At 68.5% G+C, this 83,966-nt stretch carries 102 protein-coding genes and 1 pseudogene (1 of these 103 running past the window's edge); 55 read left to right on the top strand and 48 right to left on the bottom strand.

What is annotated here, in order from left to right; translation table 11 throughout:
- Positions 1–167: 167 nt before the first annotated feature.
- Complete coding sequence (gap, locus tag SK803_RS32530; protein ID WP_319969979.1) at positions 168–1,178, top strand: type I glyceraldehyde-3-phosphate dehydrogenase; 1,011 nt, start codon at positions 168–170, stop codon at positions 1,176–1,178.
- Positions 1,179–1,222: 44 nt separating this feature from the next.
- On the opposite strand, the gene SK803_RS32525 is transcribed toward gap, so the two are convergent.
- Positions 1,223–1,738: a flavodoxin domain-containing protein gene (locus tag SK803_RS32525; protein WP_319969978.1), complete on the bottom strand. Its 516-nt coding sequence runs from the start codon at positions 1,736–1,738 to the stop codon at positions 1,223–1,225.
- 123 nt (positions 1,739–1,861) lie between these two features.
- Here SK803_RS32525 and SK803_RS32520 point away from each other — a divergent pair, with 123 nt between their 5' ends.
- From SK803_RS32520 to SK803_RS32510, 3 genes are all read left to right on the top strand, one after another.
- Positions 1,862–2,356, top strand: coding sequence for a flavodoxin domain-containing protein (locus SK803_RS32520; protein WP_319969977.1), 495 nt, complete (start codon positions 1,862–1,864; stop codon positions 2,354–2,356).
- Positions 2,357–2,409: 53 nt separating this feature from the next.
- On the top strand, positions 2,410–2,961 hold the full coding sequence (locus tag SK803_RS32515; RefSeq protein WP_319969976.1) for a DoxX family membrane protein: 552 nt from the start codon (positions 2,410–2,412) through the stop codon (positions 2,959–2,961).
- Between the two features lie 261 nt (positions 2,962–3,222).
- Positions 3,223–4,137 (top strand): aminotransferase class V-fold PLP-dependent enzyme, encoded by a 915-nt coding sequence (locus tag SK803_RS32510; protein ID WP_319969975.1) that lies wholly within the window; start codon positions 3,223–3,225, stop codon positions 4,135–4,137.
- Here SK803_RS32510 and SK803_RS32505 read toward each other — a convergent pair.
- From SK803_RS32505 to SK803_RS32470, 8 genes are all read right to left on the bottom strand, one after another.
- Complete coding sequence (locus SK803_RS32505; protein WP_090072999.1) at positions 4,104–4,367, bottom strand: metal-sensitive transcriptional regulator; 264 nt, start codon at positions 4,365–4,367, stop codon at positions 4,104–4,106. The genes SK803_RS32510 and SK803_RS32505 overlap by 34 nt on opposite strands.
- Positions 4,368–4,425: 58 nt before the next feature.
- The gene (locus SK803_RS32500) at positions 4,426–5,277 is read right to left on the bottom strand and encodes a sulfite exporter TauE/SafE family protein (RefSeq protein WP_319969974.1); all 852 of its coding nucleotides are present in this window, start codon (positions 5,275–5,277) and stop codon (positions 4,426–4,428) included.
- Positions 5,278–5,282: 5 nt separating this feature from the next.
- Positions 5,283–5,858 carry a rhodanese-like domain-containing protein gene (locus SK803_RS32495; protein ID WP_319969973.1) on the bottom strand — a complete coding sequence of 192 codons (576 nt, stop codon included), beginning with the start codon at positions 5,856–5,858 and terminating at the stop codon, positions 5,283–5,285.
- Entirely contained in the window at positions 5,855–7,258 is a 1,404-nt protein-coding gene (locus SK803_RS32490) for an MBL fold metallo-hydrolase (protein ID WP_319969984.1), read from the bottom strand. The genes SK803_RS32495 and SK803_RS32490 overlap by 4 nt, the downstream gene beginning before the upstream one ends.
- 188 nt (positions 7,259–7,446) lie before the next feature.
- The gene (locus SK803_RS32485; RefSeq protein ID WP_319969972.1) at positions 7,447–7,827 is read right to left on the bottom strand and encodes a GNAT family N-acetyltransferase; all 381 of its coding nucleotides are present in this window, start codon (positions 7,825–7,827) and stop codon (positions 7,447–7,449) included.
- A gap of 184 nt (positions 7,828–8,011) precedes the next feature.
- Complete coding sequence (locus tag SK803_RS32480; RefSeq protein ID WP_319969971.1) at positions 8,012–10,273, bottom strand: heavy metal translocating P-type ATPase; 2,262 nt, start codon at positions 10,271–10,273, stop codon at positions 8,012–8,014.
- Positions 10,270–10,767 (bottom strand): universal stress protein, encoded by a 498-nt coding sequence (locus SK803_RS32475; protein ID WP_319969970.1) that lies wholly within the window; start codon positions 10,765–10,767, stop codon positions 10,270–10,272. Before SK803_RS32475 ends, SK803_RS32480 begins: the two co-directional genes overlap by 4 nt.
- A gap of 165 nt (positions 10,768–10,932) precedes the next feature.
- Positions 10,933–11,127 (bottom strand): DUF1918 domain-containing protein, encoded by a 195-nt coding sequence (locus SK803_RS32470; RefSeq protein WP_319969969.1) that lies wholly within the window; start codon positions 11,125–11,127, stop codon positions 10,933–10,935.
- Between the two features lie 146 nt (positions 11,128–11,273).
- Here SK803_RS32470 and SK803_RS32465 point away from each other — a divergent pair, with 146 nt between their 5' ends.
- A complete protein-coding gene (locus SK803_RS32465) occupies positions 11,274–11,720 on the top strand; it encodes a universal stress protein (RefSeq protein WP_319969968.1) in 447 nt (148 codons plus the stop codon).
- A gap of 55 nt (positions 11,721–11,775) precedes the next feature.
- Here SK803_RS32465 and SK803_RS32460 read toward each other — a convergent pair whose 3' ends face one another.
- From SK803_RS32460 to SK803_RS32445, 4 genes are all read right to left on the bottom strand, one after another.
- A complete protein-coding gene (locus SK803_RS32460) occupies positions 11,776–12,396 on the bottom strand; it encodes a universal stress protein (RefSeq protein ID WP_319969967.1) in 621 nt (206 codons plus the stop codon).
- Positions 12,397–12,532: 136 nt separating this feature from the next.
- Positions 12,533–12,640: a universal stress protein gene (locus SK803_RS32455; protein ID WP_319969966.1), complete on the bottom strand. Its 108-nt coding sequence runs from the start codon at positions 12,638–12,640 to the stop codon at positions 12,533–12,535.
- The gene (locus SK803_RS32450) at positions 12,637–13,206 is read right to left on the bottom strand and encodes a CBS domain-containing protein (RefSeq protein WP_319969965.1); all 570 of its coding nucleotides are present in this window, start codon (positions 13,204–13,206) and stop codon (positions 12,637–12,639) included. The genes SK803_RS32455 and SK803_RS32450 overlap by 4 nt, the downstream gene beginning before the upstream one ends.
- Positions 13,207–13,232: 26 nt before the next feature.
- Entirely contained in the window at positions 13,233–13,925 is a 693-nt protein-coding gene (locus tag SK803_RS32445) for a hypothetical protein (RefSeq protein WP_319969964.1), read from the bottom strand.
- 128 nt (positions 13,926–14,053) lie between these two features.
- Between SK803_RS32445 and SK803_RS32440 the strand changes: the two genes are divergently transcribed.
- From SK803_RS32440 to SK803_RS32430, 3 genes are all read left to right on the top strand, one after another.
- On the top strand, positions 14,054–14,323 hold the full coding sequence (locus SK803_RS32440; protein ID WP_319969963.1) for a DUF1876 domain-containing protein: 270 nt from the start codon (positions 14,054–14,056) through the stop codon (positions 14,321–14,323).
- 10 nt (positions 14,324–14,333) lie between these two features.
- Entirely contained in the window at positions 14,334–14,561 is a 228-nt protein-coding gene (locus SK803_RS32435) for an SHOCT domain-containing protein (protein WP_319969962.1), read from the top strand.
- An 80-nt stretch (positions 14,562–14,641) separates the two neighbouring features.
- Complete coding sequence (locus SK803_RS32430; RefSeq protein ID WP_319969961.1) at positions 14,642–15,295, top strand: response regulator transcription factor; 654 nt, start codon at positions 14,642–14,644, stop codon at positions 15,293–15,295.
- On the opposite strand, the gene SK803_RS32425 is transcribed toward SK803_RS32430, so the two are convergent.
- Positions 15,292–16,971 (bottom strand): GAF domain-containing sensor histidine kinase, encoded by a 1,680-nt coding sequence (locus SK803_RS32425; RefSeq protein WP_319969960.1) that lies wholly within the window; start codon positions 16,969–16,971, stop codon positions 15,292–15,294. The two genes, SK803_RS32430 and SK803_RS32425, sit on opposite strands and share 4 nt — an antisense overlap.
- Positions 16,972–17,106: 135 nt before the next feature.
- Between SK803_RS32425 and SK803_RS32420 the strand changes: the two genes are divergently transcribed.
- Positions 17,107–18,111 (top strand): Acg family FMN-binding oxidoreductase, encoded by a 1,005-nt coding sequence (locus tag SK803_RS32420; RefSeq protein ID WP_319969959.1) that lies wholly within the window; start codon positions 17,107–17,109, stop codon positions 18,109–18,111.
- A 5-nt stretch (positions 18,112–18,116) separates the two neighbouring features.
- Here the strand turns inward: SK803_RS32420 and SK803_RS32415 are convergent, their stop codons facing one another.
- Positions 18,117–19,490, bottom strand: a complete 1,374-nt coding sequence (locus SK803_RS32415; protein ID WP_319969958.1) for an MBL fold metallo-hydrolase — start codon at positions 19,488–19,490, stop codon at positions 18,117–18,119.
- 153 nt (positions 19,491–19,643) lie between these two features.
- Here SK803_RS32415 and SK803_RS32410 point away from each other — a divergent pair, with 153 nt between their 5' ends.
- A complete protein-coding gene (locus SK803_RS32410) occupies positions 19,644–20,336 on the top strand; it encodes a universal stress protein (protein WP_319969957.1) in 693 nt (230 codons plus the stop codon).
- 135 nt (positions 20,337–20,471) lie between these two features.
- Complete coding sequence (locus tag SK803_RS32405; protein ID WP_319969956.1) at positions 20,472–20,873, top strand: GyrI-like domain-containing protein; 402 nt, start codon at positions 20,472–20,474, stop codon at positions 20,871–20,873.
- Positions 20,874–20,907: 34 nt separating this feature from the next.
- Here the strand turns inward: SK803_RS32405 and SK803_RS32400 are convergent, their stop codons facing one another.
- Complete coding sequence (locus tag SK803_RS32400; protein ID WP_319969955.1) at positions 20,908–21,048, bottom strand: hypothetical protein; 141 nt, start codon at positions 21,046–21,048, stop codon at positions 20,908–20,910.
- A gap of 26 nt (positions 21,049–21,074) precedes the next feature.
- Positions 21,075–23,654 carry a cation-translocating P-type ATPase gene (locus SK803_RS32395; RefSeq protein WP_319969954.1) on the bottom strand — a complete coding sequence of 860 codons (2,580 nt, stop codon included), beginning with the start codon at positions 23,652–23,654 and terminating at the stop codon, positions 21,075–21,077.
- A 107-nt stretch (positions 23,655–23,761) separates the two neighbouring features.
- Here SK803_RS32395 and SK803_RS32390 point away from each other — a divergent pair, with 107 nt between their 5' ends.
- The 5 genes from SK803_RS32390 to SK803_RS32375 all read left to right on the top strand — a co-directional run bounded on the left by SK803_RS32390 (position 23,762) and on the right by SK803_RS32375 (position 26,752).
- Positions 23,762–24,187, top strand: a complete 426-nt coding sequence (locus SK803_RS32390) for a hypothetical protein (protein ID WP_319969953.1) — start codon at positions 23,762–23,764, stop codon at positions 24,185–24,187.
- Between the two features lie 8 nt (positions 24,188–24,195).
- Entirely contained in the window at positions 24,196–24,447 is a 252-nt protein-coding gene (locus SK803_RS32385) for a hypothetical protein (RefSeq protein WP_319969952.1), read from the top strand.
- Positions 24,448–24,565: 118 nt separating this feature from the next.
- Entirely contained in the window at positions 24,566–25,252 is a 687-nt protein-coding gene (locus SK803_RS46610; RefSeq protein WP_406601617.1) for an acylphosphatase, read from the top strand.
- The gene (locus SK803_RS32380) at positions 25,137–25,532 is read left to right on the top strand and encodes a hydrogenase maturation protease (RefSeq protein ID WP_319969951.1); all 396 of its coding nucleotides are present in this window, start codon (positions 25,137–25,139) and stop codon (positions 25,530–25,532) included. The genes SK803_RS46610 and SK803_RS32380 overlap by 116 nt, the downstream gene beginning before the upstream one ends.
- 212 nt (positions 25,533–25,744) lie before the next feature.
- On the top strand, positions 25,745–26,752 hold the full coding sequence (locus tag SK803_RS32375) for an MEDS domain-containing protein (RefSeq protein ID WP_319969950.1): 1,008 nt from the start codon (positions 25,745–25,747) through the stop codon (positions 26,750–26,752).
- A gap of 4 nt (positions 26,753–26,756) precedes the next feature.
- Here SK803_RS32375 and hypB read toward each other — a convergent pair whose 3' ends face one another.
- The 11 genes from hypB to SK803_RS32320 form a co-directional block, all read right to left on the bottom strand.
- Complete coding sequence (gene hypB / locus SK803_RS32370) at positions 26,757–27,434, bottom strand: hydrogenase nickel incorporation protein HypB (RefSeq protein ID WP_319969949.1); 678 nt, start codon at positions 27,432–27,434, stop codon at positions 26,757–26,759.
- Positions 27,398–27,769, bottom strand: coding sequence for a hydrogenase maturation nickel metallochaperone HypA (gene hypA, locus SK803_RS32365; RefSeq protein ID WP_319969948.1), 372 nt, complete (start codon positions 27,767–27,769; stop codon positions 27,398–27,400). The genes hypB and hypA overlap by 37 nt, the downstream gene beginning before the upstream one ends.
- Positions 27,770–28,852, bottom strand: a complete 1,083-nt coding sequence (gene hypE / locus SK803_RS32360) for a hydrogenase expression/formation protein HypE (protein WP_319969947.1) — start codon at positions 28,850–28,852, stop codon at positions 27,770–27,772. It abuts the gene before it with no gap.
- On the bottom strand, positions 28,849–29,976 hold the full coding sequence (gene hypD / locus SK803_RS32355; RefSeq protein ID WP_319969946.1) for a hydrogenase formation protein HypD: 1,128 nt from the start codon (positions 29,974–29,976) through the stop codon (positions 28,849–28,851). Before hypD ends, hypE begins: the two co-directional genes overlap by 4 nt.
- A gap of 12 nt (positions 29,977–29,988) precedes the next feature.
- Positions 29,989–30,261, bottom strand: coding sequence for a HypC/HybG/HupF family hydrogenase formation chaperone (locus SK803_RS32350; RefSeq protein WP_319969945.1), 273 nt, complete (start codon positions 30,259–30,261; stop codon positions 29,989–29,991).
- 6 nt (positions 30,262–30,267) lie between these two features.
- The gene (locus tag SK803_RS32345; protein ID WP_319969944.1) at positions 30,268–30,735 is read right to left on the bottom strand and encodes a hydrogenase maturation protease; all 468 of its coding nucleotides are present in this window, start codon (positions 30,733–30,735) and stop codon (positions 30,268–30,270) included.
- Positions 30,732–32,015 (bottom strand): hypothetical protein, encoded by a 1,284-nt coding sequence (locus SK803_RS32340; protein WP_319969943.1) that lies wholly within the window; start codon positions 32,013–32,015, stop codon positions 30,732–30,734. The genes SK803_RS32345 and SK803_RS32340 overlap by 4 nt, the downstream gene beginning before the upstream one ends.
- Positions 32,012–32,653: a D-sedoheptulose-7-phosphate isomerase gene (locus SK803_RS32335; RefSeq protein ID WP_319969942.1), complete on the bottom strand. Its 642-nt coding sequence runs from the start codon at positions 32,651–32,653 to the stop codon at positions 32,012–32,014. The genes SK803_RS32340 and SK803_RS32335 overlap by 4 nt, the downstream gene beginning before the upstream one ends.
- A complete protein-coding gene (locus SK803_RS32330) occupies positions 32,650–32,868 on the bottom strand; it encodes a HypC/HybG/HupF family hydrogenase formation chaperone (RefSeq protein WP_319969941.1) in 219 nt (72 codons plus the stop codon). Before SK803_RS32330 ends, SK803_RS32335 begins: the two co-directional genes overlap by 4 nt.
- Positions 32,865–33,455: a D-sedoheptulose-7-phosphate isomerase gene (locus SK803_RS32325; protein WP_406601614.1), complete on the bottom strand. Its 591-nt coding sequence runs from the start codon at positions 33,453–33,455 to the stop codon at positions 32,865–32,867. The genes SK803_RS32330 and SK803_RS32325 overlap by 4 nt, the downstream gene beginning before the upstream one ends.
- A gap of 135 nt (positions 33,456–33,590) precedes the next feature.
- Positions 33,591–34,121 (bottom strand): helix-turn-helix domain-containing protein, encoded by a 531-nt coding sequence (locus SK803_RS32320; protein WP_319969940.1) that lies wholly within the window; start codon positions 34,119–34,121, stop codon positions 33,591–33,593.
- A gap of 247 nt (positions 34,122–34,368) precedes the next feature.
- Between SK803_RS32320 and SK803_RS32315 the strand changes: the two genes are divergently transcribed.
- From SK803_RS32315 to hypF, 6 genes are read left to right on the top strand one after another with little or no spacing between them, the layout of a single operon-like run.
- Positions 34,369–35,400, top strand: a complete 1,032-nt coding sequence (locus tag SK803_RS32315) for an NADH-quinone oxidoreductase subunit B family protein (protein WP_406601613.1) — start codon at positions 34,369–34,371, stop codon at positions 35,398–35,400.
- Positions 35,397–37,160: a nickel-dependent hydrogenase large subunit gene (locus SK803_RS32310; protein WP_319969939.1), complete on the top strand. Its 1,764-nt coding sequence runs from the start codon at positions 35,397–35,399 to the stop codon at positions 37,158–37,160. The genes SK803_RS32315 and SK803_RS32310 overlap by 4 nt, the downstream gene beginning before the upstream one ends.
- On the top strand, positions 37,157–37,660 hold the full coding sequence (locus SK803_RS32305; protein WP_319969938.1) for a NifU family protein: 504 nt from the start codon (positions 37,157–37,159) through the stop codon (positions 37,658–37,660). The genes SK803_RS32310 and SK803_RS32305 overlap by 4 nt, the downstream gene beginning before the upstream one ends.
- On the top strand, positions 37,657–38,283 hold the full coding sequence (locus SK803_RS32300; protein ID WP_319969937.1) for a DUF5947 family protein: 627 nt from the start codon (positions 37,657–37,659) through the stop codon (positions 38,281–38,283). Before SK803_RS32305 ends, SK803_RS32300 begins: the two co-directional genes overlap by 4 nt.
- Positions 38,280–38,912 carry a DUF6084 family protein gene (locus tag SK803_RS32295; RefSeq protein WP_319969936.1) on the top strand — a complete coding sequence of 211 codons (633 nt, stop codon included), beginning with the start codon at positions 38,280–38,282 and terminating at the stop codon, positions 38,910–38,912. The genes SK803_RS32300 and SK803_RS32295 overlap by 4 nt, the downstream gene beginning before the upstream one ends.
- Positions 38,909–41,116: a carbamoyltransferase HypF gene (gene hypF / locus SK803_RS32290; RefSeq protein WP_319969935.1), complete on the top strand. Its 2,208-nt coding sequence runs from the start codon at positions 38,909–38,911 to the stop codon at positions 41,114–41,116. Before SK803_RS32295 ends, hypF begins: the two co-directional genes overlap by 4 nt.
- On the opposite strand, the gene SK803_RS32285 is transcribed toward hypF, so the two are convergent.
- A complete protein-coding gene (locus SK803_RS32285) occupies positions 41,100–41,402 on the bottom strand; it encodes an HPF/RaiA family ribosome-associated protein (protein ID WP_319969934.1) in 303 nt (100 codons plus the stop codon). The genes hypF and SK803_RS32285 overlap by 17 nt on opposite strands.
- A gap of 266 nt (positions 41,403–41,668) precedes the next feature.
- On the opposite strand from SK803_RS32285, the gene SK803_RS32280 reads away from it, so the two are divergent.
- The 6 genes from SK803_RS32280 to SK803_RS32255 are packed head-to-tail and all read left to right on the top strand — an operon-like array spanning position 41,669 to position 45,917.
- Complete coding sequence (locus SK803_RS32280; RefSeq protein WP_319969933.1) at positions 41,669–42,010, top strand: sporulation protein; 342 nt, start codon at positions 41,669–41,671, stop codon at positions 42,008–42,010.
- Positions 42,007–42,330, top strand: coding sequence for a hypothetical protein (locus SK803_RS32275; protein ID WP_319969932.1), 324 nt, complete (start codon positions 42,007–42,009; stop codon positions 42,328–42,330). The genes SK803_RS32280 and SK803_RS32275 overlap by 4 nt, the downstream gene beginning before the upstream one ends.
- A complete protein-coding gene (locus tag SK803_RS32270; protein ID WP_319969931.1) occupies positions 42,327–42,770 on the top strand; it encodes a universal stress protein in 444 nt (147 codons plus the stop codon). Before SK803_RS32275 ends, SK803_RS32270 begins: the two co-directional genes overlap by 4 nt.
- Positions 42,727–43,650, top strand: coding sequence for an ABC transporter ATP-binding protein (locus SK803_RS32265; protein WP_319969930.1), 924 nt, complete (start codon positions 42,727–42,729; stop codon positions 43,648–43,650). The genes SK803_RS32270 and SK803_RS32265 overlap by 44 nt, the downstream gene beginning before the upstream one ends.
- 3 nt (positions 43,651–43,653) lie before the next feature.
- Positions 43,654–44,823: an ABC transporter permease gene (locus SK803_RS32260; protein ID WP_319969928.1), complete on the top strand. Its 1,170-nt coding sequence runs from the start codon at positions 43,654–43,656 to the stop codon at positions 44,821–44,823.
- A complete protein-coding gene (locus tag SK803_RS32255; RefSeq protein WP_319969927.1) occupies positions 44,820–45,917 on the top strand; it encodes an ABC transporter permease in 1,098 nt (365 codons plus the stop codon). The genes SK803_RS32260 and SK803_RS32255 overlap by 4 nt, the downstream gene beginning before the upstream one ends.
- On the opposite strand, the gene SK803_RS32250 is transcribed toward SK803_RS32255, so the two are convergent.
- The 3 genes from SK803_RS32250 to SK803_RS32240 form a co-directional block, all read right to left on the bottom strand.
- The gene (locus SK803_RS32250) at positions 45,874–47,184 is read right to left on the bottom strand and encodes a wax ester/triacylglycerol synthase family O-acyltransferase (RefSeq protein WP_319969926.1); all 1,311 of its coding nucleotides are present in this window, start codon (positions 47,182–47,184) and stop codon (positions 45,874–45,876) included. The genes SK803_RS32255 and SK803_RS32250 overlap by 44 nt on opposite strands.
- Before the next feature lie 93 nt (positions 47,185–47,277).
- Positions 47,278–47,412 (bottom strand): hypothetical protein, encoded by a 135-nt coding sequence (locus SK803_RS32245; RefSeq protein WP_319969925.1) that lies wholly within the window; start codon positions 47,410–47,412, stop codon positions 47,278–47,280.
- A 1-nt stretch (position 47,413) separates the two neighbouring features.
- A complete protein-coding gene (locus SK803_RS32240; protein WP_319969924.1) occupies positions 47,414–47,665 on the bottom strand; it encodes a hypothetical protein in 252 nt (83 codons plus the stop codon).
- Between the two features lie 370 nt (positions 47,666–48,035).
- Between SK803_RS32240 and SK803_RS32235 the strand changes: the two genes are divergently transcribed.
- From SK803_RS32235 to SK803_RS32225, 3 genes are read left to right on the top strand one after another with little or no spacing between them, the layout of a single operon-like run.
- Entirely contained in the window at positions 48,036–48,728 is a 693-nt protein-coding gene (locus tag SK803_RS32235; RefSeq protein ID WP_319969923.1) for an AI-2E family transporter, read from the top strand.
- A gap of 5 nt (positions 48,729–48,733) precedes the next feature.
- A complete protein-coding gene (locus SK803_RS32230; protein WP_319969922.1) occupies positions 48,734–49,666 on the top strand; it encodes a hypothetical protein in 933 nt (310 codons plus the stop codon).
- 47 nt (positions 49,667–49,713) lie between these two features.
- Positions 49,714–50,454: a calcium-binding protein gene (locus SK803_RS32225; protein WP_319969921.1), complete on the top strand. Its 741-nt coding sequence runs from the start codon at positions 49,714–49,716 to the stop codon at positions 50,452–50,454.
- Positions 50,455–50,643: 189 nt separating this feature from the next.
- On the opposite strand, the gene SK803_RS32220 is transcribed toward SK803_RS32225, so the two are convergent.
- Complete coding sequence (locus SK803_RS32220; protein WP_319969920.1) at positions 50,644–50,838, bottom strand: CBS domain-containing protein; 195 nt, start codon at positions 50,836–50,838, stop codon at positions 50,644–50,646.
- A 333-nt stretch (positions 50,839–51,171) separates the two neighbouring features.
- Here SK803_RS32220 and SK803_RS32215 point away from each other — a divergent pair, with 333 nt between their 5' ends.
- Positions 51,172–51,435: a GyrI-like domain-containing protein gene (locus SK803_RS32215; protein ID WP_406601616.1), complete on the top strand. Its 264-nt coding sequence runs from the start codon at positions 51,172–51,174 to the stop codon at positions 51,433–51,435.
- Here SK803_RS32215 and SK803_RS32210 read toward each other — a convergent pair.
- The 6 genes and pseudogenes from SK803_RS32210 to SK803_RS32185 form a co-directional block, all read right to left on the bottom strand.
- Positions 51,396–52,775, bottom strand: coding sequence for a DUF4389 domain-containing protein (locus SK803_RS32210; RefSeq protein WP_319969918.1), 1,380 nt, complete (start codon positions 52,773–52,775; stop codon positions 51,396–51,398). The two genes, SK803_RS32215 and SK803_RS32210, sit on opposite strands and share 40 nt — an antisense overlap.
- A gap of 10 nt (positions 52,776–52,785) precedes the next feature.
- A complete protein-coding gene (locus tag SK803_RS32205; RefSeq protein WP_319969917.1) occupies positions 52,786–53,238 on the bottom strand; it encodes a universal stress protein in 453 nt (150 codons plus the stop codon).
- A complete protein-coding gene (locus SK803_RS32200) occupies positions 53,235–53,642 on the bottom strand; it encodes an OsmC family protein (RefSeq protein ID WP_319969916.1) in 408 nt (135 codons plus the stop codon). The genes SK803_RS32205 and SK803_RS32200 overlap by 4 nt, the downstream gene beginning before the upstream one ends.
- Complete coding sequence (locus tag SK803_RS32195; RefSeq protein WP_319969915.1) at positions 53,642–54,076, bottom strand: universal stress protein; 435 nt, start codon at positions 54,074–54,076, stop codon at positions 53,642–53,644. The genes SK803_RS32200 and SK803_RS32195 overlap by 1 nt, the downstream gene beginning before the upstream one ends.
- Positions 54,077–54,149: 73 nt before the next feature.
- Positions 54,150–54,710: a CBS domain-containing protein gene (locus SK803_RS32190; protein ID WP_319969914.1), complete on the bottom strand. Its 561-nt coding sequence runs from the start codon at positions 54,708–54,710 to the stop codon at positions 54,150–54,152.
- A 76-nt stretch (positions 54,711–54,786) separates the two neighbouring features.
- Positions 54,787–55,002: pseudogene (locus tag SK803_RS32185) on the bottom strand (universal stress protein); the annotation flags it as partial.
- A gap of 247 nt (positions 55,003–55,249) precedes the next feature.
- Between SK803_RS32185 and SK803_RS32180 the strand changes: the two are divergent.
- From SK803_RS32180 to nhaA, 15 genes are all read left to right on the top strand, one after another.
- The gene (locus tag SK803_RS32180; RefSeq protein ID WP_319969913.1) at positions 55,250–55,858 is read left to right on the top strand and encodes a hypothetical protein; all 609 of its coding nucleotides are present in this window, start codon (positions 55,250–55,252) and stop codon (positions 55,856–55,858) included.
- Positions 55,859–55,941: 83 nt separating this feature from the next.
- The gene (gene pflB / locus SK803_RS32175) at positions 55,942–58,224 is read left to right on the top strand and encodes a formate C-acetyltransferase (protein ID WP_319969912.1); all 2,283 of its coding nucleotides are present in this window, start codon (positions 55,942–55,944) and stop codon (positions 58,222–58,224) included.
- Positions 58,221–58,949: a pyruvate formate-lyase-activating protein gene (pflA, locus tag SK803_RS32170; RefSeq protein ID WP_319969911.1), complete on the top strand. Its 729-nt coding sequence runs from the start codon at positions 58,221–58,223 to the stop codon at positions 58,947–58,949. Before pflB ends, pflA begins: the two co-directional genes overlap by 4 nt.
- Positions 58,950–59,326: 377 nt before the next feature.
- Positions 59,327–59,824: a hypothetical protein gene (locus tag SK803_RS32165; protein ID WP_319969910.1), complete on the top strand. Its 498-nt coding sequence runs from the start codon at positions 59,327–59,329 to the stop codon at positions 59,822–59,824.
- Positions 59,825–59,942: 118 nt separating this feature from the next.
- Positions 59,943–60,563 carry an SRPBCC family protein gene (locus tag SK803_RS32160; protein WP_319969909.1) on the top strand — a complete coding sequence of 207 codons (621 nt, stop codon included), beginning with the start codon at positions 59,943–59,945 and terminating at the stop codon, positions 60,561–60,563.
- The gene (locus SK803_RS32155; RefSeq protein ID WP_319969908.1) at positions 60,563–61,786 is read left to right on the top strand and encodes a wax ester/triacylglycerol synthase domain-containing protein; all 1,224 of its coding nucleotides are present in this window, start codon (positions 60,563–60,565) and stop codon (positions 61,784–61,786) included. Before SK803_RS32160 ends, SK803_RS32155 begins: the two co-directional genes overlap by 1 nt.
- A gap of 85 nt (positions 61,787–61,871) precedes the next feature.
- Complete coding sequence (locus tag SK803_RS32150) at positions 61,872–62,351, top strand: cation:proton antiporter regulatory subunit (RefSeq protein WP_319969907.1); 480 nt, start codon at positions 61,872–61,874, stop codon at positions 62,349–62,351.
- Between the two features lie 2 nt (positions 62,352–62,353).
- A complete protein-coding gene (locus SK803_RS32145; RefSeq protein ID WP_319969906.1) occupies positions 62,354–63,520 on the top strand; it encodes a cation:proton antiporter in 1,167 nt (388 codons plus the stop codon).
- A 140-nt stretch (positions 63,521–63,660) separates the two neighbouring features.
- Entirely contained in the window at positions 63,661–63,795 is a 135-nt protein-coding gene (locus tag SK803_RS32140) for a hypothetical protein (RefSeq protein WP_319969905.1), read from the top strand.
- Positions 63,796–64,688: 893 nt separating this feature from the next.
- Positions 64,689–65,750, top strand: a complete 1,062-nt coding sequence (locus SK803_RS32135; protein WP_319969904.1) for a YbaB/EbfC family nucleoid-associated protein — start codon at positions 64,689–64,691, stop codon at positions 65,748–65,750.
- 70 nt (positions 65,751–65,820) lie between these two features.
- Positions 65,821–66,903: a PucR family transcriptional regulator gene (locus SK803_RS32130; protein ID WP_319969903.1), complete on the top strand. Its 1,083-nt coding sequence runs from the start codon at positions 65,821–65,823 to the stop codon at positions 66,901–66,903.
- 132 nt (positions 66,904–67,035) lie between these two features.
- Positions 67,036–67,467 (top strand): NfeD family protein, encoded by a 432-nt coding sequence (locus SK803_RS32125; RefSeq protein ID WP_319969902.1) that lies wholly within the window; start codon positions 67,036–67,038, stop codon positions 67,465–67,467.
- A 4-nt stretch (positions 67,468–67,471) separates the two neighbouring features.
- Entirely contained in the window at positions 67,472–68,509 is a 1,038-nt protein-coding gene (locus SK803_RS32120; RefSeq protein WP_319969901.1) for an SPFH domain-containing protein, read from the top strand.
- A gap of 41 nt (positions 68,510–68,550) precedes the next feature.
- Positions 68,551–68,856, top strand: coding sequence for a DUF3040 domain-containing protein (locus SK803_RS32115; protein ID WP_319969900.1), 306 nt, complete (start codon positions 68,551–68,553; stop codon positions 68,854–68,856).
- A gap of 137 nt (positions 68,857–68,993) precedes the next feature.
- A complete protein-coding gene (nhaA, locus tag SK803_RS32110) occupies positions 68,994–70,298 on the top strand; it encodes a Na+/H+ antiporter NhaA (RefSeq protein ID WP_319969899.1) in 1,305 nt (434 codons plus the stop codon).
- On the opposite strand, the gene SK803_RS32105 is transcribed toward nhaA, so the two are convergent.
- From SK803_RS32105 to SK803_RS32090, 4 genes are all read right to left on the bottom strand, one after another.
- Positions 70,295–70,813 (bottom strand): hypothetical protein, encoded by a 519-nt coding sequence (locus tag SK803_RS32105; protein ID WP_319969898.1) that lies wholly within the window; start codon positions 70,811–70,813, stop codon positions 70,295–70,297. The genes nhaA and SK803_RS32105 overlap by 4 nt on opposite strands.
- A 96-nt stretch (positions 70,814–70,909) precedes the next feature.
- Positions 70,910–71,050 (bottom strand): hypothetical protein, encoded by a 141-nt coding sequence (locus SK803_RS32100; protein ID WP_319969897.1) that lies wholly within the window; start codon positions 71,048–71,050, stop codon positions 70,910–70,912.
- Positions 71,051–71,108: 58 nt separating this feature from the next.
- The gene (locus SK803_RS32095; RefSeq protein ID WP_319969896.1) at positions 71,109–71,291 is read right to left on the bottom strand and encodes a hypothetical protein; all 183 of its coding nucleotides are present in this window, start codon (positions 71,289–71,291) and stop codon (positions 71,109–71,111) included.
- Between the two features lie 2 nt (positions 71,292–71,293).
- Positions 71,294–72,496: a cation:proton antiporter gene (locus tag SK803_RS32090; RefSeq protein ID WP_319969895.1), complete on the bottom strand. Its 1,203-nt coding sequence runs from the start codon at positions 72,494–72,496 to the stop codon at positions 71,294–71,296.
- A 160-nt stretch (positions 72,497–72,656) separates the two neighbouring features.
- Between SK803_RS32090 and SK803_RS32085 the strand changes: the two genes are divergently transcribed.
- Complete coding sequence (locus tag SK803_RS32085) at positions 72,657–73,265, top strand: TetR/AcrR family transcriptional regulator (RefSeq protein ID WP_319969894.1); 609 nt, start codon at positions 72,657–72,659, stop codon at positions 73,263–73,265.
- The gene (locus SK803_RS32080; protein WP_319969893.1) at positions 73,262–74,518 is read left to right on the top strand and encodes a glycosyltransferase; all 1,257 of its coding nucleotides are present in this window, start codon (positions 73,262–73,264) and stop codon (positions 74,516–74,518) included. Before SK803_RS32085 ends, SK803_RS32080 begins: the two co-directional genes overlap by 4 nt.
- Positions 74,519–74,531: 13 nt before the next feature.
- Here the strand turns inward: SK803_RS32080 and SK803_RS32075 are convergent, their stop codons facing one another.
- From SK803_RS32075 to SK803_RS32065, 3 genes are read right to left on the bottom strand one after another with little or no spacing between them, the layout of a single operon-like run.
- On the bottom strand, positions 74,532–75,311 hold the full coding sequence (locus tag SK803_RS32075) for an ABC transporter permease (RefSeq protein ID WP_319969892.1): 780 nt from the start codon (positions 75,309–75,311) through the stop codon (positions 74,532–74,534).
- The gene (locus SK803_RS32070; RefSeq protein WP_319969981.1) at positions 75,308–76,207 is read right to left on the bottom strand and encodes an ABC transporter ATP-binding protein; all 900 of its coding nucleotides are present in this window, start codon (positions 76,205–76,207) and stop codon (positions 75,308–75,310) included. Before SK803_RS32070 ends, SK803_RS32075 begins: the two co-directional genes overlap by 4 nt.
- 5 nt (positions 76,208–76,212) lie before the next feature.
- Positions 76,213–77,070: an SAM-dependent methyltransferase gene (locus SK803_RS32065; RefSeq protein WP_319969891.1), complete on the bottom strand. Its 858-nt coding sequence runs from the start codon at positions 77,068–77,070 to the stop codon at positions 76,213–76,215.
- Positions 77,071–77,430: 360 nt separating this feature from the next.
- On the opposite strand from SK803_RS32065, the gene SK803_RS32060 reads away from it, so the two are divergent.
- The 4 genes from SK803_RS32060 to crcB (SK803_RS32045) all read left to right on the top strand — a co-directional run bounded on the left by SK803_RS32060 (position 77,431) and on the right by crcB (SK803_RS32045) (position 81,185).
- Positions 77,431–78,000, top strand: a complete 570-nt coding sequence (locus SK803_RS32060; protein WP_319969890.1) for a nucleotidyltransferase family protein — start codon at positions 77,431–77,433, stop codon at positions 77,998–78,000.
- Between the two features lie 482 nt (positions 78,001–78,482).
- The gene (locus SK803_RS32055) at positions 78,483–79,925 is read left to right on the top strand and encodes a SulP family inorganic anion transporter (RefSeq protein ID WP_319969980.1); all 1,443 of its coding nucleotides are present in this window, start codon (positions 78,483–78,485) and stop codon (positions 79,923–79,925) included.
- A gap of 415 nt (positions 79,926–80,340) precedes the next feature.
- Entirely contained in the window at positions 80,341–80,820 is a 480-nt protein-coding gene (crcB, locus tag SK803_RS32050; RefSeq protein WP_319969889.1) for a fluoride efflux transporter CrcB, read from the top strand.
- Positions 80,817–81,185 (top strand): fluoride efflux transporter CrcB, encoded by a 369-nt coding sequence (crcB, locus tag SK803_RS32045; RefSeq protein WP_319969888.1) that lies wholly within the window; start codon positions 80,817–80,819, stop codon positions 81,183–81,185. Before crcB (SK803_RS32050) ends, crcB (SK803_RS32045) begins: the two co-directional genes overlap by 4 nt.
- 6 nt (positions 81,186–81,191) lie before the next feature.
- Here the strand turns inward: crcB (SK803_RS32045) and SK803_RS32040 are convergent, their stop codons facing one another.
- Both SK803_RS32040 and SK803_RS32035 read right to left on the bottom strand, forming a co-directional pair.
- Positions 81,192–81,644: a universal stress protein gene (locus SK803_RS32040; protein WP_319969887.1), complete on the bottom strand. Its 453-nt coding sequence runs from the start codon at positions 81,642–81,644 to the stop codon at positions 81,192–81,194.
- 26 nt (positions 81,645–81,670) lie between these two features.
- A complete protein-coding gene (locus SK803_RS32035; protein ID WP_319969886.1) occupies positions 81,671–82,096 on the bottom strand; it encodes an ATP-binding protein in 426 nt (141 codons plus the stop codon).
- Between the two features lie 290 nt (positions 82,097–82,386).
- Here SK803_RS32035 and shbA point away from each other — a divergent pair, with 290 nt between their 5' ends.
- Entirely contained in the window at positions 82,387–82,950 is a 564-nt protein-coding gene (gene shbA / locus SK803_RS32030; RefSeq protein ID WP_319969885.1) for an RNA polymerase sigma factor ShbA, read from the top strand.
- A gap of 483 nt (positions 82,951–83,433) precedes the next feature.
- Positions 83,434–83,966 carry the 5' portion of a response regulator transcription factor gene (locus tag SK803_RS32025; protein ID WP_319969884.1) on the top strand. The gene runs 151 nt beyond the window's last position, so 533 of the gene's 684 nt are visible here — the first part of the coding sequence; its start codon is at positions 83,434–83,436; its stop codon lies beyond the right edge, outside the window.

Raw genomic sequence — 83,966 nt, 5'->3', positions numbered from 1 at the left:
ACCCGAGTTCGCCGAGAAGCTCGTGGAGTTCGGCATCACCTCCATCTCGGTGAACGTCGACGCCGTTCCCGCGGCCAGGGCCGCGATCGGCTCAGCCGAACGCCGGCTGCTGCTGCGCCGCGCCCACTGAACGCGCACAGCGCCGCACGTGACAACAGGAGACCATCATGCCGGTTCGCGCAGCCATCAACGGATTCGGTCGCATCGGGCGGGACGTGCTGCGCGCCGCCATCGACCGCAACGACACGGCGATCGAGATCGTCGCCGTCAACGACATCACCACGCCGGAGACCCTGGCACACCTGCTCGCCTACGACTCGACCTACGGGCCGTGGCGCAGGCACGTCTCCACCGAGGGCAACACCATCACGGTGGACGACCACAGCATCCTGGTGACCAGCGAGGCCGACCCGAAAGGCCTCAACTGGGGGCTGCTCGGCGTCGACATCGTCATCGAGGCCACGGGCCGGTTCCGCACCAGGGAGACAGCCGGTGTCCACATCGAACGCGGCGCGCGGAAGGTCCTGATCACCGCGCCGGGCAAGGACGTCGACGCCACCATCGTGCTGGGAGTCAACGACGACGTCTACGAGCCGGGCTCCCACCACATCATCTCGAACGCGTCCTGCACCACCAACTGCGCCGCCCCGATGGCGGCCGTGCTCGACGAAGCGTTCGGCATCGTCGAAGGCTTGATGACCACGATCCACAGCTACACGGGCGACCAGGCGTTGCTGGACCGGCCGCACAAGGACCTGCGGCGGGCACGCTCCGCAGCCGTGAACATCATCCCGACGTCCACCGGAGCGGCCCGTGCCATCGGGCAGGTCATCCCGTCGCTCGAAGGAAAGCTCGACGGGCTGGCGGTGCGGGTGCCGGTCGAGGACGGCTCGCTCACCGACCTGACGGTCCGGCTCTCCGAACCGGCCACTGCGGGCCAGGTGAACCGAGCGTTCGCAGAGGCGGCGGCCCGGCACCTCAAGGGCATCTTGCGTTACACCACCGATCCCGTCGTGTCGCGGGACATCATCGGCGATCCCGCGTCATGCGTGTTCGACGCGTCGCTCACCAAGGCACAAGGTCACGTGGTGAAGGTGATGGGTTGGTACGACAACGAATGGGGCTACGCCAACCGCACGGTGGACCTCGCGGACCGCATCGCCCGCACCTTGCCGTGAGTCCGGTCGTGTGTGGTTTCCGTCGCTCGGGCAACGGAAACCGCTCACGACTTCTGCTCAGCGAGCGCGGCGGCCATGGACGCGCTCCAGTTCTCGATCGCGTCCCAGTCGCGGAAGTCGCCGAACCTGCCGCCCATGGCGCGGAACAGCAGCGCGCCGAACTTTCCGAACGTGGCCGCGGTGATCACGCCGGTGAACAGGCGGTGTTCCACCGGGGTGACGTCCTCGATCAGGTCCGCGAGGATGTCCGTCTCCTCCAGCATCGCCCACCTGCGGAACGGGCCGCGCAGCGCGTCGGGCAACCCGACGCTGAACAGCCACACCGGCTTGCCGCGCAGGCCGCCGCGGTTCTCGGTGAGGAAGTCGGCAGCCGCCGGCAACCAGGCCTGGTCGTGCACCGCGCTGCCGATCACAAACGCGTCGTAACCCGCCACGCCGGTGATCTCCTCGACCGAGCGCAGCACGACGTCGTGTCCGCGCGCCAGCAATGCGCCTGCGATCCACTCGGCGATGCCCGCCGTTGAGCCAGCGGCACTCGCGAAGGCCACCAGAACTCTCATCACTGCCTCCTCTGCCACCTCCAGGATCGCCTGTTCTGAAGAGCGACTTCAGTAGCCAGCGTCCCGGCTCAGGTGAGCAAAAGGTCCCTGTCCAAGCTGGATCGACAGGGCGAAAGTGTTGGTATGGCTGAAATTCTCGTCGCATACGCGACCAAGATGGGTGCCACCAAGGAGATCGCCGAGGCGATCGCGGCACGGATCCGCTCGGCCTCGCACGAAGCGACCGCGCTGGACGCCGCGGAAGTCAGCTCGGTCGAGCCGTACAAGGCGGTCGTGCTGGGCAGTGCGCTCTACGCCGCGCGGTGGCGTCCGGAGGCGGTGAGGTTCCTGCAGCGCAATGCCCCCGCACTCGCCAGGAAGCCGGTGTGGCTGTTCCACAGCGGTCCGCTCGGCGCCGACCTGTCCGCGCAGAAAGCGCCGCGCAAGGTGCGCGAGCTGGCCACCCGCATCGGCGCCGACCAGCCGACCACCTTCGGCGGAAGGCTCACCCCGCAGACCGCTGTCGGCTTCTTCGCCAAGAGGATGGCGCAAGGCAGCATGGCGGGCGACTACCGCGACTGGGACGCGATCGAGCTCTGGGCGAACCACATCGCCGAACAGCTCGTCGCCGCGCGCTGAGGCCACTCGTTTCCGAATCTGACCAGCGAAGCCAAACCAATTGGGAGGTAACGATGTCCGCAGTTCAAGTTCCCGTCAGGACCCGCGCGGACGCGGGCGCGATGTCGCTCGCGGTGCTGCGCATCGCGACCGGACTGTTGTTCCTGTGGGCGTTCTTCGACAAGGCTTTCGGCCTCGGCTACGCGACGCCGGAGAAGAACGCGTGGTTCTCCGGAGGGTCGCCCACCAAGGGCTTCCTCGGCAACGTGCACGTAGGCCCGTTCGAGTCGACGTTCCGTGCCTGGGCCGGTGCGTGGTGGGCCGACACACTGTTCATGCTGGGACTGCTCGCGATCGGCGTTGCGCTGGTGCTCGGAATCGGCCTGCGCATCGCGGCGATCGCCGGCGCGCTCATGATGCTGCTCATGTGGGCGGCGGAGTGGCCGCCGGCCCAGCACAACTCGCTCGGTGAGGCGACGAGGTCAACCAACCCGCTCATCGACTACCACATCGTCTACGCGCTGGTGCTGATCGTCGTCGCGGCCACCGCGAGCGGCGCCGTCTGGAGCCTGGCCCACTGGTGGTCCGGCCTGCCGCTCGTCCGGTCGAACCCCTGGCTGAAGTGACGACGACTCGAAATGGGGCGCCGCATCCGCGGCGCCCCATTTCCCTTTGCCTAGCCGGCGGTCTGGACGCGATCCATCTGTTCGGCGAGCCCTGGCCGGACCAGGAGCACGGGGCACGGGGCACGGCGCGTGCCGCACGAGTGCCTGGTTCGTCGAGCCGAGCACCATCCGCGTGCGGGAGAGCACACCAGGCCGCGGCGACCACAAGGACGCTGTTTTCCTCTCACCGCACAAGTTCGTCGGTGGCCCGCAGACCCCGGCGTGCTCGTGGTCCGCCGGGAGCTGGTCACCAACGCGGTGCCGACCGTGCCGGGCGGTGGCACGGTGGCTTTCGTCCGCCCGAACGGCCACCGCTACCTCGACGACCCGGTCGCCCGCGAGGAAGGCGGCACACCCGCCATCGTCGAGTCCATCAGGGCCGGTCTGGTGTTCGCGCTCAAGGACGCCGTGGGCACCCGGATCATCCAGTCCCGGGAAGAGAGCCTTTGGCGACACGCCCTCGCCAGGTGGGAGGAAGAACCCGGGATCGAGATCCTCGGCAACCACCGCGCCGCCAGGTTGTCGATCGTGTCGTTCCGCATCCGGTCCGGTGAGCGGTTCCTGCACCACGACTTCGTCGTCGCGGTGCTCAACGACCTCTTCGGTGTCCAGTCTCGCGGAGGGTGCTCGTGCGCCGGACCGTACGGACACCGTCTGCTCGCCATCGACACCGAGCACTCGAACGGCTACGACCACGAGGTCGCGGTCGGCTGCAGCGGCATCAAACCAGGCTGGGTGCGACTGAACTTCAACTACTTCATCACCGACGCTGTTCGCGACTACCTGGTCGAGGCCGTACGACTGATCGCCCGGTACGGCCACCGCCTGTTGCCCGACTACGTCTTCGACCCGCACACCGGACTGTGGACACACCGCTCCACAGCGGCCATCCCATTGGGGCTGCCGGATCTGCGCTCTGCCGCGACCACGGACTTTTCCGCCTTCCCATCCCACGCAGGCGAAGCGGTACTGGCCACACAACTGAACGACGCCCTGCACCTGCTCGCCGCTCGCGCAGATCTGATCGACGACGGACCCACCGGACTGCCAGAGGACTTCGAGGCGCTGCGCTGGTTCGTCCTGCCGCCGGTGTGCCTGCTCGATCAGGCCAGCGCCAGGAAGAGCTTCTCCAGCTGAGCCCGGTCGGCCACCGACTGCTCGGAGCCGTCGGAGATGCACTGCTCCAGGCCGCTGGCGATCAGCTTGAAACCGGCCCGGTCCAGCGCACGGGAAGCGGCCGCCAGCTGCGTGATCACGTCCTTGCAGTCACGCCCGGACTCGATCATCTGCACGAGTCCGCCAACCTGGCCCTGGACTCGTCGCAGCCGCTTGACCACGTCCGCGAGGACGTCTTCGTTGAGCTCCACCCGTTACCTCCTTCAGTACCCCCCAGGGTACCTGAGTGCAGGAGTTCCAACCGGTGCGTCACTCAGGGCCGCCACCCGCCGTGACCTTGCGACGCCTGCGAAGAACGAGCCATGCGCCGCCCGCACCGGTGGCGGCGAGCAGAGCCGCGACGATCCAGGCCGCCCCCGGCAGCTGCTGGGCGAGGACGAAGCCGCCCATCACGAGCACGAACCAGCCGAAACCTGTGCGCAGCAACGTCTCCGGGATCAGTCCGGTCAACCTGCCGCCGACCAGGCTGCCGATCACCGCGGCGACGGTGACCATCACGGCGAGCTTCCAGTCGATGTGGACGGTCGCCAGATAGCCCGCAAGCCCGGCGAAGGACTTCATCGCGATGACCACCAGGGACGTGCCCACGGCGATCGCCATGGGCAGTCCGCCCAGCAACGCCAGCGCGGGCACCACGAGGAAGCCGCCACCGGCGCCGACGAGGCCGGTGACCGCACCGACCGCGAGGCCTTCGGCGACCACCCGTCCGACCGGCAGTTCCCCGTGCGGCTTCACCGGGGCACCGTCGCGGCGACCGCGGATCATCGCCGCCGCGGTCGCGATCATCATCACCGCGAAGCCCACCAACAGCCAGGTGCCGGGGATCAGCTCCGCGAGCCGGCCACCGCCATACGCACCGGCCATGCCCGCCGCGCCGAACACCAGCCCAGTGCGCCAACGCACTCGTCCAGCCCGTGCGTGCGACATGGCACCCACAGCGCTGGTCACACCCACGACGAACAACGACATCGCGATCGCCTGCTTGGGTTCCTGCCCGGCGACGTAGACCAGGATCGGCACGGTCAGGATCGACCCGCCACCACCGAGCACACCCAGCGCGAGTCCCACGATCACCGCGGCGAGCAGCGTGAGCACCAGCATCCCGCTCACCCGCTCCGATCGCTCAGCGCGGCGACCACGGCCGTGAAGGTCGTGCGCGGGCCGCGGTTGTACGGCAGCTTGGCCAGCAACATGCCCATGACGCACGTGTTGGTCAGCGATGCGACCACCAAGCCAGCGCCGACCAGACCCGCGAGCCAGGTAACCGGCGGCACCAGCACACCCACGAGGACCGCAGTCAGCACGATCGCGCCGGCCACCAGCCGGACCTGACGTTCCAGGTCCCAGCGCGGTTCGCCGTGCCGCACCTCGCCGCCGGCCGCCTGCCACGCGACGATGCCGCCGCCGAGCAGCCGGAGGTTGGGCAGTCCGGCGGCCGCCAGTGCCTGCTCGGCCTCCACCGCCCGCCTGCCGGTCCGGCAGATCAGCACCACCTGCTCGTCCAGGTGCGCGCGCAGCTCGTCGCGGTGTTCCCGCAGCAGGTCCAACGGCACGTTGTAGGAACCGGGAATGTGCGCGGTCTCGAACTCGCCGGGCGTGCGCACGTCGATCAAGCGCGGACCGGCACCGGACTCCACCTGCCGCCGGAGCTGCGCGACATCGAGTTTGACCGGGGCGCTCACGCCGGGTCCTCCACCACGTCGAGGCCGGCATCGCGCACGGTGCCGAACCCGTCGTCCAGGTGTACGACCTGACGACCCGCCGCGGCCAGCACGCTCGCGGCGATGGAGGCCCGATAGCCGGACTGGCAGTGCACCCACACGACACCGCCGGGCACATCCGCCACTCGTTGCGGCAACTCGGGCAACGGGACGTGCACAGCACCGTCGAGGTGACCCTGCCGCCACTCACCGACCAGCCGAACGTCCAGCACCACGTCCGCCGGCGGCAGCCCGTGCGGCGGACGCCCGGCCCGTGCGGCGGCCAGATCCACGAACGTGGCCACGGCCAACTCACCCAAGCGGTCCTCCTTGTCAGCCCACTGTTCCGGTGTGCCGGTCGCGGCGGCCGCGGGACGGTCGATGCCGATCCGCGCCAACTCCCGCTGTGCCTGCGCCACCTGCTCCGCCGATTCACCGAGCAACGTGATCGGCGCACCCCACGGCGCCATCCAGCCCAGCCAGGTGGACATCGGCCCGTCCAGCCCGAAGCTCAGCGTGCCGACCAGGTGCTGATGAGCGAAAGCCTTGCGTGAGCGCAGGTCCACCACCCACTCCTGAGACTCGATCCGGCTCCGCAGCTCGGCGGGATCGGCGATCCGCGCGGGCGTCAGGTCGATCAGCTCAGCGCCCTGCGCATTGCGCACGCCCATGTGCGCGTAGTACGCGGGATAGGCGTCCAGCCCGGCGAGCATCTGAGCGACGAAGTCGTCCGCCTCCAGCCGCAATGCCGAGTTCGCGGCCTTCTCCCTGCCGATCGTGGACGACGGCGCGTCGGACTGCGTGGCCGAGCAGAAACTGCCGAACCCGTGCGTCGGCCACACCTCGGCGCCATCCGGAAGCAGGTCGGCCAACCGGCGCACAGAGGAATGCTGATGGTGCGCAAGGACATCCGCGTGCTGCTTGCCCAGCAGGTCCGTGCGACCGGTCGTGCCGAACAACAGCGACCCGCCGGTGAACACACCAGCCGGTCCATCTGAACCATGCAGGACGTAGGACACGTGGTGGAACGTGTGGCCTGGTGTGGCCAGCACGGTCAGCCGCATGCGTTCGGACAGCACGATCTCGTCCCCGTCGCGCGCCGGCAACCTCTCGAACGCGACGTCATCCGCCGCGGCGACGGCGTACACCGCACCGGTCAGTTTGGCCAGCGCGAGCCCACCGGACACGTAGTCGTTGTGCAGATGCGTTTCCACGACATGCGTGATCTTCACGCCGAGCCGGCCTGCCAGCTCCACGACGCGATCGACGTCCCGCTGCGGGTCCACCACGACCGCCACACGGCTGTCGTGTGCCAGGTAGCTGCGGTCACCAAGAGACGAGGTCGCCACGACCTCGACTATCAACGACATGATCATTCCCATCACTCGCACGGCCTGAGATTCGCCGGGAACCCCGACAAGGTACCCCCGGGGGTATCTTCCTTCACCGTACGCCTCGCGGCTACACGTCCGCAACTACCCCCGGGGGTATATGCCACACGCATGCCGGACCAAGCGGAACATCGCCCGGAAGTGCTTCTCCGGCCTGGTATCACACCTGCTGTGCCCGTTCACCGACTCCTCCCAGTCGTCCCAGGAACGGGTCGGCCGGCCGTGCTGGGGTGACGCCGATCCTGGCGTCCACCACCAGGCAGCGGTGACCGAAGCGGCTCTGGAAGGGGCGAAACGCACCTGCGCGGAACGTGGGCCAGGCTCGACACGTCCGCTTCCGCTTCGCGTTCGGCGACCGCGCCGAGTAGTCCGCAGAGCTCCAGGCCGAGGTCGACGCGGTCGGCCGTGAAGCGCCGCACGCCCCGGCCGCGTGCCGACGAGGCGAGGTGTTCGAGCAGCAACGTGCCGACTCCGTGCGCCTGCTCGGCGTGCGACACGACCAGCGCGATTTCAGCGCACGCAGGGTTGTCGAGCACCACGTAGCCGGCCGCCCCGAGCAATCGGCCCTCTCACAACGCGTCGAGCACGACGTGCCTCAGGTACTGGTCCTCGATCGGCAGCGAACGGTGCAGGTCCAGCAACGCCGTGACGTCGCCCGGTTCCAGCTCACGCATCCTCGACGACCGAGCCGTCGGTCAGAACTGCCCGCACCGGTACGAGTTGGCGGTCCATGTCGATCCTTCCTCAGCGGGGTTCCGCGAGCACGAAGTAGCTTTCTTCCTCCTGCGCGAAGTGCAGGCGGAGCACGGCATCCAGGCCGTAGAGGGTGGCGCGCAGGTCGTCGACCTGGTCCGCGGTCATCCCGCCGGGTTCGTCGAGGTGCCGCCCGAGCCGGCGCACCAGCCGTTCGATCTCGGCGTGGCCGCGGCTCATCGGCACGGTGGCGTGCTCGTCGCCGAACTCCGCCGTCAACGCCGGGTACAGCTCGTGCTCCTCAGCGCGTTCATGGGGCAGCAGACGCTCGATCACCAGCCGGTGGGCGTAGCGCACTGCTTCCGCCGCGTCCGTTGTCATGCCCGCGTGGAGTCCGTCCGCAGCCATGCGCACCGCGTCGCGCACGTCCTGCAACGCGGCGTGTTCGGCATCGAACCTGGTCAGCAATCCAGTAGTTCCTGGCCGCATCTCTCTGTGCCGCGGTGGAAGAAGAGCACGCAGCGAGTAGAGGATCACCGCGACGTCGATCGCCTCCTGGACCAGCGCACCGCCAACGGCGGGCAGGAGCCCGAAGGCGGCGAAGCCCATCGCCACGAGCGCCAGCCCCATACCGGCCGCCGCGCTCTGCACGGCGATTCGCTTGGCGTGTGCGGCGATTTCGACGGCATCGGCGAGCCGGTCGATGCGGTCGTCCAGGATGACCGCATCCGCGGCTTGGGCGGCCGCGGCACTGCCGCGGTTCCCCAGCGCGACCCCGACGTCGGCGGCGGCGAGCGCAGGAGCGTCGTTGATGCCGTCACCGACCATGATGGTGATGCCGCCGGACCGTTCCTCCCGGACCCGCGCGACCTTGTCCTCGGGGGCGCAACGAGCGACCACGTCGTCGAGCCCGAGCATCCCGGCGACGTCCTGGGCGACCGCCGGACGGTCTCCCGTCAACATGACGATGCGACGCAGGCCGGCCGCACGCAGCCGCCGCACGGTCCTGCCCGCCTCCCTGCGAAGGGGATCGCGGAGCAGCAGTGCGCCGACGAACTCGTCGTCGGCCTTCACCCACACCGGCGTCGCCGCGTCCAACCGCGCCCTTCCAGCCACCGCGCGTTCCCAATCCAGGCCAGGTTCCTCGTCCCGAGCGCCGACGAAGACGACCGACGGCCCGACACGTCCGGTGACCCCGTGGCCGGGGCGCTCGTGCACGTCCTCCGCCGGCTCCACCCGCAGTCCGGCGGTCCTGGCAGCCTCCACAACGGCAGATGCCAGCGCATGTGTCGAGAGCTGCTCGACCGAGGCGGCGAGACCGAGCACGCCCGCCGCGGTCCACCCGGGCGCGGGCACGACGTCCACCACCACGGGCCGTCCGACCGTCACGGTGCCGGTCTTGTCGAGCACCGCGATCCGCGCACTGCCCAACGCTTCCAGCGCTTGGCCGTCACGGAGCACGACTCCAACGCGAGAAGCCCGGGACATGCCCGCGGTGATCGCCACCGGCACGGCGAGGAGGAGCGGGCATGGGGTCGCGGTCACCAACACCGCCACCGCACGTGTCAGGTCGCCGCTCAGCACAGCCGCCAGACCGGCCACCAGCACTGCGATCGGCAGAAAGACCACGGCGATCCGGTCAGCGACGCGCACGACGGGCGCGCTCATGGCCGCCGCCTCCTCGGCCAGCCGCACCACGCCCGCGTAAGTGCTCTCCTGTGCCGTGGCGGCCGCCCGCACGTCGACCGCGGACCCGACCGCCACAACGCCGCTGCGCACACGTTCCCCGTGCAGCTGGGTGACCGGTTCCGGTTCGCCGGTCAGCGCGGACTCGTCGAACGTGGCATCGCCGAGCAGGGTTCCGTCCACGGGAACGACCTCGCCGGGGCGCACCACCACCTGGTCACCGGGCGCCACCGCGTCCACGTCAACTGAGCGGAGTCCGCCTGCCTCCCGCAACTGTGTCCGGCGCGGTGCTCGCTCCAGCAACGCGCTCAGGTCCCGCCGAGCCCGGCGCCGCGCGTAGTCGTCCAGTGCGTGCCCAGTCCCGACCATCACCGCTACCACGGCACCCGCGAGGTACTCGCCGACGACGAGCGTGCCGACGAGGGCGAGCACCGCCAGCACATCCGCACCGAACCGCTTCGCGCGCAGGTCCTCGATGACCCACCACACCGCGGGAATGACGGCCGCCGCGGTCGCGACGGCCCACCAGATCCGCGCAGTCGATGGATCCTGGAGCCACACCAGCCCTCCCGCGATGGTGGTGAGCACCACCGCGGTGACGAACAGGTGGCCGATGCGCGCTCTCACAGCAACGGCCCAGGCGTCAGCGGCGCAGCGTCGTCGACGGTGGGCTGCTCGGCCTTGGGTTCGCGGATGATCACCACCGGGCACAAGGCGTGGTGCACGCAGTAGGAGCTGACCGAACCCAGGATCGCCTCGGCGATCACTCCACGGCCGCGGTTGCCGACCACGAGCAGTTCGGCGTCCTTGGATGCTTCGACCAGCGCGCTCCTCGGGTCACTTTCGACCAGGATCCGGCGGATCTCGACGCCTTCGAAGCCCTCCACCGCGTGATCCAGCCCGGCCTGGGCCGCGGCGCGCATGGCCTCCGGCGACATCCCCATGACCACCTCGGCCGGCACCGCGCCGATGATGAACCCGGAGTCCGGGTGCCAGGCGGAGACGGCGTCGACCCGGCATCCACGCCGCCGAGCGTCCTCCACGGCCCATTCCAACGCCGCCCGCGCGGCGGCTGATCCGTCCACGCCGACCACTACGGGCCGGGATTCGTTCTCGCTCATGCAGTTCAGCCTCCCGCCCGGTGTGATCACCGGTGAGTGGCCGGGGTCCTGTGGGCCTCAGGACTTTCGTCCTGCCAGGCCATGCCGAGTGCCACTGCGGCCACCAGGGACGCCATCCACGCGGCGAGCGCGATCAGCCCAGCTCGCGACCGCGGTGTCCACGGTTCAGCCGGCCTCAGCGGCGACCACATGAGCGTCCGGTCCGGGGAACACCAGGGCCTCGTGCTCGGAGTCCAGCCATCTCACCAGGTACGGCGGTGTGCCGTCCTCGTGCCTCACGGAGAGGATGAGCCCTCGCCGACCGCGGTGGTCGGTCTCCGGTCCTTCGACGACCAGCCAGTCACCCGCTTTCGCCTTCATGGCCCACCTCCCGCTCGAGTCTCTTCGAGGGTTCGCCTCCCACGAGGGCCTCAGCAGTGCGGATGGGCTCGCCCTTGTCATGACGTTGGTCCCTGCCGACCGATGCAGCCGACAGCCACGCTCGTGATGAGCGATGGGAGTAGAAGATGAGGACACCTGTGATCGTGGTTGGCGTGGACGGTTCCGCGCAGTCGACTGCCGCGCTGCAGTGGGCGCTGGAGGAGTCCACGCGCCGCGGTGCCAGGGTGGAGGCGGTGCTGGCCTACTACCACGAGCCCGTGTTCGTGCCCGCGACCTCAATGGGCCTGCACCCCTACGGCGAGAGGCCACAACGGCATCCTGCACAAGAACTGCACGCCAACGTACAGCTGGCACGCGCGGCGTTGCCCAACGCTCCGGACGTCACCGAAGTCGTCGAGGTGGGCGACGCCGCAGACCACCTCGTCGAAGCCACCCGGCACGCCGAACTGCTCGTGATCGGCACGCGTGGGCACGGACCGGTCGTGGGCGCCGTACTCGGCAGCGTCGCCGCGAAGTGTCTGCGCCACGCGGAATGCCCGGTGGTGGTCATTCCGCCGCACGCCGTGAAGTAACAGAGACCGACGAGGCGGCCTCCCCCGTTTCGGGGAGGCCGCCTCGGTGTTCCTCTCATTCGGCGGGACGGACGATCGCCAGCGGGCAGGGCACGTGGTGGACGAGTGCCTGACTCGTCGACCCGAGCAACATGCCGGCGAACCCGCCGTGCCCGTGGCTGCCCACCACCACGAGCTGCGCCTCCGCGCCGTACCGCATGAGAGCGCGCACCGGACGGTCCCGCAGCACCACGCGGTGCACCTGGACGTCCGGGTACTTCTCCTGCCACCCGGCCAGGCGTTGCGCCAGCAGCCGCTGTTCCTCTCCCTCGACCTGGCCCCAGTCCACGGTGAACTTCGTGGCGCTGTAGGCGCTCTCCACCATGAAGTCCTGCCAGCACATGACCGCGGTCAACGAACAGCCGCGCATCGAGGCGCCCTCGAAGGCGAACGCCAGCGCGGCTTCGCTCGTCGGTGAACCGTCCACACCCACCACGACTGGACCGCCGGGTACGGACGTGCCCCGGATGACAACCGTCGGGCACTTGCCGTGTGCGGCCAGAGCGATCGCGGTCGAGCCGACCAGCAGGCCGGTGACGTTGCCGAGGCCCTGCGAGCCCAGAACCATCAGCCGGGCGTCGCGCGACTCCTCGATCAGCAGATGCGTCCCGTTGTCGTTGGAGACCTCGGTGGTCACCTCGACGTCAGTCGCCGCGGCGCCCGCTTCGGTCAGCCACCCGTGCGCTTGGCCTCGATGACCTGCCGGATCTCGTTGCCCGTCATGATGATCTCCAGATACCCCCTGACAGGTGAGGAGTATCCGTGTACCAGCCTCAGCGGGCGTGGTGGCGGGCGCATTCGTCGGCGGCCCACTTCACCGCGGCCAGGGCCGACGACGAGCCGTCGACACCGACCACGACCGGGGCAACGGGTCCCTTCATCGTTCTCCTCCAGTCAGAACGCGGACACGCAACACTCCGACCACTGAAGCGGCCAGCGCCGTTAGCACGCGTTGGGCCTCCTCATCGGCGTTCTCCGCGCCGACAACGGCTTCACCGTCCCGGACGACGACCGTCCACTTGTGACCACCGCCGTACATGTCGAGTACGCGTTGAGCTTCGGCCGCCACGGTCGTATCCGTGCGGGCGAGGACGCGCACGAGATCGCGCCGGGTGACGACGCCGACAACCTGGGAGCCGTCGACGATCGGCAGGCAACGGATGTGGTCGTCCACCAAGACGCGGGCGATCACGCTCCCCTGTGCGTCCGCGTCCATCGCGACCGCGGGAGAAGTCATCACCTCGCCCACGGTCTTGCCGCTCGCCTCGTCGACGTAGCCGTTGCGCAGGAGGTCCGCCTCGGTGACGATGCCGACAAGCCGCTTGTCGTCGTCGACCACCGGCAACGCGGTGAACCCGTGCGACACGAGCAGCGCTGCGGCGCCGCGCACGGGCACCTCCGGTGTCACCGTGATGGCCGGACTGGTCATGAACTCGCGAGCACGCATGGCGCTTCTCCCTTCCGGTTCCCACGCTAGGAACGGCTCGCGCCGGTGGACGCGGCCGTTGGTCCCGCACCATCCGGGTCCTTGGTGCCCACGAGCAGCAGCGCCTGAGGGAAGCCCGCAAGCCCGTGGCGTTCGATCAGTCCGGCCCGCCACTCCTGCCGGTGCATCAGGTGGATCACAGGACGAACCCGGAGGCCCGCCGACCGCGCCGCGAGCACGGCCGCCTGCAACGCGGCCCCACCTCGCAGGTGGTCGGGCCGGCCGTCGCCGACCGTGACCACGACGATCGTGTCGGCGTCGACGGGGTGGAGTTCGGTTCCTGCCCAGTGGTTGGCGGACACGAGGTCGCGGGCCTCACCGTCCGCCGTGCCCTCTGGCAGCAGCATTGCGCGGTGCTGGTTCAACTCCTCCGCGTCCGGCGGTTGCCGTTGGTCCGCCCGAACGATCGCGATCAGGTCCGGGTTCGAGTGGTCGGCGGGGAACACGACCTTGGCGTGCCAGCCGGCGGCACGGACCGCGAGCACGATGTGCTCCAGGGCGGCACCGCAGGTCAGCAGTCGATCCATCCCGAGCGGGTCGTGCAGCGACCTGTGTGCGACCTCGTAGAGGTAGACCGACCGGTTGTGCAGTTCCAGCACCCAGGGCTTACCCGTGCTGTACACGGGCGCCTTCCTGGCTGCTTCCACGATCTCCGCCGCTTCGGCGGCACTCCAGCGCATGCATCGACGATCCTGCCGGCGGTGCCACTCCGACAGGGCGGACAGCCTCGCCCGGCGCGGGTCGTTCGACTCTGCAAGCGGACACGAGCGGCGTTCCACGCTGGAGCCCCGAACGAGGAGGAGGTTCCATGAGCACCGCCAAGAAGTGGTCGGTCGAAATCCAGATCGACGAGCACGAGTCGCGGACCAGGGCGGAGGCCCGCCTGCACACCGCGGACAGGACACACCTGGTCGGCGTCGGCCTGGCCCGGCTCAACCCCGCGGACCGGGACGTGCCGGAGATCGGTGACGAGCTCGCCACGTCTCGCGCGCTGGCGGACCTCGCGCATCAGCTGCTGGAGACGGCCGCTGACGACATCGAGGGCGTCACCCGCGCACCAGCGACACTGAGCGATTGAGGAGCAGACGATGCACTGGTACTACGACACCCCGATGGGCTGGGGCGGCTTCGTGATGATGGCGCTGTTCATGCTGGTGTTCTTCGGTGGTCTGATCGCGCTCGGTGTGGCGATGCTGCGCCGCACCGACCACCACCACAGTGGCTCGGCGCTGCACATCCTGGAAGAACGGCTGGCCAGGGGCGAGATCGACACCGACGAGTTCGACCGGGTCCGCAAGACCTTGCGCACTCGTTGATCAGAGTCTTTGGTCCCTGTGTGCGACCATCCGGGTGAGGGATCGTTCAATTCGATGTCGTTGAGCGAGAGGTGGTAGCTGTGGTCGCGCGAGTCTTCCTGGTGGACGACCACGAGGTGGTCCGCGTCGGGATCAGGGAACTGCTCAGCGCCTCGGAGGATCTGGAGGTCGTCGGCGAGGCCTCTTCGGTCACCGAGGCGCTCACCAGGGTGCCTGCGGTGGCGCCTGACGTCGCCGTGCTGGACGTCCGGTTGCCCGACGGCAACGGCATCGAACTGTGCCGGGAGCTCATGTCGCGGCTGCCCGACCTCAAGTGCCTGATGCTCACGTCGTTCACCGACGACGAGGCGCTGTTCGACGCGATCATGGCGGGCGCTTCCGGGTTCGTGCTCAAGCGGATCGTCGGCGCCGACCTCACCAGCGCGGTGAAGACCGTCGCCGCGGGACAGTCGTTGCTGGACGCCCGGTCGACGTCGGCGCTGTTGAACCGGATCCGCCGTGAACGCGAGAACGGCGACCCGGTGCGCATGCTCACCGAGCAGGAGCGCACGGTGCTCGACCTGATCGGCGAAGGCCTCACGAACCGCCAGATCGCGGACAAGATGCACCTCGCCGAGAAGACGGTGAAGAACTACGTGTCGCATCTGCTGGCCAAGCTCGGCCTGGAGCGCCGCACCCAGGCCGCAGTCCTCGCCTCGAAGCTCGTCAAGGCCGCACCTCCCGACGAGGGCTAGTCCAACGGGACCTGCCAGGTCACCCGCGTGCCGCCGCCGGGTTCGTCCGCGATGGCGCAGGACCCGCCGTAGCCGGTCGCGCGCTGTTCCAGGTTTCGCAGGCCGCTGCGGGCGACCTGCGGCGGCATGCCGACACCGTTGTCCACCATGCTGATGATCAGCGTGTCGCCCGCCTCGACGGTCAGCGTCAGTTCGGTCGCGCGGGCGTGCCGTAGCGCGTTGCTGGTCAGCTCCCGGACCACTGCCTCTGCGTGCGCCCCGATGTAGTCGGGCACGAGGTTGTCGATCGTGCCGCTCATCCGCACCGCCGGCGTCACCGCTGCACCTTCGGTGAGCTCGGCGACGACGTCGAGCAGCCTGCGCCGCAACCCGGTGTCACCTGAGTCTGCCTGCAGGTCGAAGATCGACGTGCGGATCTCCAGGACGGTCTGGTCGAGCTGGTTCACGGCCTTCTGCACCCTGCGCTTCGCCTCCGGGTGGTTCACCCAGGTCAACGCTCCCTGCAGGCTCATCCCGGTGGCGAAGAGGCGCTGAATCACGTGGTCGTGCAGGTCGCGGGCGATGCGGTCGCGGTCCTCCAGCACGTCGACCAGGCGTCTGGCGTTCTGGTTCTCGGCGAACTCCAGCGCCACCACCGCCTGGTCGGCCAGCGACGCGAGCAGCGGCATGAGGTCGTGCCCGAACGACGCCGCGCCCTTCTCCCGCACGGTCACCAGCATGCCGATCACGGTCGTGCCCGCGCGCATCGGCACGACAACGCAGGCGCCCAGGCCGGTTCCCTGCGAACCGAACAACCCGTCCAAGTCCTCGACCAGCATCGGCGCACCTGACTCCAGGACCTCGGCGAGAACGGTCCCTTCGGGGTCGATCGCGCCTTCGACCAGTGGCCCTCCTGCCCGAGCCGCGGCGCGCAGCCGTTGATCCTGGGTTCCGGAGAGCAGGACGGCCACGCTGCTGGCCCCCGCCAGCTCCACAGCCCGGTGAACGATGAGCTGGAGCGCCTCGTCGGCCGAGGCACCACCCAGGAGCAGCGAGTTGATCTCGGCGTTCGCCTCCAGCCACCGCTCGCGCAACCGGGACCGTTCGAACAACCGCGCGTTCTCCACCGCCACACCGGCAGCGGCCGCCAGCGCCGCCAACACCACCTCGTCGTCCGGGGTGAAGTCGGTGCCGCCTGTCTTCTCGGTCATGTAGAGGTTGCCGAACACCTCGTGGCGCACGCGCACCGGTACACCGAGGAAGCTGTGCATCGGCGGGTGGTTGGGCGGGAAGCCGACCGAGGCGGCGTGCTCGGCGATGTCGTGCAGCCGGATCGCCCGCGGCTCCTTGATCAACAGCCCGAGCAGGCCCTTGCCCTCTGGCAGGTGCCCCATCTTCGACCGCGTCTCAGGGTCGATCCCGACGTAGACGAACTGGGAGAGGTTGTCGTGCTGGCCGAGCACGCCCAGCGCCCCGTAACGAGCCCCTACCAGCTCCACGGCCGCCTGGACGATGCGTTGCAGGGTCGAGTCGAGCTCCAGGCCGGCACCGACCGCCATCACGGCGTCGAGCAGGCCCTGCATCTTGTCGCGCGTCGAACCGATCTCGGACAGCCGCTCGCGCATCTCGTCGAGCAAGTCGTCGAGCCTCAACCCGCCCAGCAGACTGCGCGTCTGGTTCTCTGCTCGCCCTGTCATGGATCGAGCCTGACACGTGGTGGTTGCGCCGGGAAGCAGTCCCGGTCAGATAGAGCCCTTCGGCAGTGGGACCTTCGTCGCGCACGGGCGACAGTGGCGAATCCAGGTTCACCAAGTCAGACAACGGAGTGAGGGATGGTCGAGATGATCGCGGCGTTGGGGCTGGCACCGGACGAGGTGGAAGCGGTGCTGAGGTCCGCGTCGCTCGCGCCGTCCGTGCACAACAGCCAGCCGTGGCGGTTCCGAGTGCGGCCCGACCGCATCGAGCTGCACCCCGACCTCGATCGCAGGCTTCCGGCCACCGATCCGGACGACCGTGAACTGCGTCTGTCCTGCGGTGCCGCGTTGTTCAACCTCCGCATGGCTTTGCAGGGGTTCGGCGTCCGGCCGTTGGTCACCTTGCTGCCCGGCCACGTGGCGCCGGGCGCACTGGCGACAGTCCGGCGCGGCGGTGTGATCACCCAGGACGACGAGATGCGGGCGCTGCTCAAGGCCGTGCCCGCACGCCGGACCAACCGCCGGCCGTTCTTCGAGTCCGGTGTGGACGCACGGCAGCGTCACGCTCTGGTGCGTGCCGCCGAACTGGAACGTTCCTGGCTGCACATCGTCGGCGTGCGCGAGGAGGTCGCCAGGATGAAGGACTTCGTGCGACGCGCCCACCGGATCCAGCAGGAGGATGCCGCTGTCGTGGCCGAACTCAAGACCTTCACCGGGCACCGGCCCGACGCCGCGGACGGCGTACCGCCTGCGTCCGCCGGTTTCCGCCCCGAAGCGCAGGACGAGTGGATGTTCCGCGACTTCGACCCCGGACAGGGCCATGAACGCCCGTCCGGAAAGGACTACGAGTCCAACCCCCTGGTCGCGGTCGTGTGCTCCTTCTACGACGGGCAGCTCGGCGAGATCCAGGCAGGCCAGGCGATGCAGCGGGTGCTGCTGACCGCGACCACGCTCGGCCTGTCCGCGTCGTTCATGTCCCAACCGGTGGAGGTGCGCACCGTGCGCGAGGAACTGCGCCGCGCACTCGGTGGCATGCTCGTGCCCCAGACGGTGCTGCGCATCGGGTTCAGCACACCGGTCCCCGCGACGCCGCGGCGACCGGTCGCCGAACTGCTGATGGAACCCATGAGCTCCACCGGCTGAGCAGGTCACACCAGGACCCGCTCGCCATCCCTCGGCACCACGGCGGTCCACCCGTGCTCGGTGTTCAGCCGGTCTGCCAGCGTCGCGGCACTCTCCGGTTCACCGTGCACGACGTAGGTCGTGGCCGGAGCGGGTCCGGTGGTCGCCCACGCCAGCAGTTCGCCGGCATCGGCGTGGGCGCTGAACGCGTCGAGCACCTGCACCTCGGCCTTCACCGGCACGTACCGGCCGTGGATCTTGATCTCGCGGGCTCCGGCGACGAGCGAGCGGGCCCGTGTGCCCACCGCCGCGTAGCCGACGATGAGGATCGTGTGCCTGTTGTTGGGCAGCATGTGCTTGAGGTGGTGCAGAACCCGGCCGCCGGTCGCCATACCGGACGCCGAGATGATGATCGACGGCTTTTTCGGGTCGTTGGCCTGCATCGACTGGGAGGCCGTGTGCAGCTCGGCCAGGTGGCCGGGGTCGAACGCGTCCTCGCCGTTCATCAGGTCGGGGCGGATCTCCGGCCAGCTCTTCGCGACCGCCTGCCGGTAGACCCGCAGTGACGCCAGCGCCATCGGGCTGTCGACGAAGACCGGCAGGTCCGGGATCTCGCCTGCCCGCACCAGTTTGGCCAGTTCGACCAGGATGACCTCGGTGCGGTCGACCGCGAACGCGGGGATCAGCACGCTGCCGCCGCGTGCGGCCGTGCGCCGGATGGTCTCGGCGAACAACGCGGTGGCCGCAGCGTCGTCGTGCGGACGGTCGCCGTAGGTCGACTCGATCAGCAACGCGTCGCAGGCAGGCCTCGGCTGGGGCGGCTGCAGCACCCGATGTGCCGGTCTACCCAGGTCGCCGCTCACGACGACGCTGCGGTTGCCCAGGGTCAGGTGTGCCCAGGCCGAGCCGAGGATGTGGCCGGCGCGGCCGAACTCGAGGTCGACGCCGTCGGCGATGGAGCGAGCCGCCCCGAAGTCGATCGGCCGGAACAGCCTGGTGGCACGGTCGGCGTCTTCCGCGTCGTACAGCGGCAGCGCGGGCCGGTGCTTGGACCAGCCAGACTGGTTGGCTTGACGGGCCTCCTCCATCATCAGGTGCGCGCTGTCGGCCAGCACGATCGCAGCCAGGTCGGCCGTGCCTTCGGTGGTGAACACGGGTCCGCGCCATCCGTGCCGCACCACCACCGGCAGGTAGCCGCAGTGGTCCAGGTGAGCGTGGGTGAGCACGATCGCGTCGAGCCGGTCCAGGTCGAGCGGAGGCTGCTGCCAGTTGCGCCGCCGCAACGGGGCCAGCCCCTGGAACAGACCGCAGTCCACCAGCACCTGCGAGCCGCCGGTGTCGAACAGGAACTTGCTTCCGGTGACCGTGCCGGTGCCACCGAGGAACGTCAGCGTGCTCATCGTCGGGCCTCCTCGTGCTGGGAACCACACGGTCCTTCCTGAGCAGCCCGCCCACACAGCGGCACGAGGCCCGGCGCCACAAGGACTTTCGTCCCGCGCAGGTGTCCACCCTTCGCACTGGGAACCGCCTCCGAGCAGGGCGACCGTGGACGCATGGAACCTGTCGTGGTGATCGCAGACGGCTCTCCGTGGACCCAGGACGCCGAGCAGTGGGCAGCTGCACACGCGAAGCTCGTTGACGCCGACGTTGAGATGCGTCGGCCGGACGACGACTTCCACGCACAGCTCGTGGTCCTCGGCTATCAGGGGCGGACCGGCTCAGCGCTGGCGCTCGGCAGCCACGTTCTGCCCTTCGTGTGCGCCGTGGGCTGCGACGCGGTCGTGGTGCGGGGTACGACCGCCGCTCGACGCGGGCTGCACGGGCGCATCACCGCTCTCGTCAGCGGTGGACCCGACGACGCCGGCGTCATGGCTCGCGCCGTGGTCTTCGCCAAAAGCCACTGCGCGGCACTCAGAGTGCTGCACGCCGCGCCTCAACCCATCTTGCGCGAAGACCTGGACGAGGACCACAGCTGGGTCCTGGAGCGCTCGACCGAGCTGCTCGCCGGGTTCCCGCACACCGCCGTCCTCGTGCGCAGGCAGCCGCACGAGGCGATCAGCCGCTGCATCGACACCGACCTGATCGTCGTCGGGTCCGGCGACACCCGCACCTGCGGCGCCGTGACCAGAGCCGCGCTCCATCACGCTCCCTGCCCCGTGCTCGTGGCACATCGACCCGTTCAGGGGGAACACCGTGGCGTCCCTTCTCTTCCCGCTCCTCGCCGACCAGTTCGCACCACGGTGTGAGTTCAACCGCACCGACCACGTCGTGGTGGATGCCGATCCCGCCTCGACGTACACCTCCGCGGTCTCGGCGGCCAGGTGCACCCAGGACGGATCACCTGGCCCGAGTGAGGCGCGATCGCCGAACGGAACCGGAGGGTGCTGGACATCGTGTTCGCAGGACTCGTCATCGGTGCCGAGCACGCCGGTTTCCAGACCTCCGGTCCACCTGAGGTCTGCTACCTGACCGAACCGCGCCACGGTGCCGCCGTGGACATCGAAGCACGCATTCCGGTGATCTCGGACGCCCCGCGCCTCACGAGCGGTCTGGCCCGCCGACCGGGCGGAAAGGTCGCGCACGTCTGTCACGAGGGACCGTACGAAGACATCGCGGACGCCTGCAACGCCCTGTACGTCTGGGTCCACCGGGCAGGCTACGAGGTCGTCGGCAGTCCGGCCGAGGTGTACCTGGCCGGCCCGGCGGACACGAGCAGACCCGAGGACTACCTGACGGAGGTCGTCGTGCCCGTCCGACGGTGTCGCCTCCCCCCTGCCGGGTGAGGCGACGACAAACCAGGCCGCCGTTCGACAGGCGTCATTCCAGGCATCCGCTCAGCCGCACGTCCTGATCAACAGCATCGACGGACCGCACGGCCTGTTCGGGGATCTCACCGGAGTTCTGGCAGGGCGCCTCGAGCTCCTCGGCGAGCGCATCGAAGATCGGTGTACTCGTCATGGTCAGCCACTCTGTGGCATCCACCGTCACGACGTAAGGGGCCGCTCTTGCCTGCCCGCAATGGACAATTTGCGAACCAGAAACGCCTTTGCAACAGCGTCAGCCACCACCACGACAGGTATCGCCGCGAGTGCGAGACCCCAGCCGAGTGCCGAGGGAGCATGTCCGCCCAGCAGGTTCGGCAGCGGTGGCAAGAACAGGAACACCGCGAGGACGACGAGCTCGAAGGCGACTGCCCACAGCAGCAACCTGTTGCCGCGCAAGCCCACCCGCGGCACTGGCCGGATCGCACTGCGGCACGCGTAGGCGTTCGCCAGCTGGCCGAGCACGATCGCCGCGAACGCCGTGCCGGACGCTGTCGCGAGCAACGCCGCGTCCGGAGTGTCGCCGAGCCGCCAGCCCCCTGCGAACAGGACCGTGAGGAACGCCAGCATCGACATCGTCGCTTCCGCAGGGCCGAGCACACCGAACGCCCGGCGCACCAGGGCTCCGTCGATGAGAGACCCGGTGCGCAGGCGTCCGCGCATGGTGCGCTTGTTCGGTGGCTCCGCACCCAACGCGAGCGCGGGCAGCAGATCGGTGCCGATGTCCAGTGCCAGCACCTGGAGCACGGTGATCGCGAGCGGGATCGAGCCGCCGGACAACGCCCACACGACGAACGGTGTGAGCTCGGCGACGTTGTCGGTGAGGTGGTAGGTGAGGAAGCGGCGGATGTTCGCGAACGTCGCGCGGCCCAGCTCGACCGCGGCGACGATCGTGCCGAAGTGATCGTCGAGCAGCACGAGGTCCGCGGCCTCGCGGGCCACGTCGGTGCCGGAGGCGCCCATCGCGATGCCGATGTCGGCCGCGCGCAGCGCCGGTCCGTCGTTCACGCCGTCACCTGTCATCGCGACCACGTGCCCCCTGCGCTGCAAGGCTTTCGCGATGCGCAGCTTGTCCTCTGGCGTCACGCGGGCGACCACGACGCCGTCGTGGTCCAGCAACGAGCCGAGTTCGTCCTGGTCAGCCGGCAGCTCCTTGCCCTCCAGCACCAGGGCCTCGGAGCCCAGCAGACCGACCTGCTCCGCGATGGCCCGCGCGGTGCCGGGATGATCACCAGTGATCATCGCGATGCGGATGCCCGCGGACCGGCACGACACGATGGCCTCCGTCACGTCGTCGCGCGGCGGGTCCTGCAGGCCCACGAGTCCGAGCAGCTCAAGGTCCTCTTCGGCGTGCTGCCAGGACTCCTCGTCACCGGGGCGCACATCCCTGCGTGCCACAGCCAGCACGCGCAGTCCGCGCTGAGTGAGCTCGGCCAACGCGTCCTGCGCACCCGGCACCTTCGCGCACTGCGGCAGAACCGAGTCCGGCGCGCCGGTCACGTGCACGCCGTCGAAGTCCACAACGGACGACCGTCGGCGCCTCGGATCGAACGGGAACCGCACGGCGTCCGCCGACGGGCCGTCAACCCCCAGACGTGCGGCAAGGACGTGCAACGCGACCTCCATCGGGTCACCGACCGGGAGCCACCTGTTGTCCTCGTGGTGTGCGTGGGCGGCGGGTGAACACCGCTTGGCGCTCGACGCCAGCGAACGCACCAGGTCAACCGCTTCGGAAGTGCCGTTCACGGTGCCGGTCGGCTCGTAGCCGTTGCCGTGCACAATGACCTCTCCACGAGGTGTCCACACACGCACGACAGACATCTCGTTGCGGGTCAACGTGCCGGTCTTGTCTGTGCAGATGAACGTCGTCGCACCCAAGGTCTCGACTGCGTCAAGCCTGCGCACCAACGCGTTCTTGGCCGCCATGCTTTGCGCCGCACGGGCGAGCGAGAGCGTGACGGTCGGCAGCAGTCCCTCGGGCACGAGCGCGACCGTGACGCCAATGGCGAACAGGAAACCCTCTGCGAGCGGAAGTCCGAGCAGCACTGCGACGCCGAAGAAGACCGCACCCACGACGACCGCCGTCACCGCGACCACCACGACGACCTTGTGCAGCTGAGCCGAGAGCGGACTGCGCGGTGGTTTCGCCTCCTGGGTCAGCGCCGCGATGCCCGCCAGCCTCGTATGCCCGCCCGTCGCGGTCACGAGCACCGACGCCTCACCCTCCGTGACATGGGTACCCGCATAGACCTGTTGCCCCACAACAGGTCTCGTCGGCACGCTCTCACCGGTCAGCATCGACTCGTCGACAGCAAGGCCGGCCGCGGTCAGCACCTCGCCGTCAGCGCAGACCCGCCCACCTGCTTCCAGCACCAGCTCGTCACCGACGACCAGCTCGGAAGCATCGACCTGCAGGAGGTGACCATCCCGGCGCACCGTGGCACGCACGGGCATCAAGTCACGCAACCGCTGCGCCGCACGATCGGCCCGATATTCCTGAGCGAACGCGAAAAGCCCGTTGAGCACGACCACGACGACGATGGCCACCGCCAACGCGGGCATTCCCGCGATCAGCGCCAGCGCCGCCGCTGCCCACAGCATCAGCGCGAAGAAGTGGACCAGCTGCTCCACCAACAGCAGCAATGGATGCCGCCCTCGGGCAGCCGGCAGCGCGTTGGGGCCGTCGTCCCGAAGTCGCCTCGCCGCCTCGGCCGACGAGAGTCCCGTTGTCGCCACAGTCATGAACGCATCTCAGCGGGGCCGGAGGAGGACGCACAGGGCGTGACGTCCCGCCGGATCGGGGACGATGTTCCCTGTGCCGGTGTCCGCCCCGCCCGGACCCTGAGGGCATGGACACCGACAGTTACATCGCCTTTCTCGTCGTCAGCGCGCTGCTGGTGGTGATCGACGCTGTGATCATCACGATCAGCGGGCGCAAGTACCTCGGTGACGACGACCACCCCGGCAGGAGCGTGGCAGCCAGCTGGCTCACGACCACGTTGTTCACGCTGATCGTGCTCGGGCTCGTCGCGCTGATCTCCACCGTCGACCTGCCGGTGGATGGCGAGCTGCAGAAGCTCGTGACCAAGCTCGGGATCGTGCTGCTCCTGCTGGCCGTGGCCCACGCGATCACGATGACGGTTCTGGCGCGCTATCGAGGAGAAGAACGTCAGGAACACCTCGTCGACGAACTGGCGGAGCAGAGCCGAGTGCATGCGAAGAAGCCCGAGGTGTCGCCGTCGATCGAGCGCGGCGAACCGTACTCGAAGGTGTAGGGGTTGTGATGTCGCGATCGCTCAGATCGGCGGCAGCGGGATTGCTGACCGTCCTGCTGTGCCTGGGCTTGTCCACCGCACCGGTGCTGGCCGACGACCGGAACCCGGCCGGCCCCACCGCCACGGTGACGTCCAGTACCACGATCGGAGCCGGTGGCACGCGGCTCGCGTTGAGCGGTCCGCTCACGCTGCTGCTGGGCGCCGGCCTGGCACTGCTCGCACGTCAGGGGCCCAACGGTCCCGGCTCGCGCAGGACCTAGGCCCCTCACGAGGGGCTGCCGCCGATGCGACGTTTCTGAGACAGGCCATCGCAACGGGTGGGAGAACCGTGACCAGGACCGAACGCATCGAGGTGCACGGCGCCGTACAGGGCGTCGGATCCGGCCGCACGTCTTCCGCCTCGCGACCGAACTCGGCATCCGCGGCGACGTGCGCAACGTCGGCGGGCACGTCGTGATCACCGCGTCCGGCCAGCCGGGCACGCTCAGCGCGTTCCGGCAGGCCCTGCACGAGCACGCACCACGCCACGCACGGATCGACAACATCACCGTCACCCCGCACGAAGACGCCGGCCACACCGGGTTCGTCGTGCGGGACAGCGGATTCGAGGCCGGGCCGCGCATCGTCGTGCCCGATCTCGCGACCTGCGACGCCTGCGTGGCGGAGCTGTTCGACCCCGACGACCGACGCTACCGCTACCCGTTCATCAACTGCACCGACTGCGGACCACGGGCGACGATCGTCGAGTCGTTGCCCTACGACCGGTCGCGCACGACTATGCGCGGTTTCCCCCTGTGCGCGTCGTGTTCTGCCGAGTACCACGATCCGGCCGACCGCCGCTTCCACGCGGAGCCGACGGCCTGCAGTCGTTGTGCGAGCAGACGATCCGCAACTACGACCCGTGCATCTCCTGCTCGGCCCACTTCCTCGACTTCACCAGGGAACGCACATGACCGCCGTGGTGATCGGGGTCGGCAACGAGTTCCGCCGCGACGACGGCGTGGGCCCGGCCGTGGCCCGTGCGCCGGCCGCTTCCGGTGTCCGCGCGGAGATCAGCGACGGTGACCCGGTCCGGCTGATGGAGGCGTGGGAAGGCGCCGAGGTCGTGGTGATCGTGGACGCGGTGCGCTGCACGCCCGCGCTTCCCGGCCGGTGGCACCGCACCACGTTGCCGCACACCGTTCCCGCCGCCGTCGAGGTGACGGACGTCGACTTCGGAACATCGCTGAGTCCCGCGGTGGCAGCCGCCGTGGCTCCGTTGGCTGCGGCAATCCTGACGGAGTTGACGACCAAGGTTCCAGATTTGCCAAATTTCGCCGCAACACCGTCTTTCCCAGTACCGTGACTTTAGGTTCTTCAACGTTGCCCTGACAGCTGGACACATGTGTCCGACAGCATCCAAAATTTCCATTTGCGCTGGTCAAGACGGCCACAAATGGGAGTGTCATCACCATCGAGAGACCGTTAGTATCTGGCTGACGCGTTTCCGATCATCACCTCGGAGACGCGTCGAATCAATCGTCACTCGATTGAGTCACCGCCTGATCTACCGGGAGAGTGATTCCGCTGAGAGTCTCAGCGCAGCCCGCCTTCCTCCACCAGGGTTGTATCTACGGCAGCGACTCGGAGTTCCTCGCGATGGCCGTCCCCTTCGTCCTGGGTGGCCTGCACGCCGGCGAACCCGTGCTGGTCGCCACGACACCGGCGAACCTGGACCTCCTGCACGACGAGATCGGGCAGGACGCCGCCGAAGTCGACTACGTGGAGCCGGAACACCTCGGCATGAGACCACCGCAGCGGGCCACGGCCATCCACCGCTACTGGAGCCGCCACCAGTCCTCGACGCCGGCCCGCGCGGTTCGCGTCCTCGCTGAACCTGAGTGGACCGGCCGGTCCGCCCGCGAGGTGTCGGCCTGGCAGCGCATGGAGGCCGCGCTCAACGTCGTGCTGGCCGACACCCGGATCTGGATGATCTGCCCGTACGACACCAGAACGGTCAACGCCGGCATCGTCGACGACGCCCGCCGGACGCATCCCGAGTGCGTTGTCGGGCATCGGGTCGAGCCGTCCTCGCTGTTCGTCCGGCCGGAGGAGTTCGCACGGTCGCACGTGGAACCGCTGCCGCAGGGGCCCGCGGAGGGGCTCTTCCGCTTCGAGGGCGATCTGACCGCGGTCCGCCGGTACGTGCTCAGGGCGGCCGCCTCCCTGCTGCGGTCCGACGACGCCGCCACAGGCATGTTCGGCATCGCCGTGGGCGAGGCGATCGCCTACCTCGACAGCCAGGGAATCGAGCGAGCCGCGGTGTGGTTGCGCCCCGCCGCGGACCGCGTCGTGTGCACGCTGCACAGCGACCAGCCGCTCACCTGCGTCCCGCCCTTCCTCGGCTACCGGCCGCCCGACGCGACACGGGAGCCGGGTGACGGCCTGTGGCTCACCAACCAGATCTGCGAGTGGCTCGACGTGACCTCCGACGCGTCCGGGTGCACCATCGAGCTGGCCATGCCTGGAGACACGGCAGGCGAGATGAAGCGCGCCGAGAGCAAGCGGCTGGCGTTCGAAGCCTGAGCCGCTACCGCCTCCAGCCGCGGACCAGGGCGATCCACGTCTCGACACCGGCGCCCCCGGTGGCGGACAACCGGATCAGCCCTGCCCGCGGGTTGACCCGGTCCAGGTGCCGGACGAACGTGTCCACGTCGAAGTCCACGTGCGGCAGCAGGTCGGTCTTGTTGAGCACCACCACGTCCGCGGCGGCGAACATGTGCGGGTACTTCAGCGGCTTCTCCTCGCCCTCGGTGACCGACGTGATCACCACGCGGTGCCGCTCGCCCAGGTCGAACAGCGCAGGACACACCAGGTTGCCGACGTTCTCGACGAAGACCACCGAGCGCGCCGGCGGAGCCAGGTCGTCCAGCGCGCCGGCCACCATGCCCGCGTCGAGGTGGCAGCCCGCGCCGGTGTTCACCTGGACCACCCGGCATCCGGCCGCGCGGATCCGCTCGGCGTCGAACGCCGTCTCCTGGTCGCCTTCGACCACCGACACGGCCGGATCGCCGCCCAGCTCGCGGATCGTGCGCTCCAGCAGGGTCGTCTTGCCGGATCCCGGTGAGCTCATCAGGTTCACCGCGAGGACGTCCCGCTGCGCCAACCACTCCCGGTTGCGCTGCGCGAGGTCGTCGTTGCGGGCCAGCACCCGCTGTTCCAGCGGGACGGTCACGGAGTTCGCGGAGCAACCGCAGGTACCGCACACGAAGGACTCACCTCCACAGATCTGATGCGCAGTTCCCTGCCGGACAACACTTCCGCGTACGCGCTACCGCACGCGGGGCACAGCACGACCAAAGATTCGGCCTCGTACTCGGCAGCGCAGTCGCGGCAGAGGACGCGGCCGGCCGGCTCCTCGATCACGAGCCGGGCCCCCTCCACGACGGTGCCCTCCGCCACCAGGTCGAAACAGAACCGGACCGCGTCGGCGACCACCCCGGAGAGCTTGCCGATCTCCAGCCGCACCACGGTGATCCGGGCGTCCCCCGAGCGTGCGGCGATCGCCGCGACGACCTCCTGGATGATCGACACCTCGTGCATTCAGCAGATCCTCGGCAACGGGTCGCCGACCAGCACGTCGCAGATCCTCGTGCCGCCGAACCCGGTCTTCAACAGCACCAGTCCGGGCGGATCCGCGGCGACCCGCCCGATCACCGCCGCCTGCGCACCGAGCGGATGGCCCCGCAGCGCGGCGAGAGCGCGATCCGTCTCGGCCCCGGCGACGACGGCGACGAAACGTCCCTCGCAGGCCACGTACAGCGGGTCGATGCCGAGCAGCTCCGCCGCTCCGCGCACCTCGGGCCGCACCGGCAGCGCGTCCTCGTCGACGACCACGGCGACCTCCGCCGCCTTCGCGATCTCGTTCAGCACGGTCGCCACGCCACCGCGCGTGGCGTCGCGCATCATCCGCACGCCGGGCGTGGCCGTCAGCAGCACGTCCACGAGGCCGTACAGCGGTGCGGTGTCGGAAACCAGCCCCTCCGCCTCGATGCCGAGATCGCCACGGGCCAACATGATCGTCACGCCGTGGTCGCCGATCGGTCCGGACACGATCACCGCGTCGCCCGGCCGCACACCGGTCATTCCGAAGCGCCGCGCGTGCTCGATCACGCCCACCCCGGCGGTGTTGATGTAGCAGCCATCACCCTTGCCGCGCTCGACGACCTTCGTGTCGCCGGTGACGACGAGCACGCCGGCCGCCTCGGCGGCGGCCCTCATCGACCCGGTGATCCGGTGGAGGTCGGCGACCGGCAGTCCTTCCTCCAGGATGAAGCCCGCGGTCAGGTAGAGCGGCCGGGCTCCGGAGACGGCGAGGTCGTTCACCGTGCCGTTGACGGCGAGGTCGCCGATGTCGCCGCCGGGGAAGAACAACGGGGTGACCACGAACGAGTCGGTCGTGAGCGCCAGCCGGGAGCCGCCGATCTCCAGCTCGGCCGCGTCGGTCAACGGTTCGAGCAGCGGGTTGCGGAACGCCTCCAGGAAGATCGCGTCGACGAGCGTGCTGGTCGCCTTGCCGCCCGCACCGTGCGCGAGTGTGATCCTCTCCTCCTTGACCGCGACACGACGCCGGCGAGCCCGCTCGATGCGGTCCAGCACCTGCTGTTCCCTGTCTGAGCGGTTCATCGGACACTCGCCTCCCACACGCGTTCGCGGGTGAACCGGCCGAAGTTGTAGTAGGCGGCGCAGGCACCCTCCGGCGACACCATGCACGTGCCGATCGGGGTCTCCGGGGTGCAGGCGGTGCCGAACACCTTGCACTCCCACGGTTTCAGCACGCCTTTGAGCACCTCACCGCACTGGCAGGCCTTCGGGTCGGCCACCCGCACGCCCGGCAGCTCGAACAGGCGCTCGGCGTCGAAGCGCGCGTACTCCTCGCGGATCCGCAGGGCGGAGTGCGAGATGAACCCGAGCCCGCGCCACTCGAAGTACGGCCGGAGCTCCATCACCTCGGTGATGACCTTGATCGCCGTCGGATTTCCGTGCCACGGCACGACTCTGGCGTACTGGTTCTCGACCTCCGCACGGCCGTCCCGCACCTGGAGCATGAGCTGATAGATCGACTGCAGCACGTCCAGCGGCTCGAAGCCGGCCACCACGAGCGGTTTCCCGTAGTCCCGCACGATGAACCGGTACGGCTCGCAGCCGATCACCGTGGACACGTGACCGGGTCCCAGGAAGCCGTCGAGCCGCTGGTCCGGTGAGTCCAGGATCGCCTTGATCGCCGGCAGGATCGTGACGTGGTTGCAGAAGACGGCGAAGTTCTCGAGGCCTTCCCTCGCTGCCCTCAGCACGGTCATCGCCGTGGACGGAGCCGTCGTCTCGAACCCGATCGCCATGAACACGACCCGCACGTCCGGCCGTTCCCGCGCGATCTTCAACGCGTCCAGCGGCGAGTAGACCATCCGGATGTTCGTGCCTTCGGCGTTGGAGTCGAAGAAGTTCCCGCCGCTGCCGGGAACGCGCATCATGTCGCCGAACGACGTCATCAGCACGCCCGGAGCGCGGGCGATGTGGATCGCGTCGTCGACGCGTCCCATCGGGATCACGCACACGGGACAGCCGGGGCCGTGCACCAGGGTGACGTTCTCCGGCAGGTAGTCCTCGATGCCGTGTTTGTAGATGGTGTGCGTGTGGCCGCCGCAGACCTCCATGAACTTGTACTCGCGGCCCGGTTCGCACAGGCGGGCGATCTCCGCCGCCAGCGCCCTGGCCTTGTCCGCGTCGCGAAACTCGTCGACGAACCGCATGTCGCGCACCTTCTAGTCGATTCGGGAATCTCGCAGCGCGTCCATCTCGTCCTGGTACGCCTTGCCGAGGGTCTCCAGGAACTCCAGCGCCGACCTGGCCTCTTCCTCGTCGATCCTGGACATCGCGAAGCCGACGTGGATGAGCACCCAGTCGCCGCAGCGGACGCCCTCGTCGACGAGCAGGCCGATGTTGATCGTGCGCCGGACGCCGCTCACGTCCACCTTCGCGAGGTCTGGATGATCGGTGAGGAGTTCGACGACCTCACCCGGTATGCCGAGGCACATGCTCGCTCACCTGCCGTGGTTCGTGACGATGTCCACCACCGCGCCGGCGGCGGTGCCGACCGCCCGCTCGACCGCGGGGCTCAGCCCCATCCGGTGGTCGAGCACCGCGGGTTCGCAGCCGACCAGCACCATCCGGCGTGGCGGGCAGCCGAGCCACGCCAGCAGGTTCAGCACGACGTCCGGCTGCATGCCGTGCGCGTCGAGACAGGGCGTGGCTGTGATCGACGTGTCCAGCTCGACCACGTGCACGGTGCCCGCCTCGTCTCCGCGAACGGTGGCGTCCACGAGAATCGTCAGCTCGTGGTCCAGGCCGGCCAGGTCGTAGGCGAGGTGCAGCCCGCGCACGCCGTAGTCGGCGATCCGCACCCACTCCGGCAGGGGCACACCGGCCAGTCTCCTGACGACCTCGACCCCGAACCCGTCGTCGCCGAGGAACACGTTGCCGACCCCGGCCACCAGCATGCGCTCGGTCACAGCGGCTCCACCTCCTCCGGGCCGAAGTAGCGGTACAGCCCGCACTCGGCCAGCAGGTCGGCGGCTTCGTCGTCCTCGAGCGTCACCGCGAGGTGCACTCCACCATCCACATCGGACAAGACCGTCCGGACCTCGGCGACGCGACCGGCCAGGAACATGTCCTGCGCGTCGGCGCCGCGTGACGGCCGCAGCCGGACCCTGGAGCCCGTGCCGACCTGGGCTCCGCCGACCAGCACGCAACCAGGATCCGAGCTAGGTGGCTCGCCCGTCGACGGCACGCCACCCGCATCCGGTTCCGAGTGGCGCATGGTGCCGTGCAACGCTTCCAGCGTCGACGCGGACAGCCCTTCGACCCGATCCAGCAACCCGGCCGCTCTCGCGTCCGTCGCCCGCACCTGCCGCTTCTCCTCGTCGGTCAGGGTCATGGTGCGCAGGGTCAGCAGCTCGTCGATCTCCGTGCCGTCGAACATGTCACCGTGGCTCTGCTCAGCGATCTCCGGGTGGTCGTAGAGGATGATCGGGGCGCAGAGCACGGTGTCGGAGCGACCTGGCCTCCCCATCAGCACCGGCCACGTCCGCTCGTTGCGGCATCCCCCTGCGGCCGCGACCGCCCAGTCAGGCGGGTCGACCAGCGACAGGAACCCGCCCGCCGAGACCGAGAGCAACACGTGCGCGGCGATGAGCGCGTGCCGCAACGCGTCGTTCCTGGCCGATCCCGGCTGTTCCCACGCCGAGGTGTTCCGGACGTGCACGCGCAGCCGCAGCAGACCGGGCGGCACCAGGTCCGCCCGCAAGGTCAGCTCGCCGGTCAGCGCGTACCGGCGGCGCACCAGCCGCGCACCACCGCCGATCATCTCGACGTCCTCGCCATCGTCCACTTCGAACGGTACGCGGGTGTCCGCGCCGATCAGGTCGGCGAGCCGCAGCACGACGTCGATCTCGCGTTCCACCGCCTCGTCCCAGGTGGTGTGTTCGCGACCGGCCACCGTCACCGACGGCACCGCGCGATGACCCGCACCGTCGGCCACCTCGGCGACGCGTTCCTGCAGCTGCAGGAACCGCGGCCGCACGTGCAGCACCGCGTCCGGGTCCGGTACCACGACCAGCTCGGCCCACGAGTCCGGGTGCTCGCCTCCGTCGGTGAACGACGGAGGCATCAGGACACCCCACTGCCAGCGCAGCCGGTTCTTGGTCGCGGACGCGCGGTACGGGTAGAGCAGGTACCCCTCGTACAGCACGGCGTCCGCGATCGTCCTCGCCAGATCCATCGCGCGTGTCATCGGGACTCCATCGCGGCCAGGGTCAGCTCCCACAGCACGTGGTAGAGCGTCGTCTGCGTTTCCTGGATCCGGTGCACCGACGGTGAAGGCACCACGAAGAGGTGGTCGATGTCGTGCGAGGACGCCATTCTGCCGCCGTCACCGCCCGAGAACCCGATGGTGAGCAGGCCACACCGCCGGGCCTGTGTGAACGCCTGCACCAGGTTGGCCGAGCTGCCACTCGTGGACAGACCGACCGCGATGTCACCCGGACGCCCGAAGGTCGCGACCTGACGGGAGAACACCACGTCGAACCCGACGTCGTTGGACAACGCGGTGAGCACGGCGACGTCGTTGGTCAGTCCGAACGCGGGCAGCGGCCGTGCCGCGCTCACGAACAGACTCGCGAGGTCCTGGGCGTCCGTCGAGCTGCCGCCGTTGCCGAACGCGAGCAGCCTGCCACCGCCGGCGAATCGTTCCGCCATCGCTTCGGCGCAGTCCTCGAGGCGCGCGAAGTCCGCGCCGAACACCACTTCCCGCAGCGCGATCGCGTCCTGGATCTTCTCCCTGGTGGACTCCGCGACCTGGGCCAGCAGCGCGTCCACAGCGTCCACATCGGATGGTCGGGCGGACAGGAACGGGTACAGCGCCTCGGTCATCGGGACATCACCGCGATCGCCTCACCAGCGTGCAGCAGCACCACGTCGCCGACGCTCGCGGTCACCAGCGCGACGCTGACCTCCTCGAGGCGACCGTTCTCCGCCAGGACGATCGCCATGTCGTCGCCGAACAACCGCACCACGGTGCCGGGCGCGGCGAGGTCCGCGCACGTGATGCACACGTCCTCCCGGCACTCAGGTCCTTCGCCGCTCACGCCGCACCTTCCAGGAACACGTGCGTCAGCTCCCACAGCAGGTGGTAGGTGGTGACATGAATTTCCTTGACCACCAACGGATCCGTTGACGCGGTGACCAGCACGTGGTCCGCCTCCAACCGGCCTCCGCCACTGCCGGCCAGTGCGACGGTGAGCAGGCCTCGCTCACGTGCGACCGCCAGCCCGCGCAGGACGTTCTCACACTGACCGTCCACGGACAGGCCCAGCGCGATGTCGGTCCGTTCGCCCAGGCAGCGAATCTGGTGCGCGAACGTCTCGGCGAACCCGGCGCGCGCGGCCACGCCGGTGAGCGTCGCGACGTCGGAGGTGAGCGAGAGAGCGGGCAGGGCGCGTTTGCCGACGATCACCGGGTGGACGAACTCCACCGCGACGTGCTGGGCATCCGTGCTCGGACCGCCGTTGCCGAAGACGAGGAGCTTTCCGCCCGCCCGGAACCGTTCGGCCATTCGATGACAGATGCGCGCGATCTCTTCGGCGTGCCCGGCAAGATCCGCCAAAGACACCGCACGCCGTCGTGACAATTCGTAGAAGCGGTCAGAACGGTCAGTAGCCGGAGCTTTTGCCACGAGCCCTTCTTCACGTCGGAACAGATTCCAACAGCCAGGCCGATTGTTTACTTCACGACCAGGGCACTGCGCAAGCTCGCACTATTCCCGGTGACGAAGAAAGCGTTTTGCGCCGGACAGGCATTAATTCGACGTTCAGCGAAACGGCATGTCTCCGAACCGGTCCTGGACGCGCCGCAGCTCGCGCAACCGGGGTTCGGTCTCGCCGCCGGCCCAGCGACTCACGGTCTTCACGGACACGCCGAGCTGCTTCGCGGCGGCCTCCCGCGTGAGCCCCTCACGACGCAGCACGTCCATGATCCATTCGGCGAAGCTCGTCGGCGTCGCGACCGGAACCTCCGCCGCGGACACCTCTGACCTCGCCGAAGTCGACTCGTCCGGCTGACGGCCAACCGGGTGAACGCACTCGACCACGGACGGGAGCACGTCGAACTCGACCTTGTCGGGGTACGTCCGGCACGAGACCTGGATCTTCCCGGCCGGTCCCGCGGCGGCCAGCAGGACGTCCATGATCGTCCTGTTCAGCTCGCGGTTGTCGTTCTCCGGCAGCAGTACGTCCGACATGCAGCCGCGGATGAAGCCCTGAATTTCCGGGACGGAGGAGGGTCGCGCGGCGAACACCCTCGTGAGCACGACGACGGGAAAGATCTCGATCGACTCGGCCACGCAAACCGTCCCTTCGGCGATCTCGATCGTACAACCCTTCCTCAGGAGAATTCGCGGGCACGGGCGCGGTGGACACTTCTGTCCTGCTCGACGCCGCGACAACATTGTCCGGTCCGATGACAGTTCAGTCTTGCGACACGAACGGGGAAAGGTCTAGCGTTGCGTTCCCCGCCCGCTCCCCGAAGGTTGAGAACAATTCACCTTCTCATGTGTTCTGGGCATTTTTCATCAGGGAGGTGTGCCGGCGATGACGAGGGCCGAGCAGCAGCCCGGCAACCCAGCGCTGGTCCCGGTCGAACCCGAACCCGTGGTGCACGTCCTCTGGATGAACGGCGGCCTCAGCTGCGACGGCGACTCGGTGGCCCTCACCGCCGCCACCCAGCCCAGCATCGAGGAGATCGTCCTCGGCGGCCTGCCCGGACTGCCTCAGATCGCCATGCACTGGCCGCTGCTGGACTTCGAGTGCGGTCCCGACGGTGGTGCGGACAGCTTCATCGAGTGGTGGTACCGCGCCGACCGCGGTGAGCTCGATCCTTTCGTGCTGGTGGTCGAGGGTTCGGTGCCCGACGAGACGAACAAGGAAGCCGGGTTCTGGTGCGGCTTCGGCACCGATCCCGCCACCGGCCAGCCCATCACCACCACCGAGTGGCTGGACCGGCTGGCGCCCAAGGCGACCGCGATCCTCGCCGCGGGCACGTGCGCGGGCTACGGCGGCATCCACGCGATGGCGGGCAATCCGACCGGTGCGATGGGCCTGCCCGACTACCTCGGCTGGGACTGGAGGTCGAAGGACGGGATCCCGATCGTGGTCGTGCCCGGCTGTCCCGTCCAGCCGGACAACCTCTCCGAGACCATCCTGCACCTGCTGTACCAGGTCGCCGGCAACGCACCGATGATCGACCTCGACGAGGCGTTGCGGCCCAGGTGGTTGTTCGAGACCACGGTGCACGAGGGCTGCGATCGCGCGGGCTACTACGAGCAGGACGAGTTCGCGCAGCAGCCCGGCTCGCCCAAGTGCCTGGTCAAGCTCGGGTGCTGGGGCCAGGTTGTCCGGTGCAACGTGCCGAAGCGCGGCTGGATCAACGGCATCGGAGGCTGCCCCAACGTGGGCGGCATCTGCATCGCCTGCACCATGCCCGGCTTTCCCGACAAGTTCATGCCGTTCATGGAGCATCCGCTCGGCGGCACCACCCCCTCGCCGGCCAGGACCCTGACCGGCACCGCCATCCGCGTCCTGCGGGACGTCAGATCGAAGGCTGTGAACCCGGTACCGCGATGACCGCAAAGAACACCGATCTCGTCGAGATGACCTGGGACCCGATCACCAGGATCGTGGGCAGTCTCGGCATCCACACCAAGATCGACTGGGCACAGCGGCGGGTGGTCGAGTGCTACAGCACGTCGTCGATCTTCCGCGGCTACAGCGTCTTCATGAAGGGCAAGGACCCGCGCGACGCGCATTTCATCACCAGCCGCATCTGCGGCATCTGCGGGGACAACCACGCGACGTGCTCGGTCTACGCGCAGAACATGGCGTACGGCGCACGCCCGCCCCACCTCGCTGAGTGGATCATCAACCTGGGCGAGGCCGCGGAGTTCCTGTTCGACCACAACATCTTCCAGGAGAACCTGGTCGGCGTGGACTACTGCGAGAAGATGGTCCGCGAGACCAACCCCGGTGTGCTCGACCTCGCGAACCGCACTGAGGCTCCGCACGCCGCCGTGCACGGCTACCGCACCATCGGCGACATCATGCGCTCGCTCAACCCGCTCGAGGGCGAGTTCTACCGCGAGGCGCTGCAGGTCTCCCGGCAGGCCAGGGAGATGTTCTGCCTCATGGAGGGCAGGCACGTCCATCCGTCCACTTTGTACCCCGGCGGCGTCGGCACGGTGGCCACGTTGCAGCTGTTCACCGACTACCTCACCCGGCTGATGCGGTACGTGGAGTTCATGAAGAAGGTCGTCCCCATGCACGACGACCTGTTCGACTTCGTCTACGCCGCGCTGCCCGGTTACGAGGAGGTCGGCAGGCGGCGGGTGCTGCTCGGGTGCTGGGGTGGTCTCAACGACCCGGAACACTGCGACTTCACCTACCGGAACATGTCCTCGTGGGGGCGGAAGATGTTCATCACGCCTGGCATCGTCGTCGACGGGAAGCTCGTCACGACCGACCTCGTGGACATCAACCTGGGCATGCGGATCCTGCTCGGTTCGTCGTTCTACGACGACTGGGAGGGCATGGACAAGTTCGTGACGCACGACGAGCTCGGCAACCCGGTCGACGCGCGGCACCCGTGGAACCAGCACACGATCCCGAGGCCCGGCAAGCGCGACTTCGGCGGCAAGTACTCGTGGACGATGTCGCCGCGATGGTTCGACGGCGAGCAGCACCTCCCGCTCGACACCGGCGGCGGGCCGCTCGCCCGACTGTGGACGACCGCGCTCGCCGGCCTCGTGCGCACCGACCACGTCGAGGCCACCGGCCACAGCGTGCGCATCACGTTGCCGCGCACCATGACCCGGCCCGAGGCGACCTTCGAGTGGCGGATCCCCCGCTGGAGCAACGCCATCGAGCGCAACCGCGCCCGCACCTACTTCCAGGCGTACATCGCGGCGCTGGCGCTGCACTTCTGCGATCGCGCACTGGCCGAGGTCCGCGGCGGGCGCACGGACACCTGGTCGGAGTTCACCGTGCCCGACGACGCGTTCAGCTGCGGGTTCACCGAGGCGGTGCGCGGCGGTCTCTCCCACCACATGGTGATCCGCGACGGCCGGATCGCGAACTACCAGCCGTACCCGCCGACACCGTGGAACGCGAGCGTACGGGACAGCTTCGGCACGCCCGGCCCCTTCGAGGACGCGGTGCAGAACACGCCGATCTTCGAGGAGAACACCAAGGAGAACTTCAAGGGCATCGACATCATGCGCGCGGTGCGCAGCTTCGACCCGTGCATGCCCTGCGGCGTCCACATGTCCATCGGCCAGGGGACGACGCTCACCAAGATCCACACGCCGCACGCGTTCGGTGGCGCGCCGTGACGCACGATGTGGAGAACGCGGGCGAGAGAGTCGAGGAATTGCTCGCCATCCTGCGATCGGGTCAGGACCGGGAAGTCGCGGAAGACCTCGTACGGGTGCTGATGGACCTGTACGGCAACGGCCTCGCGCGCGTCGTCACGATGCTGCGCGAGCACGACGCGGCGTTGCTCGGGGCCATCGCCGCGGACGATCTCGTGGCGAGCCTGCTCGTGCTGCACGACCTGCATCCGGACGACACGTGTGCACGGATCCGCCGGGCGCTGGCCGGGCTAGGCGGCCGCTTCGGCGACATCGAGTACCTCGGTACCGACGAGGACGGTGTCGTGCGGTTGCGGCTCTCCGGCGGTGGTTGCGGAACCGGCGGACCAGCGGCGGCCCGGGTGGCCGAACGGGCGGTTCTCGACGCCGCCCCCGAGGTCACGGCCGTGGAGATCACGACAACCGCGGCCCTGCTGCAGATCACGGTGGGGCCGCCGCCGGGGTGGAGCGTGGCGTCATGAGCCCTCACAGCCTACGGCGCTTCGCCGGGACGCCGAGCGTCCTGCGGGAGCAACGCGCCGCACGGATGGAACAGGTGGAGCGGTGCGAGATGTGCAGCACGCCGGTCGCATCGCGGCACGGGCACGTGGTCGACGTCCGGCGCCGCGCGCTGATGTGCTCCTGCCGCGCGTGCTTCCTGCTGTTCACCAGGAACACGATGCACCGGACGAGGTATCGTGCCGTGCCCGAACGCTACCTGCGGGATCCGCAGCGCCCGGTGACCGCGGTGGAGTGGGAGGAACTGGGCATCCCGGTGGGCGCGGCCTTCCTGCTGCGCACCGACACGGGCATCACGGTGTTCTACCCGAGTCCCGCCGGTGCCACCGAGCGCCCGCTCGACACCGGCGTGTGGAACGGGCTGGCCGAGGCTCATCCGCTGCTGACGACCGCCGAGCCCGACGTGGAGGCGATCCTGTTCCGCCGCACCGAGAACAGCGTCGACTGCTTCCTGGTCCCGATCGACGTGTGCTACCGGCTGGTCGGCACGGTCCGGCTGTACTGGACCGGTCTCGACGGTGGCGACCAGCTGCACGAGCACATCGACGCGTTGTTCGCCGAGATCAGGGACAAAGCACGACCATGAACCCACTGCACTTCGAATGTGTTGGCGCACAAGCCAACCCGTACGCCGCAGTGCCCGCCATCACGCTGCGGCTGCGGATCACGCAGGGCTCCGGCGAGCTCGTCGACGCGGTGGCCCTGCGCTGTCAGATCCGCATCGAGCCACACCGCAGGCGCTACGCGGCCGACGAGGCCCGGCGGCTCGTCGACCTGTTCGGGGACACCGGCCGCTGGGCACGCACGCTCAAACCGGTGTCGTTCGCGACGCTGTCGACAATGGTGCCTGGCTTCACCGGGAGCACCGTCATCGATCTCGACGTGCCGTGCACCTACGATCTGGAGGTCGCCTCCACCAAGTACTTCAACGCGCTCGACGCGGGCGACATCCCGCTGCTGTTGTTGTTCAGCGGCACGGTGTTCGGCACCCACGAAGGCAGGATGCGCGTTCAGCAGGTGCCGTGGAGCAACGAAGAGTCGTTCTCGTTGCCGGTGAGCGTGTGGCGCGAGACCGTCAACCTGCACTTCCCCGGCAGCGCCTGGTTGCGGGTGCGGCAGGACACGATGGACTCGTTGCAGCGCTTCAGGTCCGAGCACGCGTTCGCCAACTGGGACGACACGGTGGCCGCGCTGCTCGCGGCGTCCGGGACGTGAGCACGGAGGTCGGCCGGGATCTCCGGGTCGTAGGAGTCGTGCAGGGCGTCGGCTTCCGGCCCTACGTGCACCGGCTGGCGACCCGGCTCCGGCTGTCCGGACGCGTCGGCAACGACATCACCGGGGTGTTCATCGAGATCGAGGGCGCGCCGGAGAACGTGGCGGAGTTCCTTGCCGCGCTTGCCCGCGACGCTCCCCCGCGGGCACGGATCGACCGGGTCGAGGTGTCCGAGTGCACAGCACGCGGCCTGACCGGCTTCGAGATCATCGCGAGCAGGACCGGCGGAGCGCGCGCCACGCTGGTGCCGGCGGACATCAGCACGTGTGCGGACTGCTTGCGCGAGCTGTTCGACCCGGCCGACCGCCGCTACCGGTACCCGTTCGTCAACTGCTCCCACTGCGGTCCCCGGTACACCATCGTGCGCGGCATGCCGTACGACCGGGCGCGAACGACCATGAATCGCTTCCCCATGTGTGCGACCTGCCGGTCCGAGTACGCCGATCCCGCGGATCGGCGCTTTCACGCGGAGCCGACCTGTTGCCAGGACTGCGGTCCGCGCCTCTACCTGGGTGAGAGCACGGATCCCCTGGCCGAGGCCGTGGCACGACTCGCCGACGGGCAGGTGGTGGCGATCAAGGGACTCGGAGGCTTCCACCTCGCCGCGCTCGCCGCGCATCCCTTCGCGGCGGCCGTGCTGCGCACCCGCAAACACCGTCCGGACAAGCCGTTCGCGGTGATGGTGGCCGATCTGCCGCAGGCGGCTGTGCTCTGCGAGGTGGACGATCCAAGCGCGTGTTCGCTGAACGACACCCGGCGGCCGATCGTGCTGCTGCCCCGCCGCGCCGGCGCACCGGTGGCGGACGCGGTCGCGCCCGGAAGGAGCGAACTGGGCCTGCTGCTGCCGTACACCCCGCTGCATCACCTGCTGCTGCGGGATCTCGGCGAACCGATCGTGCTCACCAGCGGCAACGTCTCGGACGAGCCGATCACCTACCGCCACGGCAGGTCGCTGGCCCGCGTGGCCGACGCCGTGCTCACCCACGACCGGCCGATCCGCTCCCCCGCCGACGACTCGGTGGTGCGCGCGGGCAGGATGCTGCGCCGCGCCAGAGGGTACGCACCGGAACCGATCACCCTGCCCGTGCGCAGTCCCCTGCCCGTCCTCGCCTGCGGCGCGGACCTGAAGAACACGTTCTGTCTCGTGCGTGGCGAGCAGGCGTTCCTGTCACCACACCTCGGCGACCTCATCGACCACGCGACGTTCAGGTCCTTCACGAGGAGCGTCGAACATTTCGTGCGGTTGTTCGGCATCGCACCCCAAGTCGTGGCCCACGACCTTCACCCCGACTACCGCTCCACCAGGTACGCCACCGAGCTCCCCCGCGTCGACCTGATCGGTGTGCAGCACCACCACGCCCACGCCGCGTCCTGCCTGGCCGAGAACGGCGAGACAGGACCGGTCATCGCGGTCGTGTTCGACGGCACGGGCTACGGACCGGACGGCACGATCTGGGGCGGCGAGTTCCTCGTCGCCGATCTCCTGGGCTACCGGCGGATCGGGCACCTGAAGCCGGTGCCCCTGCCCGGCGGTGCGACCGCGATCAGGCAGCCGTGGCGGATGGCCGCGGCATACCTCCCGGACGTCCGCCTTCCGGTGGCGCACCGCAACGAGTCGCGCTGGGGACCGGTGGTCGCGATGGCGCGCAACGGGGTGAACGCACCGCTCACGTCCAGCGCCGGCCGGCTGTTCGACGCAGCCGCCGCGCTGCTCGACGTGCGGGACGTGATCACTTACGAGGGCCAGGCGGCGATCGAGCTGGAGCAGCGCGCCGATCCGTCCACTTCGGACGGCTATCCGGTCAGGACCGACGGCCTTGTCGTGTGCGGAGAGGACCTGCTGCGTGCTCTCGTCGCCGACCTGTGCGCGGGAGTCGATCCGGGAGTGATCGCCGCCCGGTTCCACAACGGCGTGGCAGACGCGGTCGTGGCCTGTTGTGCCACCGCGCGGGAGGAGACCGGGCTGACCTCTGTCGCGCTGTCCGGCGGGGTGTTCCAGAACGCGCTGCTGCTGCGCCGCACCGTCGACGGCCTGCGGCGCATCGGGTTCCGGGTGCTCACCCACCGCCAGGTGCCCCCGAACGACGGCGGCATCAGCCTGGGCCAAGCCGCCGTCGCCGCGAGCCTGCTCAGTTGTGCATCCTGAGCAGCCTGCTGTGCAGCTGGTCGTGCACTGCGTCCACCGCTTCCTCGAACGTGGCCGCCTCCGCCTTCGCGACCACCGGCGTGCCGTTGACGTCGAGGTTCACGTGCACGGTGATCGTGCGCGGCCCGGTCGCGGCGAGCCGGACGTGAGCGAACTCGGTCAGCTCCGGCGAGTAGCGGGCCAGCGGGGTGATCTTGTCGTGGGCGTACTTCCTGGCCTCCGTCGCGATTCGGCCGTCCAGCTCGACCACGACATTGCCGATCTCCGCCGCGCCTGCGTGCTTCATCTGGACCTCCATGCGAAGTGACATCAGCACTTTCGCTCGTCCGGATCCCCGCTGACAGGTCCGAAAGAGCCGGGTGAGGAGGGACCTGGGTCCCTGGTCCCCGATCCCGCGCCGACCTGGCGCTCGACGTGCCGGCGTTTCCTCCGGGTGCCATCGGACGTCATCGCGAACGAGCCTGGTCCCTGTTGTACGAGGACCTGAGGCCCTGTCTGTCCACCCCACACCCGTTCGACCCTGACAGGTGAAAAAGACCTCTGGGAGTGATGATGAAGATCGACGAGCTGATCGCCAAGACAAAGGATTCTCTGGAAGCGAAGAAGGTCTACGCCGAGCCGTACGAGAAGGACGGGATCACCGTGATCGCCGCCGCCACGCTCTCCGGCGGATCCGGCGGTGGCACCGGGCGAGACGAGAAGGGCCAGGAAGGTGAAGGCGGCGGCTTCGGCGTCATTGCCAAGCCCACCGGCGCGTACGTCATCAGCGACGGAAAGGTCCGCTGGGAGCCGGCGGTCGACGTGAACCGGCTGGTCGCCACCGCGGGCGTTGTCGCCATCGCCGCTCTCTTCGTCGCGCTGCGCATCGTCAGGGCGAAGGCCAAGCCGCGATGACCTCGGCGCGTTGGTTGTTCCTCGCGGTTGTGGTGCTCGTCGTGACGTCGTGCGCGGCCGGTCCCAACGTGGTGTCCCATGTGGACCCCGTACAGGTCGCGGGTTTCTGGAAGGGACTGTGGCACGGGCTGATCTACCCGGTCACGTTCTTCATCTCGCTGTTCACCGACAACGTGAACATCTACGAGGTGCGCAACAACGGCAACTGGTACGACTTCGGCTTCGTCGCCGGGATCGGTCTGCTGCACACCGTGACCAGCGCGGGCGGTCGCAGTTCGAAGTCGCGGCGCAAGACCTCACGACTCAAGGAGACCTCATGAAACCCCAATCCCGCATCGTCGTCGGAGTGGACCCGTCGCCCGCCGCGAAGTCCGCCCTGGCCTGGGCCGTCGAGGAAGCGAAGCGCACCAACGCTTCAGTGGTGGCGATGTCCGTCAGTCAACTCAGCCCGGCATCCGCCGGTACACACCGCAACGAGCTCGCGGCCGCGGTCGACGCACTCGGTACGGCGGCCGACGGCGTGAGGATCGACCAGGAGGTGCCACAGGGCCAGCCCGGCCCGGTCCTCGTCGAACGTTCGGCGGACGCCGACCTCCTGGTGGTCGGCGACCACGGCCACCGCAGGGCGGGCGTGCACGTGATGAGCTCCGTCACGACCCACTGCCTCAGGAACTCCCGCTGCACGGTCGTCGTCGTCCCGTTGGAAGGAGCGCGCCATGGCGGTCCTCTCATGCTCCGGCCTGAGACGCCGGTTCGATGACGTCCTGGCCGTCGACGACGTGTCGTTCACGATCGAGGAAGGCGAGACCTACGGGCTGCTCGGCCCCAACGGCGCCGGCAAGACGACCACGATCTCGATGATCACCGGTGTGCTCGAACGCGACGCGGGCGAGGTGTTCATCGACGGCGTCGCGATGTCGACGCACGCCATCGCCGCCAAGCGCCTGGTCGGGTACGTGCCGCAGGAACTCGCCCTCTACCCGGACCTCACCGGCAGGGAGAACCTGCGGTTCTTCGCCAACCTCTACGGTGCCGGTCGCAAGCGGGTCGATCTCGTCCTCGACGTGGTCGGCCTGGCCGAGCGCGCCGATGATCTCGCCCGCGAGTATTCGGGAGGAATGAAGCGGCGGCTCAACGTGGCGATCGGGCTGCTGCACGAACCACGACTGCTGGTGCTCGACGAGCCCACCGCCGGGGTCGATCCGCAGAGCCGCAACCAGATCATCGAGAACGTCCGCGCGCTCGCCGCCCAGGGCATGGCCATCCTCTACACGACGCACTACATGGAAGAGGCCGAGCGGCTGTGCGACCGGGTCGGCGTCATCGACTCCGGACGGCTGATCGCGGAGGGGACGCGCCGCGAGCTGGTCGAGCGGCTCGGTGAACACGACCGGATCTCGTTGCTGCTGGACGGGGATCTCGCGCACGCCAGCTCCGTGCTCAGTGCCATCAGGAACGTGCGGGGAGTCGCCACACACGGGCAGGGCCTCGAACTCATGGTCGACGACGCACGAGAGTGCTTGCCCGCCGTGCTGTCCGCGATCTCCACCAACGGCGTGGTGGTGCGGTCGGTCGAGGTGACCGAACCCAATCTGGAGACCGTGTTCCTGCACCTGACCGGCAAAGCGCTGAGGGAGTGAGCCATGCGCCACGCACTGCTGATAGCAGCGCGCGACCTGCGCGAGCGAGCCCGCGACAGGACCGCGTACGTGCTCGCTGTCCTGTTGCCTCTCGGGCTCGCCGGAGTGTTCACGCTGATCCTCGGCAACGTCGGCGGCGACAGCCAGATCTTCCGGTACGCCGTCGCGGACGCCGACAGAGGTGTGATCGCCCAGACGTTCACCGACGACGTGCTGAGGCGTGCGGCGGCCTCCGGCGCGATCGAAGTGCGTACCGTCTCGTCCGAACAGGAAGCCAGAGCCCTGGTCGAGGACGGCACGGCCACTGCGGCGTTCCTGCTTCCCACCGGGCTGACCGAGGACGTCCAGGCAGGCCGGGGCGTGCGGATCGAGGTCGTCGGCGACGTCGACGCGCCCACCGGTACCGGCATCGCACGATCACTGGCCCAGGCCTACACGGACCGGCTCGCCGCGGTCCGCACCGCCGTGGCCGCGACCGTCCATTCAGGAGTGACGACCGCGCCCGCGAAGCTCGCCGCGGCAGCGGCGGCAGCGCTGCCGTCGGAGGTGGTGGCCGAGGACACGACGGGCCGCAGACAGCTCGACGCGAAGACCCAGTACGCCGCCGGCATGGCGATCTTCTTCCTGTTCTTCGCGGTGCAGCCGGGGGTGACGGGCCTGCTCGACGAACGCCGCAACGGCACGCTCGCCCGGCTTCTCGCCGCGCCCGTGCGCCGCTCGTCGATCCTGGCGGGCAAGCTTCTGACGAGCGTGGCCGTCGGCGCTGTGAGCATGGCGGTCCTGGTCGTGGCGAGCTCACTGCTGATGGGCGCGCAATGGGGACGTCCCTTGGGCGTCACGCTTCTCGTGCTGTCCGGGGTGCTGGCCGCGACCGGCGCGATGGCGGTGGTCGCGGCGATCGCGAAGACGTCTGAGCAGGCGGGCGGCTGGCAGGCGATCGTCGCGATCGTGCTCGGCGCGCTCGGCGGCGCGTTCTTCCCGGTGAACCAGGCGGGTGGACTGCTGGAGAAGCTCAGCCTGCTGGCACCGCATCGCTGGTTCATGCGCGGCTTGGCGGATCTGGCGGGTGGAGACGTCAACGCGGTGCTGCCGTCGGTCGCGGCGATGACCCTGTTCGCGGTCGTGACGGGTGCGGTCGCGCTGCTGCTGTTCCGGAAGGTGGTGCGACCGTGAAGGTCCTGTCGATCGGCTGGATCAACGTGCGTCGGGCACTGCGTGACCGCACGGGCCTGTTCTTTCTCGTGGCGCTGCCGTTGATGCTGGTGTTCATCATCGGTGCGGCGTTCGGCGGCGCCACGACGCCTGTGGTCGGTGTGGTGGGCCAGGCCGGTGCGCTGAGTGCGGACCCCGCGGTGCGGGTGCGGGCCTTCCCGGACGAACCGGCCTTGCGCGCAGCGGTGGAGCACGGCGAGATCAGTGCGGGACTCGTGCGGGCGGGTGACGAGACGCCACGGCTGCTCGTCCGCGCCGACCGGACCGGTCAACAGCTGCGGATGCTCGTGACAACGTCGGTGACCCGCGAGGCCAACCGGCTCGCGGCAGGTGAGTTCGTCGCCGAGCAGACCGGTCTCGACCGCGCCAGCGCACTGTCCGTTGTGGACTCGGTGCGGGTGGAACCGGTCGAGGTGCGGGTCAGCACCACCGGTCAGGCGCTGTTCCCCGAGGGGTTCTCGGGGTTCGACCTCGGTGCGGCGAACCAGCTGATCGTGTTCACCTTCCTCAACTCCCTCACCACGGCCGCCTTCCTCGTGGAGACCCGTTCCTTCGGCATCACGCGGCGCATGCTCGCCACCCCGACGCCGGCACGGGTGGTCGTGGCCGGTGAGGCACTGGGCCGGGTCTCGATCGCGTTGCTGCAGGGCCTGATCGTGCTCGTCGGCTCGGCGTTGCTGTTCGGGGTGCGCTGGGGTGACCCGCTCGGCGCCGCCGCGTTGCTGGGCGCGTTCGCGCTCGTCTCCGGAGGCGCCGGGCTGCTGCTCGGGGCGGTCTGCCGCACTCAGCAGCAGACCACGGGTGCCGGCATCCTGCTCGGGCTCGGCCTGGCCGCGTTCGGCGGGTGCATGGTGCCGCTCGAGTTCTTCAGCCCCACGCTGCGGACGGCCGCGTTCGCGACCCCGCACGGCTGGGCCAACGATGGCTTCGCGGCACTCACCAGGCGCGGCGGTGATCTGTTCACCATCGCGCCGCATCTGGGCGTGCTGCTGGGGTTCGCGGCCGTGCTGTTCAGCCTCGGCGCGTGGGCGCTGCGTCGCGCCGTGACGCGATGACCAGTTCAGCGATCGCCTTGCGCAGCGCCTCCGCCAGCACGTCGACGTCGGAGGTGCTGTCGCGGTCGGCGGTGATGCCGATCGCCATCCTGTCGGTGTACGACAGCACCGCGACACCGGTCCTGATCCGGATCGCGATCGGCACGTAAGGCAGGATCTCGACGATCCGGCGCCCCAGCACCCTCAGTGGCTTGCGTGGACCCGGAACGTTCGTGGTCACGGTGACGACGCTGCGCTGCGGCATCATGGCCCCGAGCCGGACGCTCCAGGCGAGCGGCGCGAACGGCTCGTGGCGCGCCAGCTGGGTCAGCGCCTGACCGGACTCGGCCTGATGTCCCTGCTTGGCGTCGGTGAACCGCTGGCGGACCTGGGAGAGCGCCTCGACGGCACTCTCCGCGTCGACCGGCAGGAACGCGAGCCGCAGGCTCACCTGGTTGTCCAGTTTCCGATCGCCGCGGACCGACACCGGCACCATGGTCCGGACGCTGTGCGCTGACGGCCGTTCGCCGCGCTCCAGCATGAGCGCGCGGTAGGCCTGGGTGATCGCTGCCAGCACGACGTCGTTCACAGTCACGCCGAAGGTGTGTGCGACCTCCTTCACCTCGGGCAACGAGGTTCGCACCACCCGGTAGAGCCGGGGTGAGCCGATCTGCCCGAACAGCGACGACGGGCGTACCGGCAGCAACGACCACGCGAGCGAAAGCAGACCGCCGACCAGGTCAAGCGGTGCACGCACCACGTTGGCCAGCAACGAAAGCAGGCTCGTGGCCGGGTCGTCGCCGGGAGACTCCGGTGCGGGCGCGTCGCCGTACATCACGTCGTACAGCATCGTGCCGCTCACACCGTCCGCCATGCAGTGGTGCACCTTGGCCAGAACGGCCCATCGCCCATCGGCGAGGCCCTCCACCATCCAGTACTCCCACAACGGCCGCTCACGGTCCAGGCGCTGCCCCATGATCCGTGCGACCAGCGCGCACAGCTCGGCGTCGCCGCCCGGCGCGGGCAAAGCAGTGCGGCGCACGTGATAGGTGAGGTCGAACGCCGGATCGTCCTGCCACTCCGGTGTGCTCAAGTCCAGCGGCGTGCGCACGAGCTTCTGCCGGGCACGAGGCAGCACCGGCAGCTTCGACCGCATCAGTGCGAGGAACTCGTCATGGCTCGGTGCCGGTCCCTCGACGACCGCCACCGAGGCGATTGCCAGCGACGCGTGCGGATCAGCGTCCTCGACCTCGAGGAACGCGGCGTCCAACGGGCTGAGCTGGTCCATCCACCCAGTGCAGCACCAACGGGTTCTACCGCCCACAGCCCAGCGTCCTGCTCTCCCCGAGCCCTTCGGCCCTGCCCGCGCGGGCGGTGGCCATCACGCTGAGGACAGGACATACCAGGCGACGAGCACACCACCGGAGTTCGTCGCGAGATGCACCACGGCGGGGCGAGCACGCCGCGGCCGGTGTGCCGCCAGAGCACCGACCAGGATCCGCGTTCGCCTCGTCATGTCACACCGCCACGAGCGAGCGGAGGACCTGGACACCGGAGGTCGTGAGCACAGCCGGTGCCGATGCGCCGACAGCCGCTTCACGGGCAGGGCGGAACAGCCCGCCGGTGAACAGCTCGACCGTGGCGGTGAAGTCGCACCACAAGCCGTCGACGCTCAGACTAGGAGCGCGTCCGCACACCAGCTCGCCACGTCCGTCCGCGATGGCCTGCAACATGCCCCGGTGCCGCACTGTGTAGCCGTTGATGGTCATTTCGCTCCCCTTTCCGTGCGTTTCCGGCAACTGCGGTGAGCCTGCCTATCCCCTCAGACGTGACGCAGAACACAAAGTGGAGAGTGATCCGGGACCATTGCCGCGGACACGGCGGACCTCGGTCTCTGCTCCGGTAGCGAGCCAGGTCGGGACGCTGGACCTGTGAACACAGGATTGCCTTCAGTTCCGCTTGGGCGCGTGCGCGGGATCGGAGTGGGCGCCCACTGGTCGACGATCGTCGCCGTGCTGGTGATCGCCCAGGTCGTCGCGGTGTCCGTGGTGCCGCAGGCGGCTCCGGGCCACCCGGCGGTCGTCTACTGGATCGCCGGCGTTCTCGCGGCGCTGACGTTCATGCTGTCGCTGCTGGCCCATGAGCTCGCGCACGCTTTGGTCGCGCAACGGCTCGGTGTCGGCGTCGAGCGCATCGACCTCTGGCTGCTCGGTGGCGTGTCGAGACTCGCAGATCCTGGGCGGTGCGACCGCCACCGCCGCCGCGGTCGGAACCGCGCTCGCAGGTGCGCTCCTGAGCCTGTTCGCACTGTACTTCTTCCTCTACGACGGAGACTGGTTGTGGCGCAATGCCGTGCGGATCGTGCCGATGGGCATGCGCAAGCGTGTCGACGGCACCGGCAGGCGTGTCTTCCACGCTCTCTCCGGCTTCACGAGGGCAACGCTCGCCGTCGCCCTCGTGGACGCAGTGGCCATCGGCACCGGGCTCGCGATCATCGGTGTACCAATGGCGATTCCGTTGACATCGTTGGTCTTCCTAGGCGCTTTCGTGCCGTATGCGGGAGCATTCGTAGCGGGCTGTGCCGCCGTGCTCGTCGCACTCGTGACCGGCGGCCCGGTCCCCGCGCTGCTGGTGCTGGCGCTCACTGTGGCGGTCCAGGAGCTGGAAGGCGATGTGCTGCAACCGTTCCTGCTCGGCAAGGTGGTGAGGCTCCACCCGTTGACCGTCGTGGTCGCGGTCGCGACCGGCGTGGTGCTCGCGGGGTGTTGTCGGGGCGTTGTTCGCCGTGCCGGTCGTGTTGACCGCACGGGAGATCTGGCATCGGGAGGATGACGGCCATGGCGGTGACCGGAAAGCAGAAGCAGGCGCTGCGCTCGCTGACGACTCGCGGAGTGCTGTCGGCTGAGCAGGAAAACGCTGTGATTGCGGCACTCGAGGACACCGGTGTGCCGCCACGCATCGCCGACCGCGTTGCCGAGATCGCCGCCTATCTCGGCGGAGGGCTGGTGCTCGGCGGCGCCGCACTGGTGCTCGGGGTGTCCTGGGAGAACCTGACCAGGTTGGCCAAGGTCGGTGTGCTCGGCGCAGCCACCGCCGCGCTTGTGATCGCCGCCGTCGTCGTGGCAGGCGGGTTGTCGGCCGTACGGACCGTTTCGCATCGTCGCCGGCGGGTGGTGAGCACGTTGTTCGCTCTCGCAGCGGTGACCAGCGCCTTCACCGCGGGCACCGCGGCGAGCTCACACGAGTTCGTCGTGGGTGCCACGACAGGTCTGCTCGTGGCGGTCACCGCGTACGTCCTCGTGGCCACGGTGCTCGCCTATCTGACCGTGGCAGCAGCGGCGATCTGCGCGGTCATCGCGTGGATCGGTGAGCTGGCGCCCACCAGCGCGCTCCCCGGCGGTGCCGCGTTGTTCGCGCTTGGTGTGGCCGGCATGTTTCTGTCTCTTGTGGACGTTCTGCGGCCGAAGCAGCTCGCGCTGGCCGTCGGTGCCGCGACGGCGCTGTTCGGTGCGCAACAACCGTTGAGCGGCGATGCACCGGTGGCTTACGCGCTCACCGCCTGCCTCGCGTTCATCTGCTTCGTCACCTACTTCAGCGTGCACTCGACGGTTCTGCTCGTGGCGGGTGTGGTAGCGACGACCGTGGTCGTGCCCGAGGTGGTGTGGGATCTCACCGATGGCGCGGCGAGCGGCGGCGTGCTCCTCCTCGTGGCGGGTGCGGTGCTGCTCGCCACCAGTCTGGGCAGCACGTGGTTGCGCCGCACTCGATGAGATTTGGCCACTTGGGCTGCCACCCTTCGCAGCAACAGACTGCTGACATGAGTGACAACCGAAGATCAGTGGTATCCGCTCTCCTCGTCACGGCGGGCCTGGTGATGCTCTGGCCGACCGGGATCGCGGCGGCTCAGCCACCACAGTCGTGCAACGGGCTGACCGCCACACAGGTCGGGACGAACGGCGACGACGTGCTGTTCGGAACGAACGGTCCAGACGTGTTCGTCACGCTCGGCGGCGACGACGTCGTGTTCGGTCTCAACGGAAACGACACCGCCTGTCTCGGAGCAGGCGCCGATGAGTTCTTCGGCGGCAACGGAAACGACTGGGCCACCGGAGAAGCGGGCGCCGACACCCTCAACGGCGAAGCGGGCAACGACACGCTCCTCGGCGGAGAGGGGCCTGATCGACTCGACGGCGGCGCGGGCAACGACACCCTGAACGGCGGCGCGGCGGCGGACAACGTCGAAGCCGGCGCGGGCGACGACATCGTCAACGCGGGCGCGGGCGCTGACTCCGTCAGCGGTGGCGACGGTGCCGACACGCTCAACGGACAGACCGGCGCTGACCGGATGAACGGCGGCGCCGGAAACGACCGCCTCAACGGTGGTGCGGGCGTTGACGACCTCGACGGTGGCGCCGGAAACGACATCGTCAACGGCGACGCGGGCAACGACACGCTCACCGACCCGGCCGGGCTGGACGTCGGAGACGGCGGCGCAGGTCAGGCCGACCGCTGCGACTCTCGCTTCGAATCGCTGTCCAACTGCGAAATCATCTTCTGACAGCCTCCGTCAGGCCGGGGATGCGCACGGCTGCACCACGACGGAACGCACCCCCGGCACGGAGGCCGCCAGGACGGACGCGGCCAGTTCTTCCCCACGGTCGTGGAAGGTTCCCAGCACGGTGGCCGAGCAGCTGCCGAGCCACCTCCCCGATCGGCATGTCTGCGTCCACGGCCACGACGCGCGGGCTCATCGCGTCCACGACCCGCTGCGCCGCGCCCGCAGCTGCTCACGCAACAGGTCTTCCCCTGACACCAGGCCGACCAGCTCACCGTTGTCGCCGACCACCGGCAGAGCGGCGAAACCGTGCTCCGCGACTTCCTCGATCGTCGTCTGTGGCGACACAGTCACCGCCGGCGCGGACATCACGTCGAAAGCGCGCACCAGAACCACCTCCGTCCATTCACAACAAGCGTTTCGCTCATCGGTGCCGCCGCACACCGTCAAGTGGCGCGGCTCCCGAAGACGTTGGACTCTGCCCCGCTCGCCATAGGCGGCCGACCCTCAGGTTCATGACATATGAAGTGAAACTCACCGAACTGGCCTCCGTCGTCACCTGCCACCAGCGAGTGCGCACCACAGCGGCCGGGATCGCCGGCACCATCGGCAGAGGTCTCGAGGAGCTCTACGAGTTCGCGGGGTCCTCCTCGGTCGCACCGGCAGGACCACCACAGCTCGCCTACCCCGACCCTCTCACCGGCGGAGTTCGAGCTCGACCTGTACCTGCCGATCTCGGGCACGACGGTCGCACGTGGTCCGATCGACGTCGTCGTCCTGCCCTCGGGACCGGTGGCGCAGACGTTCCACCGCGGCAGCTACGACACCATCCCCGCCGCGTACGAGGCCGTGTTCGCCTGGATCCGCGAACACGGCCTCCATCAGGCAGGTCCGCCGCGCGAGCTCTACCTCACCGGGCCGGACACGGCGACCAGCGCCGACGACTACCTCACCGAGGTGGTCGTGCCGTTGCGCCGGGACTGACCGGCCGTCAGCGCGGCCACCAGCATCACCACCAGGCCCAGCAACAACATCACGCCACCACCGATGATCAGGCCGATCGACGCCGGTCGCAGCGCGGGTACCTCGGCCTGCGCTGCGAGGCGGGTGTCGACCACCCGCGTGCGGTCGGCGTTGAGCACCACCGCCGTCCAGCTGCCCTGCTCGACCCGCCAACTCACCTCGCCGGTACCGGACGCGGCCCAGAAGGTCTGCGCGGCGGGATCGGCCGGTGCGCCGCCGTCGCGGTGCCGATAGCTCACCCGCGATTCGGCCTTGCTCACCTCGTCGTGCTCCACACCGGACAGAAAGCGCGTGACGTCGTCCGTCCTGCCGATGCCGATGAACACGTCGTCCGTCTTCAGACGGACCTCTCCGAGCCAGTCGTCCGCGAGCACCCAGTCCGCGTCTGTCCAACGCAGTTCCAGCGTGCCGAACTCCAGCGCATAACCCGTGCCGCGGAACGACTCCGAACCGGTGCTGAGGAATCCGGCCGAGTCGCGTTGCGTCGAATCGGCCCAGAGCCCGAACCCTCCGGTGCCGCCGACAGCGCCGCCAGTGATCATCAGAAGTGCGCCGATCACGACCGCGATGACGCGTCCTGGCGTCCAGCCGCGACTTCCGGGAGCAGGGGGCGGTGCCTGATCGATCGTCGTGGTGCCCGGCTCGTCGCCGCCCGAGTCGAACCGGAACGGCGGATAGGTGTCCGTCATCAACCCGGCGTAGGCGGCCACGCGCAACGCCCAGCGGTCCATGCCGAGCACGAAGTCGAACAACCCCTTCGGGTACCGGCCGGTGAACAGCAGCGCGACCCCGGCGAAGAACGCCATCAGCCCGACAAGGCCGCCGCCGGAGTTGTAGACGGTCTCACCGGTCTGGTAGGCGACATAGCTTCCCCCACCGACGAAAACTCCGACGATCAGGTAGTGCGGGATCGCGAGAAGCCACCACTTCACCAGGACCAGGCCGCGCGAGAGGTGTTCCGGATACGTGATGTCGAGCGTGGCCGGGTAGTCCGGCTCCGCTCCGAGGCTGAACGGCGGGTAGCGGTCGGTCGCCAGCGCACCGTAGGTGTAGTAGGCCACGCGCCAAGACCAGCGCAGCACGCCGACGTTGAAGTCGAACAGTGCACGTGGATAGCGCCCGGTGAACAGGATCGCGAAGAACGCCACCACGCTGAACACCACGAACCCGAGCCACAGGAACGCGAGCACCAGGTAGTGCGGTATCGCGAGGAACCACTTCACCAGCCACAACCACCGGCTCAGGCCGGGGTCGAGCCGCGCGTGCACATGCACCGGATAACCGGTCACAGCGGTAGTCATCGTTGCCTCCCTACGTCTCGTCGCTCGCCGAGTGCTCGTTCACCGGGATCACGACCACCGGCGCCGACGAGTGCCGCACGCAGTGCATGCTGGTCGAACCCATCACGATCTGGCGCAGTCGATGCCCGGTGTGCGAGGCGACCACCAGCAGAGCCGCACCCTTCGACGCCTCCTCCAGCACCTCGGCCGCGTCACCACGCAGGCTGAGCCGCTCGATCTCCGGCTGCTGCGGCCTGCCCTCCAGCGCTGCCTTCACGGCGCTGTCCACGAGCGCTTCCGATTGCCGCATGCGCTCCTGCGCGCTCGTCTCGTTCCAGTCGACCATCGGCTCGAAGGTCCACGCGTGCACGACGTGCAGCGGGCAGTTCCGCACGGTCGCCTCGTCCATCGCCCAGCGCAAAGCCTGGCCGGAGGCGGACGTCCCGTCGACCCCGACGACGATCGGTGCGTTCTCGGTGGTCATGGCAGCTCCTCATCGACACGAATCTCGATCTCCGGCGGTTGCCGGAGCGTGTTGTGAACGGTGCAGTGGTTCGCGACCGCCTGCAGTGCCGCTTTTTGTTGCGGCGTCAGCGTTGCGTTGACGTGCACGGTGACGTGGATCCTGGCCACGCGGGCCGGCCGGTCCGCCGCCATCGAGTACTCCGCGTGCACGGTCAGCCCGTCGCTCGGCAGGTGATGGCGACGCAGGAACGTCCCTGAGTAGTGGGCGACGCAGGTCCCGAGCGACGCCACGAACAGCTCGACGGGAGACGGCCCCCGGTCACTGTCCGGTTGGTCGGTGTGCAGTTCGTGGGCGCGCAGGCGGATCACGAACTCGTCGTCGCGGACGTGCTGGACGGTGAGCCGTTGCGGCATCACGTTCATCAGGGCGCCTTCACCACGACCACGGGGCAGCTCGCGTGGTGCACGCAGTAGGCGCTGACCGAGCCCAGCAGCAGTTCGATCGCCGCGTTGTGGCCGCGGTTGCCCACCACGAGCATCCGGGCATCCCTGGACATCTCGACGAGCAGCTTCTTCACGTCGCCCTCGATGAGGATCCGGCGCAGGTCCACATGACCGACATCCGCCGTCGCCGCGTCGAGCGCGGAACGGTTCGCTGCCTCGATGCTCGCCGCGTCCAGTCCGGAAGCGGTGGCCTCAGGCACCATCATCACGCCGTAGTCCATGTGCCACACCGAGATGGCGTCGATCGGGCAGTCGTGCCGACGTGCTTCCTCGACCGCCCACCGAAGTGCTGCGGCACCGGCCGCGGACCCGTCGACACCGACCACGATCGGACGAAGTTCGTTGTCGCTCATGTACTTCAGCGTGGCGGGCCGAGTACGTGGTGGTCAGTGGCCGGGGGCCTGGGCGCCTCGGGACCTTCGTCCTTCAGCTGGCCACCTGCGTGCCCCGCACGCCGGGCACCGTGCGCACGAGCGCTTCGACCACCTTGCGTTCAGCCTGGTCGGAGAACGGGCCGGACACGCTCACTTCGCCGTCCTGCACCGAAACCGTCCAGCGCGGATCGCCGCTGTACGCCCGCAGCGCCGTGTCCACCCGCGCCGCCAGCACGGCATCGGCCGGAGTGAGGATCCGCAACAGATCGCTGCGACTCACCACACCGACCAGCAACTGCCCGTACGTCACGATCGGCAGGCACCGCAGCCGCTGGGCCAACATGGTCTCGGTGAGCTCCGCAGGCGAGGCGGTCATGGGCGCGCTGATCACAGATCCGCGCATCACCCGCGAGACCGGTTCGTCCGCCGTCTCCGGGGACATGCCGGCCAGCAACAGGTCGGCTCCGGAGACGATTCCCACCAGCCTGTCCTCGTCGTCCACCACTGGCAGTGCGGAGAACCCGTGGTCACCCAGCATCGCGCTCGCCGCTCGGACCGTAGTGCTCGGGTTCACCGCGACCGCCGGGCTGGACATCACATCTGCTGCGTTCATACTGCTGAGGGTCTGCCCCGCACCGGCGCTTCGGCAGTGCGGTAGGCCATGCGTGCGAGGTGACGTTGGTCCTAGGTCACTTCGGTGCGCGAACGATCGCCAGCGGGCACGGGGCGTGGTGCACGAGGGCCTGACTGGTCGAGCCGAGCAGCACACCCGTGAAGCCACCGTGTCCGTGACTGCCGACGACCAGCAACTGCGCCTCGGCTCCGCAACGCATCAAGGCCCGCGCCGGCCGATCACGCAGCACCACCCGGCGCACCTCCACATCAGGGTACTTCTCCTGCCACCCCAGGACGCCCACGTCATGTTCTCCAGCGGACGACTGCCGTCGTCGACCACGACCACGGGATGCCGGTGATCCGCGACAGCGGGATGCGCCGCGAGACTCAGTCCGCTCATCCCTCCACCGGCGATCACGATGCGCGTCATACCCACACTCTCATCACCGATCCACCGCACGGGAACGGCATTGAGCCCACCAACCTGAGGACCTTCGTCCCTGCGGTCAGCAGCGTTCGTCGGGGCACCGTTGGGGCATGAGCACCAAGCTGACGACCAGCGTCTGGACGACATGGTTCATCTGGGTGACCGCCGGCGAGTTCGCCGGCTTTCTCGCCCCTGCCGTTGTCGGTGCGCTGACGTCGTCGGGACCGGTGCTCGTTCTCGCAGGCGTCGCGGAAGGCGCGGTGCTCGGCGCGGCGCAGTGCCTCGTCCTGCGTCGCATCGTCCCCAGGTTGAACGCTCGGGACTGGATCGTCGTCACCGCCCTGGCCGCGGGCTTCGCCTGGGCGGTCGTCTTGCTCGCCGTCCACTACGGGGAGCCTCTCGGCACACTGCCACTGGCGGTGCTGGTGCCCTTGTCCGCGGTCGCCGGCATGGGCGTTCTGCTGTCCATCGGTATCGGGCAGTGGCTCGTGCTCCGTCACCACGTCGATGGTGCGTTCAGGTGGGTGTGGGCCACCGCGGTGGCCTGGTGCGCGGGCCTGATCGTGTTCACCGCCTTCACCACTCCCCTGTGGCAGCCCGGCCAACCTGCAGCGCGCATCGCTCTCATCGGCGCGTTGGGAGGCCTTCTGATGGCAGCCACCATGGCCGCGATCACCGGTGCGGCCCTCGCCCGTCTCCTGGGCCGGCCTGACATGTGAACGGGTTTCCAGGACCATGGTCCCGACTCAGTCACCATCCTGGGTCTCTGTCCCGCACGACGCCGCCGGACGATCGTGGAGGCATGCGACCTGGTGTGGTGATCGAAGACGGCTCCCTCGTGACCGAAGCGACCGCAGAAACGTCCGCGTGGCGGAACTTCCGCGCAGGGCGGTGGTGTGACGACATCGACGTGCGAGGCTTCATCCAGGCCAACTGTTCGCCATACGAAGGCGACGCACAGTTCCTGTCCGGCCCGACGCCACGCACGACCGCGATGTGGAACCGGCTGAGCGCGATGTTCGTCGACGAACGCGCCCGCGGCATCTACGACGTCGACACGCACACCCCGGCGTCCATCACCGCGCACGCACCCGGCTACATCGACCGCAAGCACGAGATCATCGTGGGACTGCAGACAGACGCGCCGCTCAAGCGCGCGATCATGCCGCAGGGCGGACTGCGCATCGTGGAATCCGGCCTCAAGACCTACGGCTACGAACTCGACCCGCAGGTGCGGGAGATCTTCACGCGTTACCGCAAGACGCACAACGACGGCGTGTTCGACGCCTACACCACCGAGATCCTGCGAGCTCGTCGCGCAGGCATCATCACCGGACTTCCCGACGCCTACGGGCGAGGCCGGATCATCGGTGACTACCGCCGCGTCCCGCTCTACGGCATTGATCGGCTGGTGGCGGCGAAGAGAGTCGAACGCGCGGCGCTCGACATGTCGTGGTCCACAGAGGACATCATCCGAGAACGCGAAGAACTGGCCGAGCAGCTGCGCGCGCTCGAGGAACTGCGCTCGATGGCCTCCTCCTACGGCTACGACATCTCCAGGCCGGCCGCCACCGGCCGCGAAGCCGTGCAGTGGCTGTACTTCGCCTACCTCGCCGCGGTGAAGGAGCAGAACGGCGCCGCCATGTCGCTGGGCCGCACGTCCACGTTCCTGGACGTGTACCTGCAGCGTGACCTCGACGAGGGCGTGCTGACCGAACGCGAGGCACAAGAACTCGTCGACGACCTGGTCATCAAGCTGCGGATCGTCCGGTTCCTCCGCACACCCGAGTACGACCAGCTGTTCTCCGGCGACCCGACCTGGGTCACGGAGTCCATCGGCGGCATGGGCTCCGACGGCCGTCCACTGGTCACCCGCACGAGCTTCCGCTTCCTGCACACCCTCTACAACCTCGGCCCCGCACCGGAACCGAACCTGACCGTGCTGTGGTCACCGCGTCTGCCCGAGGGATTCAAGCGTTTCTGCGCCAAGGTCTCCATCGACACCAGTTCGATCCAGTACGAGAACGACGACCTGATCCGCCCCCACTTCGACGACGACACCGCCATCGCGTGCTGTGTCTCCGCCATGCGCGTCGGCAAGCAGATGCAACTCTTCGGTGCCCGCGTCAACCTCGCCAAAGCCCTGCTCTACGCGATCAACGGCGGCCGTGACGAGATGACCGGCGAGCAGGTGGCGCCGGCGTTCCCGCCGATCACTGCCGAGTACCTCGACCACGAAGGAGTGCGGGCCGCCTTCGACAAGATGACCGACTGGCTCGCGAAGACCTACGTCGAGGCGCTCAACGTCATTCACCACATGCACGACAAGTACGCCTACGAGCGCATCGAGATGGCGCTGCACGACCATCCGGTCCAGCGTCTGCTCGGCTGCGGCATCGCCGGCCTGTCGGTGGTCGCGGACAGCCTGTCCGCGATCAAACACGCCCGTGTTCGCGTGATCCGCGACGACACCGGCCTCGCGATCGACTACGTCATCGAGGGGGACTTTCCGAAGTACGGCAACAACGACGACCGCGCCGACGCGATCGCCGTCGAGCTGGTCGAGGACTTCATGCGGAAGGTGCGGCAGTACCCCGCGCACCGCGGCGCCGTGCACTCCCAGTCGGTGCTCACCATCACCTCGAACGTCGTCTACGGCAAACACACCGGCAACACCCCGGACGGACGCCGCGCGGGCGAACCGTTCGCACCAGGCGCCAACCCGATGAACGGCCGGGACCGGCACGGACTCGTCGCCGCGGCGTTGTCCGTGGCGAAACTGCCCTACGACCAGGCGCAGGACGGGATCTCGCTGACCGCGAGCATCACCCCGACGGGCCTCGGCCGCACCGAGGACGAGCAGGTGACCAACCTCGTCGGCGTGCTCGACGCCTACACCGACGCCGGCGGGTTCCACCTCAACGCCAACGTGCTCAACCGCGAAACCCTGCTCGACGCCATGGCGCACCCGGAAAACCACCCGCAGTTGACCATCCGCGTCTCCGGTTACGCGGTGAACTTCGTCCGGCTCACGCCCGAGCAGCAGCGCGACGTCATCAACCGCACCTTCCACGAGTCGCTGTGACCACCGGATCGGTCCACTCGTGGGACATCGCCACCGCGGTTGACGGACCGGGCACCCGCTTCGTGCTGTTCCTCAGCGGGTGCCCGCTGCGCTGCCTGTACTGCCACAACCCCGACACCTGGCACATGCGCGACGGCCACCGCATGACCGTCGACGAGGTCATGGACGAGGTCGCCAAGTACCAGCGGTTCATCGAGGTGGCCGGCGGCGGGCTGACCATCAGCGGCGGAGAACCCCTGCTGCAACCGGACTTCACCGCCGAAGTCCTGCACCGCGCCAAGCAACTCGGCCTGCACACCGCGCTCGACACGTCCGGTTTCCTGGGCGTGCGAGCGTCAGACGAGCTGTTGGCCGACACCGACCTGGTCCTGCTCGACATCAAGTCCTGGGACCCGGTCACCTACCGGCACGTCACCGGCGGTGAGGTCACGCCCACATTGGAGTTCGCACGCCGGTTGTCCGCGCTGCGCAAGCCCATGTGGATCAGGTTCGTGCTCGTGCCCGGCCACACTGACGCCGAGGACAACGTCGCGGGCATCGCGTCCTTCGTCAGCACCCTGGACGCGGTCGAACGCGTCGAAGTGCTTCCGTTCCACAAACTCGGCGCGCCCAAGTACGCCGCGCTCGGCATCCCGTTCCCCCTGGAGAACGTGCCCACGCCCGACGCCGAGCTGGTACGGCGCGTTCGCGGCCAGTTCGCTGACCGCGGCGTGCCAGCGCACTGACACGGCTCGGGCGTAGTGCTCAGGTGAGCGGCGACGGTGTCGGGAACCAGGGTGGCGACGGGGAATCCGCTCCGCGACGGAGCCGAACGGTCCTGCGACGACAGGCCTGGAGTCCCTGGTCCGGAGTCGAGGCCAACCGCATGGTTGAGGTTGTGACCGTTCATCTTCACGAGCAACGCCGCGACACACCCTCGCGGCCAGTGATCCATCTGCAGCTGCAAACTGACCGTCAGGCCCTTTTCGCATCCCGCGATGCCTGACGCGGTGCTCGCCGATGTCGCCGTTTTGACACCTGACGGCGTGCGCCGGATACGGGGCGTGGGTCGGACGGCGCACGCGGCAATCGAGCAGATGCGGCTGCACGACAGGAGGTCACCGTGACAGGCGCGGCACGAACCAGATCTCGCACAACGGCGCGTCGCGGCCGCTACCTCGCCGGCGCACTGGCCGACGTCACGCTGCTGGTGCTGATCAACGTGTCACCGGGGTGGCGAGCCGTCCCGGTGCTGACCGAAGCGGCAGCCGCAGCGGTGATCGTGGTGGACATCTCCCTGGCCATCGCACTGGTCGTCAACCTGCTCTGCCTGGTTCGTCCCCGGCGCCCGCTCACCGCGGTGGGTGACGTGGTAAGCACGACCGCGGGGCTGGTGGCACTGATCCGGACGGTCCAGGTGTTCCCCTTCGCGTTCGCGGACCCGACCGCCGACTGGGCCACCATCGTGCGCCTGACACTCGTCTCGATCATCGTCGTCGTGTCCATCGCACTGCTGGTGCAGTTCGTGGTGCTGATGCGGATACTCGTCTTCAAAGAGGTGCCGGATCGACGGGACCTCGGTCCCGGTCGCCCAGGCCCAGGACCGCGCCCTGTTCCATGATCGATGCGGACGGCAGCGCGCTGTGCACACGATGCAGTCGACCCGACTGCGGACGACCTTGCCAGGTCGGGTCCTACGGCTCTGAGCAAGCTGCACGGGCTGAAGCACCGTAGAAGTCATGAGGACAACCAAAGTCGTGGGATTGGCAGTGGGCGCCGCCGTCGCGGCGGTGGCGTCGTATCCGCTGTTGTGGCGCGAGTGGTGCCGGACCTGGGGCGCGACCGAGGACGAGGCACTGGCCACGTTGCCCGGTGACGATCTGCTGCTCCGGCCCGACCTGCTGACCACCCGCGCGATCACCGTCGAGGCGCCTCCCAGCCGGATCTGGCCGTGGCTGGTGCAGATGGGCAGCGGGCGCGGCGGTGCCTACACCTACGACTGGATCGAGAACCTGTTCGGCCTGAACATGCACAGCGCCGACGAAATCCTCCCGCAGTTCCAGGACCTGCGGATCGGTGAGGTCCTGCCGGTCGGAGAAGGCGGCCCGAAGCTGCTGGTGGAGGTTCTCGAACCCGATCATGCTCTCGTGCTGCGTTCCGACGACGGCCGGTGGGTCTGGGCGTTCGTGCTGCACGAGATCCCCGGCGGCACCAGGCTGATCAGCCGCAACCGCATCGCCGTCCCCGACGCCTCGCCGCTCGTCCGGTGGTTCAACCAGCTCGTGATGGAGCCGGGAAGCCTGGTGATGGAGCAGAAGATGTTGCGCGGCATCAAACAGCGGGCCGAACGGCGTCTCTGATGATCGACCGGACGAGCTCCGACGACGTGGTGTCGCTGGCCTCCGGCATGCAGGTCGGCGCCGTGGTGGTGCTGGAACGGGATCCCGGCGGCGTCGAAGCCCTGCTCGCGGACCGCGTCCGGACTGTTCCGCGGCTGCGCCGGCGTCTGGTCCAGACGCCCCTCGGCTGTGGTCGCCCTGTCTGGGTCGACGATGCCGGGTTCGACATCTCCAGGCACGTACATCGGGTGGTCTGCACGGCTCCTGGCGACGACGCGGCACTGCTGGGCATCGCCTCCTCGCTGGTGACTCGTCCGTTGCCCCACTCGTCACCACTCTGGTCAGCGACGCTGGTCACCGGGCTGACAGAGGACAGGGCGGCGCTGATCCTGGTCTTCCACCACGTCTTGTCCGATGGGATCGGCGGTCTGGCCGTGCTGGCCAACCTCGTCGACGGAGCACCCGCTGTCGAGGCCACCCCCTTTCCCACTCCTGCGCCTTCCCGCCGTGAACTCGCGAAAGACGCCTGGGCGGCCCGGCTGAGACTGCCTGGGCACAACTCGTTCACCGGGCTGCAGTGGCCGTCACTCGGTTCACGTTGCTCCCTGAACCAACCCACCGGACCACAGCGGCAGCAGACCATGGCACGGACCAGCGTCTCCAGGCTGCGTGCTGCCGCCCACCGCTGTGGGGGCACGGTCAACGATGCTCTGCTCACCGCCGTCACGGGCACCTTGGGCACGGTGCTGAACGGTCGCGGTGACCACGTCGACGAACTGGTCGTCTCGATTCCCGTGTCGACGCGTCGCTCGACCACCGCCGCTCACCTCGGCAACAGGACCGGCGTCATGCCCGTCGCACTGCCGACCGGCGGTGACACCTGGTCACGTCTGACGAGAGTCGCCGCCATCACCCGGTCACACAAGAAATCAATCACGTCAGTCGCGCCCATCTTCCGGACGTTGAAGGTCCTCGGGATGGCGGACTGGTTCATGAACCACCAACGCATGGTGCACACCGTCGTGACCAACGTGCACGGCCCTGACCACCCGATGCGCCTGGCCGGCGCGCCGGTCGTCGGCCTCATCCCGCTGTCGGCCACCACCGGCAACGTGACCGTGGCGTTCGCGGCCCTGTCCTATGGCGACGCGTTCACCATCACGGTGGTCGCCGATCCCGAACACGTACCCGACCTGCCCATGCTCACCGAGGCGCTGCAGGCCGAGCTCGACCTGCTCGGCTGAACGCCTCGCGTTCCTGCTCGAGAAGTGGTCAGGAGGCCCACCACCTGGGCAGGTCCCGCACGGCGCGGCTTGCCATGATGACCAGATGGACGTGAACGAGGTACTGCTGCCCGGCGTCGGCCTGCGTTACGAGTTCACCAACGCCGACGGTGACCGCATCGGCATCGTCGCGCGCCGCGAGGGCAACTTCGAGGTGATCCGCTATGCGGCAGATGATCCAGACGAGGCACAGCCGCTGTTCCGCCTCACCACCGCCGAGGCCGACACAGTCGCCGAAATCCTCGGCGCGCCGCGCATCGCCGAGCGGTTCGCCGACCTGACCAGGGAGGTGCCAGGGCTCAGTGCCGGACAGGTCGTCGTGCCCGCCGCATCCGCGCACGCGGGCAAACCACTCGGCCACACGCGAGCCCGCACCCGCACCGGGGCGTCGATCGTCGCGATCGTGCGCGGCGAGGACGTGATCGCCTCCCCCATGCCCGAAGAGGTGCTGTGGGCAGGCGACGTGCTCGTGGTGATCGGCACTCACGACGGCATCAACGGCGTACGCCGGATCATCGAGGCCTGACGGTGCACACGTCTCTCGCGCTGCTGCTCGAACTCGGCGTCATCCTCGTCGGGCTCAGCGTGCTCGGGGCGGCCGCGAGACGGTGGTCGTTCTCCCCCGTCCCGCTCTACCTGCTCGCCGGTCTCGCCCTCGGGAACGGCGGCATCGCACCGGTGCCCGCCGCCGGCGCCTTCGTCGAGGTCGGCGCCTCCATCGGCGTCGTGCTGCTCCTGCTCACCCTCGGACTCGAGTTCAACACCGCTGAGCTCACCCACAGCCTGCGCCGCCACGTTCCCTCCGCGGCACTCGACCTCGTCCTCAACGCAACGCCAGGACTGATCGCGGGATGGCTGCTCGGCCTGCCGTGGCCCGGCGTCCTCGCGCTCGCGGGCGCCACCTGGGTCTCTTCCTCCGGCATCATCTCCCGGCTGCTGGGCGACCTGCGCCGTCTCGGCAACCGCGAGACACCGGCGGTCCTCGCCATCCTGGTGATGGAGGACTTCGCCATGGCGATGTACCTGCCTGTGCTCGTGGTGCTGGCCTCCGGCGGCAGCTGGTGGCAGGCCCTCATCGGAGTGGTCATCGCGATCGCCAGCGTGACCGCGGCGTTCACCGCGTCCCACCGCTGGGGCCACCACGTCAACCGCTGGCTCGCCCACCCCGACGACGAACAGCTCATGCTCCGCGTCCTCGGCACCACCCTCGTCGTCGCGGCACTTGCCGAGCTCGTGTCAGTCTCGGCGGCGGTCGGCGCGTTCCTCGTCGGACTCACCCTCACCGGCGCTACAGCCGAACGAGCACGCGCCGTCCTCGCACCCCTGCGCGACCTGTTCGCCGCGGCGTTCTTCCTCGCCATCGGCTTCGCCGTCAGCCCGGCCCAGCTGCTCCCAGCGCTGCCCGCCGCATCCGCACTCGCCCTGGCAGGCATCCTCACGAAGATCGCCACCGGCTGGTACGCCGCCCGCCGCGACGGCATCGCCCCACGCGGCCGCCTCCGCGCCGGCACCGCCCTGATCGCACGGGGCGAGTTCTCCATCGTGATCATGAGCCTGGCCGGCGCCACGAGCCCCGAACTCGGACCTGTGGTCACCGCGTACGTCCTTCTCCTCGCCACGATCGGACCGCTCATCACCCGCTGGTCCAGCGACTGGCTTTCACCACGACGGCCCAGAGGACTGAAGAGCTCATGAAACGAACAATCTGCACTGAGGGGCACGACGATGCCCATCGCTCCCCCGCCCCGTAGACTGGCTTGCGCCAAGCCAAGCACGGCACCGGCACGGGCGGCCATCAGCACCGGTGCCACGAGCGACATCGCGGCCCTCTCCAGATGACCGAACGGGCGTCACCGGTGTTCGCCGTCGCCGCACACGCCCGCGACCGAGGCGAGTGGCACGCCCCCACCGGCCCGTGGCTCGTCTCGCTCGTCGACCTCCTCCACCGCGGTGCGACCGCAGACCGATGACGCATCCCACACACGGCATCCCGCCGCGCCGCCCGAGGCCGTCGATGTGGTTACGACGGACTTGAACACCGACACCGACACATGGCGCGCCAGGTGCGCAGGAGCATCACCGCTGACCTTGAGCGGTTGCGCGACTGCCCGGAGTCGTGAGGATCATCTCTCCCGGTTGTAGGACTTGCGGCGGCGCACCAGAAGCGCGCCGCCGATCCCACCTTGACGCCCCTGATCGTCGACGACTCGTTCTGCCCGACCCGCCAGGTCCTGCCCTGCTGGTGGCCGCACACGCGTGGGCTGGAGTACTGCCGGTCCGGGTAGGCCGGCAGGGGCGCTCGGCAACAACCGCCGCCACGGCAAGGCGGATTTCGACAGCGACGTCACCAGGCTCCACCATGCAGGGTCCACGACGCACCCGGTGAGACCGAGCGGTGGCACGCGGCTTCTCAGCGCGTCACGTCCACATCAGTACCTGGCTCAGTGCCACGTTCCACTTGGTCCCAGCTGATCCTTACGCGGTCACTTCCTGGCCCGCGTGGCGGTGAGTCGACCTGTTGAGTCCTTGACCGGGGCATACCGGTCCGCTGAGCAGGGGTTTGCGCTGGGCCCGCATTTACGGCATCTTTATGGGCGGAGCGCCGGGAAGCCTGGTCGGCCCGTTCGTCACAACACGGTGGCGGCGGATACACGACTCGAGGTGCCATGCCCCGGATTCGATCTTCCTCCGTTCTCTCCCTTCCCCGGTCCGGCAAGACGGGACATCCGCCCGAACGCTGATCCACGCGTTCGTCCGGCTTGGTGGGCACTCGGTCTCGGGCTGCCCTTCTTCTCCTGTCTTGCAAGGCGTTCACGCCGCTGGACCGCTAGGGGTGAGGTGTGTCGTGGTTGTGGTTCCCCGCATGATTCCCATGGTCGACAGTCCGCACGTGGCTGTCGCGCTGGCTGCGCGATGGCGCCGAGCCAGAGTGCTGGTCCTGGTCTCGATGATGGGTCTGCCCGCGTTGCTCGGGTTGATCTGCCTGACGTTCGCGCTGCTTCCCCTGCCGGATGTCTCCACGGTGACGTGGGCGGTGATTCCCGTCGTCGTGGCCACGTTGTCGGCCTTCGCTCTCGTGACGTGGCTGCGTCGCGACGGTCTCACCGATCCCGCCTCTTGGCTCCCGGCGACGGTGCTGATGACCAGCAGTCAGGTGGTGCTCGGCGTGGTGCCGGGATTCGGCATCGCCATGCGTTCGGCAACTGGAACCGCGTTGGTGTTGAAGGCGTTGCTCGCGCTCGGAGTTGTGAGCGCGGGTTCGGCGTGGTCGCTCGCGCGGCGGGCGTGCCGTTCGTTGCTCGCCTCGCCGGTAGCCGAACTGGGCTCCACTCCGCTTCAGCTGGAGTTCCGCAGTTCCTTGTCCCGCATCGTCATCGGCGCCGATCGAGTCGACTGGACCTGCCGTACGGCGGGTGGGCGACTCGATCTTGGCGTATCCTTCCGCAACCTCCACGCCATCACGGTGGCGAGCGCCGACGACGCCGCGATCGTGTTGGTATTGCACACTTCCTCCGGCCGATGGAGGGTTCCCGCACGTGAAGCGGCCGCGGTGTGCGCGGTGCTGCGCCAGCGGAAGGTCTGGTGGGAGCGGCGCGCCGAGGCCGCGATCGAGCAAGAACGTGCTCGTTACCACGAGATGTTGCGACTGATCGGCGCCGCGAAGGCGACTTCGTCCACAGAGGACGGATCAGTCTCGGTGACGGTGAACGCGGACGGGGTCGCGACCGGCATCGAGTTGACTGAGGGAATTCGCGGGAAGAGCCCGCAGCTCATCTCCGCGGACCTCATGGCGTGCATCGACCAGGCGCAGAAGACCGTCCGCAAGCAGGTCCAGCACCTCATGGTCACGCGGTACGTCACCAAACAGAGGAAGGAAGAGCTGCCCGTTCTCGCACAGCGGGTCTCCGAACGGATCGCAGCGTGAAGCCCGGCGTCCGCAAAGGAGTGTGACTGCGTTGCCACGCAGGCGATCGGCCAGAAAGGTAGCGGACGACGTGCCCGCGGAGTTGCCGCTGTTCGTCCAGGCGCTCCGCGAGATCAGCCTCGCGGGACGGACGCTGTCGGCCAAAGAACGGCACGACCTGCACAACATCGGTGCCGACGCGGCGGAACGCGGTGTGCCGCTGCGCGAGCTGATCGAAGGACACCTCGCCGAGATTTGGCGATCATGGGCGACCTTGCCCGGTGTGGACGCCGCCACGAACACCGCTGCTCTGAAACGAACCGGTGAAGCCGTGTTCCGGGCTGCGGAGGACGCCGTCGGTGAATTGGCCAAGGGATATGAGGAGACCCAGCGCTGGACCGTGCGCAGGGACGAGTCGCTGCGTCGCGAGTTCATCGACGACCTGCTCACCGGACGCGATCTCGGCCAGCTGGCGGAACGCGCCGAGCGGTACGGGCTGCAGCTCGCCGGCACGAACGTCGTCGCGGCGGCGTGCTCGTCGCAGCCGTTCCTCGACTCCGGCGCGGCGACGACGAGCGTTCAGGCGGCGATGAGCCTGCGGTTCAGCTCGCGCCACGTGCTCGTGACCGCACGCGAGGGCCTCCTGGTGTGCGTAGTCCCGCACGACCTCACGGGCGCTCCTGAGGAGTTCGCGCGTCAGGTCGGCGAGATCGTAGGACGGAACTCCGCATGGCGGGTCGGTCTGGGTCAGCCGCAGTCCGGTCCCGGCGGCGCGGTCCGTTCCTTCGAGCAGGCGCGCAACGCTCTCGACCTCGCCGAACGGCTCGACCTGGACCAACGGTTCGTCAAAGCCGCAGATCTCCTGGTCTACCAAGTGCTCCTGCGTGACAGCGCAGCGCTCGGCGAACTCGTCACCGCCGTGCTCGAGCCGTTGCGCGGGGCACGTGGTGGAGCTGAACGCCTGCTGGACACGCTGGAGGCCTACTTCGCCTGCGGGCGGATCACCACCGCCACCTCGAAGGCACTCGGCATCGGCGTGCGCACAGTCACCTATCGCCTGAACCGCGTCCGCGAGCTGACCGGCTACCGCGCCGACGATCCCGCCCAGGCGTTCACGCTCCAGGTGGCGGTGCTCGGTGCGCGCCTGCTCGGCTGGCAGCGACCGGCTCCGTAACTGCCGAGCGCCAGCAGACAACGGCGGTCCAACTGGCCGGGCGGACGCCTGTCCACCGGACGGAATCGGATCCACGATGGTGAGGAGACGTCGTGCGTTAGAGGCGTACCTCCGCCTAGGGAGGGTCGCACCATGGAGCTCTGGCTCATCTGGCTGATCATCGCGCTGGTGCTGGCCATCGCCGAGATCTTCTCGCTCACCGCGGCGCTCGGCATCCTCGCCACAGCAGCGGCCGCTACAGCAGCAACGGCGGCGATCGGGCTGCCGGTCGCCGGCCAGCTCGTGGTGTTCAGCGTCGTGTCCGCCGCAGGTGTCGTGCTCGTCAGGCCGTGGGCGCGGCGAATGATGCTGCAACCACGGCTCGAACGGTTCGGCGTTGACGCGTTGATCGGTAGTTCGGCCTACGTCGTCCGCGAGATCAATGACCACGAGGGAATCGTGCGGCTGCGCGGTGAGGACTGGACTGCCCGCCCGTACGACGGATCCCTCGTCATCCCCGCCGGAAGCACGGTCGACGTCCTGCACATCGACGGCAGCATCGCCGTCGTCTACCCACGGGAGTGAGCCCATGTCCACACTGCTCGTCGCCGGACTCGTGCTCGCGATCTTCGCGGCGTTCACCGTTCTGCGCGCTGTGCGCATCGTGCCGCAAGCACGTGCGCGCAACGTCGAACGCCTGGGCCGGTACCAGCGCACCCTCACTCCCGGCCTCAACTTCGTCATCCCCTACATCGACCGCGTCTACCCGCCGATCGATCTGCGCGAGCAGGTGGTCTCGTTCCAGCCGCAGCCGGTGATCACCGAGGACAACCTGGTCGTGCAGATCGACACGGTGCTGTACTTCCAGGTCACCGATCCCCGCTCCGCCGCCTACGAGATCGCCAGCTTTTTGCAGGCGGTCGAACAGCTCACCGTCACCACCCTGCGCAACGTTGTGGGATCCATGGATCTGGAGAAGACCCTCACCTCGCGCGACACGATCAACAACCAGTTGCGCGGCGTGCTCGACGAGGCGACGGGCAAGTGGGGCCTGCGGGTCAACCGCGTGGAGATCAAGGCCATCGATCCGCCGCAGAGCATCAAGGAGGCGATGGAGAAGCAGATGCGGGCCGAGCGCGACAAGCGAGCCGCGATCCTGACCGCCGAAGGCCAGAGGCAGTCGCAGATCCTCACGGCCGAGGGCGACAAGCAGGCCGCCGTGTTGCGCGCCGAAGGGCACCGGGCCGCTACCATTCTCGAGGCGGAGGGCCAGTCCCGCGCGATCGACCAGGTCTTCCAGGCCGTGCACCGCAACGATCCTGACCCCAAGCTCCTCGCCTACCAGTACCTGCAGATGCTGCCCCAGCTCGCGCAGGGGCCCGGCAACACGTTCTGGGTGATTCCGAGCGAGGTCACCACCGCGCTGCACGACGTCTCGAAGGCGTTCTCCGAGGCGCTGCCGCGATCGGCCGCGGCCCGGACCGACGACAACGCCGTCGATGCCGCAGCCGCACAGGCCGAGAAGGACGTCGCCCAGGCGAGCAAGGCGGCCGCCGAAGCGGTCTCGGACGCCGCGGACGCCGCCACACCGGTGAACGCGCTGCGCCCGGAACTGGCGGGTCGCTGAGGGCGCGGACAGTCGGTGGCGAGTTCGGGAGGTGCGCGACGATGGGGTTGCCAGAGGACGAGCAGCGTGAGTTGGACGCCATCGAGCAACGTCTCGCCGAGGACGATCCCAAGTTCGCCGCCAAACTCGTCAGGACGCCGTCACCGCATCACCGGTTGCCGCGGCGCGTGCTGAAGCTGATCGGCCTGCTGTTGATCTACGTGGTCGGGCTGGTGGTGGTCATCACGGGCGTGTCGCTGTCGTCGATCGTGGTGATCGCGCTCGGCGCGGCCGTGACCGCGTTCAGCCCGGTGGCCATCGTCGTCCAGACTTGGCGCACCCGCGGAAACGACGAGCCATCAGGCTGATCCGCGTTCCGGCCAAGATCACATCCACGGGGCTCGATGCCTGATCGTGGGGTACGGTCGGGCTGTTGCCGTGACGGGCGGCATGGTGTGCCGGGAAGTCTGGTCGGCGATGCGGCCGACGACACCCGGAGTGTGCTGTGGAACCCGTGAAGACCCGGCTGTTCAGCCGTGCGTCCTGGCCCGAGACCAAGCGCATCGCCGACCTGCTTCGCCTCGAGACCGTCGGCGGCGTCATCATGCTGGTGGCGGCGGTGGTGGGCCTGGTGTGGGCCAACTCGCCATGGGCGTCGATCTACGAGACGTTGCGCTCGGTGGAGATCGGCCCCGAATCGCTGCACCTGCGGCTCAGTCTCGCCGAGTGGGCGTCCGACGGCCTGCTGGTGATCTTCTTCTTCGTCGCGGGCCTGGAGCTCAAACGCGAGTTCGTCGCGGGAGACCTCCGCGATCCTCGTCGTGCCGCGGTCCCGATCGCGGCGGCGTTCGGCGGCGTCCTCGTACCGGCGTTGATCTACACCGCGGTCAACCTCGGCGGCGGCCCCTCGTTGTCCGGCTGGGCCATCCCCACCGCCACCGACATCGCGTTCGCACTGGCGGTGCTCGCGGTGATCGGCAGGTGCCTCCCGTCTGCGCTGCGGACGTTCCTGCTCACCCTCGCGGTCGTGGACGACCTGATCGCGATCGTGATCATCGCCCTGTTCTACACCGACGACCTGTCGCTGCTGCCGTTGGTGCTGATGTTCGTCCCGCTGGCGTTGTTCACCGTGCTCGTGCAGCGGCGTGTCCGGTCGTGGTGGCTGCTGATCCCCTTGGCGGTGGCGACGTGGGCGCTCATGCACGCCTCAGGTGTGCACGCGACCGTGGCCGGTGTGCTCCTCGGGTTCGCGGTGCCGGTGATCCGCCGGTGCGGCGACGGTCCTGGTCTGGCCGAGATGTTCCAGCACCGGTGGCAACCTCTGTCCACGGGTGTCGCTGTGCCGATCTTCGCCTTCTTCGCCGCCGGCGTCTCGATCGGAGGCCTCAGCGGATTCATCACTTCCCTCACGGACAGCGTGACGCTCGGCATCGTGCTCGGTCTGCTGGTGGGCAAACCGATCGGCATCACCGCAGCCACCTGGCTGGTCGCGCGGTTCACCAAGGCCGATCTGGACGACGACCTGGCGTGGATCGACGTGGTCGGCCTGTCGATCCTCGCCGGTATCGGGTTCACCGTCTCGCTTCTGGTCAGCGAGTTGTCGTTCGGCGAGGGCAGCGCGGGCTACAGCAACGCGAAGGTGGCCGTGCTGCTGGGTTCCGTTCTGTCCGCGTTGATCGCGACGGTGATCCTGCGCGTGCGCAACAAGGTGTATCGGCGCATCTTCGAGGACGAGAACCGCGACGCGGACAACGACGACATCCCGGACGTGCACCAGGTCGATCAGCCGCGTGCGGACCAGTCAGGCTAGTTCTGGAGACTTCCCTGCAACCACAGGGCCTGACGGCGGAGGATGAGGTCGGCGACGAGGTCCGCGTCGTGAACGGGCAGCAACCACTGGTCCTCGGTGGACGTCAACAGGACCGCCGGTCCGCCTTGCGCGTACAGCGTGATCCCTCCGGGCAGGACGATCCACGGCCTCAGGTCAGGAACCACGGGCAGGGTGACCGGCGTGACCTTCAGGAGTTCCCGGAACGGAATCGACACGTCGATCCGGGGGTTGTTGCTGCGGCGCACGTGCAGGCGCACCGGGAGTGTCAGACGCAGGTCTGCCGATCCCAGCTCGGCCACAAGGGGTGTGAGTAGTGCCCGGCTGGCTCGGTGAGCGGACACGCATGTCGCGACCGCGACCACCCAGCTGAGGAAGAACAGGATGGCCGATCCGGTCAGCGCGTCGGGGGTGCGGCTCGTGGCGATGTCGTAGGCGGGAACCGCGACGGACAGCAGCTGCACTCCCACCGCGAGGAACGCCGCGGGCAGCCACATCTGAGGATCAAGAGGAGCCTGGTGCCGGAGCCACAGGCGCAGCACAACCGCTGCGATGGCAACGGGTACCAGCGGAATCGAAGTCGGCCAGATGCTTCAGTCTCCCGCCGTCACAACGATCACCGTGCACAGCAACAACTGCAGCACCGGCAGGACGACGGAGAACACAGTGATGTACCGCTGACTGCCTGACCAACGTTCGCGCAGCGCAGCTTCCGCGGCCTCGTCAAGACTCACGACGATCCCGCTCGATCCTTGTCCGCGGGTGGTTTGAGGAACCACAGAAACAGCATGCTCACGCCGGCCACAGCCAGTCCGAGCAAGTCCGTCCAGTGGCCGACGAACTCACCGTCGAACCACACCAGCACCCACCCGAGAACCGCGGCAGCCGCACATACCAGTAGCGGCGCGGGATCGCCGCGAAGGACAGCAGCACGAGCGCTGCCCAGATCAGTGTCGGGTTCAGCGACTCCATCACGGCTACTCCCGAACAGGCCGCTCAGGCTGCCCTGTGGGCAGTCCGTCCGGTGGCTCGACGCTCAACGCCTTCGCCACGGGCACGTCCGTCGACGAGTGCAGGACGATCGACAACGCGATGGTGATCGCGACCAGGTCGAACACGTGCTCGCCGGCGGGTATCCCGGCTTGCAGCACGAGGAGCCCGTAGACCACGGACGCGAAACCCTTGGGGCCGAACCACGCGGCGACGGACCGTTCGCGTGCGGGCAGTGGTGTGCGCAGCAGCGACAGCATCATCGCGGCCGGTCGCACGAGCAGGATCGCGATGATCGCGACCGCCCAGTCCCCCACGCTCAGGTGCGAGATGCGCTCAGGTGTGATCAGTGCGCCGAAGACGAGCAGGGCGGCGAACTTGGTGATCTCGGAGAGCAGGTCGCCGAAGTGTTCGAAGTGTTCTGCCGCAACGCGATCGAGTGTCGCGATGGTCGACCCCGCGGCGAACGCGGCGAGGTAGGGGTTGGCGTGGGTGAGGTGGCAGGTCGCGTACAGCATCACCGCGATCGCCAACGGACCGAGTGCCTGCAACCGCGGTTCGGCGGTGAAGATCCGCAACCGCCACGCCAGCACCACGACCGCAGGGATCACGACTCCCAGCGCGAGTCCTGCGGCCAGTTCGATGCCGATGGTGAGGAAGTCGGTGTCCCGGTTCGCCGCGGTGGCCAGGAAGATCAGCACGAACGGCAGGGCCAGACCGTCATTGAGACCGGACTCGACGTTGAGCAGGCGCCGCAATCGCATGGGCACATCGGTGCGGCCCACGATGGCGGAGGCGAACACCGGGTCCGTCGGCGAGAGGATCGCGCCGATCAGGAACGAGGTCGTCCAGTCCAGGCCGGTGAGGAAGTGCGTCGGCACGGCAATGCCGATCATGGTCAGCGGCATGGCCAGGCCCAGCGCCCTGCCCGAGAGCCGCCACCCTTGTTTCAGGTCGGGCAGGCCCGCGCGCTGGCCGTCGGTGAACAGGACCGTGAACAGTGCGAGATCAGCCAGAACGGTGACGAACGCGCTGTTGGACGGGATGTCGACGAGCCCGAGACCGCCCTGCCCGATCAACGCTCCGGCTACCAGGAACATCAGCGCGGTCGACAGGATCGTGCGAGCGGCGAGACCGGACAGCGAGACGCTGATCAGCAGGACCAGACCGAATGCGAGCACCAGCGCCATCGACGAACCCCGTCCACGTCAGCCACACCCACCACGGTCTCGTGACGGGCATTGCCGACCAGACTTCCCGGCGCACCGCGCGCAAAGATGCCGTAAAGGTCCACTCAAAGCAAACCGAAAGGTCTCGACAAGCACTGAACAGATGTTTAATGTTTTGAACATGCGTTCAGCCTCTGATCTGACTGCGCGGGCTCGCATCCGCGACGCGGCACTGGCCAGGTTCGGCACCGACGGCATTGCCGGCACCTCGGTCCGCGCGGTGGCCGCGGATGCCGGGGTCTCGCCGGCTCTGGTCGTGCATCACTTCGGTTCCAAGGAAGGACTGCGGCAGGCTTGCGACGACTACGTCCTCGACTCGATCCGCAGCGGCGGCGAGGCGTCCATCGAGGCTTTGGGCGAGATTTTGCAGGCGGCGACACCGGTTCGGCGTTACTTGGCGAGGGCGTTGCTCGACGACACGCCAGCGGCCGGTGCTCTGTTCGCCGAGATCGTCGAACGCACCGAGACGTGGCTCGCGACCGGCGAAGAGGAGGGCTGGGTGCGCGCCTCAGCGGACACCAAAGCGCGAGCGGTCACCTATGTGTCGTGGTTGCTGGCGCCCCTGGTGCTCGGCGACCAGGTGGGTCGTCTGCTGGGCGGCGACCCCGCCGAGACCGCCACGGCGGTGCGCGGAGCCCGCGCCGGGCTGGAGATGTTGACCCACGGCCTGTTCACCGACGACCGCTGGCTGACGGCGTTCACCGACATCGATGAGAGGACGAGGCCGTGAAGGTCTTGCTGGTCGCCCATGGCACACGCGGGGACGTACAGCCGCTGCTCGCGTTGGCGGTCGCCCTCAAGAAGGCGGGCCACAAGGCGCTGCTGGCGGCACCGGAATCGTTCGCCACCAGTGTGCTGGCGCAGGACGTCGACTTCGCGCCCCTGGACAACGGCCCCAACAGGTTGCTCGAAGATCCGCTGATGGCGGAGGCGATCGAGGGCGGGTATCGCGGCATCCGCGGCATGATCACCGCTCTGTCGACCATCAGGCGTATCAAGCCGTTGATGGCCGACGTGCTGCGCGATGTCGGCGCGGCCGCGCGATCCAGCGGCGCAGATGTCGTGGTGCACACGCCGAGCGTGCCCGCACAACACGCGGCCGAGATGCTCGGCGTTCCCGCGGTCCTCGCCGCGTTGCAACCCGGCTGGGTGCCGACGTCGGAGTTCCCGTGCCCGATGGTGCCGCTCCCCCGCCTGCCCCGGTTCCTCAACCGGGCGACCTACCTGATCGTGTCCGCGACCCTGCGCGCCTATTCCGGCATCGTCAACAAGTGGCGCATCAACGACCTCGGCCTGCCGCGCGGTCAGGGACGCCGTCAGGCGCACGTGCTGCAAGCGTTCAGCTCCCTCGTGACACCGGTCGATCCCGCGTGGCCGGACTCGGTTCGCACCACCGGTTTCTGGTACCTGCCGCGGGAAGCGCGCTGGTCGCCGGACGCGACCCTGCAGGCGTTCCTGGATGCTGGGCCGTCACCGGTCTACATCGGGTTCGGCAGCATGGCGGGACGTGACGCGCAGCGCACCGGTGACATCGTCGCCGAGGCGGCGAGGGCAGCCGGAGTGCGCGCGATCGTCGCCACCGGGTGGGGCGGGCTCGCCCCGCGATCGTCAGGCGATCTTCTGGTGATCGACCAGGTGCCGCACGACTGGCTGTTCGGCCGGGTGAGCACGGTGGTGCACCACGGTGGCGGAGGCACGACCGCAGCAGCACTCGCCGCGGGTGTGCCGCAGGTCGTGTGCCCGTTCGTCGCGGACCAACCGCACTGGGCTCAACGGCTGCACGCAGTTGGTGTCGCACCAGAACCCGTTCCGTACAAGAAGCTCGCCGTCGACACACTGGCCGAAGCGATCATCCATGCCGTGGGTGACCCGGCGCTGCGTCAGCGCGCGGGAGAGCTCGGCGAGCAGATACGAGCCGAGAACGGCGTCGACGCCGCCGTGCACGAGCTGGAGCGGATCCACAATGGACGTGGATCCACCTGATCGTGCGGGAGGTTCAACGGTCGTGGTCGGCGTTGCGCCACCACAGCGCTGTCGCCGCCATTCCCGCCGCTCCGACGAGAACCACCAGGACTACGCCGAGCAAGCCTGGCGACACCGCGTCCGGTCCGGCAAGTCCGCTGAACAAAGCCGGCACAGACCACGGGAAGTACTGGCCATAGCCAAGCGCGGCAACGATCTGTGCGCAGAAGATTGCGGCCATCAGCACCCCGACACCGGGCAGATAGCCGCGGCCGGCACTGGCCGCAAGCGCGACCGGCGTCGTGAGCAGCACCGTCATAACCGCGGTCACAGCGATCGTCGCCACGCCGGACATCGCCAGATCCACTGACCACCCCGGCAACCCGAGCACCGTGCCGATCACCAGTCCGAGCACGACCAGTTGCACAGTCAGGGCAAGGCACCACGCGCCCGCCACGACGAACTTCGCCAGCACGATCGTGGTCCGCGCACTCGGCAGAGCCAGCAGATCCTTCACGGTGTTCTGGCTGAACTCCCGGCCGAACAACCACACCGACACCATGCCGAACACCAGCATCCCGCCGACAGCCGTCGTCTGCCCCAGGAAACCCAGGTACGTCGGCCAGTCCGCATCCCGGCCGACCAGTGCGGCCTTGGTGCCGATCAACCCGAGCGAACGAGCCCGGTCCTGGTCCTGCAGGATGAACATGAACAGCCCGCCCACCGCCGCGGCGACGGTGAACGCGAGTGCGGTGATCCACGGGACGCGGGATCGGCGGGCCTTGAGGATCTCGGTCGCCATCACGTTGATCACGACTCCACCACCCGCAGGAAGAACGTCTCGAGATCGTCCTGTTCCACGACGAGCCGGGTCGGAGGACAACCCGCCTGCACCAGCACGGTGGCGACCGCGTCAGGTTGCTCGAGCGCGCGGTCGTCAGTCAGGGTCAGGCCGTCCCGTTCCGTCCTCATCGGACTGAAACCCGCCACGACCAGGGCTCGTTCGGCCGCGGCACGGTCACGTGCCGAGACACTCAGCCGACGACGCGCGTGCGCGGCGAGGTCGCCCGCGTCGAGTTCGCGGACGAGCCGCCCGCGGTGGATGACGCCTATGCGGGTGGCCAGCCGCGCGACCTCGGTGAGGATGTGGCTCGACAGCACCACGCTCACACCGTGCTTCTGGCTCAACTCGTGCAGCAGGTCGCGGATCTCCGCGACACCGGCCGGGTCGAGGCCGTTCGCGGGCTCGTCGAGGATCAGCAGTTCCGGCCGGTGCAGCAGGGCCTTGGCCAGGCCGAGCCGTTGTGCGTTGCCCAGCGACAACGTTCCCGAACGCTGGTCGGCGTACGCGGTCAACCTCAACCGCTCGACGACCTCGTCGACGTGATGGTGCCCGTGCAGTGCGCGCAGGCGGGCCGCCACGGCGAGGTTCTCCCTGACCGTGAGCTCCGGATACGCCGCGGGAGTCTCCACCAGATAGCCCACGCGCGACCATGCGGCGTGCGCACCCGGCCGTACCTGCGATCCGAGCACTTCAACGGATCCGCCGGTCGGTCGCACCATGCCGAGCAGCATGCGGATCGTTGTCGTCTTGCCCGCCCCGTTGAGCCCGAGCAACGCGTAGATCTCGCCTGCGTTGACGCGCAAGGAGACGTCATCCACTGCCGCGACATCGCCGTAGCGCTTGGTCAGGCCACGGGCGTCAATCATCGGCGTCACTGGTCGGCGACCTTGACGCACCGCACGGTGCGCTCGATCTCCGATACGGGCAACGAACGACCTGACGGTGCGATGTAGCGCTCGGTGAACTCAGGTGGGCCCAGCTGTTCGACCTCGGCCCACCCGTAGGGCGCGAGGAACCCGGCGACTTCCTCGGGAAGGAGCCCGAACTTCCACACAGGGCGCTTCACGACGAACTCGCGGTAGGCGGCCTCGCCACCGAACCGCGCCGTACCATCGAGGAAGTCCTTGCGCACGTACGTGAACACCAGCTCGCTGCCTGGGGGCGCCTGGGCGAGAAACCCGAACGTCGCGCGCACTGCCTCTTCGGTGAGGTACTGAGTGACCGCTTCCCAGATGAAGAGCGTTCGCCGTTCGGCGTGGTAGCCGTACTCGGCGAGCACCTCGTCGAGGTGCTGACTTTCGAAGTCGATCGGAACCAGGCTGAGGTTCGGCGGCACCTCACCGAAGATCGCACGCAACCGGGCACGCTTGCTCTCGATGTTGGCCGGCAGATCGACCTCGAACACCTGCTTGTGGCGGAGCCGGCAGCCGCGTGTGTCGAACCCGGCGCCGAGGACGACCACCGCCTCCGCATCGGTGGCAGCGAGACGGTCGTCGATGTACCGCTTACGGCACAACATGCTGGCCCAGATACCTGGAATCTTCTTCTCCGTCGCGGCGATGAGTGCGCCCCGCACCGGGCGCCAGCGAGCCGCGGCCGCGACCAGACGCCCGGAAGCGGGAAGAATGCGTGCCGCCAAGTCGTCACGAACGACCGGATGACCGTCGTACTGGTCCGCTGCGGCGATGACCATCGGGCCGATTGCCGTGCCTGCGACCGCCGTGTCCATGGAAGCTCCTGCACCTAGGCGTCATTGAACGACGCCGACCAGGCTTCCCGGCACACCTGTGAGCACTGTACAACCAAGTCACCACCGACATCGGCAAACCGTTCTCAACTCGCTGCGACACCGTGTGACGATGAGCGGTCGCCGTTGCTCGTCCACAATGGACAAGGCCAGATTGTCACCGGCGCGTCGCGTCGGCGTTGCCGGCCGTGAGGGCTACTCGGCCCGGTTGGCGACGCGCGCCTCGGCGGACAGGATATTCCGATGGACGTGAACGAGGTTCTCCTACCCGGCGTGGGGCGTCGCCGTACGGCTGAAGCGCAACGCTCGCAGGTGAATTGTCAGTGTGCCACTCTGGGTGGAATGGGGGATCCACTGGCAAGGCCGCCGTTGCAGCTGCCCGCGATGCTGCGGGCGCTCCGTGATTACGACGTCGACTGGGTGCTGAGCGGTTCGATGGTCATGGCGATCTACGGAGCGCAGGTGACTCCGAACGATCTCGACGTGGTCGCCGCGCCCGAACCGCCGAACCTGCGACGGGTCGCCGCGCTGCTGGAGGACCTGAACGCCGTCCCCGCGTACTTCCCGGACTGGGCGGACGGGCTGGGACTGCAACAGTGTCGTGACTGGCGTCCGGAACCTCCGACGCAGCAGCAACTGGACCACTTGTTCGTCACCAGGCTGGGCATGCTCGACCTCCCGCCGACCCTCACCGGGACCTACGCACAACTGCGACCGAGTGCCAGCAGGTTGGAACTCGCGGGGGTTCAGGTGTGGGTGTGCGACCCCGACGAGGTGCTGCGCCGGATTCCGGATCCGCCCAGAGCCAAGGACCTGCTTCGGGCCGAGACGTACTCCGCGGTGCGCGAACGGCTGCGCACCGACCGTCGTCCCCACGGCCTGAGCAATCTGAGCCCACGACTGACGGAGTAGCCAGCCCAGTCGTATCGCTCATCGGTGTTGTCGGCCACATCCCACCTGCTTCGCCTCGAGCCCTGACCTGGCCTCGGGGTAGAGTTGGATCGTTCAAGGTCGAGGTGGCAACCCGACCTTCTGGGGACGCGAGCAATGCTCGAGGCCCGCCGGGAACGATGGTGTTCCCGCTGTCGAATCCGTTCATGGACAGGAGAAGCCGCATGCGTTCGTCGCTGCCTCGCTCCTCGTCCTGCCCGCCGTAGTCGCTACGGCCTGAGGCCCACGCCCCGACTCGTCCGTCGGCGCACCCTCCGTGACCTGATACCTGGTCCTTGCCCTCAGCCGGCATCGATCGGCTGTACAGCGCCGCTGGCCCTGTGCTCGCCCTTCCTTCCGCGCGTTTCCGACGACACGGGCCGCGCCTGAACATGACAAGGCCGTTCTTGACTACCTCACCAGCTTCCCCCGCTGCCCTGCTGACCCGCCTGCGCGCCGCCCGGATGACCCCCAAAGTCCTGCGCACCGAAGTACTCGCCGGGCTCGTCGTCGCACTCGCGCTGATCCCCGAAGCGATCTCCTTCTCCATCATCGCCGGAGTCGACCCCAGCGTCGGGTTGTTCGCCTCCTTCACCATGGCCGTGGTCATCTCCATCGCAGGCGGCCGACCCGCGATGATCTCCGCCGCCACGGGCGCCATCGCCCTGGTGGTCGCTCCCCTGGCGCGTGAACACGGGCTGAGCTACCTCGTCGCCGCGGTCATCCTGGGCGGGCTGTTCCAGATCGCGCTCGGAGCGCTGGGCGTGGCCAAGCTGATGCGCTTCGTCCCGCGCAGCGTCATGGTCGGCTTCGTCAACGCCCTGGCCATCCTGATCTTCATGGCCCAGGTGCCCGAACTCATCGACGTCCCGTGGATGGTCTACCCGCTCGTCGTCGGCGCACTGCTGCTCATGGTGTTCTTCCCCCGGATCACCAAGACCGTGCCCGCACCACTGGTGTCGATCATCGCGTTGACCGCGCTGACCATCGGTGCGGGCATCGCCGTACCGACCGTGGGCGACAAGGGCATGCTGCCCTCGTCCCTTCCCGTCCCCGGTGTCCCCGACGTGCCGTTCACCCTGGACACGCTCAAACTGATCGCGCCCTACGCGCTGGCCTTGGCGTTGGTCGGCCTGATGGAATCGCTGATGACCGCCAAGCTCGTCGACGACCTCACCGACACGCACTCCAACAAGACCCGCGAGTCCATCGGTCAGGGCATCGCCAACGTCGTCACCGGCTTCTTCGGCGGCATGGGCGGCTGCGCGATGATCGGCCAGACCATGATCAACGTCAAGAACGGTGCCCGCACCCGCCTCTCGACGTTCCTGGCCGGCGTGTTCCTGATGATCCTGTGCATCGTCTTCGGCCCAGTCGTCTCCGACATCCCGATGGCCGCTCTGGTCGCCGTGATGGTCCTGGTGTCGTTCGGCACCTTCGACTGGCATTCCGTCGCCCCGGCGACCCTCAAGCGCATGCCGATCGGCGAGATCACCGTCATGATCGTCACCGTCGCGGTGGTCGTGGCCACCGACAACCTCGCCATCGGCGTCGTGGTCGGCTCCATCACCGCCATGGTGATCTTCGCTCGCCGCGTCGCGCACCTGGCCACCGTCACCGCTCTCGTCGATCCCGATGGCAGCCAGGTCGTCTACACCGTCAACGGCGAGCTGTTCTTCGCCTCCAGCAACGACCTCGTCTACCAGTTCGACTACGCGAACGACCCCGACAAGGTCATCATCGACCTCGCCTCCGCGCACGTCTGGGACGCCTCATCAGTGGCGGCCCTGGACGCCATCACGACCAAGTACGCCGCACGCGGCAAGACCGTCGAGATCATCGGACTCAACGAGCACAGCGCCAAGATGCACGGCGCGCTCAGCGGCGAACTCAGCGGCAGCCACTGACGATCGATGTTTCTGCCACAGGCGGCGCGACAGCTGACGGGTTGCAAGGCCGCAGGTTCGTGACCGCCCGGCGCCGCAGTTACTCGCCTGCGACTCGAGGGGCACTGATGGTGTATCGCAACCCTGCCCTCCGTGTGCACCGCAGGGGTGTGAGCGACGCTGGTCCTGCTCAGCCGCCAGCGGCAGGCCCACTCGATCAGCAGCACCGGCCTCAACCAGCAGCGGGTCAGCGATGACTTGCTGCCGTGAAGCCGACCACATCGCTCTCCAGGGTCGCTGTTCGTGTCGGTAGCGTGTGCGGAAGCGGCGGTGGGGCTCGCCGCTCCGTCCCGGAGAACCGCAGCGCCCAGCTGCCAACAGTCCCTACTCGAACCGGGTACCCACACGTGCCCGGCACCTGAGTAGGAGTGTGTCCGTGGCCAACGAGATCGAACTCACCGATCCGATCGACCCCGACATCGATCTCCACGTCCCGTCGCAACGCCGTGAACTCGTGCGCCACCACAGGCCTGTACTGGCCGCAGTCGCGCTTGGCGGTGGTCTCGGTGCGCTTGCCCGCTACGGGCTCACGCTGCTCCTGCCGACCCGGCCAGGCCAGTTCCCGTGGGGCACTTTCGTCATCAACACGCTCGGTTGCTTGCTGATCGGCGTGCTGATGGTGCTGATCACGGAAGTGTGGACCGCTCACCGGCTGGTTCGCCCGTTCCTCGGCGTGGGTGTCCTGGGCGGGTTCACCACCTTCTCGACCTATGCCCTCGAGATCAGCGATCTGCTGCATCCCGGCGCCGTCGCCCTGGCGTTCGTGTATCTCGCCGGCACGTTCCTGGCCGCCATGCTCGCCGTGCTCGCGGGAGTCGGGATCACCCGTGCCGCGGCGATGGGGAGGCAGTCGTGACGGCGGTGCTGGTGTTCGTCGGCGCAATGGTCGGCGCTCCACTGCGGTACTTGACCGACCGGTTCGTGCAGTCGCGTCACGACAGTCTCTTCCCGTGGGGCACCTTCAGCGTCAACCTCGCCGGCTGCCTGATCCTGGGTGCTCTCGCCGGAGCCGGCACAGCCCTGCCGAGTCAGGTGTTCACGCTGGTGGGCACCGGAATCTGCGGGGCGCTGACGACCTACAGCACCTTCAGCTACGAGACCCTGCGCCTGGTCGAGCAGAAGGCCTCCCTGTATGCCGTGCTGAACGCCGCGGTGAGCATCATCGCGGGACTCGGCTTGGTGTTGCTCGCGTTCACGACCACCGTGGCGCTGATCGGCTGAAGCTGGTCAACGGCCTGTGGGGTCGGCGACGAGCAAGACGGGGTGATGGGCGGCTCTGGCCACGCCGCGGCTCACCGAGCCTCGCATCATCCTGGCGAGCGAGCGGTGCCGGTGCGTGCCGACCACGATCATCAAAGCCTCTTGCTCGTCGGCGATCCTGACCAGCAGCTTGCCAGGGTTGCCGTCCGCGGCGTGATAGGTCCAGGCACCAGGATGTGCGGCCAAGGCCTGCTCGACCTGCGCACGCAGATGGTCCAGCGCCTTGTGCCTGTAGTTGTCCCAGGTGTCGACGTCTGCGTCGGGGTCGACGGGCTGGTCGCGCGCATCGATGCCGTGCACCACATGCAGGTCCGCACCGAGTCGGAGCGCGAGATCCGCCGCCGTGCGCAACGCGGCCAGGCTGGCCGCTTGATCGTCGAATCCGACCACCAGCACCGATGCTCCGCGCGACGCGCTCACCTCACCACTGTCTCGCTCTTGGCGCGTCAGTGCACGCGCTGAGACGAAGACACCACCACAAGCAGCCCTGAGACTTCGGCCCACACGGTCTTGGCGGCATTGCCCCGCCGGCACCTCCAATGGGCGGACAGACGATTGACGATCACAAGGCCCGCTCCATCGGTATCCGTGTGGCCGTGCCGCCCGAGTACCGGCAGACGCATGGGACTGCCGTCCTCGACCTCGATCCTGATCACGTCACGCTCCCGCACCAGCCTCACGCACAGCCGGCGCGCCCCGACAGCGTGACGGTAGGCGTTCTCCACCAACTCAGTCATGATCAACAGGGCATCCTCGACGCGGCCTTCGTCGACGCCGTTGAGCGCGGCACGAAGCAGGCGTCGCTCGTCGGCGACCGACGGATTGCCGTCGGTGAGTTCGCGTTCGACGAGCACTTCCACGGATTCACTCACGTGCCGCTCCTTGCCGGAACCAGGAACGGAGATCCCAGGCACTCGAACCTATCGTTTCACACCAATTTCGACCCAGCGGAGTGATCGATTTCGTGTCGCCTGCCTGATCAATCATCGTGCAAACACTTAACACAGTGTCGTTCTTGCGAGAAACGTGGGTACGACGTGATGATGAACCTACTGTCGGCCGAGTGAGCGGCGGATTGGGCGAGCGGAGAGAGAACTTGGAAGACAGTGCTGCCGACCTTCGCGAGCCTCGCGTCACCAGTTCGCATTCAGCTGTTCCCACGATGCCCGTGCCGGAAACGGAGCTCCTGGAGCGGGCGACCAAGGGAGATCGGGCTGCCGTCCAGCTCGTGCTCACGTTCGTGCGACCGGTGGTGGTCCGCTACTGCCGGGCGCGCCTCGGGTGGATCAACCGGGCATACGGCTCCGCCGACGACGTCACGCAAGAGGTGTGCCTCGCCGTCGTGAAGGCCCTCCCCACCTACCGTGACGAGGGAAGACCGTTCCTCGCTTTCGTGTACGGGATCGCGTCGCACAAGGTGTCCGACGCGATGAGGCTTTCGTCTCGCCACCACGCCGAGCCGGTCGCACAGGTACCGGACGGCGCCTCGGCGGAGGTTGCGCCGGAGGACCGCGTCTTGCGCCAAGAGCTCGCGGAGCGGCTGTCTCTGCTGATGGAGCAACTTCCAGGGCCGAAACGGGAGATCCTGCTGCTCAGGGTCGTTCTTGGGCTGTCGGCGCAGGAAACGGCGGAGATCATCGGATGCACGCCGGGCGCGGTCCGCGTGGCACAGCACCGCGCGCTCAGCACCCTCCGCGAGATCGTGTCCAGGACGCGCTGGAGCTGAGATCACTGCCACGCCCAGCCGAATGCCGGCCGAGGATTCGGCCGACATTCTCCCAGCGGGCAAAGTTTTGGTGCGGGCATCCGCTGCACCAGCTCGTGCCCGCGCCGCTCAGCTTGCCCGAACAGCCGCAGCGCCGACCTTGCGGACTCCTTACAAATCGCGCGAGATGTGAGTGGCTTTGATTCGCTTTCTTGATGACGTTCGACATTTGTAAGTGTTCCGCAAGGTTGGACGCGATACTTTGTCCGAGGTCTCCGCTCGCGGTTCCGCTGGCACCGTCCGGTTCCCGGCGATCCGGCGCGTGATCGGACGACCTGCCCGACAGGGCACCGGGCGTGTGAGGCCGTGCAGGGCGGCTTCACCCGCTCGTCAACGTCGATCTTGCGAAGTCCTTGCGATGCCCCGTCAAGACGTCCCCCAAAGCCTCCACGCCGGGCCGCCGGTGGAAAGCTGCTCCTGCAAGGGAGCGAGGACAAAGACGAAATGGACTATCGCGTGCTGCTCGTCGAGGACGACGAGCGCATCCGGCAGGCGCTCGGGCTGGCGCTGGGCGACGAGGGTTTTGACGTCGTCGAGTCGGCTTCCGGCGAGGAAGCGCTGCACCGGCTCGACACCGACGTGTTCGACGTCGTGCTGCTCGACCTGACACTTCCGGGTCTCGACGGCCTCGTCGTCTGCAAGGCGCTACGGTCCCGTGCCGACCTGCGAATCATCATCGTGACGGCCCGCACGGACACCGCCGACGTGATCGCCGGGCTCGAGGCCGGTGCCGACGACTACGTCACCAAGCCGCTCGTCGCGAGCGAGTTGGCAGCCCGGATCCGGGCATTGCTGCGGCGTCGGCGCACCGACCTGCAGCACGCGGTGTACCGCATGGGCGACATCGAGATCCGGCCCGACGAAGGCATCGCGCGACGGGCCGGTGCCGATCTTCGTCTCACCAAGACGGAGTTCCGCCTGCTGGCTGAGCTCGCCACCGCGGAGGGGAGGATCGTGACCAGGGAACAGCTGCTCCG

This window comes from Lentzea miocenica (assembly GCF_033949945.1).
Taxonomy (GTDB): Bacteria; Actinomycetota; Actinomycetes; order Mycobacteriales; family Pseudonocardiaceae; genus Lentzea; species Lentzea miocenica.
Note: the sequence above shows the minus strand (reverse complement) of the source record. Positions and strands in the feature narration are given on the sequence as shown.

What these genes read in the sequence shown, in the direction of transcription:
- gap (WP_319969979.1), top strand. Translation starts at nt 168, where the DNA reads ATGCCGGTTCGCGCAGCCATCAACGGATTCGGTCGCATCGGGCGGGAC.
- SK803_RS32525 (WP_319969978.1), bottom strand. Translation starts at nt 1,738, where the DNA reads ATGAGAGTTCTGGTGGCCTTCGCGAGTGCCGCTGGCTCAACGGCGGGC.
- SK803_RS32520 (WP_319969977.1), top strand. Translation starts at nt 1,862, where the DNA reads ATGGCTGAAATTCTCGTCGCATACGCGACCAAGATGGGTGCCACCAAG.
- SK803_RS32515 (WP_319969976.1), top strand. Translation starts at nt 2,410, where the DNA reads ATGTCCGCAGTTCAAGTTCCCGTCAGGACCCGCGCGGACGCGGGCGCG.
- SK803_RS32500 (WP_319969974.1), bottom strand. Translation starts at nt 5,277, where the DNA reads ATGCTGGTGCTCACGCTGCTCGCCGCGGTGATCGTGGGACTCGCGCTG.
- SK803_RS32490 (WP_319969984.1), bottom strand. Translation starts at nt 7,258, where the DNA reads ATGGGAATGATCATGTCGTTGATAGTCGAGGTCGTGGCGACCTCGTCT.
- SK803_RS32475 (WP_319969970.1), bottom strand. Translation starts at nt 10,767, where the DNA reads ATGAGCGAGAACGAATCCCGGCCCGTAGTGGTCGGCGTGGACGGATCA.
- SK803_RS32470 (WP_319969969.1), bottom strand. Translation starts at nt 11,127, where the DNA reads ATGAAGGCGAAAGCGGGTGACTGGCTGGTCGTCGAAGGACCGGAGACC.
- SK803_RS32465 (WP_319969968.1), top strand. Translation starts at nt 11,274, where the DNA reads ATGAGGACACCTGTGATCGTGGTTGGCGTGGACGGTTCCGCGCAGTCG.
- SK803_RS32455 (WP_319969966.1), bottom strand. Translation starts at nt 12,640, where the DNA reads ATGAAGGGACCCGTTGCCCCGGTCGTGGTCGGTGTCGACGGCTCGTCG.
- SK803_RS32450 (WP_319969965.1), bottom strand. Translation starts at nt 13,206, where the DNA reads ATGCGTGCTCGCGAGTTCATGACCAGTCCGGCCATCACGGTGACACCG.
- SK803_RS32445 (WP_319969964.1), bottom strand. Translation starts at nt 13,925, where the DNA reads ATGCGCTGGAGTGCCGCCGAAGCGGCGGAGATCGTGGAAGCAGCCAGG.
- SK803_RS32440 (WP_319969963.1), top strand. Translation starts at nt 14,054, where the DNA reads ATGAGCACCGCCAAGAAGTGGTCGGTCGAAATCCAGATCGACGAGCAC.
- SK803_RS32435 (WP_319969962.1), top strand. Translation starts at nt 14,334, where the DNA reads ATGCACTGGTACTACGACACCCCGATGGGCTGGGGCGGCTTCGTGATG.
- SK803_RS32425 (WP_319969960.1), bottom strand. Translation starts at nt 16,971, where the DNA reads ATGACAGGGCGAGCAGAGAACCAGACGCGCAGTCTGCTGGGCGGGTTG.
- SK803_RS32420 (WP_319969959.1), top strand. Translation starts at nt 17,107, where the DNA reads ATGGTCGAGATGATCGCGGCGTTGGGGCTGGCACCGGACGAGGTGGAA.
- SK803_RS32415 (WP_319969958.1), bottom strand. Translation starts at nt 19,490, where the DNA reads ATGAGCACGCTGACGTTCCTCGGTGGCACCGGCACGGTCACCGGAAGC.
- SK803_RS32410 (WP_319969957.1), top strand. Translation starts at nt 19,644, where the DNA reads ATGGAACCTGTCGTGGTGATCGCAGACGGCTCTCCGTGGACCCAGGAC.
- SK803_RS32400 (WP_319969955.1), bottom strand. Translation starts at nt 21,048, where the DNA reads ATGACGAGTACACCGATCTTCGATGCGCTCGCCGAGGAGCTCGAGGCG.
- SK803_RS32395 (WP_319969954.1), bottom strand. Translation starts at nt 23,654, where the DNA reads ATGACTGTGGCGACAACGGGACTCTCGTCGGCCGAGGCGGCGAGGCGA.
- SK803_RS32390 (WP_319969953.1), top strand. Translation starts at nt 23,762, where the DNA reads ATGGACACCGACAGTTACATCGCCTTTCTCGTCGTCAGCGCGCTGCTG.
- SK803_RS32385 (WP_319969952.1), top strand. Translation starts at nt 24,196, where the DNA reads ATGTCGCGATCGCTCAGATCGGCGGCAGCGGGATTGCTGACCGTCCTG.
- SK803_RS32380 (WP_319969951.1), top strand. Translation starts at nt 25,137, where the DNA reads ATGACCGCCGTGGTGATCGGGGTCGGCAACGAGTTCCGCCGCGACGAC.
- hypA (WP_319969948.1), bottom strand. Translation starts at nt 27,769, where the DNA reads ATGCACGAGGTGTCGATCATCCAGGAGGTCGTCGCGGCGATCGCCGCA.
- hypE (WP_319969947.1), bottom strand. Translation starts at nt 28,852, where the DNA reads ATGAACCGCTCAGACAGGGAACAGCAGGTGCTGGACCGCATCGAGCGG.
- hypD (WP_319969946.1), bottom strand. Translation starts at nt 29,976, where the DNA reads ATGCGGTTCGTCGACGAGTTTCGCGACGCGGACAAGGCCAGGGCGCTG.
- SK803_RS32350 (WP_319969945.1), bottom strand. Translation starts at nt 30,261, where the DNA reads ATGTGCCTCGGCATACCGGGTGAGGTCGTCGAACTCCTCACCGATCAT.
- SK803_RS32340 (WP_319969943.1), bottom strand. Translation starts at nt 32,015, where the DNA reads ATGACACGCGCGATGGATCTGGCGAGGACGATCGCGGACGCCGTGCTG.
- SK803_RS32335 (WP_319969942.1), bottom strand. Translation starts at nt 32,653, where the DNA reads ATGACCGAGGCGCTGTACCCGTTCCTGTCCGCCCGACCATCCGATGTG.
- SK803_RS32315 (WP_406601613.1), top strand. Translation starts at nt 34,369, where the DNA reads ATGACGAGGGCCGAGCAGCAGCCCGGCAACCCAGCGCTGGTCCCGGTC.
- SK803_RS32310 (WP_319969939.1), top strand. Translation starts at nt 35,397, where the DNA reads ATGACCGCAAAGAACACCGATCTCGTCGAGATGACCTGGGACCCGATC.
- SK803_RS32300 (WP_319969937.1), top strand. Translation starts at nt 37,657, where the DNA reads ATGAGCCCTCACAGCCTACGGCGCTTCGCCGGGACGCCGAGCGTCCTG.
- SK803_RS32295 (WP_319969936.1), top strand. Translation starts at nt 38,280, where the DNA reads ATGAACCCACTGCACTTCGAATGTGTTGGCGCACAAGCCAACCCGTAC.
- SK803_RS32285 (WP_319969934.1), bottom strand. Translation starts at nt 41,402, where the DNA reads ATGAAGCACGCAGGCGCGGCGGAGATCGGCAATGTCGTGGTCGAGCTG.
- SK803_RS32280 (WP_319969933.1), top strand. Translation starts at nt 41,669, where the DNA reads ATGAAGATCGACGAGCTGATCGCCAAGACAAAGGATTCTCTGGAAGCG.
- SK803_RS32275 (WP_319969932.1), top strand. Translation starts at nt 42,007, where the DNA reads ATGACCTCGGCGCGTTGGTTGTTCCTCGCGGTTGTGGTGCTCGTCGTG.
- SK803_RS32270 (WP_319969931.1), top strand. Translation starts at nt 42,327, where the DNA reads ATGAAACCCCAATCCCGCATCGTCGTCGGAGTGGACCCGTCGCCCGCC.
- SK803_RS32265 (WP_319969930.1), top strand. Translation starts at nt 42,727, where the DNA reads ATGGCGGTCCTCTCATGCTCCGGCCTGAGACGCCGGTTCGATGACGTC.
- SK803_RS32260 (WP_319969928.1), top strand. Translation starts at nt 43,654, where the DNA reads ATGCGCCACGCACTGCTGATAGCAGCGCGCGACCTGCGCGAGCGAGCC.
- SK803_RS32250 (WP_319969926.1), bottom strand. Translation starts at nt 47,184, where the DNA reads ATGGACCAGCTCAGCCCGTTGGACGCCGCGTTCCTCGAGGTCGAGGAC.
- SK803_RS32245 (WP_319969925.1), bottom strand. Translation starts at nt 47,412, where the DNA reads ATGACGAGGCGAACGCGGATCCTGGTCGGTGCTCTGGCGGCACACCGG.
- SK803_RS32240 (WP_319969924.1), bottom strand. Translation starts at nt 47,665, where the DNA reads ATGACCATCAACGGCTACACAGTGCGGCACCGGGGCATGTTGCAGGCC.
- SK803_RS32235 (WP_319969923.1), top strand. Translation starts at nt 48,036, where the DNA reads ATGAGCTCGCGCACGCTTTGGTCGCGCAACGGCTCGGTGTCGGCGTCG.
- SK803_RS32230 (WP_319969922.1), top strand. Translation starts at nt 48,734, where the DNA reads ATGGCGGTGACCGGAAAGCAGAAGCAGGCGCTGCGCTCGCTGACGACT.
- SK803_RS32225 (WP_319969921.1), top strand. Translation starts at nt 49,714, where the DNA reads ATGAGTGACAACCGAAGATCAGTGGTATCCGCTCTCCTCGTCACGGCG.
- SK803_RS32210 (WP_319969918.1), bottom strand. Translation starts at nt 52,775, where the DNA reads ATGACTACCGCTGTGACCGGTTATCCGGTGCATGTGCACGCGCGGCTC.
- SK803_RS32205 (WP_319969917.1), bottom strand. Translation starts at nt 53,238, where the DNA reads ATGACCACCGAGAACGCACCGATCGTCGTCGGGGTCGACGGGACGTCC.
- SK803_RS32200 (WP_319969916.1), bottom strand. Translation starts at nt 53,642, where the DNA reads ATGAACGTGATGCCGCAACGGCTCACCGTCCAGCACGTCCGCGACGAC.
- SK803_RS32195 (WP_319969915.1), bottom strand. Translation starts at nt 54,076, where the DNA reads ATGAGCGACAACGAACTTCGTCCGATCGTGGTCGGTGTCGACGGGTCC.
- SK803_RS32190 (WP_319969914.1), bottom strand. Translation starts at nt 54,710, where the DNA reads ATGAACGCAGCAGATGTGATGTCCAGCCCGGCGGTCGCGGTGAACCCG.
- SK803_RS32180 (WP_319969913.1), top strand. Translation starts at nt 55,250, where the DNA reads ATGAGCACCAAGCTGACGACCAGCGTCTGGACGACATGGTTCATCTGG.
- pflB (WP_319969912.1), top strand. Translation starts at nt 55,942, where the DNA reads ATGCGACCTGGTGTGGTGATCGAAGACGGCTCCCTCGTGACCGAAGCG.
- SK803_RS32160 (WP_319969909.1), top strand. Translation starts at nt 59,943, where the DNA reads ATGAGGACAACCAAAGTCGTGGGATTGGCAGTGGGCGCCGCCGTCGCG.
- SK803_RS32155 (WP_319969908.1), top strand. Translation starts at nt 60,563, where the DNA reads ATGATCGACCGGACGAGCTCCGACGACGTGGTGTCGCTGGCCTCCGGC.
- SK803_RS32150 (WP_319969907.1), top strand. Translation starts at nt 61,872, where the DNA reads ATGGACGTGAACGAGGTACTGCTGCCCGGCGTCGGCCTGCGTTACGAG.
- SK803_RS32140 (WP_319969905.1), top strand. Translation starts at nt 63,661, where the DNA reads ATGACCGAACGGGCGTCACCGGTGTTCGCCGTCGCCGCACACGCCCGC.
- SK803_RS32135 (WP_319969904.1), top strand. Translation starts at nt 64,689, where the DNA reads ATGATTCCCATGGTCGACAGTCCGCACGTGGCTGTCGCGCTGGCTGCG.
- SK803_RS32125 (WP_319969902.1), top strand. Translation starts at nt 67,036, where the DNA reads ATGGAGCTCTGGCTCATCTGGCTGATCATCGCGCTGGTGCTGGCCATC.
- SK803_RS32120 (WP_319969901.1), top strand. Translation starts at nt 67,472, where the DNA reads ATGTCCACACTGCTCGTCGCCGGACTCGTGCTCGCGATCTTCGCGGCG.
- SK803_RS32115 (WP_319969900.1), top strand. Translation starts at nt 68,551, where the DNA reads ATGGGGTTGCCAGAGGACGAGCAGCGTGAGTTGGACGCCATCGAGCAA.
- SK803_RS32105 (WP_319969898.1), bottom strand. Translation starts at nt 70,813, where the DNA reads ATGTGGCTGCCCGCGGCGTTCCTCGCGGTGGGAGTGCAGCTGCTGTCC.
- SK803_RS32090 (WP_319969895.1), bottom strand. Translation starts at nt 72,496, where the DNA reads ATGGCGCTGGTGCTCGCATTCGGTCTGGTCCTGCTGATCAGCGTCTCG.
- SK803_RS32085 (WP_319969894.1), top strand. Translation starts at nt 72,657, where the DNA reads ATGCGTTCAGCCTCTGATCTGACTGCGCGGGCTCGCATCCGCGACGCG.
- SK803_RS32070 (WP_319969981.1), bottom strand. Translation starts at nt 76,207, where the DNA reads ATGATTGACGCCCGTGGCCTGACCAAGCGCTACGGCGATGTCGCGGCA.
- SK803_RS32065 (WP_319969891.1), bottom strand. Translation starts at nt 77,070, where the DNA reads ATGGACACGGCGGTCGCAGGCACGGCAATCGGCCCGATGGTCATCGCC.
- SK803_RS32060 (WP_319969890.1), top strand. Translation starts at nt 77,431, where the DNA reads ATGGGGGATCCACTGGCAAGGCCGCCGTTGCAGCTGCCCGCGATGCTG.
- SK803_RS32055 (WP_319969980.1), top strand. Translation starts at nt 78,483, where the DNA reads ATGACCCCCAAAGTCCTGCGCACCGAAGTACTCGCCGGGCTCGTCGTC.
- shbA (WP_319969885.1), top strand. Translation starts at nt 82,387, where the DNA reads ATGCCCGTGCCGGAAACGGAGCTCCTGGAGCGGGCGACCAAGGGAGAT.